Genomic DNA, 110,682 nt, shown 5'->3' with positions numbered 1-110,682 from the left:
GGCGGCGCAGGCGCATGAGGAACGCGTCGGCGTCTGCCGCGACTTTGCCCATCTGGCGATCACGCTCTGCCGCTGCATGAACATCCCGGCCCGCTACGTGAACGGCTATCTCGGCGATATCGGCGTGCCCGCCGATCCGGCGCCGATGGATTTCTCGGCGTGGGTGGAAGTGTTCCTCGACGGCAGGTGGTACACTTTCGATCCTCGCCACAATGTGCCGAGGATCGGCCGCGTCGTCATCGCCCGCGGCCGCGACGCCACCGACGTGCCGCTGCTGCACAGTTTTGGCCCGCATCGGCTCACCCTGTTCAAGGTCTGGACGCACGAGCAGGAAGGTAATCTGTTCAAGCCGCCTTATCGTGGCGTCGACAAGACGGTCAGCGCACGGATGCTGGCCTAGTCTTTCGGGACACATTCACAGTCCGCGTTTCCATTTCCCGCCACCGCGATCGTGCTGAACCGGTTCGATACATCTCGTCTGTACCGGATTGGGACGCAGTCCAGTCGTCCTGAATTGCGAGCCTGTTCGTGGTAAGCGCTTTGTCGACAAAGCCGTGCCGGCGCAGCTTTCGTTTACCCGCTGTTTACCCTGCCGCCGCTCGAAACCGTTTGGAAACAATGACCTGATCGCGGGCCGGTCGCTTTCCCGGGCCTTGCGGCGCGATCCGGCCGGATTCCTGCAATGCGCGTTCGGACAGCTGCAGGCTGTAGCGAATGGAGGCGGAAGGAATGCGGCGTTTCGGGGGTCTTGGTCAGACGATCGGCGGCTTTGCCGGGGATCGCAGCGGAAATTTCGCGGTCCTGTTTGGGATAATCGGCTCAGTGCTGGCACTGAGTGTCGGCTTTGCGGTCAACGTGTCCCAACTCTACAATGTAAAATCGAGCCTGCAAGGCGTGGTCGATGCAGCGGTCACCTCGACGGCCCGCGACCTGACGACCGGCGTCATCAGCGAGGCCGAAGCCAGCAAATCGGTGCAGGCCTTTCTCGATGCCAACAGCACGGCGGGTATCCTCCAGGACAATCAGATCGTTCTCGACAAACTGACCGTCGACCAGACCGCCAGGACCGTTCAGGCGGACGTCCATGTCAACGTCAACTACTATTTCCCGCTTTTCAGCACGGTTGGCATGCAACGCGTCCCCGCATCGACGATGGCGCTCTATTCGGACAAGCAGATCGAAGTCGCTATGATGCTGGACGTGACCGGTTCGATGGCCGGCCAGAAAATCATCGATCTACGGGCGGCCGCGGCGAATGCCGTCGACAGTTTCCTGGGCGGCCAGGTCCCTGCCAACCCGCGAGTGCGCGTCTCCATCGTGCCCTACGCGAATTCGGTGAATGCCGGCGCGCTTGCCGTCAGCAGCGTCTATGTGGAAACCACCGCCAGTCAACGCAAACAGGCGCCGGCCAATGACGCCGTGCAGTATGTCTCGGGCTTTATCCGTCCCGATAATTGCGCCACCGAGCGCAAGGGGATCTATCAATATTCGGACGCAGGCCCCGACGCCAGCATGGTCAACCGCGACTACCTGCTGTCGTCCTTCGCGTGGCAAACCGGCACCGCCGCCTGCCCGAGCGCCGCGCTGATGCCGCTGACAGCGGATGCGACGGCGCTCAAGACGGTCATCAAGAATTTCGTCGCCTCCGGCGGCACCGCTGGCCATATCGGCGTGCAGTGGACCTGGTACATGCTCTCGGAGAACTGGGGGGGCATCATGAGGACTTCGCAGCGGCCGGCCAAGATGGATCCAAAGAAGGTCGCCAAGATCGCGATCCTGATGACCGACGGCGAATTCAACCTGTCCTACTTCGATGCGAGCACGGTGAGCGACGTCTACAATGACGCCGGCAAGGAGCCGACCCGCACGGCCGCCAAGAAACTTTGCGCTGCCATGCGCGACAAGGGCATCGAGGTCTTCACCATTGGGTTTGACCTAAACGAAACGAATGCCAAGGCGACGCTCCAGGATTGCGCGAGCCCGGACACCGCCAAGATCAAGCACTTTTATCAGGCGGCCAATGGAACGGAACTCAACCAGGCTTTCCAGGATATAGCGCGCAACGTCGAGATGTTAACCGTAACCAAATAGGGGACAACAGCCCAAAAAAGAAAAGGCCGCCGTTTCTCGCGAAGCCGGCGGCCTTCCGTGTTTCCGTCCATGGCGCGGCTCCTGGCGGCGACCCTGGTCGCCAGCCGCGCATCTCGCGCCTTAGCGGGAAGACTGCTTCCCGAAAGTGCGATCCGCTGAGGCCACGTTCTGGAAAACGAAATCACTCGACATCGGATCACCTCCTTTCGATTTGTTGAACACTTCCTCATGATGGGGTGTCATCCGGCAAATGGCAAGGCGCGGCACTCGAAAATCCTGAACAAGCGTGCTTGTGCACTCGGGCGGCTTGCGGCCGGCCGATCGGGCAGGCAAGATCGAGCCGCGATTGTTCCGGGCCGTTATTTGCCGGGTAAGGGAGGACGGGGATGGAGGCAGCCGAGAGAGCGGCCCGGATTGTTCGGACGGTCATCGAGACGCTGAAGCCGGGTTTCGCGGTGAGGCTGTGGACAGGCGAGCGGATCGGCCCGGCTACCGGCCCGGTGCTCACTATCAACGACCAGGACATCGTCTGGCAGATCGTACGTCGGCCCTCTTTATCGACGCTGATCGAGATGTGGATTGCCAAGGCGGTCGACGTCGAAGACGGATCGCTGTTCGATTTCTACGCCTTGCCCACGCACGGCAAGCTCAGGACGAAGCTCAAGACATTGCCGAAGCTGGCGATCCTGCGCGACCTGCCGGCAGTGCTGTTTTCGCGAAAACAGATGACGACGCGAACCGATCTTTCCGGCCGCAATCCTTTCGTCAGCGGTTCGAGCAAGGAGGCGATCCAGCACCATTACGACATTTCCAACGCATTCTACCGGCTCTTCCTCGACGAGCGCATGGTCTATAGCTGCGGCTACTTCAAGGATTTCGCCAACGATATCGATCAGGCCCAGAGAGACAAGCTCGACCATATCTGCCGCAAGCTTCGCCTGAAGCCCGGCGACAGATTGCTCGACATCGGCTGCGGCTGGGGAGCGATGCTCATTCACGCGGTGAAGAATTATGGCGTCGTCGGCCACGGCGTTTCGCTATCGGAAGCACAGACCGAACTCGCCCGTGAACGCATCCGCGCCGCCGGGCTGGAGGACCGCATCACCATCGAGATCAAGTCCTATGCCGAGCTGTCCGGCTCCTTCGACAAGATCTCCTCGATCGGCATGTTCGAGCATCTGGGGCTTGCCAACCATGCGGCCTATTTCTCGAGGATCCATCGCCTGCTCAAGCCCGGCGGCATCTATCTGCACCACGCCATCACCCGGCGCGACAAGGGCAGCTTGAAGAAGACGCTGCGCAAGGGGCCGGAATTCAAGGCGCTGATCAAATACATTTTTCCGGGCGGCGAACTCGATACGATCGGCATGACGCTCGGCAATCTCGAGGCGCACGGCTTCCTCGTCTACGACGTCGAAAACTTGCGCGAGCACTATGCGCGCACCTGCAGGCTATGGGCAGAGCGTCTCCACGCACGCTTCGACGAAGCCATCGCCGAGGTCGGCGAAGCCAAGGCGCGGCTCTGGCTGCTTTATCTGACCGGTTGCTCGATCACCTTCGAACGCGCCTCGGCGCAGATCTTCCAGACCGTTGTCACTAGGCGCGCGCGCGGCCCGAGCGGCCTGCCGCCGACGCGGGCGGATTTGTATCGATAGCTACAGGAGGCGCATCGTGGCGCCGATCTCGACGCGGGCCGGTCGGTCGACGGTGCAGTAGACGCCGAGGTTATGGGCGTTGTGGCGGACCAGGCTGCGCAGGATTGCCGGGTCGTGGTCGAACCCGTTCTGGCCAATGATGGTGAAGCCGCAGCGGCGGCACGGCTCGGAGATGGTCAGGAGCAGGTCGCCGATTGCCAGCTTGCACCCGATCCATTCCGTCTCGGGAAACGACCCCTCGACCTCTGGCATATCGACGACGATGTTGGGGCGGAAGCGGCGCGCGTCGGCGGTGCCCTCTGGATGCAGCACTTTCAAACGCGCCAGTGAGGCGGTGGTCAGCAGATGAATAGGGGTTTTGACGTAGCGTTCCGTCAGCAGGGGGCCGAGGTAATCCGGCGCCGCATTTTCCCGGCGGAACGGCCGGATGGAAGCCGCAAAGCCGAGATACGCGGAAACCGCGCGATCACTTTGCGCGCCAGGTGCCGAAAGCCAGCGTCCGTCGGGGATGGCGACCTCCAGCCTGCCGGCCTGCGACAGCCAGGTGCGGATGCGGGGCACCTTGTGCCATTTCGCTTCGCGGTCGGGCCGCGCGATTTCATCGGTCGAGGTATCGACAAGACCAAACAGGCGGTCGCCTTCGACGGTATACCAGTCGACGGAGATCGCCTCCTGAAACTCGCCGGCGAGCGAGCTCGCGGGATAGCGCCAAAGCTCGGTGACGGCGCCCAATGCGGGTTGCATCAGCCCTTCTTGTTTTGCCGGTTGGCGATCAGGTCGTCGACGACTGCCGGGTCGGCGAGCGTCGAGGTGTCGCCGAGCGCGGCAAAATCATCCTCGGCGATCTTGCGCAGGATGCGCCGCATGATCTTGCCGGAACGGGTCTTCGGCAGGCCGGGCGCGAACTGGATCTTGTCGGGCGAAGCGATGGCGCCGATCTCCTTGCGGACATGGGCGACGAGCTCCTGGCGCAATTCCTCGCTTGGCGTCTCGCCGGCCATCAGCGTGACATAGCAGTAGATGCCCTGGCCCTTGATATCGTGCGGGTAGCCGACGACGGCGGCCTCCGAGACCTTCTCATGCGAAACCAGCGCCGATTCGACCTCGGCGGTGCCCATGCGGTGGCCGGAGACGTTGATGACGTCATCGACGCGGCCGGTGATCCAGTAGTAGCCGTCAGCATCGCGGCGGCAGCCGTCGCCGGTGAAGTACCTGCCCTTGTAGGTCGAGAAATAGGTCTGCACGAAGCGGTCGTGATCGCCATAGACGGTGCGCATCTGGCCCGGCCATGAGTCGGCAATGCAAAGGTTGCCGCTGGCTTCGCCTTCCAGTACCTTGCCGTCGGCGTCGACCAGCTGCGGCTTGACGCCAAAGAAGGGCCGCGTCGCCGAACCCGCCTTGAGGTGGGTGGCGCCCGGAACCGGCGTGATCATGATGCCGCCGGTCTCGGTCTGCCACCAGGTGTCGACGATCGGCACCTTGCCGTTGCCGACGACGTTGAAATACCACTCCCAGGCTTCCGGATTGATCGGCTCGCCGACGGTGCCGAGCACGCGCAGCGACTTGCGCGACGTTTTGGTGACATGGGCATCGCCGGCGCCCATCAGCGCGCGCAGCGCCGTCGGCGCCGTGTAGAAGATGTTGACCTTGTGCTTGTCGATCACGTCCCAGAAACGCGACTGCGACGGGTAGTTCGGCACGCCTTCAAACATCAGCGTGGTGGCGCCGTTGGCGAGCGGCCCGTAGACGATATAGCTGTGGCCGGTGACCCAGCCGACATCGGCGGTGCACCAGTAGATATCGCCGTCATGATAGTCGAAGACATATTGGTGGGTCATCGAGACATAGACGAGATAGCCGGCGGTGGTGTGCAGCACGCCCTTCGGCTTGCCGGTCGAGCCGGATGTGTAGAGGATGAACAGCGGGTCCTCGGCGTTCATCTTCTCGGGCTTGCATTCGGCCTTAACCGTGGCGACCTCGTCATGGTACCAGACGTCGCGCCCGGCGGCCCAGCCGGTCTTGCCGCCGGTGCGGCGCACGACCAAGACCTTTTCGACTTTCGTTCCGGCCTTGGCGGCGATCTCGATCGCCTTGTCGGTGTTCTCCTTCAGCGGGATAGTCTTGCCGCCGCGCAGGCCTTCGTCGGCGGTGATGACGAAGGTCGACTTGCAGTCGTCGATGCGTCCGGCCAGCGCATCCGGCGAAAAGCCGCCGAAGACAACCGAATGAATGGCGCCGATGCGCGTGCAGGCGAGCATCGCATAAGCGGCCTCCGGGATCATCGGCATGTAGATGGTGACGCGGTCGCCCTTCTTGACGCCGTGCTTCTTCATCACATTGGCGAGGCGGCAGACACGTGCGTGAAGTTCGTTATAGGTGATCTTCCTGTCGTCGTAGGGATTGTCGCCTTCCCAGATGATTGCGGTCTGTTCGCCGCGCTTCTTCAGATGCCGGTCGATGCAGTTCCACGAAACGTTTGTCTGGCCATCCTCGAACCATTTGATCGAAACCTTGCCGTCGAAGGACGTGTTCTTGACCTTGCTGTAGGGCTTGAACCAGTCGATGCGCTTGCCGTGCTTGCCCCAGAACTTGTCCGGGTTCTTGACGCTGTCGGCGTACCATTTCAGGTAGGTGTCATTGTCAATCAGCGCGTTCTTCTTCCACGCCGGCTGGACGCGATGGACATGAACATCGGACATTTCTTCGCCTTCCTCCCCAAAACCAAACCGCCGGCTTGACCGCCGGCAGGATCGCGGCGATGCGGCCGCGAATTCGCGCGCATTATTAACAGTTCGGCGGTGACGGCAACATTAGACGTTGGATTCGCGCGGCGGGATGCCGCAGGTGCCTTGCCGGGCGGTGTCAGCACTCTCGTGAGGCGGCTGCTAAGCGCATGTTTTTGCGGGAGGAATCTGGTTTGATCGCAGAAATATCAATAGACGAATAAGCAAATGGGGTGCACAATTTCAGGCTGGGAGGAAGGAGAATCAACCAGGGGACCGGCAATGCGCGACCATTCAGAAATGGACCTGATGCTCAAGGGCTATGGCTTGACCACGGCCAAGATTCTTTATCACTTCCCAGATCATCCGCATCTGCTGCAGAGCTTCATCTGGCAGGATTACGACATCGCCCCGAAATTTCCCGTGCTGATCCGCTTCATCGAGTTCTGGAAGGCCAAGCTCGAAGGCCCGCTGCATTCGGTCAGCTACACGCACCAGAAGCTGATCGCGCCGAACGAATGGCGCAAGGTCGACGGCGAGTTCGTTCTGCATTAGCCGGGCGGGCGGCAGTCTGGGAGCCGCCGCCCAGCTTTTGGAGCGTCAGACTGCGGGCGGGTTCAGCCGGGCAAAACCCTCCTGCCGGCGATAGGGAAAATACGGATAGGGTGCGGTGACCTCACTTGCCGTGTCGAGCTTCTTCATCTGCTCGGCTGTCAAGGACCAGCCGACGGCGCCGAGATTCTGGCGCAACTGCTCCTCGTTGCGCGCGCCAATGATGACGGAGGCGACGGTCGGCCGCTGCAGCAGCCAATTGATGGCGATCTGCGGTATGGTCTTGCCGGTTTCCTCGGCGACAACATCAAGCGCGTCGACGACCCGATAGAGATGCTCATCCTCGACGGGCGGTCCGAAGCTTGCCGTGTCGTGCAGCCGGCTTTTCTCAGGCAGCTTCTGGCCACGGCGGATCTTGCCGGTCAGGCGGCCCCAGCCGAGTGGGCTCCACACCAGCGCACCGACGCCCTGGTCGAGGCCGAGCGGCATCAACTCCCATTCATAATCGCGTCCGACCAGCGAGTAATAGACCTGATGGGCGACGTATCGGGGATAGCCATGTCTATCCGCCAGGCCGAGCGACTTCATCACTTGCCAGCCGGAAAAATTGGAGACGCCGACATAACGCAGCTTGCCGGCGCGCACGAGACTGTCCAGCGTCGACAGCACCTCCTCGATCGGTGTTGCGGCGTCGAAGGCGTGCAGTTGCAGCAGGTCGATGTAATCGGTGCCAAGACGCTTCAGCGCGTCTTCGACGGCCTTGATCAGGCGTGAACGTGACGAGCCGGCATCGTTGGGACCGTCGCCCATCGGCAGCGAGGTCTTGGTCGAGATCAGCACGGCGTCGCGGCGGCCCTTGATGGCAGCGCCGAGCACTTGTTCGGAAGCGCCATTCGAATAGACATCGGCGGTGTCGAACAGGTTGACGCCGGCCTCAAGGCAGATGTCGACCAGCCGCCGTGCTTCCGCCGCATCGCTGTTGCCCCAGGCACCGAACAGCGGGCCTGAACCGCCGAAGGTTCCAGCGCCGAACGAGAGCATTGGGACCTTCAGGCCTGATGCGCCAAGATTTCGATAATCCATGGGTTTGCTCCTTGTGGAAGGATGGCTGTTTCAAAGATTGGCTGAGGTTTGCGTTCTATGACCGCGCGATTTCCGGTGTAGCGAGGACAGGATCTCGGTCGAGACGCAGCGCAAACGCCGCTACGGCAAGCGCTGAAAGTGGCAACAGCGCCGCGACCCAGGTGACGGCACCGAGGCCGGGACCATGGGCGATGACCACGCCGCCGAGCCAGGCGCCGGCCGCATTGCCGAGGTTGAAGGCGGCGATGTTGAAGGATGAAGCTAGGCTCTGGCCGGCGCCTTGCGCCTTCTGCAACACCCATAACTGTAGCGGCGCGACGGTGGCGAAGGCGGCGGCGCCGAGCAGGCCGACATAGATAACGGCCATGACCTGGCTGTGCAGGGCGAAGGTCATGGTGCCGAGCACCAGCGCCAGCACGACGAGACTGCCGAGAACGGACGGTACCAGCCAGCGATCGGCGAACTTGCCGCCGGCGAGGTTGCCGGCGATGAGGCCGCCGCCGAAGACCAGCAGGATCGGCGACACCGCTGTCTCGTCAAAACCGGTGATCTCGGTCAGCAACGGGGCGATGTAGGTGAAGACGGCGAAGACGCCGGCATAGCCAAGCACGGTGGTGGCAAAGCCAAGCAGGACCGGCGCGCGGCCGAGCAAGGCGAGATCGGCGCGCAAATTGCTCTTCTCAGGCTCTGTTCGGCTGCGCGGCACCAGCAGCAGAATGATGGTAAAGGCGGCGATGCCGACCAGGGTCACCGCCCAGAAGGTCGCGCGCCAGCCGAAGGCTTGGCCGAGCCATGTGCCGAAGGGCACGCCGAGGATGTTGGCGATGGTCAGGCCGGTGAACATCAGGGCGATCGCCGAGGCTTTCTTGTTGGGCGCCACCAGTCCGGTCGCCACGACCGAGCCGACGCCGAAGAAGGTACCGTGGGCGAAGGCGGTCAGTACGCGCGCACCCATCAGCGTCCAGTAGTCTGGGGCAAGCGCACAAGCGAGGTTGCCCAGCGTGAAGATCGCCATCAGCGCCAGAAGCACGGTCTTGCGCGGCCAACGGCCGGTCGCGATCGTCAGCAGCGGCGCGCCGATGACGACGCCCAGCGCATAGCCAGAAATCAGCTGGCCGGAAGCTGAGATCGAGACGCCGAGATCGGTGCTGACGTCGAGCAGCAGGCCCATGATGACGAATTCGGTGACGCCGATGCCAAAGGCACCGGCGGCAAGAGCGTAAAGAGCAAGGGGCATGGCGGTTCCCACTTCGATGACGACCAGTTTTGACGACGGGCGCCGTGTCCTCCCACGCCCCGATCCGGAAGATCGTGCCGCGATGTGCTGTGAACCAGCCTTGCATCGGGCACATCGTCTGTGAAATAGATTCACCAATGGCCAGGCCCGACATCAATCGCTCCGGCGAGATCGAAGTGTTCGTCCGCGTCGTCGAGGCGGGCAGCTTTTCAGCCGCTGCCCGCGCGTTGCGGATGACGCCGTCGGCGGTGAGCAAGCTGATCGCGCGGCTGGAGGCGCGGCTTGGTGCGCGGCTGGTCAGCCGTTCGACGCGCAAGCTGCAACTGACGCCGGAGGGGGCGGCGTTCTTCGACAGCGGCGTGCGCGTCCTTGCCGACATGGCGGCGGCCGAGCGCGAGGCAGCGGCGGGTGCCGCGCCGCGTGGCCGGCTGCGGATCAACAGCTACGTGCCTTTCGGGCAGCATCGGCTGATCCCGCTTTTGCCGCGTTTCCTAGAGCGCTACCCCGAAATCTCGGTCGATCTGGTGTTGACCGACGATGTCATCGACCTGATGGAGGAGCGCGCTGACGTCGCCATCCGCGCCGGGCCGCTCGGCGAATCACGGCTGGTGGCGCGCAAGCTCGGGCAGAGCCGGGTGGTCGTCGTTGCGGCGCCATCGTATCTCGAAGCGCGTGGCACGCCCAAGACGCCCGCCGACCTCGATCGTCACAACCGGATGGGATTCCGTTTCGTTCGTCACCTCGAGGGCTGGCCTTTTATCGACGCGGCCGGCAAACCGATCACCCTGTCGATCATCGGAAATACGCTGGTCAGCGACGGCGAGGCGATGCGGCTGATGGCGCTCTCGGGGGCGGGCATCGCCCGGCTGGCACGCTGGCATGTGGAGGCCGACATTGCCGCCGGCCGGCTTCTGCCGCTGCTGGAAGATTTCAATCCCGGCGACGAGGAACTCACCCACGCCGTCTATGTCGGCCAAGGCAAGTATCTGCCGGCGCGGGTGCGGGCGTTTTTGGACTTTTTGGTCGAGACTGTTCGGCTGACTTGAGCCCAAAAAAAGATAGGGAGCCTGCCGGCTCCCGAAGCATCAAATCGAAGGTAAATTGAACTACTTTTTCGGCACAAAGGGCGCCGGCCGCCGGCCGGCCGCCTGACGCTCCAGCATCCAGCCCGGGTATTCGGCGGGCAGGGCACTGACTTCGTCGAGGCGAACAAGATCATCGGCATCGAGCTGCAACTCGGTGGCTGCAAGGTTCTGTTCCAGCTGCTCCATGCGGCTGGCGCCGATGATGACGCTCATCACGAATGGCTTGGCCAGGACATAGCCGAGCGCCACCGTGGCGACGCTGACGCCGTGCTTGACGGCGATCTCGCGCATGACAGCGACCGCTGCCCAGGCACGGTCCTCATTGACCGGCGGGAAATTGAAGCTGGCGCGACGGCCCTCGCCATTGCCGGGGGCGCCCGGTCCGTATTTGCCGGAGAGCAGGCCGCCAGCCATCGGCGACCAGACCATCAGCCCGAGTTTCTCCTCGTTGAGCAGCGGCACGATTTCGCGCTCGAGATCGCGGCCGGCGATCGAATAATACGACTGCACGGTCTCGAAGCGGGCAAAGCCTTTGCGCTCCGCAATACCCAGCGCCTTGGCGATGCGCCAGGCCTGCCAGTTCGAGACGCCGACATAGCGGACCTTGCCGGCGGCAACCAGGTCGTCGAGCGCCCGCAGCGTTTCGTCGATCGGCGTCACCGTGTCGGTGCCGTGCAGCTGGTAGAGATCGATGTGATCGAGCTGTAGCCGCTCGAGGCTGCTCTCGACCGAATCCATGATGTGGCCGCGCGAGGAACCGCGCTGGTTCGGGCCGCCGCCCATGGCGCCATGAACCTTGGTGGCGATGATCACGTCCTGACGGTTGACGCCAAGGTTCCTGAGCGACTGGCCGAGAAGCCGTTCCGAGGCGCCGAAGGAATAGACATCCGCCGTGTCGAAGAAATTGACGCCGGCGGCGAGGGAGCGGGCAACGATCTCGTCGACGCCCTTCTGGTCGAGGCTGGCGATCAGGCCCCATTGGGCATTCTCGCCGGCCGCGCCGAACGTCATCGTGCCGAGGCAAAGTTCGGAGACGAACATCCCCGTATTTCCAAGTTGATTGTAACGCATGGTGGCTCCAGACGGGTTGAGAATAACTCGACCCATATAGGAACGAAACGTTCCGTTTCTATACGCTGGCTTAGTCAATGTCAGCCTGTGGCCTAAGGTCGGCTGCGCCTCATCTGGCGCCGAAAATCGCCGATCCGACCCTGACACTGGTCGCGCCGAAGGCGATCGCGGTTTCGTAGTCGCCGGACATGCCCATGGAGAGCTTGTCGACGCAGGCCTCGAGCCCAAGCTTTTCCAGCAGCGCGAAATGCGGACCGGGGTTCTCGTCGGCCGGCGGAATGCACATCAGCCCTTCGATGGCGAGGGCGTGAACCGAGCGGCAGCGGGCGACGAAGGCGACAGCCTCGCGTGGCTCGATGCCGGCCTTTTGCGGCTCGGAGCCGGTGTTGACCTGGACATAGAGCCTTGGCGTCCTGCCCTGCCTGGCGATTTCCTTGGCCAGCTCTGCGGCGATCTTTTCACGGTCGATGGTTTCGATGACGTCGAACAATGCCACCGCTTCCTTGGCCTTGTTCGATTGCAGCGGACCGATCAGATGCAGCTCGACGTCGGGAAACGCCGTCCGCAGTGCCGGCCATTTGGCTTGTGCTTCCTGGACGCGGTTTTCGCCGAAGACGCGCTGGCCGGCCTCGATGACGGGGCGGATATCGGCGGCGTCGAAGGTTTTCGAGACCGCGACCAGCGTCACCGCTCCGGCCTCACGGCCTGCCTCGCGCTCGGCGGCAGCGATCCTTGCCTTGACCGTGAAAAGCTGTTCGGCGGCGCTCGCCATGCCTATATCCTGCCTGTGTTTGGCTTTTCGCCGGATCGCCGCAGTTGACGGGTCCGGCAATCCATGGTGAACACCGCGACGACATTTCCTGAGCCGCCCGGGCATTGTCCGGCGGCTCGCGCATGCTTTTAAGTGAAAAACACCCGATGGCAACCGAACGATACAATCCGCGCGCGTCAGAGCCCAAATGGCAGAAGGCCTGGGACGCCAAGAAGCTGTTCGAAGCCGACAATGACGACCCGCGCCCGAAATACTACGTGCTGGAGATGTTCCCCTATCCGTCGGGGCGCATCCATATCGGCCATACCCGCAACTATACGATGGGCGATGTGGTGGCGCGCTACAAGCGGGCCAAGGGTTTCAATGTGCTGCACCCGATGGGCTGGGACGCCTTTGGCATGCCAGCCGAAAACGCGGCGATGCAGAACAAGGTCCATCCCAAGGACTGGACCTATCAGAACATCGCCGCCATGCGCGAGCAGCTCAAGGTCATGGGCCTGTCGCTCGATTGGGCGCGCGAGTTCGCCACCTGCGATGTCGACTACTATCACCGCCAGCAGATGCTGTTCCTCGATTTCGTCGAGAAGGGGCTGGTGACGCGCAAATCCTCCAAGGTCAACTGGGATCCGGAGGACATGACGGTGCTTGCCAACGAGCAGGTCATCGACGGACGCGGCTGGCGCTCAGGCGCGCTGGTGGAACAGCGCGAGCTGACGCAGTGGTTCTTCAAGATCACCGATTATGCGCAGGATCTGCTGGATTCGCTCGATCAGCTCGACGACTGGCCGGAAAAAGTGAAGCTGATGCAGGCGAACTGGATCGGCCGTTCAGAAGGGCTGCTGATTCGCTGGCCGCTGGTCAAGCCAATCGCCGGCGAGCATGAGCTCGAAGTCTATACGACAAGGCCCGACACGATCTTCGGCGCGTCCTTCATGGCGATTGCGGCCGACCATCCGCTGGCCAAAAAGGCCGCCGAAGACAATCCGGCACTGGCAAAGTTCATCGACGAAGTCCGCCATATGGGCACTTCGGCGGCGGCCTTGGAGACGGCCGAGAAGAAGGGTTTCGATACCGGCACTCGCGTCGTCCATCCGTTCGACGAGAGGTGGACGCTACCCGTCTACGTCGCCAATTTCGTGCTGATGGACTATGGCACCGGCGCCATCTTCGGCTGCCCGGCACATGACCAGCGCGACCTCGACTTCGCCAACAGATACGGCCTTCCGGTCATTCCGGTGGTGATGCCGGAAGGCGAGAATCAAGGAAGCTTCCAGGTCATCGACGAGGCTTACGTCGATGATGGCGCGATGATCAATTCGCGCTTCCTCGACGGCATGAAGCCGGATCAGGCATTCGACGAGGTGGCGAAGCTGCTGGAACAAAGGACCATCGGCAACCGGCCGATGGCAGAGCGCAAGGTGAATTTCCGCCTGCGCGACTGGGGCATTTCGCGCCAGCGCTATTGGGGCTGCCCGATCCCGATGATCCATTGCGAGGATTGCGGCGTGGTGCCGGTGCCGAAAGCCGACCTGCCGGTCAAGCTGCCGGACGACATCGAGTTCGACCGGCCGGGCAATCCGCTCGATCGCCATCCGACATGGCGGCACGTCAAATGCCCGCGTTGCGGCAAGGATGCGCGGCGCGAAACCGACACGATGGACACATTTGTCGATTCTTCGTGGTATTTCGCTCGCTTCACCGCGCCGTGGGCAAACGATCCGACCGATCCCGAGGCCGCGACTGAATGGCTGCCGGTCGACCAGTATATTGGCGGTATTGAGCATGCGATCCTGCATTTGCTCTATTCGCGCTTTTTCACCCGCGCCATGCGCGAGACCGGCCATGTCGATCTCGCCGAGCCGTTCAGGGGCCTGTTCACGCAAGGCATGGTGGTGCACGAGACCTATCGGGTTGGCGGCGCCTCGAACGGCCGCTGGCTTGCGCCAAGCGAGGTCAGGCTGGAAGACGCCGACGGCAAGCGCCGCGCCTTCGAAATCGCCACCGGCGAAGAGGCGGTGATCGGTCCGCTCGAAAAGATGTCGAAGTCGAAGAAGAATACGGTGAGTCCGGAAGAGATCACCGACGGCTACGGCGCCGATACGGCGCGCTGGTTCATGCTGTCGGACTCGCCGCCCGAGCGCGATGTCGAATGGACCGACGAGGGTGCGGCCGGCGCGCATCGCTTCATCCAGCGCATCTGGCGCCTGGTGTCGACGGCTGCCGAATCGCTCGCCGGAGTCCGGCCAGAGGCGGCGAAGGACGGCGAGGCCGGGACAGTGTCCAAGGCCGCGCACAAGATCCTGAAGTTGGTCGGCGAGGATATCGAAAAGCTCGCCTTCAACCGCGCCATCGCCCGCATCTATGAGCTCGCCAATGCCTTGACCGTACCGCTCAACGAGGCGGCAGAGGGCAAGGCCGGTCCGGCCCTGCAAGCGGCCTGCCGTGAGGCCGTCGAGATCCTGGTGCACCTGATCGCGCCGGTCATGCCGCATCTGGCCGAGGAGTGCTGGCAGACGCTCGGCGGCACCGACCTTGTCGCCGAACGGCCCTGGCCGGACTACGATGCCTCGCTTGTCGTCGACGCCGAGATCGTGCTGCCGGTCCAGGTCAACGGCAAGAAGCGCGGTGATTTGACAATTGCCCGCGACGCGGACCAAGGTGCGGTCGAAAAAGCGGTTCTGGCTCTCGAGTTCGTGCAGAAAGCGCTCGAAGGTAAGGCGCCGCGCAAGGTGATCATCGTGCCGCAGAGGATCGTCAATGTCGTTGCCTGATCCGAAAAAAGCGGAGCTGACGCTGCGCCGTGTCGTGCTTTACGGGCTGCTCGCCTCGGTGGCGCTGGTTTCCGCCTGCACGGTGCGGCCGCTCTATTCGAGCGCGCCGCTGATCGCCGGCTCGCAGGTCGGCGCCGCTGCCGAGCTGGCATCGATCTCGGTCAAGCCGGTCAAGACCCGCTACGCCCAGCAGGTCCGCAACAATTTGATCTTCGCGCTCGGCCAGGGCGCCGGCGAGCCGGCTTCGCCGGTCTATTCGCTTGATCTCGGCGTCTCCGAACTCGTCGAATCGGCGGCAATCGAGCAGGTCACGACCGACGAGGACGAGCCGACCGCCGGCACTGTGACGCTGACCGCCAACTATGTGCTCAGCGATGCCAAGACGGGCACGGTCATAGCGAGGGGCAAGCGCTCGATTCCGTCGTCATACGACAGGCCGCGCCAGGAATTCGCGTCATACCGGGCCCAGATCGACGCCGAGAACCGTGCGGCGCGCGAGCTGGCAGATGTGCTGCGGCTGTCGATCGCTCAGGATCTGATCAAGCACGGCAAGCCGGCGGCAAGCTAGGTCTTTCCGGAGTGCGCAATCTGCAAAAAAAGGCCGATTGCTCGGCCTTTTTTTATTCGTAGGATAGTCGCTTCAGCCGATCTTCTGCCCGGTCTTTGCCCAGTCGGCGAGGAACAGTTCCAGGCCCTTGTCGGTCAGCGGGTGTTTGACCAGTGCCTTGAGCGTCGCCGGCGGCGCGGTGATGACATCGGCACCGATCAGCGCCGCCTGCTTGACATGGTTCACGGTGCGCACAGAAGCGGTCAGGATCTCGGTCTGGAAGTCATAATTGTCGTAGATGGTGCGGATATCGGCAATCAGCTCCATGCCGTCCCAGCCGCTGTCGTCGATGCGGCCGACGAAGGGCGAGATGAAGGAGGCGCCGGCCTTGGCGGCGAGCAGCGCCTGGGTGGCCGAGAAGCACAGCGTGACGTTGACCATGCGGCCGTCCGACCGGATGTCCTTGCAGGCTCTCAGGCCATCGAGCGTCAGCGGCACCTTGATGCAGACATTGTCGGCGATCCTGGCCAGGATCTTGGCCTCCGCCATCATGTCCTTGTATTCGGTGGCGACGACTTCGGCCGAGACTGGGCCCTTGACGATCTCGCAGATCTCTCTTGTGACGTCGGCGATCTTGCCGCCGGATTTCAGGATCAGCGACGGATTGGTGGTTACGCCGTCGAGCAGCCCCAAATCGTTCAGCTCGCGGATTTCCTTGACATCGGCGGTGTCGACAAAAAATTTCATGGCGGTCTCCTGAAGATTTTTCATGTGCACGTCATGCACATTCGGGGTCGGACTTTGATCTAGACCAAAGTCGGGGCAAGGTCACGCCTCATGATCGAAGATTCGCCCTTTGTCGCGGCCGCACCGGTGCTGGTGCCGATGCCCGCCGAGCGCCCCTACACCTATGCCGTGCCGGCTGGCATGCGCGTGGTGCCGGGCTCGATCGTGCGCGTTCCGCTTGGGCCCCGCCAGGTCGCCGGCATCGTCTGGGACGGCGCCGTCGAAAAGGTCGACGCGAAGAAATTGCGGCCGATCGAGCAGGTTTTCGACTGCCCGCCGATCGACCGCGCGATGCGGCGTTTTGTCGATTGGGTGGCGCAGTACACGCTGTCGCCGCCCGGCATGGTGGCGCGCATGCTGCTCAGGGCGCCGGAGGCGTTCGATCCGGAGCCGTGGATCGAAGGGCTGCAGCGCACCTTCGCCAAGCCCGACCGGATGACGGAGGCGAGGACGCGCGTGCTGGAGACGGCCGAAGGCGGACTTGCCTGGACGCGATCCGGCCTGGCGCATGCGGCAGGCGTGTCGTCGACGGTGGTGGACGGGCTGCGGGCGCAGGGCGTATTCCAGACGGTGATGATCCCGCCGCGGCCGGTGGTCGCAGCACCCGATCCCGGCTACGCCGTGCCTTCACTGATGCCCGACCAGAGCGATGCCGCCGAGACGCTGCGCGCCAATGTCGCGACCGGTACATTCGGGGTCACCCTGCTCGACGGTGTAACCGGATCCGGCAAGACGGAGGTCTATTTCGAGGCGGTCGCGGCCGCGCTCGATCGCGGCAAGCAGGTGCTGATCCTGCTGCCGGAAATTGCGCTGACCCATGCCTTCCTCGAACGCTTCCAGGAGCGGTTCGGCGCCAAGCCGGCGGAGTGGCACTCGGACCTGCCGCCAAGGATGCGCGAAAAGGTCTGGCGGCAGGTAGCGGAAGGCGGCGCGCGGGTCGTCGCCGGCGCGCGCTCGGCGCTGTTCCTGCCGTTCAGGGAGCTTGGACTGATCGTCGTCGACGAAGAGCACGATCCCGCCTACAAGCAGGAGGATCGCGTCTTTTACAACGCGCGCGACATGGCCGTGGTGCGCGGCCATATCGGCGGCTTTCCGGTCGTGCTCGCCTCGGCGACACCGTCGGTCGAAAGCCGGGTCAATGCCAGCCAGGGCCGCTACAGCAGGGCGGTGCTTTCGGCGCGCTTTGCCGAGGCGGCACTTCCCGATCTCAAGACGATCGACATGCGCCGCGCGCCGCCGGCACGCGGCGGCTTCCTGTCGCCGGTGCTGCTCGGCCATATGCGGCAGACGCTGGAAAGAAAGGAACAGTCGCTGCTGTTCCTCAACCGGCGCGGTTATGCGCCGCTGACGCTCTGCCGGGTCTGCGGCCACCGCTTCGGCTGTCCGGTCTGCTCGGCCTGGCTGGTCGAGCACCGCTTTCGCGGCCAGCTCGTCTGCCACCACTGCGGGCACAATGAACGCCGGCCCGAAGCCTGTCCGGAATGCGGCACGCTCGATCATCTGGTCGCCTGCGGGCCAGGCGTCGAGCGCATCGCCGAGGAGGTCGTCGCGCATTTCCCCGATGCCCGCACCATCGTCTTGTCGTCCGACCTGATGGGCGGCGTGCGGCGGCTGCGGCTCGAGCTTGAAGCCATCGCCAATGGCGAGGCCGACATCGTCATCGGCACGCAACTCGTCGCGAAGGGCCATAATTTCCCCAACATGACGCTGGTCGGTGTGGTCGATGCCGATCTCGGCCTTGCCAATGGCGACCCGCGCGCCGCCGAGCGCACCTTCCAACTGCTCAGCCAGGTGACCGGCCGCGCCGGTCGCACCGGCAAGAAAAGCCTCGGCCTGCTGCAGACCTTCCAACCCGACCACCCGGTGATGCGCGCGATCGTCTCAGGCGATGCCGAGGCCTTCTACGAGCGCGAGATCGCCGAGCGTGAGCGGGCGGGGCTGCCGCCCTTCGGCAGGCTCGCCGGCGTCATCGTCAGCGCGGCGACACGGGCCGAAGCCGAAGGGCACGCCCGTGGCCTGCGTCGCGCCGCGCCGCAAGCCACCGACCTGTTCGTGCTCGGCCCGGCCGAGGCGCCGCTGTCATTGATCGGCGGCCGCCATCGCTTTCGCCTGCTGATCCAGGGCGAGCGGCGCGCCGACATGCAAGGGTTCATTCGCACCATGCTGGCCGAGGGACCAAAGATAAGGGGCTCGGTGCGAGTCCAGGTCGACATCGACCCGCAGAGCTTTTTGTAAGCTGTCGAATTACCCTTTCGAGGCGCGTTCGGTGAATGGGTTCAGGTAAGGCACGTCGAGAATCGCAAAATGCCGGGTGTTGGCCGTCAAAACTGACAGGCCGTGCAAACGGGCAGTAGCTGCGATCAGAACGTCCGCCAGACCCGGATTGGCGCCTCTGGCGATAGTGGCGTCTTCCAGTTTTCCGGCTTCTCGCGCGATTGCTAAATCGATGGGAAGGATGCGCTGGTTGAACTCTAGAAGCAACCTTTCGAACCACTCATTGATGCGCTCTGCCTTCATATGCCCGCCCGCCCGCTTCAGTTTCGCGATTCCTCGTTCCACCTCCAAGATGACGATCGACGAGAGCTGCCAAGAGCCGCGTTCTCCTTGTTCGGCAACCCAGTTCTGCACGTGTGCCGGAAGCAGAGGCCGACCAGGTGCAAATGCCGAGAGAAAAGACGTATCAAGCAGATAGCCGGTCAAAACTCCACTTCCCGCGACGGCGATTCGTTTCGCTCAAGCTCGATGCCGCCTGGATACTGAAGCAGGAAATCCACGAAGTCTTTTTGGCTGTTCTGCGGATAAAGTTTCCGTCCCTCACCGATTGGCACCACCATGACTGCGGGCTTGCCGTGCTTGGTGATAACCGTGGGCTCACCGTTCTCAGCAGCCTCCACGAGCGCGGAAAGGCTGGCCTTTGCCTCTCGTAGTTGCATCGTCTTCATGCGCGGAACCTCTTGTGGTCTCATGTAGTCACAATATAGGAATTGTGCAGAAAAAAACAGCCCGTTGTGTAACGTCCTGTTAGCCCGGTCGATACAACGGCGCTCGCGTTGGGCTGACGCCCCGTAAATTGCGACGGCCCATCTGGCGCATGTCTCTTGCTTCGCTAGAATGCCCGAAAATTTTGAATATCCATTTACGAGGGGACAAGGATGGAATTTGCGTTTCCATGGCCGATGAGCCAGGGCGAGTGGCTGGCATGGTCAAGCGCCGTCGTGACCTTGCTTTTCGGGCTGCTGCTGTTCCTGGCGCCAGGGCTGGCCTTCCGGATTCTCAGGCTGCAGGTCAAGCCCGAGAAGGCGGCGGCGATCGCCGAAGGTCGCGGCAGGATGTCGGGCTTCTATCTTGGTGTCAGCCTGTGCTGCATCCTCTTGGCGCAGCCGCTGCTCTATATGGCGCTCGGCTTCTCCTGGCTGTTCACCGCCTTCGGCCGGCTGCTATCGATGATGTCGGACGGCGCCAACACGCCGTTCAACTGGGCTTCCATCGTCGTCGAGCTGGTGCTGGCGGCGCTGCCGCTTGCCTTCGCCTTCGGCTTTTTGCCCTGAATCAGGGATCAATCCGGGGTTGGTTGCTGAACTCGCCCGGCGGATGCGACAATAGTGCCTGAAAACCATGCCGGACGACGCATTGCGGTCTGAAAATGCCTGTGCTAGACGGCAATCGACTTTCGACCGGGGATAGCGGAAGCCGCGCCTCCGTGCTTGGAAAAATGCAGTAAGGTCAAAGATTTAGCCAGAGTTTTTGCTCGCGCCAACAATCTGCGGCCTGTCAGACAAGAGAAAAGACGGTCCGTGGCCCAATCGTCATCGCCAATCTCAGGTGTCGCAGAACGCTATGCGGGTTCGCTGTTCGAACTCGCGCTGCAGGCCAATTCGGTCGCCAGCGTCGAGGCCGACCTCAACAGGTTCGAAACGATGCTCGAAGGCAGCGCTGACCTTTCGCGGCTGATCAGGAGCCCTGTCTTCTCCAGCGAGGACCAGGCCAAGGCGATCGCCGCGATCGCCGACAGAGCAGGGATTACCGGCCTCACCGGCAATTTCCTGCGCGTCGTTGCCCAGAATCGCCGGCTGTTCGCCGTGCCCGGCATGATCAAGGCGTTCCGCCAGATCGCCGCCGAACACCGCGGCGAGACCGCTGCCGAGGTCACCTCGGCGCATGCGCTGACGCCTGCCCAGGAAACCGAGCTGAAAGCAGCGCTGAAAAGCGTCGCCGGCAAAGACGTGGCGATCACGGTCACCGTCGATCCGTCGGTGCTCGGCGGACTGGTGGTCAAGATCGGCTCGCGCCAGATCGATACGTCGCTCAAAACCAAACTCAATTCGCTCAAGCTTGCACTGAAAGAGGTCGGCTGATGGACATCCGCGCCGCGGAAATTTCCGCAATTCTGAAAGACCAGATCAAGAATTTCGGCAAGGAGGCCGAGGTCTCCGAAGTCGGCCAGGTGCTGTCCGTCGGTGACGGTATCGCCCGCGTCTACGGCCTCGACAATGTCCAGGCCGGCGAGATGGTCGAGTTCCCCGGCGGCATCCGCGGCATGGCGCTCAACCTCGAAGCCGACAATGTCGGCGTTGTCATCTTCGGCGCCGACCGCGACATCAAGGAAGGCGACACCGTCAAGCGCACCGGCGCCATCGTCGATGCACCCGTCGGCATGGGTCTGCTCGGCCGCGTCGTCGACGCGCTCGGCAACCCGATCGACGGCAAAGGCCCGATCCAGGCCACCGAACGCAAGCGCGTCGACGTCAAAGCGCCCGGCATCATCCCGCGCAAATCGGTGAACGAGCCAATGTCGACCGGCCTCAAGGCCATCGACGCGCTGATCCCGGTCGGCCGCGGCCAGCGCGAGCTGGTCATCGGCGACCGCCAGACCGGCAAGACCGCGATCATCCTCGACACCATGCTCAACCAGAAATCGGTGCACGACAACGGCCCTGAGAAGGAAAAGCTGTACTGCGTCTATGTCGCCGTCGGCCAGAAGCGCTCGACCGTGGCGCAGTTCGTCAAGGTCCTGGAAGAGCGCGGCGCGCTCGACTATTCGATCATCATCGCCGCGACCGCCTCCGATCCGGCGCCGATGCAGTTCCTGGCGCCGTTCACCGCCTGCACCATGGGCGAATATTTCCGCGACAACGGCATGCACGCGCTGATCAGCTACGACGATCTGTCGAAGCAGGCCGTCGCCTATCGCCAGATGTCGCTGCTGCTGCGCCGTCCTCCGGGCCGCGAGGCCTATCCCGGCGACGTCTTCTACCTGCACTCGCGCCTGCTCGAGCGCGCTGCCAAGCTCAACGACGAAAACGGCGGCGGGTCTCTGACGGCGCTGCCGATCATCGAAACGCAGGCCAACGACGTTTCGGCCTATATCCCGACCAACGTCATCTCGATCACCGACGGCCAGATCTTCCTGGAAACCAATCTGTTCTTCCAGGGCGTGCGCCCGGCGGTCAATGTCGGCCTGTCGGTGTCGCGCGTCGGCTCCTCGGCGCAGATCAAGGCGATGAAGCAGGTTGCCGGATCGATCAAGGGCGAGCTCGCGCAGTACCGCGAAATGGCTGCTTTCGCGCAGTTCGGCTCCGACCTCGATGCCGCCACGCAACGCCTGCTCAACCGCGGCTCGCGCCTGACCGAGCTGTTGAAGCAGCCGCAATTCTCGCCGCTCAAGGTCGAGGAGCAGGTCGCGGTGATCTTCGCCGGCGTCAACGGCTATCTCGACAAGCTGACGATCAACCAGGTCGGCAAGTTCGAGCATGGCCTGTTGTCGCATATGCGCTCGGCCGGCAAGGACGTGCTCGACGGCATCCGCAAGGAGAAGGCGCTGTCCGACGATCTGCGCGCCAGGCTGAAGGCAGAAATCGACGCCTTCGCCAAGACCTTTGCTTGAGCAGGACGGACGGGATCAGGTTTGAAGCATGCCTTCGTTAAAAGACCTTCGTAACCGTATCGCCTCGGTCAAGGCGACGCAGAAGATCACCAAGGCGATGCAGATGGTCGCCGCGGCGAAGCTGCGTCGCGCGCAGGAAGCGGCGGAAGCGGCGCGTCCCTATTCGGAGCGTATGGGCGCGGTGCTGGCCAATATCACCCAGGCGATCGGCGGCGGCGGCGATGCCCCGGCACTGATGACCGGCACCGGCAAGGACGACGTGCATCTGCTTGTCGTCTGCACGGCCGAACGCGGTCTGTGCGGCGGCTTCAATTCGCAGATCGCCCGCTTTGCCCGCGACCACATCCGTAAGCTTCTGGCAGACGGCAAGCAGGTCAAGATCATCTGCGTCGGCAAGAAGGGGTTCGACATATTGCGCCGCGACTACGGGGCGCTGATCATCGAGCGTGTCGACCTGCGCGAGGTCAAGACGCTGGGCTTCGTCAATGCCGATGCCATCGCCAAGAAGGTGATCCACCTGTTCAACGAAGGCGGCTTCGATATCTGCACGCTGTTCTATTCGCAGTTCAAGTCGGTGATCAGCCAGATCCCGACGGCGCAGCAAATTATCCCGGCGGGCGCGCCTGCGGCTGGCGCGGAAGTGAGGGATGGCGGCAGCGCCGTCTACGAATACGAGCCGGAGCCGGGCGAGATCCTCTCCGATCTCATCCCGCGCAACATTTCCGTGCAGGTTTTTCGCGCGCTGCTCGAGAATGCTGCCGGCGAGATGGGCGCCAAGATGAGCGCCATGGACAATGCGACGCGCAACGCCGGCGACATGATCAACAAATTGTCGATCACCTACAACCGCCAGCGGCAGGCGCAGATCACCAAGGAATTGATCGAAATCATTTCGGGCGCCGAGGCGCTCTAGGCACGCCCACAAGGAGGTCATCGACCTCAAGCGTGTAAGAAACAAAGAGACGAAAAGGGTAAGGACGATGGCGAAAGCAGCGACCCCGAAGACGGCAGCCCCGAAGGCCGCGGCACCAGCGAAGGCTCCGGCAGCAGCAAAGGCCGCTCCGGCCAAGAAGGCGGCAGCAACCAAGGCCGCCGCTGTGAATGCGCCGGCCGACACCATCAAGAAAACCGGCCTGGCAGGCAAGGTTCGCCAGGTCATCGGCGCCGTTGTCGACGTCCAGTTTGGCGAACATCTGCCGGCGATCCTGAACGCGCTTGAGACGATCAACGTCGGCAATCGCCTGGTGCTAGAGGTGGCCCAGCATCTCGGCGAAAACACCGTGCGCTGCATCGCCATGGACTCGACCGAAGGTCTGGTCCGCGGCCAGGACGTCTATGACACCGGTGCACCGATTACCGTGCCGGTCGGCCCGGGCATGCTCGGCCGCATCATCAACGTCATCGGCGAGCCGGTCGACGAGGCAGGCCCGGTCGACGGCATCGAGATGCGCTCGATCCACCAGCCGGCGCCGACCTATGTCGAGCAGTCGACGGAAGCGCAGATCCTGGTCACCGGCATCAAGGTGCTCGACCTGCTGGCCCCCTATGCCCGCGGCGGCAAGATCGGCCTGTTCGGCGGCGCCGGCGTCGGCAAGACGGTGCTGATCCAGGAACTGATCAACAACGTCGCCAAGGCGCATGGCGGCTTCTCGGTGTTCGCCGGCGTCGGCGAGCGCACCCGCGAAGGCAACGACCTCTATCACGAGTTCATCGAGTCCGGCGTCAACAAGAAGGGCGGCGGCGAAGGCTCCAAGGCGGCGCTCGTCTATGGCCAGATGAACGAGCCGCCGGGCGCCCGCGCCCGCGTCGGCCTGACCGGGCTGACGGTTGCCGAATATTTCCGCGACCAGGGCCAGGACGTGCTGTTCTTCGTGGACAACATCTTCCGCTTCACGCAGGCGGGCTCGGAAGTGTCGGCGCTGCTCGGCCGCATTCCTTCAGCCGTGGGCTACCAGCCGACGCTGGCCACCGACATGGGCGCGCTGCAGGAGCGTATCACCACGACGACCAAGGGCTCGATCACCTCGGTGCAGGCGATCTATGTGCCGGCCGACGACCTGACCGACCCGGCACCGGCCACCTCGTTCGCCCACCTCGACGCGACGACCGTGCTCAACCGCGCGATTTCGGAAAAGGGCATCTATCCGGCCGTCGATCCGCTCGATTCGACCTCGCGCATGCTCGACCCGATGGTTGTCGGCGAAGAGCATTACCAGGTCGCCCGCCAGGTGCAGTCGATCCTTCAGCGCTACAAGTCGCTGCAGGACATCATCGCCATCCTGGGCATGGACGAGCTGTCGGAAGAGGATAAGCAGACCGTGGCCCGCGCCCGCAAGATCGAGCGCTTCCTGTCGCAGCCCTTCTTCGTCGCCGAAGTGTTCACCGGCGCACCGGGCAAGCTGGTCGACCTCGCCGACACCATCAAGGGCTTCAAGGGCCTTTGCAACGGCGATTACGACCATCTGCCGGAGGCCGCCTTCTACATGGTCGGCGGCATCGAGGAAGCGGTCGAGAAGGCACAGCGCCTGGCCGCCGAAGCGGCCTGATGGTGAATGGTCAATAGTGAATTGTGAATGGGGAGTAGCGGACAGGAAATCGGGGCTGAGTGAAGGTCATTCTTTCTGACCGTTCACCATTCACCATTCACCAGTCGCTAAATTGATCATGCCTGAAGCTTTCAAATTCGAACTGGTCTCGCCGGAGCGCCTCTTGGTTTCCGAGCAGGTCGAATCCGTCGTCATTCCGGGCGCCGAAGGCGAGATGACTGTCATGGCGCATCACGCACCCGTCATGACCACGATCAAGCCGGGCGTCGTCACGCTAAAGACCGCGCAAGGCAAGGAAGAGCGCTATGTGGTGTTCGGCGGCTTTGCCGACATCGTTCCGGCCGGCTGCACGCTGCTCGCCGAATCGGCTGTGGCCGTGGGCGACATCGACCGCGCCGACCTTGCCCGCCGCATCCAGGAGGCCAGGGAAGACGCCGCCGACGCCAAGGACGACCAGACCCGCAGCAAGGCCGAGCAGTTCCTCAACCAGCTTACGACGCTTGAAGGTGCGCTGTTGCCGGCTTAACAGGCGCCCCTTGCCTTCTCCCCTTGTGGGAGAAGGTGGATCGGCGCGCAGCGCCGAGACGGTTGAGGGGTGTTGGAAGAACTGAGACGGCGGCGATCCCTGGAGCACCCCTCATCCGACCGAGCTCCGCTCGGCCCCCTTCTCCCACAAGGGGAGAAGGGGGGCTGGTCACACCGTCAGTGCCTCTACTGCGCGCATGACGCCGCGCAGTTCGGCGAGGCCCTTCAGGCGGCCGATGCAGGAATAGCCGGGGTTCACCTTCTTGCCGATGTCATCGACAATGGCATGGCCATGGTCCGGACGCATCGGGATCTGCCAGTCCGCCCTGCCTGCCGCCTTGCGCCGCCGCTCTTCGCCAATCAGCGCCGACACGACCGCCACCATGTCGGTGTCGCCGTCGAGGTGCTCGGCTTCGTGGAAGGAGCCGTCTGGCTCCTTGGTGACATTGCGCAGATGGGCGAAATGGATGTTTTCGGCGAAGGCCTCGGCCATCGTCGGCAGATCGTTCTGCGCGCCCGCGCCGTAGGAGCCGGTGCACAGGGTCAGCCCGTTAGCCGGCGAAGCGACCGCGTCGAGCAGCGCGCGGGCATCATTGGCGTTGGAAACGATGCGCGGCAGGCCGAACAGCGAAAAGGGCGGATCGTCGGGGTGGATCGCCATCCTGACTCCGGCCTCTTCGGCGATCGGCACGATCTCGCGCAGGAAGGCAAACAGGTTTTCGCGCAGGCCTTCGGTGGAGACGTCCTTGTAGAGGTCGAGGGCGCGGCGGAAGCTTGCCCGATCGAAGATGAATTCGCGCGCCGGGACCCAGCCGATCAGGTTGCGCTCCAGCCTTGCCTTGTCGCTGTCGCTCATCCCTTGCAGTCGCGCACGCGCGGCCTCGACGCGGGCCGGTGGGTGATCGGCCTCGGCCCCTTCTCGCTCGAGGATGAAGACGTCATAGGCGCAGAGCTCGACGACATCGAAGCGCAGCGCCGTGCCGCCATGCGGCATGGGATAATCGAGGTCTGTGCGCGTCCAGTCGGTGATCGCCATGAAATTATAGCAGACGGTATTGATCCCGGCGGCGGCGACGGAGCGGACCGACGCCTTGTAATTGTCGATCAGGGTGCGCCAGTTGCCGCTGCGGGTCTTGATGTCCTCGTGCACGACGATGCTCTCGACCACATCCCAGGTCAGGCCTGCTGCCTCGATGTCGGCCTTGCGCCTGGCGATCTCGTCCGCCGGCCAGGCGCGGCCGTCATTGAGGTGATGCAGCGCGCTGACGATGCCGACGGCGCCGGCTTGACGGACATGGGCAAGCGTCACCGGATCGTCCGGCCCGAACCAGCGCCAGGTCTGTCTCATGGCTTCTCACTGCCTATGCCAAGCGCCGCGAAGGCAGCGGCAGGTCCGCCCCGCCGCAGGCGCTCGAGATGGGCTGCCGTCAGATCGATCAGTGTCATGCGGTGGGCATGGTCCTTGGCGAAGCCGGCGAGATCGAATATCGCTGTCACCGTTTCACCAGCCGGTCGGCTGCCGAGCGCCGTAAGCCGAGTGTCGATCGGGTCGGTGAAATGGGCTTCCGGCAAGGTTTTGCCGCGCGCCTCGCAAGCGGCGATCCAGGCCGCCACCACCAGCATCAGATGCGCGGGCGGGTCACCGGCGCCCAGCCGATCGAGGGCCGAGGCGACTATGCGCTGCGGCAGCTTCTGGCTGCCGTCATTGGCGATCTGCGCCGTGCGATGGGCGAGCGCGGTGTTCGAATAGCGTTCGGCGAGCTGGGCCGTGTAGTCGGCCGTATCGAGCCCGGCGTCCTGCGGCAGCGTCGGGATGGCCTCGGCCCATAGTCCGTCGACGAATTGCCGGATCGCCGGATCGGCAAAGGCGCGGTCGACCGTGTCGTAGCCGCTGAGCAGGCCGAGATAGGCGATTGCCGAATGCGAACCGTTGAGCAGCCGCAGCTTCATGTCCTCGAAGGGCCCGACGTCGCCGACCATGGTGACGCCGAACTTTTCCCAGGCCGGCCTGCCTGCCGGGAAATCATCCTCGACCACCCATTGGCAGAACGGCTCGGTCATCACCGGCCAGGCATCCTCGACGCCGAGCTCGACGGCGATACGCGCCCGGTCGGCATCGGTGGTCGCCGGCACGATGCGGTCGACCATGCTCGACGGGAAGGCGACGCCGTCGGCGATGTGTGCGGCGAGCCTGGCATCGCCCGAAGTGGCGAGCCTGGCATCGCGCAGTGCGGCGAATTCGACCAGCAGGCGGTGCAGCGTGGCACCATTGGCCGGAAGGTTGTCGCAGCAGAGCACGGTGAAAGGCTGGATGCCGGCGGCACGGCGGCGCGACAGCGCCTCGGTCAGGAAACCATGCGCCGTCCGTGGCATTTGCGGGTTGGCCAGATCATGGACGATGTCGGGGTGGGTATTGTCGAGGCCGCCGCCGGCTGCCCTCAAATAGGCCTTTTCGGTGATCGTCAGCGTGACGATGCGGGTGCGCGGATCGGTCAGGGCGGCGAGCACCGCAGCCGGATCTTCCGGCGCCACCAGCAGCGACAGGATCGAACCGATGACGCGTAGCTCTTCGCCGATGCTGCTCCTGATCGCCAGCGTATAGAGGCCATCCTGCGGCGCCAGTGCGTCGCGCGTGTCAGGACTGCGCAAGGACACGCCGACAATGCCCCAGTCCGCCTCGCCCGCCGCCAGGCAGTCGTCGACATAGGCCGCCTGGTGGGCGCGATGGAAGGCACCGACGCCGAGATGGACGATGCCCGGTGCGACGCCGCCGCGGGCGTAGCGCGGGACCGCGACCGAAGCCGGCAGTGCCTTCAGCGTGCTGTTGGAAAGGCGTCTACTGATCATTGCGCCACGTGTCTGATCGAGATTGTTGGGTCACTGCTGGCAGGCGGCGTAACACCCGATGCCGTCACGCACAATGGGCAATGGCCGACGAAAAGTCATCATACAACAACCCAGTTTTTGTATGTTGACATTATTTCTTTGCGACCCTACCGATGTCCGGATTGGGAGGATTCACGTGGCCGCATTGACGGATCCGGACTTGCTGTTTGCCGCCGAGGCGCGCCCGCGTTCGCTGGCCCGCGATCTCTATGCCGCGGTCAAAGACCTGCCGATCGTCAGCCCGCACGGCCACACCGATCCGCGCTGGTATGCGCTCAACCAGGCGTTTCCCGATCCGGCGCAGTTGCTGATCGTGCCGGACCACTACATTTTCCGCATGCTGTTCAGCCAGGGCGTTCGGCTTGAGGAGCTTGGGGTGCCGACGCTTGACGGCTCGCCGGTAGAAACCGACGGCAGAACGATCTGGCGGCGCTTCGCCGAGCATTATTACCTGTTCCGGGGTACGCCGACCCGGCTGTGGTTCGACCATGTGCTTGCCCATCTGTTCGGCATCGACGAGCCGCTGACGGCCGCAACCGCCGACCGCCATTACGATATGATCTCGACCTTGCTGCAGTGGGAGAATTTTCGCCCGCGAGCGCTGTTCGAGCGCTTCAATATTGAAGTCATCGCAACGACCGAAGGCGCGCTCGACGATCTCAGATGGCACCAGATGATCCGCGACAGCGGCTGGGAGGGCCGCGTCGTCACCGCCTATCGGCCGGATGCGATCGTCGATCCCGACTTCGAAGGCTTCTCGGCCAATCTCGACCGGCTTGGCGAGATCACCGGCTGCGACACCGGCAATTGGGCCGGCTATCTCGATGCGCATCGCCAGCGGCGCGCCTTCTTCAAGAGCTTTGGCGCGACTTCCTCCGATCACGGCCATCCGACGGCCGAAACCGCCAATCTCTCAGATGCCGCCGCGCAGGAGCTGTTCAACCGCATCCGCCGGGGCTCGGACGACGAGCGCGAGCGAAAGCTGTTCCGCGCCCAGATGCTGACCGAGATGGCCAAGATGAGCCGCGACGACGGGCTGGTCCTGCAGATCCATCCCGGCTCCTGGCGCAATCATTCGCCTTCTATCTTTCACAAGTTCGGCAGGGACAAAGGCTTCGATATTCCGACCCGAACCGACTATGTGACGGCGCTGAAGCCGCTGCTCGACTGCGTCGGGCTGGAGCGCGACCTCACCATCATCCTCTTCACGCTCGACGAGACCAGCTATGCGCGCGAGCTGGCGCCGCTCGCCGGCGTCTACCCGGCATTGAAGCTCGGGCCGGCCTGGTGGTTCCACGACAGCCCCGAAGGCATGCGCCGGTTCCGTGAGATGACCACCGAAACCGCCGGTTTCTACAACACCGTCGGTTTCAACGACGACACCCGCGCCTTTCCATCCATACCGGCCCGCCATGATGTGGCGCGCCGGGTCGATTGCGCTTTTCTGGCGCGTCTCGTCGCCGAGCATCGGCTCGGCGAAGACGAGGCGCACGAGCTGGCGCAGGAACTTGCCTATACGCTCGCGAAAAAGGCGTACCGGCTCTAACGGCGCTTGCCGCCATCGTCCAAACGGGAGGAAACCAATGCTGCATTTTTCAAGACTGGCGGGAGCTACGCTACTTGCCGCCGCACTGCTGGCCGGATCGGCAAGCGCCCAGACGGTCCTGCGCTCGTCCGACACGCACCCGGATGGCTATCCGACGGTCGAGGCGGTCAAATATTTCGGCGAGCTGGTGAAGGAGCGCACGGCCGGCCGCTATGTGGTCGAGATCTATCCTTCCGCGCAACTTGGCGAGGAAAAGGACACGATCGAGCAGGTGCGCACCGGCGTGATCGATCTCAACCGCGTTTCGATGGCGCCGTTCAACGGGCTCATCCCCGAGACCACCGTGCCCTCGCTGCCCTACATCTTCCGTTCGGAAGAGCATATGCACAAGGTCATGGACGGGGCGATCGGCGACCAGATCGCGGCGGCGTTCGACAAGGTCGGGCTGGTGCTGCTCGCCTTTTACGACGGCGGGTCGCGCTCCTTCTACAATTCGAAGAAGCCGATCAACACCGTAGCCGACATGGCCGGGATGAAGTTCCGCGTCATCCAGTCCGACATCTTCGTCGACATGGTGGCGGCACTCGGCGCCAACGCGACGCCGATGCCGTATGGCGAAGTGTATTCGGCGATCGAGACCGGGGTGATCGACGGCGCGGAGAACAATTTTCCGAGCTACGACACCGCCAAGCACGCGGAAGTCGCCAAGTACTATTCGCTTGACGAGCACACGATGGTGCCGGAAGCCTTCGTCATGGCGAAGTCGAGCTGGGACAAGCTGACGCCGGAAGACCAGGCGATCTTCAAGGCGGCCGCCAAGGAGAGCGTCGCCAAGCAGCGCGAGCTGTGGACCGCCAAGGTCAAGGAATCGCGCGCCAAGGTCGAGGCGGCCGGTTCGCAGATCACGACGCCGGACAAGCAGCCCTTTATCGACGCGATGGGGCCGGTCTACGAGAAGCACGTCAAGGACGACAAGCTGAAGGCCATGGTCGAAGCCATCAAGGCCGTGCAGTGATCAAGCGGCGGCGCGGACATTCCGTGCCGCCATCCTCCTGGGGAGAAAACCGGTGACTTCCAGCCCAAGACCAACACCGCTTCTGTCCGGCGTCGCGCAAGTGATGTCGCGCGTCAGCACGGCGGCGCTGTCGATCGCCGGCATCGGGCTGGTGCTGATGACCGCCTTCGTCGCCTGGCAGGTATTCGGCCGTTATGTTCTGAACCGTTCGCCGAGCTGGACCGAGCCGGGCTCGGTGATGCTGATGAGCTGGTTCATTTTCCTCGGCGCTGCCGTCGGCGTGCGCGAGAACTATCACCTCGGCTTTGACGTCCTGCTCTACGTGCTGCCGAAAGGCGGCAAGCGCTGGCTGCGGATGATTTCGGACCTCGTCGCGCTCGCCTTCGGCATCGGCATGATCTGGTACGGCAGTCAGCTGGTCGCATTGACCTGGGGCTCTGTCTTGCCGTCGCTCGGCATATCGGGGGGCTGGGACTACGTCCCGCTTGTGGCGGGAGGCGCGCTCATCGTGCTCTTCACGCTGGAGCGCATTGTGCTTCGCCTCTCCGGCGCGCCGATCGACGATGCCCTCGATGAACTGCCGCCGGCCGAAGTCGCGGCCGAACTCGACACCGCCAACGTGAAGGTCTGACGCCATGGAACTCTGGATACTCTTCGGCGTCTTCACCGTTCTGATGCTTATCGGCACGCCGATCGCTTTCTGCCTCGGCGTCGCCAGCTTTGCCACCGTCCTCTACATGGGCCTGCCGCCGCTCATCGTGTTCCAGCGCCTGAATTCCGGCATGAGCGTCTTTTCGCTGCTGGCCATTCCGTTCTTCATCTACGCCGGCGACTTGATGGTGCGCGGCGGCATCGCCAGCAAGATCGTTGCCTTCGCCGGCTCGCTCGTCGGCCATTTGCGCGGCGGCCTCGGGCAGGTCAACATTGCGACCGCTACACTGTTCGGCGGTATTTCGGGCTCCGCGGTGGCCGAGGCAGCGGCGGTCGGCGGCTTGATGATCCCGCAGATGAAGGCGCGTGGATATGGAGCGGACTACGCCGTCAATGTCACGTCGATGGCGGCCCTGATCGCGCTGCTGCTGCCGCCGTCGCACAACATGATCATCTACTCGATCTCGGCAGGCGGAAAGATCTCGATCGCCGATCTGTTCACGGCCGGCATCATCCCGGGCCTGCTGCTGGCCCTGTCGCTGATGGTCACCGCCTATATCGTGGCGCGCTCCCGCGGCTATCCGACCGAGGCGTTTCCGGGCTTCACTGCGGTCGCGCATCTTTTCGCCGTCGCCGTGCCCGGCCTGCTGCTGATCGCGATCATCTTCGGCGGCGTGCGATCGGGCGTCTTCACCGCCACCGAGAGTTCCTGTATCGCCGTCATCTATGCGCTGCTCGTGACCGTCTTCGTTTACCGGCAGATGACCTGGGAAGGGTTCGTTCATGCCACCCATGGCGCCGTGCGCACCACGGCCATGGTGCTGCTCATCATCGGCATGGCGGCGGCGTTCTCGTGGCTGATGGCCTTCCTGAAAGTGCCGGCAGCGCTCATCGCCTCCATGAATGCGATCTCGGACGATCCGCTGGTCGTGCTTCTGCTGCTCAACCTCTTGATGCTGTTCCTCGGCACGTTCATGGACATGGGGCCGACGATCATCATTTGCACGCCGATCTTCCTGCCCGTGGCGCAGGCCTACGGTGTCGATCCGGTGCATTTCGGCGTCATCATGATCCTCAATTTCGGCATTGGGCTGAACACGCCGCCCGTGGGCGCAGTGCAGTTCGTGGCATGCGCAGTGGGCAAGATATCCGTGTGGGAATCGATGCGCTCGATCTGGCCGTTCTATGGCGCAGGCCTCGTGGTGCTGGCGCTCGTCACTTACATTCCGGCCATTTCGCTATGGCTGCCGAGCGTCTTCAAATAGGAGGTGCGACATGGCATCGGACACTGCCGTCGGGCTCCGCGTCGAACGAAGACCGAAGCTTTCGGAAACCGTCGTCGCGGCGATCCGCAAGCAGCTGCAGGCGGGCGAGATCCAGCCTGGGCAAAAGCTGCCGACCGAGGGCCAGCTGACGGAAACCTTCGGGGTCAGTCGCACCGTGATACGCGAGGCGCTGGCCAAGCTTGCCGCGGACGGCCTGGTCGAGCCGCGCCAAGGCGCCGGCGTTTTCGTCACCGAACATATCTCGACAGCGTTCGGTGCTCTGGCAGCGGAGATGGGCAGCAAGGATTCGATTGCCCTCAACGTGCTCGAAGTCAGGTTGGCGATCGAGATCGAATCCGCCGGGCTCGCCGCCATCCGCCGCAACGCCGCGCAGGAAGCCGCAATCCAGGAAGCCTTCTTCGAGTTCGAACGGCTGCTCCTCAACAGCGAGCCGACTGGACCGGCAGACCTTGCCTTCCACCGCGCAATCGCCAGCGCCACCAACAATCCGTTCTATGTCGAGATGCTCGACGTGCTCGGCCGGCGCGCTATTCCTTGCGATGTGACCTCGCCCTGGTCGACCGAGTTCGCACAGTCCGACGCCTACCAGCGCGGCCTGCAGCGCGAACACCTGATGATCCTCAACGCCATCTCGGCAAGCGATGCCGAAGCGGCGCGGGAGGCGATGCGCGCGCATCTCGGTGCCAGCCAGCAGCGCTATCGCGAGCGCCTGCACGCGCGCCAGATTTTTTATGCCGACTCGGTCAAGGCCGCGGCAACTGAATAAGCAATTGAGGCAGCCCCATGGGACAGCAATGAATCACACTGACAATCATACGGATTTCACCTCCCGCTTCGCCATCGATCCTGTTTCTGCCGCAGCCATGGGAACGGACGAGCTGCGACACAATTTCCTGATCGAGGACTTGTTCCAGCCCGGCCGCATCAGCCTGACCTACACCCATTACGACCGCATGATCGTCGGCGGCGCCATGCCCACCGGTACACCGCTGCCGCTGCAGGCGATCAAGCCGACCGGGACCAAGAATTTTCTCGACCGCCGTGAGATGATCATCGTCAACATCGCCGGTGCAGGCGTCGTGAAAGCCGGCGGCCAATCGTACGAGCTGCAGGCACGCGACATGCTCTATCTCGGCATGGGCACCGATGAGGTATCGTTTGCTGCGACCGATCCGGCAGCGCCGGCTAAATTCTACCTGCTCAGCGCGCCGGCGCATCAGGGCCATCCCAACCGGCTGATCCGCATCGGCGATGCCAAGCGGCTCGATCTCGGCAGCCAGGCAACCTCCAACGAGCGCTCGATCTTCCAGTTCATTCATGCCGGCGGCGTAAAGACCTGTCAGCTTGTCGTCGGCATGACCCAGCTTGCCCCCGGTTCGGTCTGGAACACCATGCCATGCCATGTGCATGACCGGCGCATGGAGGCCTATCTCTATTTCGACTTGCCGGTGACGGCGCGGGTGTTCCATTTCATGGGCGAGCCGGACGAAACGCGCCATCTCGTCATGCGCAACGAGGAGGCGGTGCTGTCGCCGGGATGGTCGATCCATTCGGGCGCCGGCACCTCGAACTACGCCTTCATCTGGGCGATGGCCGGCGACAATGTCGACTATACCGATGTCGACCTGGTGGCGATGGAGGAGCTCAAGTGAGCGATCTCTCTGCGTTCAGCCTTGCCGGCAAGCGCATCCTCGTCACCGGCGCCAATACCGGTATCGGCCAGGGCATCGCCGTGTCGACCGCGCGTGCCGGCGGCGCGGTGGTCGGCGTCGGCCGGTCGGCGATGGACGAGACGGCGGAGAAGATTGAAGCGGCCGGCGGACGCTTCGAGGCGGTCCGCTGCGACCTTGGCGACGATGCCGCCGCCCAGGCGATGCTTGACCGCGTCTGGGACGACACCGGGCCGCTCGACGGCCTGGTCAACAATGCGGGCATCATCCGGCGTGCCGATGCGGTCGACCTCACCGAAGCCGACTGGGATGACGTCATCGGCGTCAATCTGAAGACGGTGTTCTTCCTCAGCCAGCGCTTTGCCAGGCACGTGCTTGCCGAGCCTGGGCGGCGTGGCAAGATCGTCAACATCGCTTCGGTGCTGAGCTTTCAGGGCGGCATTCGCGTCGCCTCCTACACCGCCTCCAAACACGGCGTGCTCGGCATTACCCGGCTGCTGGCATGCGAATGGGCGGCAAAGGGCATCAACGTCAACGGCATTGCGCCTGGCTATATCGAGACCAACAACACCGAGGCGCTGCGGGCCGATCCCGACCGCAGCGCCTCGATCCTGGCGCGCATCCCGGCCGGGCGCTGGGGCGCGCCGGAAGACATCGGCGACGCAGCCGTCTTCCTGCTGGCGCCGGCGTCGAACTATATGCACGGCGCGGTGATGCCGGTGGACGGCGGCTGGCTGGCACGATGAACAACAAAAGGTGAGAGTTTGGCGATGACCGGAACCAAAATCTTCTCGCATGCCGGCGAGGCTGCATGGACGCCGACGCCGGATGGCAACCGCAGGCGCGTGCTCCTGCACACCGATGAACTGATGATGGTCGAGTTTGCCTTCGACAAGGGCGGCGTCGGCGCGCTGCACTCGCACCCGCACGTCCAGGCGAGCTATGTCGCCGAAGGCCGCTTCGAAGTCACCATCGACGGCAGGACCGAAATCCTAGAGACCGGAAGCAGCTTCATCGTCCCGTCCAACCTTGTCCATGGCGTCAAGGCGCTGGAGGCGGGACGACTAGTCGACAGCTTTACGCCGCACCGCGCCGATTTCCTAGGCAGTGAACCATAAAACACGAACGGCTGAGATGAGGTGGAAAGCGGCGTACTGGCGAACCCGCTTCTTGGCCGTTTCGAATCAAATCTAGGGGCTCTGAGCAGTGGTTTTAACAGGACTAGCCTAAAAACTCGGGATAGCTCAGCCAAAAACGAGGTGTGATTTGTGCAATTGGGCAGCCCGCGTTCTAGTAATATTGGCGGTTACAACAGGAGCAGTTGGGGCATCCGGCGAACCGAAAGATGGCCCGCCCGACACTTGGACGGTCAAGGGTGAGTGCAAGCATCTTATCGTCCGAAACGAAAAACTGACTTCCAACTGCACCGGTGAAGTCACGCGGACCAAGTTCTCAGATGGAACGATCACTTTCAGCTTTTCGGACGGAAGGAACTGGTTGATTTTCCGTACGAAAGAGGCATCAGCCCGGCTTCGGCAAAACTATCAGACTATCCTTGCTGTTGACGGTGTTGCTTTCGGTGCAATCGGAAGCGAACCCGGTTTTATCGCCAAAGTAGCTGGGGCATCGTGCAGCTATGGCGCACCATATCTCGGGCAGGCAGACGTGAATTGCACAGCGCTTGTCAACTTCCAGATGTGGGCCGTCACTATCGAAACGGACGGGCATCTTCCCGTGCCGGACAGCGAATACATTCCGCCGACGCTATCCGCACCATAATTGACAGCCCGCGCCGACAGTGACCGAGGACGTTGAGAGTTGAGAAAATGCTTAGTTGATGGACATCATTTGCGTTTCATTGAATTGACGGCAATGAGGTCGTCTGCCCGGACTGGCTGCTTTCACATCGCGCCGGACTCTGATTCAGGGCTCAGCATGAGCCGATATGACCTGACAGACTTTGAATGGCGGTGATCGAGCCGCTGCTACCCAACAAGCCAAGAGGTGTGCCGCGTGTTGATGATCGACGCGTGCTGAACGGCATCTTCTGGGTGCTGCGATCTGGTGCGCCATGGCGCGATCTGCCCGAGCGCTACGGGCCTCGCACCACTGGCTACAACCGCTTCGTTCGATGGCGGAAAGCAGGTGTCTGGGATCGGCTGATGGACGCCATTACCGAGGCCCATGACGGCACGGTGCAGATGATCGACACCTCTATTGTTCGCGTCCATCAGCAGGGTGCGACGGCAAAAAGGGGAATCGAGATCATTGTCTCGGTCGTTCCCGAGGCGGGCTGACGACCAAAATCCATGCTCTTGTCGACGCCGAAGGCAGGCCGATCAAGCTGACGGTCACGGCAGGTCAAATGAGTGACATCGCCTACGCAGCGGACTTGATCAAGGATTTGCCCGAGGGTGCCATGCTGCTCGCCGACAAGGGCTATGATGCCAACGCCTTGCGCAATGCCGTCAAAAGGCATGGGCCAACATCCCGCCCAAGGCCAACCGCAAGGACCCGATGTGCTTCAGCCCCTTCCTCTACAAGGCCCGCAACCTCGTCGAGCGCTTCTTCAACCAGGCCAAGCAGTTCCGACGGATCGCGACACGCTGCGACAAGCTGGCAGAAAACTACCTTGCCGCCGTTAAACTCGTCGCTATCCGCATCTGGCTGCGCAGTCTACGGCCTCGACTGAGCTGCGGGCCCGAAGATCAGGCAGCCGGTTCTCAGAACGAAAAAACCCGCGCCTCCGGAGAGACGCGGGCGTGTTGCCTGGGCGCTTGTGGCGCCGCGGTACTCAAAACATCACCGCAGAACCTGAACCTGCCGAATGATGGTGAAGATAGGATTAACCGCTCCGAGGCGGTGCGATATTCACAGCCAAGGCGAATAGGGGCTGGAACGACGGTCTGATATCGGCCAATGAGAGAGAAGTTCGCCTCAGGCGGTACCGCGGACAGGACCAGAGGGGTCGATAAATGTTCGAATCTGCTGTCCAGGCAATCACCTGGCGATTCGCCGGGGAATTTCGGCAGGTCGTATCCCCGAAAGTTCTGTAATGCAGGTAGCAGCGAGCATCCCGACAGAGGATTCCAAGCGGCGCGTCCTGAAGGATGTATTCGGCTTCGATGACTTTCGTCTCGGCCAGGCGGCCGTGATGGAGGCGCTGCTGGCCGGGCATCATGTGCTGGCTGTCATGCCGACCGGCGCCGGCAAATCGCTCTGCTTCCAGGTCCCGGCGCTGGTGCTGGGCGGGCTCACCATTGTCGTTTCGCCGCTGGTGGCCCTGATGCAGGATCAGGTCGCCGCATTGCGCCTTGCCGGCGTGGCGGCCGATACGATCAATTCCTCGCTCGACCGCGATGCCAATGTCGCTGCATGGCGCCGTGTCGCGGCAGGCCAGACGCGCCTGCTCTATCTTGCACCGGAGCGGCTAATGACGGTGCGAATGCTCGAGGCGTTGACCAAGCTCGATGTCCGGCTGATCGCCATCGACGAGGCACATTGCATCTCGCAATGGGGACCGGCGTTCCGGCGCGAATACGAAGAATTGTCGAGACTACGTGATATCTTCCCGAAAGTGCCGATCATTGCGTTGACGGCGACGGCGGACGAGACGACGCGCACCGACATTGCCGCGCAACTGTTCGACGGGCGCGTCGATACCGTGGTGCTCGGCTTCGACCGGCCGAACATCAAGCTAGGCATTGAGCCCAAGCAGGACAGCAAGCGCCAATTACTAAACTTCGTGCAGCGCCATGCGGGCCGCAGCGGGATCGTCTATTGCCTGTCACGCAAAAAGACCGAAGAGATGGCGGCGTTCCTCGAGCGGAACGGCGTACGCGCGCTCGCCTATCACGCCGGCATGAGCAAGGACGCGCGTGAAGCGAATCAAAACGCTTTCATGACCTTGTCCGGCGTGGTGATGGTGGCGACCATCGCCTTCGGCATGGGGATCGACAAGCCGGACGTCGCCTATGTCTTCCACACCGACCTGCCGGGCAGCTTGGAGGCCTATTATCAGGAAATCGGGCGCGCGGGCCGCGACGGGCGGGCGGCCGAGGCACATATGCTGTTCGGTCTCGGCGATATCCGCATGCGCCGGCTTTTCATCGAAGACGAGGATGCACCGGCTGAGCACAAAAGGCGCGCGCATGGCCGGCTCGAAACGCTGATCGGTTATTGCGAGACGACGCAGTGCCGCCGTCAGATCCTGCTTGGCTATTTCGGCGAAAGTGCTTCGCCTTGCGGCAATTGCGACAACTGCCTCGACCAGGCGCCGCATGCGGATGGTGAGGCGGAGGCACGGCTCATCCTGGCGGCGATCGCACAGACCGGCGAGCGCTTCGGCGTTGCCCATGTCGTCGATGTCCTGCTCGGCCATGAGACCGAGAAGGTCCTGGCCAGGAACCACCACAGGCTTGCCGGCTTCGGCACCGGTGTGGCGCATAAAAAAAGTTTCTTGCTGTCGCTGCTCCGCCAACTCGTCGCGGGAGGGTTCCTGACATTGGACTCAGCCGGCCATGGCGGCCTCGCCATTGCCGAGAAGGGCCGTGCGCTGGCCCGGGGCGAGGCCTTGTTCCGGTATCGCGTGGACGCGCGCCAGTCATCGCGAGGCAAGATACGTCCTGAGGATACCGCAGCAGGCACGGAAGGTCTGGATTCGGCGCTGCTGGCCGCGCTCAAGGCTGTGCGGCTGCGTCTTGCCCGGGAACGCCAGGTGCCGGCCTTCGTGATCTTTTCGGATCGTACGCTGATCGATATGGCCGAACGCTGCCCGCGTGATCTGGACGCCTTCGCCGCGGTCAACGGCGTCGGCGCCGCCAAGCTCAAGGATTTCGGCGAGATATTCCTCGGCGCGATCGCTGCGCATCAATCCGGGGTGGCGGGCTGAAGACCCACTTCAGTGACGCAATCAGCACCGGCTTCGTCTCGCCGCCGCAATCGCAGCCTCCTGCTGCCGCAAGCGCTCGATCTTCGCACTCTGGCGGGCAGCCACGGTCGAGGCGACACGCTGCCCTCCCAACAGCCAGCCCGGAATGTTGGTGTGGACGACTTTGCCACGAGCGATGGCTGTCGCCGACATTTCGTCGGCGACAGCGCCCATCGCCACGTTGAGCTCGACGCAACTCATCTTGTCGTATTTCGCAGCATCAAAGGATGCCGGCAAAGGCGATGCGCAACTTCCGACAAACATGAGGCTGCATATCAGAGGCGCGGCCGTGGAGATCGCCTTCATTCCCTTATCAAGCACATTGATGCCGGATGGGCGCATTTCCGGAGGTTCTCGATCTCAGGCCGTGAAGCGCTCCCGAGGTTCCGAGTAACTGAAGCATGTGACCTCTACAATACCCTGTGCTGACCGACCTGTTTGTCTTCAAAGAATTCCGAGAGAGCCGCTGCCGTCTTGTCGGGGTGCTCTTCCGGGAAAAAGTGCCCGCCTTGGACAGCGCGTCCTGCCACTTTGTCGGCCCATTTCCTCCAGATGGCCAGCGGCCCGCCTTCTTGCGCATACCAGTTCTCCAGGGCGCCTTCGCCACTCCATAGCGCCAGTAGCGGACAGTCGATGCGACGACCGTTTGCGCGGTCCAACGCGTCATGTTCACGATCGATCGTCGCAGCGGCGCGATACTCTTCGCAGATGGCATGAATATGCGCGGGATCGCGAAGCGCATCAACATAGGCGTCCCTGACCTCTTTGGAGACCATTTTCGCTGACGATCCCCACTGCGTTATTGCATCGTCGACGACAGCATCGGGAGCCGCGCCGATCAGACGCTCCGGCAGGGGCTCCGGCTGGGCAAGAAGGCTCCAGGGCCAGAAGCCAAGCGCCAGTCTGGCATCCGCCCGATCCCATGTTGCGGCGGTGGGGATGATGTCGAGGACGGCGATTTTGAGCACGTTGTCGGGATGGTCCAGCGCCAGGCGATAGGCAACCCGCCCGCCACGATCATGCCCGGCAACCATGAACCGCTCAAACCCCACTTGCTTCATGGCCTGAACCATGTCGCCGGCCATGGCGCGCTTGGCGTATGGGCTATGATCGGCCGAGGAAACCGGACATCCGCTTTGGCCATAGCCTCGAAGGTCGGCGGCGACGACCGTGAAGCGGGGCGCCAAGGCTGCGGCGATATCCCTCCACATCAGATGCGTTTCTGGAAAACCGTGAAGAAGCAGCAGCGGCGGACCGGTGCCTCCGACCCTTGCGAAAATCGTCGTATCGTCCAGTCGTAGGCTGGTGGCTCTGAAACCTGCAAACACCGTCAGCCTCCTCCGCGCTCTTAGGAAAGCTCCGTAAGGGCGCTAACGGCCGCCTGGGGCGAAAACCCCGGCCGCGATGGCCAGGGTTCAAGCCGGCCAGTTGCTAGAATCGAAACCAGACCCAGACGCGCCTGCGGAAGCACCGCCTGCGCCGATAGCCGTTTCGCCAGTAAACGCGACAGACCCTTCTCCAGGCGCGCCGGCGGCGCCGGCGCGGCATGTGCCACCGGCGATGATAGACTGGTTGCAACTCTGCTTGAGTTTCGTCGTCGTCGAAGGTCTCGACATCCGGCGCCTCGAGTTCATCGAGAATGCCCCTTCTGGCAGTTGGAACGCCGGCCACCGCATTGATTGGCCGAACCGTGCTTGCAAGGGCCGCGGCCCCGGCAATGCCAAACATTCCTGTCAAAAATAGTCGCCGATCCATGGAAACCTCCCAGTCTTCAACCAGCGATAGAACAAGCTAACGATGGGGAGATAGCGCAGTCGGTGCAGACGCCTAGTGCCGCACGGCTATTAGCGGTGGTCCGGTCGGCCGGAGGGTGTTGCCTCGTCCTCGAAGTGGGATGGCTACCTCGATCGACAAACACCCGGAGCTTTTTGAATTGATGGCGGGCCGAAAACAATGAAGATCGAATGAGGTCTACGCCATAGCCACGCAATTCACGCTACTCGCGGTGCAAGGAGGCTTGACTGCCATCCTACCAGAAGGTAGGTAAAAGCATGAGCAACTTGTCTACCACCTCTGACGACATCCTGGCTTGTGCACGTTCACTGATCGTGGCTGGCGGCTACAACGGTTTCAGTTATGCCGACATTGCTGAAGTGGTCGGGATCCGTAAGGCGAGCATTCATCACCATTTCCCAAGCAAGGTCGATCTGGTTCGGACGCTGGTTGCGCGGTATCGCGAAGAAACTGAAGCGGGGATGGCAAATGTCGAACTTCACGAATCCGATCCGCTCGAACAGTTGCGGATCTATGCCGGGTATTGGGAAGCCTGCATCGCGAACGCCAGCGCCCCGTTTTGTATCTGCGCGCTGTTGGCAAGCGAGCTCCCCGTGCTGCCCGAGGAAGTTGGCCTTGAGGTCCGGGCGCATTTCCGCTCGCTGTCGGCTTGGCTGACATCGGTGATGGAGCGCGGTGCGCGGCACGGCCAATTTCGACTGATGAGTACCCCTCGTGCCGAGGCTGAAGCGTTCATGGCGACCGTTCACGGCGCGATGCTTTCAGCCCGGGCCTATGGCGATCCGAAGATATTCGCCGTCGTGACTGGCCCGCTCCTGGAGCGGTTCCGCACTTCCCCCCGGATACGAGCCTAGATCTCAACTAACCATAATAGCAATCACTCCGCGACGTTCGTCGAGGGCCCCTACCTACTAGTCGAAAGGACAATCCAATGACGGTTCACAGTGGCGATCTCTCCCGCGCCAGCCAGGAACAATGGCTCAAGCTCTATTACTTCGCTCGGACGACGTTCTCGGCTGTCTGGGTGGCGGCTGCCTTTACGGTGGGACAGCATTCCGGGGTGGTCGCGGCGGTTTTGCTCGTGGCTTATCCTGCATGGGATGCCTGGCCAATTTTGTCGACGCATCGCGCAGCGGAGGATTGGGACAGAATCGCACCCAGGCCATTAACGTCGTGGTCAGTGTGGCGACAACGTTCGCGGTCGTTGTTGCGCAGAAGATGAGCATGAACTGGGTGCTGGGCGTGTTCGGCCTATGGGCGATCCTGTCCGGCCTGCTTCAACTCGGTACCGCTGTCCGCCGTTGGAAGAGCTCTGGTGCGCAGTGGGCGATGGTCCTGAGCGGAGGGCAGTCAGCACTGGCAGGCACGTTTTTCATCGCACAGGCGCGGATGCCGATGCCGCCATCGATCACCAACGTGGCCGGCTATGCCGCAGTAGGCGCCCTCTACTTCCTGGTTTCGGCGGTGTGGCTGAGCGTGAGCCAATTGCGGCGGAAAGCTGCATAGGCCCGCGATCTTAAGCCATTGCCGGCGCGATGAGAGATGCTGTTACCTATGGGTCCGGAATGGACACATTCCGAGTGGCGGAGAGGGAGGGATTCGAACCCCCGATGGGCTTGCACCCATGCCGCATTTCGAGTGCGGTGCATTCGACCACTCTGCCACCTCTCCGCGGTCATGGTCCGCCGTTGCCGGCGCGGCGCACTAGATAACGGCTGGACAGGCAGGTTACAAGGGCCAATCTGCCCCGGCGCCGCAGCTTCTGTCCGTGCTTCTTCGAGGCTCCGGTGGTCACTGCTCGATATTTGCAAGGTCCGGGCTCAACCCATTCGCAGCTTGCCCGCGGCGCTTGCCTTGACTCAAGCCGAACCTTCGGTTAGGGACAGCGCGCAATCGGCGTGGAGGGATCTTCCGCGCCGCTTGTTTTTTGAACCCGCAGACTGACAAAAAGACGGCCGAACCGCCTGTGGCGGTTCATCAAGGCCGACCGAACAGCGAAAGGCAAAAAATGTTCGCAGTCATCAAAACGGGCGGCAAGCAGTATCGCGTTGCCGCCAACGATCTCCTGAAGATCGAAAAACTCGAAGCCAATGTCGGCGACATCGTCGAGATCGGTAGTGTGCTCGCGCATGGCGAGGGCGAAAACGTCACGTTCGGTGCGCCGTTCGTGGATGGTGCGATGGTCACCGCCGAAGTCGTCGAGCAAGGCAAGAACCGCACCGTCATCGCCTTCAAGAAGCGCCGTCGGCAGAATTCGCGCCGCAAGATCGGCCATCGCCAGCTTTTGACCACCGTCAGGATCGCCGAAATCCTGCTGGGTGGCGCCAAGCCGGCGAAGAAGGCCGCCGCCAAGACCGAAGCCAAGGCCGAGGTCGCCGCCAAGACCGAGGCGAAGGCTGAAGCCGCGCCGAAGGCAGCAGCGAAGGCAGAGGCTGCGCCGAAGAAGGAAGCCAAAGCCGAGACGACCGAGGACAAGGCTGCCGAAGCCGCCGCGCCGTTGTTCAAGGCGCCGAAAGGCGAGCCGGACGACCTGACCGTGATCAAGGGCATCGGCCCGGTCGCCGCCGGCCAGCTCAACGAACAGGGCATCACCACCTTTGCCCAGATCGCCAAGCTGTCCGACAAGGACGTCGCCAAGATCGACGAGCACATGCCGTTCAGCGCCGACCAGATCAAGGACTGGCGTGAGCAGGCCAAGGAATTGGCGAAGAAGTAGAACGAACCGACGCAATCGTCGCCGGATCGGACTTGAAACGGAACGCGAACGCGTTCATAAGATCGTTTAGGCGCCTCGCGGCGCATCGGAGTAGTTAGATGGCACACAAGAAAGCTGGCGGATCGTCGCGCAATGGTCGCGACTCCCATTCCAAGCGGCTCGGCGTGAAGAAGTTCGGCGGCGAAGCCGTGATTCCGGGCAACATCATCATTCGTCAGCGTGGCACGACGTGGCATCCCGGCACCAATGTCGGCATTGGCACGGACCACACGCTGTTTGCGCTCGAAGCTGGCGCAGTCACCTTCAACAAAAAAGCCAATGGCCGAACCTACGTATCGGTGAACCCGATGACGAAGGCAGCGGAGTAGCCGGTTCCGCACGAGAACACCGGCACCCATCTCGGGACCGGTGTCTGGCCAAGCCAGGAAATGGATCAGGGGAGATGGGTTTCCATCTCCCCTTTTTCTTGTGCCTGGAGGACTTTGATATGGTTGCCGAAGCGGAAGCGACAGACGACGAAAGTTACACGATAGATTGCCCGGTGCTCGCGACCGAGCGGCTGGTCATGCGTGCCCCGCGTGAAAGCGACATCGAGCAATTGGTGGCGCTCGCCGACAACCGCCATGTCGCGGAAATGCTGGCTCGCATGCCGCATCCCTATGGCGAGGCGGAGGCACGCGCTTTCCTGGCCATGACGGCATCGCGCCGGGCCGGAATCGCCTATGCGTTGACGCTGGCCGGCACCGAGACCTTCGTCGGCTGTGCCGGGCTCAACACCACGGATCGCGGGCTGGAGCTTGGCTACTGGATCGGCGAGCCGTACTGGAAGCGCGGCTACGCGACGGAAGCAGCGCACGCACTGGTCGACCTTGCCTTCCAGAGAACCACGATCCAGGTGCTGCACGCCTCGACGCGGGTTATCAATCCGGCCTCGCGCCGGGTCATCCACAAATGCGGCTTCCAGTATGCCGGCCAGGGCATGCTGAATTCGATCGTTGCCGGTCAGGTGCCGGTCGAACGCTACCGCCTCGATCGCAAGACCTGGACCAGCCTGCGGAACTGGGTGCATTTTTGATGGATGCGGCTCACGTCATCTCGAGCCAGACCGGCAAGTGATCCGAACCGGCCGCTTGCCGGTCGACCCACAGGCGCCTCAGCGATTTGGCAAGCGAGGCGCTGGTGAAGATGTAGTCGATGCGCTTGTAGCGGCTGGTATCGCCCGGCTGCTTGGGGTCGACCCCGGTGACGAGATCGGCGCCGGCAGCGCCGAGGCGTGCGGCGGCATCGATGGCGAGGTCGGCGGTCACCGGCATGCCGAATTCGTGGTCAGGCTGGCCGGCGAGTTCGACATGTTCCGGCGATCCGGCCAGCATGTTGAAGTCGCCCATGACGACGAAGGCTTCGGGAGAAGGCAGCTCCGGCAAGCCGATCTCGGCGACGCCGGAGAGCCCGCCGCCCTCGAGCGGGTATTTCAACAGACGCTGGCGCAGAAAGCGGATCTGGCTCAGGCGTTCAACCGGGCTGCGATGGTCGAGATGGGTGGAATAGAAGCGGATCGGACCAAGCGGCGTTTCGACCAGCGCCTCCAGCGCGCCGCGCTGGAAGTTCATCGCCTCGACACTGCGGCTGCGCGGCAAAAGGAGATTGCGCGACAGATGGATCGGCGTCCTCGACAGCACCATGTTGCCGAGCTGGAAGGTGGTCGTGATGGCGCGGCCGTTCTCCAGGCGCGAGCCGGCGTCGGCTTCGAAATTGCTGCCGTAGACGGCAAAATAGTCGGGCAGCGCCTCGCCGAGCTCGGCCACCATGTCGCGGCCGCCATTCTTCGGGTTAGCGCGGGTGACCTCCTGCAGCGCGATCACGTCGGCGCCGCGCACGGCATCGGCGATACGGCCGACATCGTAGCGGGCGTCGAGACCGACGCCGTAGTGGATATTGTAAGTTACCAGCTTCATTCCGACATCTCGCGCTTGGAAAGCCGAAGATCGATTTTCGGCAAGGGTCAACCAAATGCTACGCGTCCAGAGATACGCGCGACGTTACAGTAGCAAAAACGGCCCTCGCCCTTCGACCCGCCTTGGTTTAGAGCAATCCCGCAAAGCCAATAACAGAAACCATACAATCCGATGAAATTTCTCGATCAAGCCAAGGTCTACATCCGCTCCGGCGACGGCGGCGCCGGTTCGGTGTCGTTCCGGCGCGAAAAGTTCATCGAGTTCGGCGGCCCGGACGGCGGCGACGGCGGTCGCGGCGGCGATGTCTGGGTCGAGGCGGTCGATGGGCTGAACACGCTGATCGACTATCGCTACCAGCAGCATTTCAAGGCCAAGACCGGGACGCACGGCATGGGCCGCAATATGACCGGCGCCAAGGGTGCCGACGTGACGCTGAAAGTGCCGGCCGGAACACAGGTCTTTGCCGAGGACAATGAGACGCTGATCTGCGATCTGACGGTCGTCGGCCAGCGCTTTCTGTTGGCCAAGGGCGGCAATGGCGGTTTCGGCAACCAGCATTTCAAGACCTCGACCAACCAGGCGCCGCGCCGCGCCAATCCCGGACTGCCGGGCGAAGAGCTCAACATCTGGCTCAGGCTGAAGCTGATCGCCGATGCCGGCCTGGTCGGGCTGCCCAACGCCGGCAAGTCGACCTTCTTGGCGGCGGTCACCGCGGCCAAGCCGAAGATCGCCGACTATCCCTTCACCACGCTGCATCCGGGCCTTGGCGTGGCACGCATCGACGGTCGCGAATTCGTCATTGCCGACATTCCGGGCCTGATCGAAGGCGCGCATGAAGGTGTCGGCATCGGCGACCGCTTCCTTGGCCATGTCGAGCGCACGCGTGTCCTTCTGCATCTTGTCTCGGCGCAGGAAGAAAATCCGGCCAATGCCTACAAAACCGTGCGTGCCGAGCTCGAAGCCTACGGCAATGGGCTGACCGACAAGGTCGAAATCATCGCGCTTTCCCAGGTCGACATACTCGATGCCGACGCGCGCAAGAAGAAGGCCGCCTCGCTGAAACGCGCGGCCGGCCGCGCGCCGATGCTGCTTTCGGCAGTCACCGGCGAAGGCGTCGAAGCGGTGTTGCGCGCGCTGATCGCTGTGGTGGCCGATGCACGCGAGGCGGTCGCTGCGCCGGTCGAGACGCGCTGGAACACATAGCCATGGCCGCGCAATCGCTGAAAAATTATCGGCGCATTGCCGTCAAGATCGGCTCGGCGCTGCTTGTCGACCGCACGACGGGCCTGAAGCGCGACTGGCTGGCCTCGCTTGCCGACGACATCGCCATGCTGGCCAGTGGCGGCGCCGAAATTCTCGTCGTGTCTTCCGGGGCGATTGCACTTGGCCGCACCATCCTCGGTCTCGGCAAGCGGGCGCTGAAGCTCGAGGAGAGCCAGGCGGCGGCCGCCGTCGGGCAGATCGCATTGGCCGGCGCCTGGTCGGATGCGCTCGGCAAGAATGGCTTGAAATCGGGCCAGATCCTGCTGACGCTCGGCGACACCGAAGAGCGTCGCCGCTATCTCAACGCACGGGCGACGATCTCGACACTGCTCAAAATGAAGGCGGTGCCGGTCATCAACGAGAACGATACGGTGGCCACCTCCGAAATCCGCTATGGCGACAACGACCGCCTGGCGGCGCGCGTCGCCACCATGATGGGCGCCGATCTTTTGGTGCTGCTTTCCGACATTGACGGGCTCTACACGGCGCCGCCGGCGCGCGACCCGCAAGCCCGGTTCATTCCGGTCGTCGACCGCATCACCCCTGACATCGAGGCGATGGCGGGTGCCGCTGCTTCGGAATTGTCGCGCGGCGGCATGCGCACCAAGCTCGACGCCGGCAAGATCGCGACCGCCGCCGGCACCGCCATGATCATCACATCAGGCACGCGGCTGTCGCCGTTGCTGGCAATCGAGCGCGGCGAGCGCGCCACCTTCTTCCGGCCGAGCGCCAATCCGGTCAAGGGCTACAAGACCTGGATCGCCGGGCAGCTCGAACCGGCCGGCCGGCTGACCGTCGATGCCGGCGCCATCGGCGCGCTGCTCTCGGGCAAGTCGCTGCTGCCGGCCGGCGTCAAACTGGTCAGCGGCAATTTTGCGCGTGGCGACACGGTGGCGATCCTGTCGCCCGAGGGCCGCGAGATCGCGCGCGGGCTGGTTGCCTATGATGCCGCCGATGCCGTAAGGATCGCTGGCCTGAAGACGACCGAGATCGAAACGGTGCTCGGCTACGAGGCGCGTTCGGCGATGATCCACCGCGACGACCTTGTGGTGAGCGGCGCGACCGACTGAGAAAGGGCTCCATGCACGCTACTTGTGGGGTTCAGGCGGCCATTTAGGCGGGTTGCGGTATCTTTCCTCAACGTCGCGTTTAGTTCTCAGCAACTCGCTGCAGCCTCCCAGCTCTGCTTCGATCCCAGCCTTGGCTCGTCGATCCACCTCGATTTGGGAAATGTCCTTGTCGTCCCCGGCGACGACATCGCGAATAAGCCCGTCGGTCGTTGTTATTTTCGCACTTGTATCCTCCTTCGTCCTTTTTTCTATTTCCGCTTCAAGCCGAGCCCGCGGCCCACATCCATGGAGCTCCTCGACAACGACGGCAATCCGAGAGGGCGGTGTCGCCGGTGCGCCGCAGTAGCGTTCAGCAAAAGCAAGTTGCACCATCAAGCTGTACACAATCAAAGCCATCCCGTCGGGGCTCTCGCCAGGCTCGAACTTGTCGTCGCAGTAGTCGGCGGCGTGAAGGCCTGTCGGCAGGAGCATCGCGCCGACAGCAACGAGAATTATGAAGCTCTTCATTCTACTCCCCCAGATTTGCGGCCATTGCCGCGAAGGCCGGCCGCGTGTAAATCCACCAAGCTTCACCGGAGCGGTCAGATGCTGAACAAACACAAAGGCGAAGATGTAGCCAGTTTGATGGCACGGACGGGCCGTAAGGCCCGCGCCGCCGCCCGACCGCTGGCCATCGCCACCACCGCCGCCAAGAATGCGGCGCTTCTCGCCATGGCCGACGCGGTCGTTTCCCGTGAGCAGGACATTCTTGACGCCAATGCCATCGATGTCTCGAATGGCCACGAGTCCGGGCTTTCCGGCTCGTCCATGGACCGGCTGAAGCTGGATCCGGCGCGCATCCGCGCAATGGCAGACGGTATTCGCGAAATCGCCGCACTCGGCGATCCGGTTGGGGATGTCATCGCGGCTTGGGACCGGCCGAACGGCCTGCATATCGAACGGGTGCGCACGCCGCTCGGCGTCGTCGGCGTCATTTACGAGAGCCGGCCGAACGTTACCGCGGATGCCGGCGCGCTGTGCCTCAAGGCGGGCAATCCAGTAATCCTTCGCGGCGGCTCGGATTCGCTCAACTCTTCCGCCGCTATCCATGCCTGCCTGGTCGAGGGGCTGAAGGCAGCCGGGCTGCCGGAGGATGCCATCCAGCTGGTGCCGACTACCGATCGCGCCGCCGTCGGCGAAATGCTGAAAGGGCTTTCAGGCAATCTCGAGGTCATCATTCCGCGCGGCGGCCGCAGCCTGGTCGAGCGTGTGCAGAGCGAGGCGCGGGTGCCGGTCTTCGCGCATCTCGAGGGCATCTGCCATCTCTATATCGACCGATCGGCCGATCTCGACATGGCGGTCAAGATCGCGGTCAATGCCAAGATGCGGCGCACCGGGGTGTGCGGTGCTGCCGAGACGCTGCTGGTCGACCGTGCCGCCGCCGGCACGCATCTGGTGCCGATCCTCGAGGCCTTGCGGGCGGCAGGCTGCGAGATCCATGCCGATGCCGAGGCGCTGAGGCTTTATGCCGATGCCCAGCCCGCGACCGATGCAGACTGGGTGACCGAGTATCTCGATGCCATCATTGCGGTGAAGCTGGTCGACGGCATTGGCGGCGCCATCGAGCATATCGAGACGTTTTCCTCGCATCACACCGAGGCGATCATCGCCGAGGACGCCACAGCGGTCGACCGGTTCTTCAACGAGGTCGATTCGGCGATCCTTCTGCACAACGCCTCGACCCAGTTTGCCGATGGCGGCGAGTTCGGCATGGGCGCCGAGATCGGCATCGCCACAGGCAAGATGCATGCACGCGGGCCGGTCGGCGTCGAGCAACTGACCTCGTTCAAATACCGCGTACGCGGGTCGGGACAGGTGAGGCCTTGAAGCTGTTCGCCGTTCGAGCCTGAAGCTTTGCGCCCAGCCACCCCCCTCTGTCCTGCCGGACATCTCCCCCTCAAGGGGGGAGATTGGCTGCCATTTCCGATTTCGCCAATCGCCGGCGTTGCAAGATTTGCGCCTGCGATGAAGCCGCCAATCTCCCCCCTTGAGGGGGAGATGTCCGGCAGGACAGAGGGGGGTGCCTGACGCATGCTTTCCTCGTCTGAGCATCCCGTATCCTCCCACTATCTGCACATGCCGCATGCCGGGAAAGGCGTGGCGGTCGGGCTGTTCGGCGGTTCATTCAACCCGCCGCATGCCGGCCATGCGCTGGTCGCCGAGATCGCGCTCAGACGGCTTGCGCTCGATCAGCTGTGGTGGATGGTGACGCCGGGCAACCCGCTCAAGAATGCCGGTGACCTGGCGCCGCTGGCCGAGCGGCTGCAGCTATCCGAAAAGATCGCGAAGAACCCGAAGATCAAGGTCACCGCCTTCGAGGCGGCCCACCGCGTCCGCTTCACCGCCGACACGCTGGCGCTGGTCAAGGCGCGGAACCCGGGCGTCGATTTTGTCTGGATCATGGGCGCCGACTCGCTTCGCGACTTCCACCGCTGGCAGCGCTGGCGCCGCATCGTGATGACGTTTCCGATCGCGGTGGTCGACCGGCCGGGTGCGACGCTGTCGTTCCTGTCGTCGGTGGTCGCCAAGACCTTCGACTATGCCCGCGTCGACGAAGGCGACGCACCGCGGCTCGCCCGCATGACGGCGCCGGCCTGGACCTTCATCCACGGCCCGCGTTCGTCGCTGTCGTCGAGCGCGATCCGCAAGGTGGCAAAGGGCTGAACCGGCGCGGAAGGCAAGTCCGGTGATGTCGCTTTTGCCGCTGCCTTGACCTGCTTGATGGGCGATCCTCGGTCATGACGATTCTCGCGCGCGACCAGGACAAGAACGGTCTAGGGCAGCCGGCGCCGTCGATCGCCATTGCCAGCATCCTCTTGTCGATGGCGCTGATCGCCGTCGGCAATGGGCTGATGTTCGCCTATATCCCAGTCCGGCTCGGCGCCGAGGGCTTCGATCCGACATGGGCGGGGCTGATCGTCACCGGCCTTTCGGCTGGCGGCCTTGCCGGCTGCATCCTGACCGGGCCGCTGGTGCGGCGTGTCGGCCATGCCCGCGTGTTCATGGTGCTGTCGGCACTGATCGTGCTGTCCAACGCCGCGGTCGGCGCCGGGCCGCACCCCTTGCCATGGATCGCTGCACGGGCACTCTACGGCTTTGCCATATGCGGCCTGTTCATCGTCGCGCAGAGCTGGCTGAACGATGTCGTCGCCAACGCCATCCGCGGCCGGGTCATGGCCATCTTCTACGTTGCCTATGTCGCCGGGCTCGGCGTCGGTTATTCGACGCTGGCGTTGATCGATATCCGCGCGGCCGATGCGCCGCTGATCGGCATTGCCTTTACCGCGCTGTCGATCCTTCCCGTCGGGCTGACGCGGCTCGCGCAGCCGCCGGCGCCGCAAGCGGCTTCCGTGGCGCTCGGTCGCGCCTGGCGGATCTCCCCGGTCGGCGTCGCCGGCATGCTTGCCGTCGGCGGCCTGTCGATGACGATCTCGGGTTTTGCGCCGATCCATGCCACGACCAAGGGCTACAGCCAGGCCGACGTCGCCTTGCTGCTTTCGGCAATGCCGGTCGGCACGCTGATCCTGCAGATTCCGCTCGGCTGGATTTCCGACCGCACCGACCGGCGCTTTGTGCTGATCGCGGCGTCGGCGCTTGCCGCCGCGGCGGGCCTGTTTGCCCTCGGTTTCGACGGCGGCGCGCTGGCGGCTCTGCTTGTCATCTATGTGGTCTGGGACGGCGCCTCGGAATCGATCTACTCGCTGGCCAGCGCCCATGCCGGTGACCGCGCCGGCAAGGACGACATGGTGGCGCTGTCGAGCTCGCTTTTGTTTGCCTGGTCGCTTTCCGGCTTCGTCGTACCCGGCATTGTGACCGGGCTTTCCGCCGCCTACGGCACGCAGGCCTTCATCTATGTGGCAATCGTCATTGCCGCCGCCTACTGCCTGTTCGTTCTCTGGCGCGTCGTCATGGTGCGGCCGGTGCCCGCCACCGAGACCGGCAGTTTCGCGCCAATGACGGCGCAGGCGCCGTTGCCTGTCGATCTCGCCTTCGCGCCTGAAGATCAGCGCGGGCGCGGAGAGCTTTGAGGGGCATCCTGCCAGCTGGCTGCAACGCTCTATTGCTGCGTGGCTGAGGCCTCCGGCTGCGGCGCTTGCGGCGCCGGCGCCGGAATTGAAAGACCTTCGGCATCGAACGCCTGCTTGACCCCTTTGGTGAGGTCGATCTGGGCGGCGAAGAAATCGGCAGCCGCCGTCCAGTAGCGCAAGCTGATGGCGACGGTGCTGTCGCCGACGGTCGCGACAAAGGCGATCGGCGCAGGCTGCCGCCTGACGCGCCGGTCGGCGGCGGCAACGCCAAGCATGGTCTTCTGCGCAAAATCGATGTCGTTCCAGGAGCCGATGCTGAGCGTGATGTCGCCGCGCCGCACACCGTTGCGGGTGAAGTTGCGGACCGGCTGGTTCCACAGGGTCGAGTTGGGTGCAAGCACGTAGACGCCTTCGACCGTCCTCAGCGTTGTGGCAAACAGCCCGATCTCCTCGACGGTGCCGGATATCGCGCCGACTTCGACATATTCGCCGATGCGGAACGGCCGCAGCGCCAGCAGCATGATGCCGGCGGCAATGTTCTGCAGCGTGCCTTGCAGCGCCAGGCCGATGGCCAGGCCGGCGGCACCGATAGCGGCAATGATCGAAGCCGTCTGCACGCCGAACTGGCCGAGAACCATGATCACGACCAGTCCCAGGATGGCGTAGCGGACGACCTGCGAGAAGAAATGGCGGAGCGTTTCGTCGAAGCCGCTGATATGGCCGAGGCCGGCATAGATCGAACGCTCGGCGAGGCCGGCGACGATGTAGCCGATGACCAGCAGGATGACGGCGCCGACCGCCGAAAGCGAGTAGGAGACGATCAGCGTGCTGAGTTGCGCAAGGCCGGATTGCACGGTGAGGAGGGCGTTCTGGGGATCGATCGGCATGTCGGGATTCCGGTTCGTGGATGAGCCGATAACCGCTGCGGGGCGAGGCGGTTCCGATTTTCTGGCCCGAAAAGCCGGATATTCGGCCGTTACCGGGCGTCTGCTTGTGAGCGGTGTCTTGAAACTGCAACCTAACTCTGCCTATCTAAGGAGTGTCACCTGATTTCAGAGGTGATTTGGTTGTTCTTGCTGCGAAAGGAAATACACTGAGAACAGCACTGCGGAAGAAGGCCGACATCGTGCCTTCGCCGGCCGGGATCAGCGTAAACGACGCCGTGTCCCGCGCCATCAAGACAGTCCTTGCCAGTCTGGAAGACTCCAAGGCCGAAAATATCGTCTCAATCGACATTCAGGGGAAATCGAGCCTCGGCGACTACATGGTCGTCGCATCGGGCCGATCGCACCGTCATGTCTCGGCTGTTGCCGATCATCTCCTCAAGGCGCTCAAGGATGCCGGGCTCGGCACGGCGCGCGTCGAGGGGCTGGCTGGCGCCGACTGGGTCCTGATCGATTCGGGCGACATCATCGTCCATGTCTTCCGTCCCGAGGTCCGCGACTTCTACAATCTCGAAAAGATGTGGCAGGCGCCCGATCTCGAGGAGGAGACCCTCCACTGAGCCGTATTCGTCTTGATGCATGTCGTTGTCCGACATGCATCAGCGGCTCTTCGAGGCAGGGATGAAGATTACGGTTCATGCCGTGGGCCGAATGAAAGCCGGCCCCGAGAAGCAGTTGGCCGACCGCTATTTCGAGCGTTTTGCCAGGAGCGGTCCTGCCGTAGGCCTCGAATTCGCCGGGATCGTCGAGATTGCCGAAGGTCGCGCGCAGACGGCCAATGAGCGCCGGCGCGAGGAAGGCCAGAAGCTGCAGACGCACTTGCAACCGGGCACGGCGCTGATGCTGCTGGATGAGCGCGGCAAGAACCTTTCCTCCGAGGATTTCGCCGGCCGCATAGGTTCGCTGCGCGATGGCGGGCGCAAGGCGCTGGTGATCGCCATTGGCGGCGCCGACGGCCATGACCAGTCACTGCGCGACCTGGCTGATCTGACGGTGTCGCTCGGCGCGCTGACCTGGCCGCATCAGCTGGTCCGCGTGATGCTGGGCGAGCAGCTTTACCGGGCGGCCACGATCCTTTCCGGTCACCCCTACCATCGTTCATGAAGTCGGCTCCGTCGGCGAATTGATGCCAGCCGCCCGGATTTTTGCCCCAATGCTCATCGACAGTTTGGCCTCACGGGGTTTGTCGATGACGGCCGGGGCTCGAACATGGTTGATGGTTCGTTAACGAAGCCGCGCATAGAGTTGGGCTTCAATGTCTGAAGACTGGAAATCACGAACGGGCTCCTGGCGCGTGCGCTACGGCATCGCCGTGGCGACGATCGCGCTTTCGCTCGGCGTCGCGCGGGCCGAGAACACGCTCGACCTGGCGCCCGACCCGGACCAGAGCCGCGCCGAATACGAAAAAGTATCGAAAGAGATCACGCTGTCGTCCGAGCGGCTGGCCAAGCTCGCCGCCGACATAGCGGCTGTCAAGAAGGACCACGCCTCGATCACCGCGGCGCTGATCCAGTCGGCGATGACCGAGCAGAAGCTCGGCCAGGACATCGAGGACATTGGCGGCAAGCTGGAAGGGCTGAAGGCGCAGGAGCAGAAGATCCGCGCCTCACTGGCCGCCAGACGCGACGTTCTGGCCGAAGTGCTCGGCGCGCTGCAGCGCATGGGGCTCAATCCGCCGCCGGCGATCCTGGTCAAGCCGGAGGACGCATTGTCGTCGGTGCGCAGCGCCATCCTGCTCGGTGCCGTGGTGCCGGAACTGCGCCAGCAGACCGACATGTTGCTGGCCGACCTCAAGGAGCAGTCGCGGGTGACGGCCTCGATCGAGGCCGAGCGGGCGCGGCTGACGGCAGCTGTCGGCGAGCAGGCGGCGGAAAAAAAGCGGCTCGGCATGCTGCTCGAAGCCAAGCAGAAGCTCGCCGCCGATACGCAAACCGCGCTGGCCGCCGAAAAGCAGCGGTCCGCGACGTTGGCGGCCAAGGCCGGCAGCCTGAAAGAACTGATCGCCTCGCTCGAGGCCGACAGAGCCCGCAAGGCGGCGGATGCGGCCAAGGCAGCCGAGCAAAAGACGGCCGACGCCGACAAGGGCCCGGCATCGGCTGCGGCGCCGACGGAATTGGCCTCGCTGCCGGTGCCGGAGAGCAACAGGCTCACCGCTGCCGCGCCGTTTTCCGCGCTTCAAGGGCAGATCGCGCTGCCGGTCACCGGCAGGATCAAGCGGCGCTTCGGGGCCAACGACGGTAACGGCGCGGTGATGCTCGGTGACATGGTTGCGACACAATCGGGAGCCATCGTCACAGCGCCGGCGGATGGAAATGTGCTTTATGCGGGGCCGTTCCGCTCTTACGGTCAACTCTTGATCCTGAATGCGGGTGACGGCTATCATGTCGTCCTGGCGGGGATGAGCAGAATCAGCGTCGCGTCTGGCCAGTCGGTGCTCGCAGGTGAGCCGGTCGGCGCGATGGGAGAGGCCCGGGTGGCGAGCACCTCGGCATCGAAGAATGGAAATGCCACGCCGGAGCTCTATGTCGAGTTCCGCAAGGATGGAAAACCCGTCGATCCGGCCCCATGGTGGGCGGACCGTTTTTCTGGAAGGACGTGAATGATGCGGAAACTGTCGCTTCTGTTTGCCGGTGCGCTGATGGGTGCATCGGCGATGAGCCTGGTCTATGGCGCGCCCGGCTCGACAGCGAAAGCTGCGGGCTCCGAGACCTATAAGCAACTGGCGATCTTCGGCGATATCTTCGAACGGGTACGGGCGAATTATGTGACGCCGCCCGACGACAAGTCGCTGGTTGAAAATGCTATCAACGGCATGCTGTCGTCGCTCGACCCGCACTCCTCCTACATGAATGCCGAAGAAGCGCAGGACATGCGCGTGCAGACCAAGGGCGAATTCGGCGGCCTCGGCATCGAGGTCACCATGGAGAACGACCTGGTCAAGGTGATCACGCCGATCGACGATACGCCGGCCGCCAAGGCAGGCGTGCTTGCCGGCGACTATATCGCCAAGATCGACGGCGAGGAGGTTCGCGGCCTGACGCTCAACGACGCCGTCGAGAAGATGCGCGGGCTGGTCAATACGCCGATCAAGCTCACCATCCTGCGCCAGGGCGCCGACAAGCCGATCGAACTGACGGTCGTGCGCGACATCATCAAGGTCAAGGCGGTCAAGTTCCGGGTCGAAAACGACATCGGCTACATGAAGATCACCTCCTTTACCGAAAAAACCTATGACGACCTCGAGAATGCCATCGAAACCATCAAGAAGCAGGTGCCGAACGACAAGCTCAAGGGCTACGTGCTCGACCTGCGCCTCAATCCGGGCGGTTTGCTCGACCAGGCGGTGAGCGTGTCGGATGCCTTCCTCGACCGTGGCGAGATCGTCTCGACGCGCGGCCGCGATCCGAAGGACGTCACCCGCTTCGACGCGCGGGCCGGCGACGACATCGGCGGCAAGCCGCTGATCGTGCTCGTCAATGGCGGCTCGGCCAGTGCCTCGGAAATCGTCGCCGGCGCGCTGCAGGATCTGCGCCGCGCCACGGTGGTCGGCACGCAGTCCTTCGGCAAGGGTTCGGTGCAGACCATCATTCCGCTTGGCGAGAACGGGGCGCTGCGGCTGACGACGGCGCTCTATTACACGCCGTCCGGCAAGTCGATCCAGGGCAAGGGCATCACGCCCGACATCAAGGTCGACCAGCCGCTGCCGGCGGAACTGCAGGGCAGGGACCTGACGCGCGGCGAATCGGACCTCAAGGGCCATATCAAGGGCGCCGACGAAAGCACGACCGGTTCGGGTTCGGCAGCCTATGTGCCGCCGGAACCGAAGGACGATTTGCAGCTCATCTATGCCGAGCAGCTGCTGCGCGGCCAGAAGACCGATCCGGCGTTCCCGCCGAATCCGCAAAAGGCCGTGTTGAACCAGTAAGGGCGGGCAAGCCGGGCCAAACAGGTCTGGCTGCCTGAGCGAAGCGATGCGATGCTGCCGGGGCCGCGAGGCTCCGGCAGTTTGATTCGGGGGCCGCGGCCGGCATGCTGCGCGTCCAGTGAAGCAAGGGGACGCGCCGACATTTTGGATTTTGTGCCTCCGGAGAAGGTTTACTTCGGGGATGCACGCCGGGGGGTGCGGGCTTGGCTGATATCGGCAAGGACATAGAACGACCTCTCGGACAGGCGATCCGGCTGCCGCACTCAGGCAGCGGGATCAGCGCCGGTACGGTCGCGGCCGCGCTTGTCGTGCTGTCCGTGGTCGGCGTCTCCAGCGCGATCGCCTTGCGAGACAAGCCGTTCCGGAAGCTGCAAGAAGTAGCCGTTTCGACGCCGACGACGCCGGCGGCGGATACCGCCGCCGCGCCCGCCAAGGCGACGCCCGAAACGGCAGCGCCAGGCAACGCAAGCGGGTCCAACATAAGCGGGCCGCAGACGGGCGGTCCGCAGATCATCCATGTCCAGACCGAGGGGGGCGACGCTCCACCCGAGGCGGCCATAGTCATTCGCGACCCTTCGACGATCGGCCAGAACCTCAGGATCGCGCATATTCCCGACAAGGCGCTGGTCGAGGCCAGCGAAACCGGTCCGTTGCCGATCCGCGCCGCCGACGGCAGGCGCCCGTTCGATGTCTATGCGCGGCCGTGGTCCGGGGCTCGCGGTGCACGCGTGGCGCTCGTCATCGGCGGGCTTGCCGTGTCGCAGACCGGCACGCAGGCAGCCATCGCCAAGCTGCCGGCGGAAGTGACGCTGGCCTTCGCGCCGCAAGGCAACAGCATCGGCCGCTGGATGCAGGTGGCGCGGCAGAGCGGCCATGAGGTCATCATGCAGGTACCGCTTGAGCCGTTCGACTATCCGAACGTCAATCCCGGCCGTAACACGCTGACCGTGGCTGCAACGCCGGACGAGAATTTGAAGAATTTACGCTGGGCGCTGTCGCGAACGACCAACTACACCGGCGTCATGAACTATATGGGCGCCCGCTTTTCGGCCGACGCGACGGCGATGGGGCCGTTGATGGCCGAGCTTGGCAAGCGTGGTCTGGCCTATGTCGACGACGGTTCGTCGGCGCGCAGCCTGGCACCCGAACTGGCGCTGAAGGACGGCGTGCCGTTCGTCGGCGGCGATACGGCGATCGATGCGGTGCAGGACCGCGGCGCCATATTGAAGAAACTGGATGGGCTGGAAGCGACGGCACGGGCGAAAGGGTTTGCCGTCGGCATCGGCTCGGCTTTCGACCTGACGGTGGATACCGTGTCTTCCTGGGTGACCGAGGCCAAGAAGCGTGGCATCGAGATCGTGCCGGTTTCGGCGGTGGCCATAGATCCGGAAAAAGGCTGAGATGGCAAAGAACAAGCTCGTTGAGCCCGAGACGCTGCCCTACCGGCCCTGCGTAGGGGTGATGGTCCTCAATGAGGCCGGCCTGGTCTGGGTCGGCCGTCGCATTGCCGAGCCGGACAGCGAATTCGCTGGAACGACGCAGCTCTGGCAGATGCCGCAGGGCGGCATCGATGATGGCGAGGAGCCGCTGCCCGCGGCGGCGCGTGAACTTTACGAAGAGACCGGCATGCGCTCGGTGTCGCTGCTGGCCGAGGCGCCGCACTGGATCAAATACGACCTGCCGGCGCATCTGGTCGGCGTCGCCTTCAAGGGACGATATCGCGGCCAGACGCAGAAATGGTTTGCCTTCCGTTTCCATGGCGACGAAAGCGAGATCGCGATCAATCCGCCGCCGGGTGGCCACAAGGCCGAGTTCGACCGGTGGGCGTGGCGGCCGATGCTGGAATTGCCGGGCCTGATCGTGCCGTTCAAGCGCAAGGTCTACGAAGACGTGGTGGCGGCGTTCCGGCACCTGGTGGCGTAGCCGCCGGCCTTCCGTTAAAACAGGTCGGCATGAACAACATCTCCAGCAAATCTCTTCCGCCGACCGTCACCCTGAGCGAACCGATCAGCGAAGCCGCGGCAGGGGCGATCCTGACCATCGATCTCGGCGCCGTCCGTGAGAACTACCGGCGGCTGAAGGCGCGGCTGGGCGGCGTCGGCTGTGCTGGAGTGGTCAAGGCCGACGGCTATGGGATTGGCGCGGCGCCGGTGGCGGCGGCGCTGATGGGTGAGGGCTGTAATACTTTCTTTGTTGCGCATTTGGCCGGCGGCATCTTGCTGCGCAAGGCGCTCGGCTCAGATCCGGCCATTTATGTGCTGAACGGCATTCCGCCGGGTGCGGAAACGGAAGCGGTTGTGGCAGGGCTTTGCACCGTACTCAACAGCGCCAGCCAACTCGCGGCATGGCGCGAGATGGCCGGGCGGGTGGGCCGTAAGTTGCCGGCCGCCCTCCAGGTCGACAGCGGCATGTCGCGGCTCGGCATGACGCCATCCGAGGTGAAGGCAGTCGCGCAGGATCCGCAGGCTTTCGACGGTGTCGAACTGACGTTCGTGATGAGCCATCTCGCCTGCGCCGACGAACCCGAGCAGCCGGCCAACGAGCGGCAGCGGCTGGAATTCGAACGGCTGCGCCGGATGCTGCCGGAAGCGCCGGCTTCCCTTGCCAATTCATCAGGCATTTTTCTCGGGCAGCGCTATCACTACGACCTCGTTCGTCCGGGTGCCGCTCTCTATGGTGTCAATCCGACGCCGGCGAAGGACAATCCGATGCTGCCGGTGGTGCGATTGCAAGCCAAGGTCATCCAGACGCGGATGCTGGAGGCCGGCACCGGTGTCGGCTACGGCCACACTTTCCACACCAAGGCTCCGCTTGCCGCGGCGACGATTTCGCTCGGCTATGGCGATGGCTGGCATCGACGCGCCGCTTCCTCCGCCTGGCTCGAAAATGTGCGGCTGCCCTTCGTCGGCCGGGTTTCGATGGATTCGATCATCCTCGACATTTCCGCATTGCCGCCCGGCAAGCTGAAGGCCGGCGACCTCGTCGAACTGATCGGACCGTCGTCGCAGACGGTGGACCAGGTAGCCGGCCAGGCCGGCACCATCGGCTATGAGGTCTTGACCAGCCTCGGCCACCGTTTCCACCGGCGCTATGTGAATGGCTAGGACGCAAGGTTGTTGTCCTCACGCATGTCTTTTCCCTAAGCATCGGCACTTGGCTGGCGCCACAGAATCCGGCAGACATGAGGCGGCGATGATCCCGGTCTCGAATCCCGACGAGATGCCGCCGCGGAGAACCAAACGATGAAGATCTTCGTGCTGGGCGGCGGCGTGATCGGGGTCACCACCGCCTATTTTCTTGCCGAGGCCGGTCATCAGGTGACGGTGATCGATCGCCAGAAAGGCCCGGCGCTGGAAACCAGCTTTGCCAATGCCGGCGAGATCTCACCCGGCTATGCCTCGCCCTGGGCCGGGCCCGGCGTTCCGCTGAAGGCCATCAAATGGCTTTTGATGAAGCACGGTCCACTGGTGGTGCGACCGGCCCTCGATCCGCATATGTGGATATGGCTGGTCAAGATGCTGCGCAATTGCACGGCTGAACGCTACGCGCTGAACAAGGCGCGCATGGTGCCACTGGCCGAATACAGCCGCGACACGCTGAAGGCGCTGCGCGAGGCGACCGGCATCGCCTATGACGAGCGCGCCAAGGGCACGCTGCAGCTCTTCCGAACGCAAAAGCAGCTCGACGGCTTCGGCGGCGATGTCGAGGTGCTGAAGGCCTATGGCGTCCCCTACGAGGTCCTCGACCCCGACGGCTGCATTGCGGCCGAGCCTGGGCTGGCCGGCGTGCGCGAGAAATTCGTCGGTGGCCTGCGGTTGCCCGGCGACGAAACCGGCGACTGCAAGATGTTCACCGACAGGCTTGCCGAGCTTTGCGCGGCACGCGGCGTCACCTTCGAATACGACACGGAGATACGGCGCGTCGTCAAGAAGCGCGATCGCATCACCAACATCAGCACCAGCAAGGGCTGGATGGTCGCCGATGCCTATGTGATGGCGATGGGCAGCTATTCGGCACGGTTCATGCGCATGCTGAAGCGGCCCATCCCGGTCTACCCGGTCAAGGGCTATTCGATCACCCTGCCGATCAAGGACGCCGCCGCCGCGCCGGTCTCGACCGTGATGGACGAGAGCTACAAAGTAGCGATCACCCGGCTCGGCGACCGTATCCGGGTCGGCGGCACGGCGGAGATTTCCGGCTTCGACCTGCGGCTGCACGAATCGCGGCGGCGCACGCTCGAACATTCGGTCGGCGACCTGTTTCCGGGCAGCGGCGACATGCGATCGGCGACCTTCTGGTGCGGGCTGCGGCCGATGACACCGGACGGGCCGCCGCTGATCGGCCGCACCGATTTCTCCAATCTCTATCTCAACACCGGCCATGGCACACTCGGCTGGACCATGGCCTGCGGCTCGGCCAAAGTTCTGGCCGACATCATCTCCAGCCGGGTGCCCGACATCGACGTCGGCGATCTCGGGCCCGGACGATACGCCAAGTAAGACGCCCACCAGCTAAGACAGCCAGCGGCCGGCAGGGTCACGCGAACAAACCCCTGTCCCGTTCGACGGCCTTGGTAATGAAGCTCGCGACGACCTGGACGCGGCGCAGCGGCCTGACCGATTCATGATAGACCAGCCAGTAGGCGCGGCGGATGGGTGCGACGATATCGAGAGGCACCAGCTCCGGCATCAAGCGGGCAACGAAGGTGTGCAGGATGCCGATGCCGGCGCCGGAACGCACTGCTTCGGCCTGGCCGAGCGCCGAGGAAATGGCGAAGCTGGTCCGCCAGTCGGGGCTGAATTCGGCCGCGTAGTCGAGTGAGGGACTGACGATCAGGTCCGGCACGTAGCCGATCAGCGTATGCTGGCCTAGCTCGGCGGCGGTTCCGGGCAGGCCTTGGGTGTCGGCGTAGGCACGCGACGCGAACAGGCCGAGCGTGTAGTCGACCAGCTTTCCCGCCACCAGGCGGCCTTCCGTCGGCCGTTCGACGGTGATGGCAATGTCGGCCTCGCGCCGGGACAAAGAGAAGGAGCGTGGCACCGGCACCAGCTGGATGGTGAGCTCACGGTGCAGAGCGGTCAGCGCGCCGAGGTGCCTGGCCAGGAAGGCGACGCCAAAGCCGTCCGGCGCGCCGATGCGCACGGTGCCCGAGATGTCGTCGCCTTCGGCTGAAACGGTCGAGCGCGCGGCGATCATGTCGCCCTCCATGCGTTCGGCAATCTCGAGGAAACGCTCGCCCGCCGGCGTCAGCTCACTGCCGGTGGTAAGCCGGCGAAACAGTTTTGTCCTGAGCGCTGCCTCGAGGGCGGCAATGCGGCGCGAGACGGTCGCGTGATTAAGCTCCAGCCGCCTGGCGGCGCCGAGGATCTGGCCGGCCCGCGCTACGGCAAGGAAGATACGGGCATCATCCCAGTTCATGAGGGTCCTGGCGATAACGATCAAAACCGCGTTCCTTCGCGCCCCCCTCTGTCCTGCCGGACATCTCCCCCTCAAGGGGGGAGATTGGCAGTTTCGCCGCAGGCGTCTTTCTTGGGAGATGTCCGGCAGGACAGAGGGGGGCGGTGAAGGAACTCAATCTCAATCCTTGCTGCTGGGGACCTGCATTCTTCCTATTTGCGAGAATTGATGCTCTGCGGTCAAACGCTATCTATTTTCTGCACAACGGTTGCGTTTTCGCTCGCGTTGCCATCGCTCCCGCAAAGGCGGACAATGCCTCATCACGAACCAGGGAGAGAGACCATGATCGAATACGGTCATTTCATCGGCGGCAAGCGCGTCGCCGGAACCAGCGGCCGCAAGCAGGACGTCATGCAGCCGATGGACGGCACGGTGCGCGGCACGGTGGCGCTGGCTTCGCAGGCGGAATTGCGTGCGGCGGTCGAAAACGCCAAGGCCGCACAGCCCGGCTGGGCGGCGACCAATCCGCAGCGGCGCGTACGCGTCCTGATGCGGTTCCTCGAGTTGGTCGCCAAAGAGTATGATGCGCTGGCCGAGATATTGGCGCGCGAACACGGCAAGACCATCGCCGACGCCAAGGGTGACATCCAGCGCGGCCTCGAAGTGGTCGAGGTCTGTATCGGTGCGCCGCATATGATGAAGGGCGAGTTCACCGATGGCGCCGGCCCCGGCATAGACGTCTATTCGATGCGCCAGCCGCTCGGCGTCGTCGCCGGCATCACGCCGTTCAATTTTCCGGCGATGATCCCGCTGTGGAAGATCGCGCCGGCCATCGCCTGCGGCAATGCCTTCATTCTCAAGCCGTCCGAACGCGACCCGGGCGTGCCGATGCGCATTGCCGAACTGTTTATCGAGGCCGGTCTGCCGGCGGGCATCCTTAATGTCGTCAACGGCGACAAGGAAGTGGTCGACGCCATCCTCGACGATCCCGACATCAAGGCCATCGGTTTCGTCGGCTCGACACCGATCGCCCAGTACATCTATTCGCGCGGCTGCGCGGCCGGCAAGCGCGTGCAGTGCTTCGGCGGCGCCAAGAACCACATGATCATCATGCCGGATGCCGACATGGACCAGACCGTCGACGCGCTGATCGGCGCCGGCTACGGCTCGGCCGGCGAGCGCTGCATGGCAATCTCGGTGGCCGTCCCGGTCGGCAACGACACCGCCAACCGGCTGATGGAAAGACTGGTACCGCGCGTCGAGAGCCTGAAGGTCGGTCCGTCGACGGATTCTTCCGCCGATTTTGGCCCGCTGGTCACGGCGCAGGCGCTGGAGCGAGTCAAGTCCTATGTCGACACCGGTGTCAAGGAAGGCGCCAAGCTGGTCGTCGACGGCCGCGGCTTCTCCATGCAGGGCTATGAGAACGGCTACTATATGGGCGGCTGCCTGTTCGACAATGTGACCGCCGACATGCGCATCTACAAGGAAGAGATCTTCGGGCCGGTGCTCTCGGTCGTTCGCGCACCGACCTACGAGAACGCCATCAAGCTCGCCAACGAGCACGAGATGGGCAATGGCGTCGCCATCTTCACCCGCGACGGCGACGCGGCCCGCGACTTCGCCTCGCGGGTTCAGGTCGGCATGGTCGGGATCAACGTGCCGATCCCGGTGCCGATCGCCTACTACACCTTTGGCGGCTGGAAGGCGTCCTCCTTCGGCGACCTCAACCAGCACGGGCCGGACGCGTTCCGCTTCTACACCAAGACCAAGACGGTAACGTCGCGCTGGCCGTCCGGCGTGAAGGACGGTGCCGAGTTCGTCATCCCGACGATGAACTGACCGAACGGTTTCCTGTCAGCGCGTCCTCGCCTTCGGCTTGGGGCGCGCGGGCCGGCGTGAAGGATGGCGCCGAATTCGTCACCCCGACGATGAACTGATCCAAATCGCAGAAAGCAAGAAAAGGCCCGGGCACCAAGCTCGGGCCTTTTTGTCGCGGTCTTCATCGGCATGAACACTAATGTGATGGAACCAAGAAGGCAGCAATCTTCTTAGGTTGCAGTCCTGCCGCGAAGGAGATGCTGGCAGATCAACCAACGGCGCTGGTGACGGCTCCGGGGGATATCGTCCGGCGCAAAGGAGGTGTCAGATGGCACGTCTCATGGCGACTATAGCTTGCGCTGCGATGGCCCTTTCCGCCGTCCCGGCAATGGCTGCCGAGCAATGTGCGGCACGCGCCGATATGGTCAAGGCGCTCGGCGAGAAGTTTCATGAAAACCCGAGCGCGGTCGGCGTCGTCAATCCGAATGTGGTGCTTGAAGTCTTCGTTTCCGACAAGGGCACATGGACCATCCTCGCCAGCGACACAAAAGGTCAAAGCTGCGTGATTTCAGTCGGCGAAGGCTGGGAGAGCGCGATGACGAAAGCGGCGCTGCCAGGCACCTGAACGATTTATCACGGGTCTGCGCGCCTCGGCATGGCCGCGCGGCCTGTGGCTCATTCTTTCGGCGACAGCCGTAAAACGGATCTGCAGGCGCCCGCTTGGGCGCCTGCTTGCGCTTTTCCATTATCGATACCATATATCGAGAACATAATGGGAACATCTTAAATCGTTCCCACCAATGGCAGACCGGAACACAGAAAGGAACGACGCGATGATGATGACGTCGGAACCGGCCTGGATCGCTCCGGCAAAATGAGGCCGTCAAACCCCTCCTTTGCCGGAACGTGATGGCAAAGGAGGTGCCCTATGGCACGCAAATCGCTGTTGAGATGGGTGAAAACCCTGGTTCTTGCTGGCGCATTGGCGGTGGGTACGAACACCGCAGGCGCGCAATATCAACACTGCGTTGAACATGGCGAGCTCGTCGCCCATTTGAGCGAGAAGTTCCAGGAAAGGCAGTTTGCTTTGGGGCTGATCGGTCATGAGGCGGTCATGGAAGTCTTTGTCGCCGAGACCGGAACCTGGACCATCGTCGTCACCGATATCGCCGGCAGAAGCTGCATCGTCGCGGCCGGCGACAATTGGGAAAACGTGATGGCCCTGCCCGGCCAGGGCGCATGACGAAATGGCAGGCTCAGCGTGTGGCAGCTGCCTCGGCATGGCCGCGCAAAAGCGCCATCAGGCGCTTGGCGTCCTTGGCCGCGGCATCTTCGTCGCCGGCGAGGATCGAACGGATCAGTGCGACATGATGCTCGGCGGATTCGGCCAAGCCGGTATCGGCCTTGTAGCGGAACCAGAAGCGACGGCTATGGGTTTGCAAGGGTGCCGCCAGGCGCGCGGCGAACGGGTTGTCGGCAGCCAGGGCCAGCGCCTCGTCGAGCGCCTTGTCGGCCTGGATAAAGTAGAACACATTTTCCGAAATCACCGCCTTTTGCATGGCAAGGGCAGCGTCATGGAACAAGTCGGCGGCCTCGCGGGTGACGAAGCGGGCGGCCGAGCGGGCAAGCACCACCTCGACGCCACGGCGGGCGTCGAGGACACGCAGCCAGTCGCCGGGGTGAAGCGGCGCGATGGCGATGCCGGCGCGCGGCCGGACCTCGAGCAGGCCCTCCCAGGCCAGCCGCTGGATTGCTTCGCGAACCGGGGTGCGGCCGAGGCCGAGCCTGTCAATCAGCGCCCCCTCGGTGATGAAGCTCGCCGGCGCCAGTTCGAGAGTTACGATCATGTGCTCGAGCCTGCGGTAGGCCTTCGCAGTTGCCGGCTCGGAGCCCGGGCTGTCATATACCAATGCGGCATCTCCTGATATATTGTTGATATATCATATCAGATTCAACGTTGACAGCCGGCTTCTTAAGAAATATACGACTGATATATCAGATGGAGCGATCGACATGTGGGCCGGAGTCTTCCCCGCCGTTACGACCAAATTCACCGAGGACGACGGCCTCGACCATGCCGAGATGGAGCGCTGCTTTGCGCTGCAGATGGAGGCCGGCTGTGACGGCATCATCGTCTGCGGGTCGCTCGGCGAAGGCCCGATGCTGTCGCACGACGAGAAGATCGCGGTGCTGAAGACCGCGCAGAAGATCGCCGGCAAGAAACCGGTGCTGTTGACGGTCAACGAGGCCGGTACACGCGAGGCGGCGGCGATCGCGCGCCGCGCCGCCAAGGAAGGCGCCAACGGTTTGATGGTGGTGCCGAGCCCGATCTACCATACCAATGCCGAGGAGACGGTCGCGGCACTCAGCGCCGTCGCCGCGGCCGGCGACCTGCCGGTGATGATCTACTCCAACCGGCTTGCCTACCGCGTCGACGTTACCGTCGACCAGATGGAGGAGTTGGCGAAGGACCAACGCTTCGTCGCCATAAAAGAGTCCTCCGACGACATCCGCCGCTCGACCGAGATCATCAACCGCCTCGGCGACCGCTACGACCTGTTCACCGGCGTAGACAATCTCGCCTTCGAGGCGCTGTCGGTCGGCGCCATCGGCTGGGTGGCGGGCCTGGTCACCGCGTTCCCGCGCGAGACCGTCGCCATCTACCAGCTGATGCGACAGGGCCGCCGCGAGGAGGCGTTGAAGATCTACCGCTGGTTCCGGCCGCTGCTCGACCTCGACGTTTCGACCTATCTGGTGCAGAACATCAAGCTTGCCGAAGTGCTGGCGATCAACACCAACGACCGCGTGCGCATGCCGCGCCAGCCATTGTCGGGCGAGCGGCGCAAGGCAGTCGAAAAGATCGTCAGGGATGCGCTGGCGGTGCGGCCAGAGCTGCCGACATTCTGATCCAGTCGCTTTGAAGGCATTTGCAGATGTGCAGCGCGGCGCACGGCAATGAATGATAATGCTACGCTCGATGTCGCCATCATTGGTGGCGGCATCATCGGCATCTGCGCCGCCGCCCTTCTGGCAGAGGCGGGGCGAAACGTGACGATCTTCGATCGGACGGGGATCTGTGAGGAAACCAGTTCCGGCAATGCCGCTGCCTTTGCCTTCTCCGATGTGCTGCCGCTCGCCCACAAGGGCATGATCAAGCAGTTGCCGAAATGGCTCGCCGACCCGCTCGGCCCGCTCAGCATCCCACCCGCGTATCTGCCGAAGCTGCTGCCCTGGCTGGTCCGCTTCTGGCGCGCCGGCCGAAGCGACCGCTATGAAGCCGGCCTTGCCGCGCAGGCCGGGATGATGAAGCTCGCCGAGGCGGAATGGATGGGCTTGCTCGACCGTTCCGGCACACGGCCGATGCTGCATGAGGACGGCTCGCTCGAACTCTACGACAGCGAGGCCGAGTTCAAGGCTTCACTGCCCGGCTGGGCGGCAAGGCAGCGCTTCGGCATCGGCTTCAGCCATGTCGAGGGGAGCGCTCTCACAGCCCTGCAGCCCGGTCTGTCGCCGCGCTTCGTCAAGGGAACGTTCGTGCCGGGGTGGAAAACCGTTGCCGATCCCAAGCTGCTTGGAAAGGCCTTGTGGGCCTATGCCGAGAGGTTGGGCGCCGTGTTCGAAAGGGCCCGGATCGAGCGTGTCGAGGCGGGACAGGACGGCGCGATCCTGACCACGGCCGACGGCACGCGGCGACGGGCGAAGCACGTCGTCATCGCTGCCGGGGCCTGGTCGCATCTGCTGGCGAGACATCTCGGCGACGGAATCCCGCTGGAGACCGAGCGTGGCTACAACACGACGTTGCCGAAGACTGCCTTCGACGTAAAGCGGCAATTGATCTTCTCCGGGCATGGCTTCGTCATCACGCCGCTCGAGACGGGCCTGCGCGTCGGCGGCGCGGTCGAACTCGGCGGCCTTGAGAGGCCGCCCAATTATGCGCGCTCGAAAGCGCTGCTCGAAAAGGCGCAGAAATTCCTGCCGGGACTGGATCCGGCCAATGGACGCGAATGGATGGGGTTCCGGCCGTCGCTGCCGGATTCGCTGCCGGTGATCGGGCGGTCGCAACAAACGCCGTCGGTGGTGTATGGTTTCGGCCACGGTCACCTCGGCCTGACCCAGGCCGCGGTGACCGGGCGCTTGATCCGCGAGCTCGTTCTCGGGCAGAATCCATCGCTCGATCTCGGCCCGTTCAGCCCGCAACGGTTTTGAGTTCGAAGACAGTCAGTTGGGAGCCGGCATGGCCAAGAATTCCTTCTTCTGCATAGACGGTCACACCTGCGGCAATCCGGTGCGGCTGGTCGCCGGCGGCGGGCCTTTGCTCAAGGGCTCGACGATGATGGAGCGGCGAGCGCATTTCCTGGCCGAATATGACTGGATCCGCACCGGGCTGATGTTCGAGCCGCGCGGCCATGACGTGATGTCCGGCTCGATCCTCTATCCGCCGACGCGTGAAGATTGCGACATCGCCATCCTGTTCATCGAAACCTCGGGCTGCTTGCCGATGTGCGGCCACGGCACCATCGGGACGGTAACTTTTGCCGTCGAGCATGGGCTGATCAAGCCGAAGACACCGGGCGTGCTCAGGCTGGATACGCCGGCGGGCGTGGTCGTAGCCGAGTACAGCCAAGTCGGCGACTATGTCGAGGAGGTGCGCATCACCAATGTGCCTTCCTTCCTCTATGCCGAGGCTCTGACGGTCGAATGCCCCGGGCTCGGCGAGATCAGCGTCGATGTCGCCTATGGCGGCAATTTCTACGCCATCGTCGAACCGCAAAAGACCTATCGCGACATGGCCGACCATTCGGCCGGCGAACTGATCGCCTGGAGCCCGGTGATGCGGCAGCGGCTCAACGAGAAATATTCCTTCGTCCACCCGGAGAATCCCGGCATCAATACGCTGTCGCACATATTGTGGACCGGGGCGCCGACCAACCCGCAAGCCGATGCCCGCAACGCCGTCTTCTACGGCGACAAGGCAATCGACCGTTCGCCCTGCGGCACCGGCACCTCGGCGCGCATGGCGCAGCTTCACGCCAAGGGCAAGCTTGGGGTCGGCGACGACTTCGTCCACGAATCGATCATCGGGTCGCTGTTCAAGGGCAGGGTCGAGAAAGAGGTCACCGTCGCCGGCAAGCCGGCAATCATTCCGTCGATCGGCGGGTGGGCGCGGATGACCGGATTGAACACGATCTTCATCGACGACCGCGACCCGTTCGCGCACGGCTTCGTCGTCAAATAGAGAAAACGCTGACGCAAGCGAAAGAAAGAGAGCGCAAACGGATTGCCTTCGACGGCGCAACGATCCCGCTCATCAACTTATTTTGACGGCGATTTCTTCGAAATGGGTCGCATGCTGCGATTGAATCGTCAAAGACATTGCGTTAGGCCAATGGTAGGGTCCGCGATGGTCCAGGGGGCGGACGGGAACCAAACGGGCAATCGGACGACGTGCGGCGAAAACACGCGTAATGATCGAAAAATCACGTTGCAATCCGGGCTCGAAACTTTACGACTAGGGAAAATACGAAAAGGAATGCGTCTGCATGGGCGACATTCCAGGGGAGCCACGACAGCATGCAGTATTTTGTCCAGCAGCTTATCAACGGGCTGACGCTGGGATCGATCTATGGGCTGATAGCGATCGGCTATACGATGGTCTACGGCATCATCGGCATGATAAATTTCGCCCATGGCGACATTTTCATGATCGGCGCTTTCACCGCGCTCATCGTTTTCCTTATCCTCGGTGCATTGTTCTATTCGCTGCCGATCGTCGTTGCGCTGCTGATCATGATGATCGTCGCGATGCTGCTGACCAGCCTGTATAACTGGACGATCGAGAAGGTGGCCTACCGGCCTTTGCGCGGTTCATTCCGGCTGGCGCCGCTGATCACCGCGATTGGCATGTCGATTGCGCTGTCCAATTTCGTCCAGGTGACGCAAGGGCCGCGCAACAAGCCGGTCCCGCCAATGGTGTCCAAGGTCTACAACATCGAAGGCATCAGCGTCTCGCTGAAGCAGATCATCATCGTCCTGGTCACCATAGTCCTGCTGGCGCTGTTCTGGTACCTGGTCAACAAGACCTCGCTCGGCCGGGCGCAGCGCGCCTGCGAGCAGGATCGCAAGATGGCCGCACTGCTCGGCGTCGACGTCGATCGCACCATCTCGATCACCTTCATCATGGGCGCCGCCCTTGCCGCCGTCGCCGGCACGTTGTTCCTGATGTATTACGGCGTGGTGGTGTTTTCCGACGGCTTTACGCCCGGTGTGAAGGCGTTTACTGCCGCGGTGCTCGGCGGCATCGGCTCACTGCCCGGCGCCGTGCTCGGCGGGCTGATGATTGGCTTCATCGAAAGCATGTGGTCGGCTTATTTCTCGATCGACTACAAGGACGTCGCCGCCTTCTCCATCCTGGCGATCGTGCTGATCTTCCTGCCTTCCGGCATTCTCGGCCGGCCAGAAGTCGAAAAGGTCTGAGATCATGGCGGTTACCGTGTCTCCGGAAAGCACCGTCGTCGCCACCCCGGTCCAGCGCGCTTTTCGCGAAGCGCTCTATGCCGGCGCCATCTCGCTTGGCCTGTTCGTGCTGTTCATCGGCCTGAAGACCGACCAGAACATCTCCAACGAACTGATCCTGGTGCAACGCTGGGGCTTGCTCGCCGGCGTCGTGATCGCCACCATGGCAGGACGCTTCCTTTATGTCGCCTATGGCCAACCCTTCCTGGCGAACCAGAAGATCGTCGACGTCGCCACCGGCCTGCTGCCGGTCAGCCTGGCTTCGCGATTCTTCCGCCTTCCCGCGTTCATCGTGGCGCTCGCCGTCGCCGTTATTCTGCTCGCGCTCAGCAGCTTTCTGACCGAGGCCTTAGGGCCGGAACTTTCCGATTTTGTGCGGTTCCTGCGGGCGCTCGCAATCATCTATGCGCTGGCTTGGCTGATATATCGGTTCCGGGCCTTCATTCACGCTCATTTCTCGGCATTGGGCATAACCGCACTGGCGCTCTACCCGATTATCGTGGTGTTGGTGCTGGCTCTATATGCCGGGTCGATGGCCGCCGGTTTCCAGGGCTCGCTGAAATATGTCGACAATTACGGCATCCAGATCCTGATCTACGTGATGCTGGCTTGGGGGCTGAATATCGTTATCGGCTTGGCCGGCTTGCTCGATCTCGGCTATGTCGCCTTCTACGCCGTCGGTGCCTACGCCTATGCGCTGCTCGGCACGCATTTCGGCCTCTCCTTCTGGATCCTGCTGCCCGCCGCCGGCCTGATGGCTGCGTTCTGGGGCGTGATGCTCGGCTTCCCGGTGCTGCGCCTGCGCGGTGACTATCTGGCGATCGTGACGCTCGCCTTCGGCGAAATCATAAGGCTGGTGATCATCAACTGGCGCGAGGTGACCAACGGCTCGGCCGGCATTTCCGGCATCCCGAAGGTGTCTTTCTTCGGCCTGATGTCGTTCAACGTTTCCGATCCGAACTACATCTCGAAGGTGCTCGGCATCGCCCAATCGGGTGCCTACTACAAGATATTCCTCTACTATTTGATCCTTGGGCTCTGCCTGCTGACGGCCTTCGTCACCGTGAGGCTCAGGCGCCTGCCGGTCGGCCGCGCCTGGGAAGCGCTGCGCGAGGACGAGATCGCCTGCCGCTCGCTCGGTATCAACACCACCACCACCAAGCTCACGGCCTTTGCCACGGGCGCGATGTTTGGCGGCTTCGCCGGCTCGTTCTTTGCCGCGCGGCAAGGCTTCGTCAGCCCGGAATCCTTCGTCTTCCTGGAATCCGCGATCATCCTTGCCATCGTCGTGCTTGGCGGCATGGGCTCGCTGGTCGGCATTGCCGTCGCCGCCATGGTGATGATCGGCGGCACCGAAATCCTGCGCGAACTGGATTTCCTCAAGACCGGCCTGAGTTGGGGCAACATCAAGGTTATACCCGGGTTCGGCCCCGACTTCACGCCGGAGCTTTATCGCATGCTGTTGTTCGGCATGGCCATGGTCATCGTCATGCTGTGGAAGCCGCGCGGCTTCGTCGGCAGCCGCGAGCCGACAGCCTTCCTCAAGGTGCGCAGGGCGGTGTCGGGGTCCTTCACCAAGGAGGGACACGGCTGATGAACGCGAGCCCCTCCGTGAACGATGCCATCCTGCAGGTCGATCATTTGTCGATGAAGTTCGGCGGTCTCGTCGCCATCGGCGACCTGTCGTTCCAGGCCAAACGCGGCGAGATCACCGCGCTGATCGGTCCCAACGGCGCCGGCAAGACCACCGTGTTCAATTGCATCACCGGTTTCTACAAACCGTCGGAAGGCATGATCACGCTCAATCGGCGCGACGGCTCGACCTTCCTGCTCGAACGTTTGCCGAACCATGAAATCCCGGCGCGGGCCAAGGTGGCGCGCACCTTCCAGAACATCCGCCTGTTCTCGGGCATGACGCTGCTGGAGAACCTGCTGGTCGCCCAGCACAACAAGCTGATGAAGGCGTCCGGCTATACCATTCTCGGCCTGTTCGGTTATAGCGGATACAGACAGGCTTCGGCGGAATCGGTTGAACTGGCCGAGCACTGGCTGGAGAAGGCCGATCTCGTCGACCGCGCCGACGATCCTGCCGGCGATCTGCCCTATGGCGCGCAGCGACGACTCGAAATTGCTCGCGCCATGTGCACCGGCCCTGAGCTTCTGTGCCTCGACGAGCCGGCCGCCGGCCTTAATCCGAAGGAATCGGCGGCGCTCAATGCACTGCTGATGGACATCAAGGACAACACCGGCACGTCGATCCTTTTGATCGAACACGATATGGCGGTGGTTATGCAGATTTCAGACCATGTCGTCGTGCTCGAATACGGGCGCAAGATCTCCGACGGCAACCCGCAATCGGTGCGGACCGACCCGCGCGTCATCGCTGCCTACCTCGGCGTCGAAGACGAGGACGTCGAGACGGTGCTGACCGAAGTCGGCGACGAGGACGTCATCGAGCAACTGGATACGGGTCCGGATGCGGCGCATGGACCGGGCACATCGTCTTCGTATCTCGCCGGACCGGTGGCCGATACGGTCGGCCATAGCGAGGGCGAACGCGTCACCGTGTCAAAGGGCGCTTCGAAAGCCGGGCAGATCGATGCAAGGTCGAGTGCCGCGGCAAAGTCCGGATCGCCGGCCAAAGCCAAATCGGCCGCGAAATCTTCTGCCGCAAAATCTTCCACTGCAAAGCCGGCCTCCAAGGCTCCGGTGAAGTCAAAAACTCCCGGCACCTCTAATCGGCGTGGAGGGCGGAAATAATGGCCGGCACAACGCTGCTCGATATCAAGGGCGTCCAGACCTACTACGGCAACATCAGGGCGCTGAACGGCGTCGATGTCACGGTCAAGCAAGGTGAGATCGTAGCGCTGATCGGTGCCAACGGCGCCGGCAAGTCGACGCTGATGATGACCATCTTCGGTGCTCCCCGCGCCCGCGCGGGTACCATCACATTCGCCGGTACCGACATCACCCAGATGCCGACCCACGAGATCGCGCGCATGCGCATCGCCCAGTCGCCGGAAGGGCGCCGCATTTTCCCGCGCATGACGGTGATGGAAAACCTGCAAATGGGCGCCAGCCTCGACAACCTCGAGCATTATGACGAGGACGTCGAGAAGGTGTTCACGCTGTTTCCACGCCTGAAGGAACGCATTGCCCAGCGTGGTGGCACGCTGTCCGGCGGCGAGCAGCAGATGCTGTCGATCGGGCGCGCGCTGATGGCGCGGCCGAAGCTGCTTTTGCTCGACGAGCCGTCGCTTGGCCTGGCGCCGCTGATCGTCAAGCAGATATTCGACGCTATCCGGGAGCTGAACCGCACGCAGGGACTGACGGTGTTCCTGGTCGAGCAAAACGCCTTCGGCGCTCTGAAGCTCGCCACGCGCGGCTATGTCATGGTCAACGGCAACGTGACGATGAGCGGCACCGGCAAGGAGTTGCTCGCCAATCCGGAGGTGCGCGCCGCCTATCTCGAAGGCGGCCATCACTGAGTTTCAGGAGACATCAATCATGCAGGGCATTGTCTATGAGGAACCTTCGATCTGGCAGTTCTTCTTCGTCACCTGCCTGCTCGGCGGCTGGGCGGCGTGGATGACGGGCAAGGCATGTGCGCAGACGTGGCGCAGCTTCGCCCAGTTGTTCGCCTACATGCTGGGGCTCGGCATCGGCGTAAGATTCATCCATCATGCGCTGTTCGGCGGAACGATGTTTTCGCTGCATTACTACGTGGTCGACACCATCGTGCTGATGATATTGGGCTTCATTGGCTACCAATACACGCGCACCAACCAGATGGTAACGCAGTATAATTGGCTTTACGAAAGAGCCTCTCTTTTGAGCTGGAAACCAAAAGGTTGACATTTATCATTAACGGCGCTTCAGGGATGAATCGGCGTGACAAGTGCCTGAAAATCGGCAAAGTACTCTTTCTGCGAGCAAGAGTGGGCATCGCATGAAAGCAACATCCACGCCCACTCGGTAAATGGGAGCGTTTCAATGAAAAAGTCACTTTTGTCCGCCGTCGCCCTGACCGCGCTTGTCGCGTTCAGCGGCAGCGCGTGGGCTGACATCCTGATCGGCGTTGCCGGTCCGATCACTGGCCCGAACGCAGCATTCGGCGCGCAGTTGCAGAAGGGCGCCGAACAGGCTGCCGCCGATATCAACGCGGCTGGCGGCATTAACGGCGAGCAGATCAAGATCGAGGTCGGCGACGACGTGTCGGATCCGAAGCAGGGCATCTCGGTCGCCAACAAGTTTGTCGCCGATGGCGTCAAATATGTCGTCGGCCACTTCAATTCGGGCGTCACCATTCCGGCGTCAGAGGTCTATGCCGAGAACGGCATTCTCGTCATCACGCCTTCCGCGACCAACCCGAAGCTGACCGAGCGGGGCCTGTGGAACACGTTCCGTACCTGCGGACGCGACGATCAGCAGGGCAAGGTTGCCGGCGACTACCTCGCCGCGCACTTTAAGGACGGCAAGATCGCCGTCGTCCACGACAAGACGCCTTACGGCCAGGGTCTCGCCGACGAAACCAAGAAGGCACTCAATGCTGATGGCGTGACCGAAGCCATGTATGAGGGCATCAATGTCGGCGACAAGGACTTCTCGGCGTTGATCGCCAAGATGAAGGATGCCGGCGTCAACGTCGTCTACTATGGCGGCCTGCACACCGAGGCCGGCCTGATTATGCGCCAGCTCGCCGATCAGGGTCTCAAGGCCCAGTTCATGTCCGGCGACGGCATCGTGTCGAACGAATTGGCCTCCATCGCTGGCGATGCCGTCGACGGCACGCTGATGACGTTCGCTCCCGATCCGCGCAAGAACCCGAACGCCAAGGAACTCGTGGAGAAGTTCCGCGCCGCCGGTTTCGAGCCTGAAGCCTATACGCTCTACTCCTACGCCGCGCTGCAGATCGTCGCCGCCGCCGCCAACAAGGTCGGCTCTTCCGACGACGCGCAGAAGGTTGCGGAAGAGATCAAGAAGAGTGGCCCGTGGAAGACCGCCATCGGCGACATCGGCTATGACGCAAAGGGCGACATCACCCGTCCCGACTACGTCATCTACACTTGGAAGAAGGGTGACGACGGCAAGTACACCTACTTCGAACAATAAGCCGGCAAACGCCTGCAGCCCAAAAAATGCCCGGCGCCTCGCGCCGGGCATTTTTCATTTGTCTTTTGCTTCATCGCATGGGCGCAAGGATTTAAATCGGTTTAGCCGACGTCTCCATTTTTGTTTGCACTGCAGCATTTTCGCGCTAATCATGTCCGACAGTTCCCTTTCCCGCGTCCGGAGCCCTGTCCTTGGCAATCTCGAAGATCCTTGTCGCCAACCGCTCCGAAATAGCCATCCGCGTCTTCCGCGCGGCCAATGAGCTCGGCCTCAAAACCGTGGCGATCTGGGCAGAGGAGGACAAATACTCCCTGCATCGCTTCAAGGCCGACGAAAGCTACCAGGTCGGGCGCGGGCCGCATTTGGCCAGGGACATGGGGCCGATAGAAAGCTATCTGTCGATCGAGGAGGTTATCCGCGTCGCCAGGCTATCGGGCGCCGATGCCATCCATCCAGGCTACGGCCTGCTGTCGGAAAGCCCGGAATTCGCCGAGGCCTGCGCCACGGCCGGCATCATCTTCATCGGGCCAAAGCCGGATACGATGCGCAGGCTAGGCAACAAGGTCGCCGCTCGCAACCTCGCGATCGAAGTCGGCGTGCCGGTAATTCCCGCCACCGATCCCTTGCCGGACGACATGGCGGCGGTAAGGGAACTCGCCAAGACGATCGGCTACCCGGTGATGCTCAAGGCATCCTGGGGCGGCGGCGGCCGCGGCATGCGCGCCATCCGCTCCGAGGCCGATCTCGCGCGCGAGGTCATGGAAGGCAAGCGTGAGGCGAAGGCGGCTTTCGGCAAGGACGAGGTCTATCTCGAAAAGCTGATCGAGCGCGCACGCCATGTCGAGGTGCAGGTGCTGGGCGACACTCATGGCAACGCCGTGCACCTGTTCGAGCGCGATTGTTCGATCCAGCGCCGCAACCAGAAAGTGGTCGAGCGGGCGCCGGCGCCCTACCTCGAAATGTCACAGCGCGAGGAGCTTTGCGGCTACGCGCTGAGGATCGCGCGCGAAACCAGCTATATCGGCGCCGGCACGGTCGAGTTCCTGCAGGATGCCGATACCGGAAAATTCTACTTCATCGAGGTCAATCCGCGTATCCAGGTCGAGCACACGGTCACCGAACAGGTGACCGGCATCGACATCGTCAAGGCGCAGATCCATATCCTCGACGGCTTTGCCATCGGCACGGCGGAATCGGGCGTTCCGGCGCAGAAGGACATCAGGCTCAACGGCCACGCGCTGCAGTGCCGCATCACCACGGAAGATCCCGAGCATAATTTCATCCCCGACTATGGCCGCATCACCGCCTATCGCGGTGCCACCGGCTTCGGTATCCGCCTTGATGGCGGCACCGCCTATTCGGGCGCGGTCATCACCCGCTTCTACGATCCGCTGCTGGAAAAGGTAACGGCGTGGGCGCCGACGCCGGCCGAGACCATCGCCCGCATGAACCGGGCGCTGCGCGAATTCCGCATCCGCGGCGTGGCGACCAACCTCACGTTCCTCGAGGCGATCATCAATCACCCGAGCTTCGCCGACAATTCCTACACCACCAAGTTCATCGACACGACGCCGGAACTGTTCGCCAGTGTGAAGCGGCAGGACCGCGCGACCAAGCTGCTCAACTACCTTGCCGACGTTTCGGTCAATGGTCATCCCGAGACGCGCGGCCGGCCGCAGCCAAAGGCCGATGCGGCGCCACCGGTAGTGCCATATCTCAACGGCAATGTGCCTCAAGGCAGCAAGCAGAAGCTCGACGTGCTCGGGCCGGAGAACTTCGCCGCGTGGATGCGCGAGCAAAAAGAGGTGCTGGTCACCGACACGACAATGCGCGACGGGCATCAATCCTTGCTCGCGACGCGTGTGCGCACCTATGACATTGCCGGAATTGCCGGCACCTATGCGCGTGCTCTGCCGCAGCTTTTGTCGCTCGAATGCTGGGGCGGCGCCACATTCGACGTCGCCATGCGCTTTCTCACCGAAGACCCATGGGAGCGGCTGTCGCTGGTGCGCGAGGCAGCACCCAACCTTCTGCTGCAGATGCTCCTGCGCGGTGCCAACGGCGTCGGCTATACCAACTATCCCGACAATGTCGTCCAGCATTTCGTCCGCCAGGCCGCTGCCGGCGGCATCGACCTGTTCCGGGTCTTCGACTGCCTGAACTGGGTCGAGAACATGCGCGTGGCCATGGATGCGGTCGGCGCCGAGGGCAGACTGATCGAAGCGGCGATCTGTTATACCGGCGACATACTCGATCCGGCGCGGGCGAAATACGATCTGAAATACTATGTCGGCTTGGCCAGGGAATTGCAGGCGGCAGGCGCCCACATCATCGCCGTCAAGGACATGGCTGGGCTTCTAAAGCCGAGCGCTGCCCGCGCGCTGTTCAAGGCACTGCGCGAGGCGACGGACCTGCCGATCCACTTCCACACCCACGACACATCCGGCCTGTCGGCGGCAACGGTGCTGGCGGCGGTGGAGAGCGGCGTCGACGCCATCGACGCGGCGATGGATTCGCTATCGGGCAACACCTCGCAGCCTTGCCTGGGTTCGATCGTGGAGGCGCTGAAGGGCACCGAGCGCGATCCGGGCCTCGACCCGCAGTGGATCAGGAACATCTCGTTCTACTGGGAGGCGGTGCGCAACCAGTATTCAGCCTTCGAAAGCGACCTGAAGGGGCCGGCATCGGAGGTCTATCTGCACGAAATGCCGGGCGGTCAGTTCACCAACCTCAAGGAACAGGCGCGCTCGCTCGGGCTGGAGACACGCTGGCACGAGGTGGCGCAGACCTATCACGACGTCAATCTGATGTTCGGCGACATCGTCAAGGTGACGCCGTCGTCCAAGGTCGTCGGCGACATGGCGCTGATGATGGTGAGCCAGGACCTGACGGTCGCCGACGTCGAGAATCCGGCGAGGGACATCGCCTTCCCGGATTCGGTGGTGTCGATGTTGCGCGGCGATCTCGGCCAGTCGCCGGGCGGCTGGCCAAAGCCATTGCAGAAGAAGGTGCTGAAGGGCGAAAAGCCGATCACGGTGCGGCCGGGTTCGCTGCTCAAACCGGCGGACCTCAAGGCCAGTCGCGCGGAGGTCGAGGAAAAGCTCGAGCGCAAGCTCAGCGAGTTCGAGTTCGCGTCGTGGCTGATGTATCCGAAGGTGTTTTCCGATTTTGCCGCCGCGCAGGAGACCTACGGGCCGGTCAGCGTTCTGCCGACGCCGACCTATTTCTACGGCATGAAGCCGGAAGACGAGATTTTCGTCGACATCGAAAAAGGCAAGACGCTGGTGGTGCGCTGCCTTGCCATCGGCGATGTCGACGAAAAGGGCATGGTCACCGTGTTCTTCGAGCTCAACGGGCAGCCGCGCCGGGTGAAGGTGCCGGACCGGGCGCATGGCGCGTCCGCTGCCAAGGCACGGCGCAAGGCGGAGCCGGGCAATGAGGCGCATGTCGGCGCGCCGATGCCTGGCGTCGTCTCGGCGCTTGCGGTCGCTGCCGGCCAGGCGGTGAAGGCCGGCGACGTGCTGCTGTCGATCGAAGCGATGAAGATGGAAACGGCGTTGCATGCCGAACGCGACGGCACCATAGCCGAGGTGCTGGTCAAGGCCGGCGACCAGATCGATGCCAAGGATCTGCTGATCGCGTTCGGGTGAAACAGGCCGGCATCAGAGAGACTTGTCGGCGCCTGGCAGCAGCCCTTCATGCCGCATCGATAGTACCTTGACCCGCCGCGCCCGGTCGGGCATCGAACCGCTGCAATTCGCCGCTCGGGTCACCCCGAGTCGCGGCGAGAAACGACGCGGAGAGAAGAATATGGCCGATGACATCACCGAGACCAGCCAGACTGTTGCCGCCGGCCAGCTGCGCGCCTTCATCGAACGAATCGAGCGGCTCGAGGAAGAGAAGAAGACGATTGCCGACGACATCAAGGAAGTGTTCGCCGAGGCCAAGGGCACTGGCTTCGACACCAAGGCGATGCGGTCGATCATCCGGCTGCGCAAGAAGGACCAGGCCGAGCGGCAGGAAGAGGAATCCATCCTCGATCTGTACAAGGCTGCGCTCGGCATGGTGTAAAGGCCGGCCTCGGCGCCGGAGACGATCGCGGGAGAAGCGGTTCTGACCATGGATTCCAGCCATGAGCGAATTCGATTTTGGCGCCCGCCGCGCCTCTGAATTCCGCCAACGCAGCTTCTGGACGCTGTTCGCGGAACGGCATCCGGATGAAAGGGCTCTGTTGGCGAGGCGCGGACCGTGGTTCTGGCAGCGTGGGCTGCCCGATTTCGCATTGGTCCTTTCCATGTATGTCGCGCCTGCGCACAATCATGTCGGCGTCTTCTTCGGCCGCAACGAGAAGTTCGGTGCCACGCAAGCCTGGTCGCGGTTGAAGCCGTTCCAGCCGGCCATCGAAGACAGGCTGAAGCTCAGGCCAGAACAAAGTTGCGACGGCCTCGGCATCAATTCGATGTGGCGGGTGAATTGTTTTGCCGAGGACAATTGGCCGGCGATGACCGACTGGCTGGTGACGGAAGCCTCACGTTTCGAGCGCGCGATTGCCGACGTTCTGGGTCAGGAATAAAGCAGGGTTTCCAGACGCAATCCTTGTGGAAGGGTTGCTCTGGTGAGCAGCCAGGGAGCCGATCGATCGATGACGATCATGTCGCGCGTTGCCGCCTTCTTCCGCTCACGCTGGTTCGGCGGCGTGCCGCTCGATCGGCTGTTCTGGCGCGACCTGGTCGTTGTCGGCACAGCGATCAACGTCGCGTCGTCGGTGGGGGCGCTCATTCTGCTAGGATTGAAGCTGCCGCTTGCGCTCGTCCTGGCGGTGCATTTCGCGCCGGTGCCCTACAATATCTTCCTGACCTTTGCCGTTTGGCGAACTGCCGGAAAATCGAGTGGCGTCATGGCCTCGCTGATGACTCTCGGCGCCACGTTGTGGCTGATCCTGGTGGTTGTGGCCTGACGATCAGGCGGCCGGCTCGAATTTGAGCGCCACGCCGTTGATGCAATAGCGCAGACCGGTCGGTGGCGGGCCGTCCTCGAAGACATGGCCGAGATGGCTGCCGCAGCGGGCGCAATGGCATTCGGTGCGGACCATGCCGTAGCTGCGGTCGACGGTGGTCTCGACCGAACCCGGCACTGGGTCGTTGAAGCTCGGCCAGCCGGTGCCGCTCTCGAATTTCAGCTTGGATTCAAACAAGGGCTGGTCGCAGCCGACGCAGGAGAAGGTGCCGGCGCGCTTCTCGTGCAGCAGGGCGCAGCTTCCCGGCCGCTCGGTGCCGTGGTTGCGCATCACCGCATATTGCTCGGGCGTCAGCCGGGCGCGCCATTCGGCATCGGTGCGGGTAACGGGGTAGGTGTGGCTGTCCATTTTTTCCTCTTAGCTTATGTCGCTATTTGGGTTGCCTTCGCAACTTCGCCTGAAATAGGCATTTGTTACGGCGTTTGCTCGTATTTCCTATCCTGCTGCGAAGAATCCCTCAGGCGATGGCCGCGAGATAGCGCGCAACCGATGCTGAAAATGCCGCCTTTGCATCTCCGATGACGTTCTGGTTCCACCATGCGCCGTAGATATGGTCGAACGTGAAAGGCTCCAGCGCGGCCTTGATGCCGCGCACTTTCGTCGCGTTGAGCGGGATATAGTTCGGATAGCTGTACATAAAGCTGACACGACGGCGGGTCGGCGTCACCTGCAGGATGTCGCCGGCCAGGATGGCATTGCCGCGGTCGCGCTTCCAGTGCAGTACCTGGCCACCGGCAAAGTGGCCGCCGCAGCGGATGAGCGTCAGCGACGGGTTTATGGCGTGCATCTCGCCTTCCCAGCTGATGATTGCCGGATGCGGCCGCATGATCCACTGACGATCATCGGCGTGCAGATAAATCGGCACGCCGCCAAACGCCGCGCTCCACTCGACCATCACCGAATAGTAATGGCAGTGCGAAATGGCGATGGCGGCCAGGCCGCCCCGGCGGTGGATCTCGGCCACCGCCTCGTCGCTGACCATCGAGATGCAGTCCCACAGCACATTGCCGTGGGGCGTTTGCGCCAGCAATGCGCGCTGGCCGATAGCGAAGCGTGGCTCGATGCCGAAGGCGAGCACGCCGGCATCATCCTTGATCACGACCCGATGGCCGGCGGCGAGCTCTTCCGGCGTGGTCCAGGCCTGACCTTCCCAGCGCACATATTGCCGCTCGTCCTCGCAGATCGGGCAATGTCGCGGCGGCGTCGCTGTCGCCGCGAACTGGACACCGCATTGCAGGCAAAGGAAACAGGTCGACCGTCCTGTTTTGCGTGGATCCATTCAGTGCTTCCTTGAAAGTTGCTTCGTCGCGGCTTCGAGGCCGGCGAGCGTCAGCGGAAACATGCGGCCGCCAAAAATATCGCGGATCATGGCAATCGAATGGGTAAAACCCCAGTTCTTCGCGTCTTCCGGATTGAGCCAAATGGCGTTCGGCCATTGCTGCAGCAGCCTGCCGAGCCAGACGGCGCCGGCCTCCTTGTTCCAATGCTCGACCGAGCCGCCGGGTTGAGCGATCTCATAGGGGCTCATCGAGGCGTCGCCGACGACGATCACCTTGTAGTCGGGGCCATATTTATGGAGGAGATCGAAGGTCGGAATCACCTCGGCATGGCGGCGGCGATTGTCCTTCCACACGCCCTCGTAGAGGCAGTTGTGGAAATAGAAATATTCGAGCTGGCGGAACTCGGCGCGGGCGGCCGAAAACAGCTCCTCGACACTCCTGACATGGTCGTCCATCGAGCCGCCGACATCGAAGAACATCAGCAGCTTCACGGCATTGCGACGTTCGGGTTGTGTCTTAACGTCAAGATAACCGTGCTCGGCGGTGGCGTGGATGGTGCCGGGCAGGTCGAATTCCTGTTCGGCGCCTTCGCGCACCCAGCGGCGCAAGCGCTTCAGCGCGACCTTGATGTTGCGGGTGCCGAGTTCGACGGCGTCATCGAAATTCCTGAACTCGCGTTTGTCCCAGACTTTTACCGCGCGGCGGTTGCGGCTTTCGTGCTGGCCGATGCGCACGCCTTCGGGATTGTAGCCATAGGCGCCGAAGGGCGAGGTGCCGCCGGTGCCGATCCATTTCGAACCGCCCTGATGCCGGCCGTTTTGCTCCTCCAACCGCTTCTTCAGCGTCTCCATCAGCTTTCCGAAGCCGCCCAGCGCCTCGATCAGCTTCTTCTCCTCGTCGGTCAGGTGCTTTTCGGCGAGCCTCCGCAGCCATTCCTCCGGGATGTTTGCGACATCGACCGCGTTTTCGCCAGCTTGCGCCTCGACACCTTTGAAGATGTGCGAAAAGACCTGGTCGAAGCGGTCGATGTGGCGCTCGTCCTTCACCAGAGCGGCGCGGGCGAGATAGTAAAAGCCCTCGACATCATAGTCGACCAGCCCGGCCTCCAGCCCCTCCAGCAGCGACAGATATTCGCGGAGCGAGACCGGAACCCGCGCTGCCTTCAGTTCGAGGAAGAAGGGGATGAACATGGTCCGACTTTATCTGTGTCCCTCGATCTTCTCCCGTGCGGCGCTGGCGATAAAGGCGGAACGCGTCAGACCACGCCGACCCGCTTCTTCGTCGATTGCCGCCAAAAGACCTGCGTCAAGCGACAGATTGGCCCGGACAGGCCGTCCGGAATCGATCAGCACAGGGATCATCACGGCGGATTCACCGGCAGCGCTATCGACTTCGCCCAGTCGGAGCAGATCTGCCACAGTGCGCGCCGCGGGCAAGGGCAAGTTCTTCGCCATTCGTGTCTCTGCCCATTCGCGAACGGCAGAAGTCGCATCGGCTATCGCCTCTTCGGGACTTGCGCCACCGCCGTGACATCCGGGAAGATCAGGCACCCGCACTCCCCAGACTTCATCTGCGCCGTCAAGAATTCCGACATAGTGCGTCATGATTCGTCCTTAAATCCATCCAGCAAGCCGGGCGATCGACCGCGCAACACCCAGAGATTGTTCGCGATGCCGCGGCACGATAATCATGATCTCCGGCCTTTCCGGATGCTCGTACTTCTCGTGTTTGCCGCCGCCTACGTTCACCCAGCCGTCACGTAAAAGCCTCGTGACAATCTTGCGCGTGTTGGTCTCGATCAGCGGCACTGTCGCCCCTGATCATGCGCAATATATTGCGCACAGGTGATTATTTCAATCGTTGGCCTCATCATAGCAGATCGTATTCGATGAAGCCGGTCCTGCGCGCCACGTGGTCGTAGAGCTTGCGTGCCGTGGTGTTGGTTTCGTGGGTCATCCAGTAGACGTTCTTGACGCCGATCTTGCCGGCTTCCTGCTTGACCGCTTCGATCAGGGCGGCGCCGACACCCTTGCCGCGTACATCGGGGTCGGCGAACAGGTCCTGCAGATAGCAGTTGTTTATCTGCGACCAGCAGGAGCGATGGTAGAGATAGTGCGTCAGGCCGACGGCCTTGCCGTCGAGGGTGGCGATGAAGCCTTTCGGCTCGAACTCGCCCGCCGTGAACAGCCGCTTCCAGGTGACGGCGTAAACCTCTTCCGGCAGCTTGGTTTCGTAGAAGGTGAGATAGGCGGTCCAAAGACGCCGCCAATCGGCGTGGTCAGATTGCGCCAATGGGCGGATGGTGATCTCGGTCATTTCGTTTCCCTCTGAAGTCGGCAACCTGAAGCTGCCTCCGTGCCCGGCTAGAGGCAACGGTCCAGCACCGGGAAAGCGCTGTCCGGTGACTTCGTGGGCTTCCGGCCGACCGGCCCCTCATCCCTGCCGTCTCGCCATGAAGGCCAGGCGCTCGAACAGATGCACGTCCTGTTCGTTCTTCAGCAAGGCGCCGTGCAGCTTGGGCAGCACGTTCTTCGGGTCGGCGCGCAGGTCCTCGGGCGCGATCTCGTCGGCGACCAGCAGGCGGATCCAGTCGAGTGCCTCGGAGGTCGACGGCTTCTTCTTGAGGCCCGGCACGTCACGGATTTCATAGAATTGCGTGAGTGCGGCGCGCACCAGGTTCTGCTTGATGCCGGGATAGTGCACGTCGACGATTTTGTGCAGCGTCTCGACGTCGGGAAAGCGGATGTAGTGGAAGAAGCAGCGGCGCAGGAAGGCGTCCGGCAGCTCTTTTTCGTTGTTGGAGGTGATGATGACGATCGGCCGGACTGTGGCACGGATGGTCTCGCCGGTCTCGTAGACGAAGAACTCCATCCGATCCAGTTCCTGCAACAGATCGTTGGGGAACTCGATATCGGCCTTGTCGATCTCGTCGATCAGAAGCACGACTTTCTTGCCGGCAGCAAAGGCGTCCCACAGCTTGCCGCGCTTGATGTAATTGCGGATGTCGTTGAAGCGCTCGTCGCCGAGCTGGCTGTCGCGCAGCCGCGAGACGGCATCATATTCATAGAGGCCCTGCTGCGCCCGCGTGGTCGATTTGACATGCCATTCGATCAGATCGATGCCGAGCGCCGCCGCCACCTGGCGGGCAAGTTCGGTCTTGCCGGTACCGGGCTCGCCCTTGACCAGCAACGGCCGCTCGAGCGCGATCGCCGCGTTGACCGCCACCATCAGATCCTTGTCGGCGACATAGGCTGCCGTGCCTTCAAAACGCATTTTTGCTCCCGGGTTCATCGCGCGACCCTAAGGAGGCGGCCTTCGCTGTGCAAGGCGCTGCTGGCAAAGCGGGGATCTTGCCGGCGCGACCCTCGTCGAGCGGTTCTGCGTCGATTTAAGACTCGAAACATGTCGTCTCTCTGGCGCTTGGTCTGCCGTCTGCCTATATTGGCGGAGACGGTCTGCGCTTCCCGGCAGGAGAACATTTTCCCCGGGGCCTTAATGATCCCTAGGGAGCTGTCCCTGGGAAGACCCGTGGGTTTTCTCATACGGCGCCCACCTACTTTGTAGGTTCCCGGGATCGCTCTCTCCACCGGTTGTGTGGATCGTCACCTGTCGAAAAGGCAATGTCTGGCGGATCTTGTCGTCGCGCCGCTTTGTGCGGTGCTCTCACGAACGAAAGCTCGCCCCGCTCCTCCAAAACGTCGCTCGTAAAACTCCATCCAAATCTGACCTTTTCTAACGTCGGCGCATGACATCCCCAAAAGACCTGAAAAAAACTCTCCGCAACCAAGCCCTCGGGCGCCGCGACGCGCTCGATCCTTTCTGGCGGGTGGAGGCAGCACTCGAAATGGCCGAGACGGCGCGCGACCGGATCACGGTCGAGCCGGCCCAGATCGTCTCAGGCTTCTGGCCGATGCGCTCGGAAGTCGACGTCCGGCCGCTGATGTTTGCCTTGCGCGAAAAGGGGGCAAGGCTCTGCCTGCCGGCCATCCTCAACAAGACCACCATCGTTTTTCGCGAACTGGTGCGCGGCGCGCCGATGATCGACATGGGCTTCGGCACCGTCGGGCCGCATGAGGAAGCCGAGGTGCTCGATCCCCAAATGATGCTGGTGCCGCTTGCCGCCTTCGATGCGCGCGGCCACCGCATCGGTTACGGCGCCGGCTATTATGACCGGGCGATCGCGCGGCTGGCCGACAAGGGGCAGCAGCCGCGGCTGATCGGCATTGCCTTCGACTGCCAGGAGGTGGCCCTGGTGCCGGACGAGCCGCATGACGTGATCATTCCGGAAATACTCACCGAGAGCGGGTTGCGCCGGTTCGCGCCGAAATTGTAGATAAGTTCCTGGACGCATGGTCTTTTCCGAAAGTCATGCAGCTTTTTGCTTCGCTGACCTTCGGTTCGGGATCACGCTTATATGAGACTTCTCTTCCTCGGCGACATGGTCGGCAAGACAGGACGTACGGCGGTGTGGGAACAACTGCCCGGCCTGATCTCGGATTTCAAACTCGACTTCGTCATCGTCAATGGCGAGAACGCCGCCGGCGGCTTCGGCATCACCGAGGAAATTTTTCGCGAGACGATCTCGGCCGGCGCCGATGTCGTCACCACCGGCAACCATGTCTGGGACCAGCGCGATGCGCTGATTTTCGCGCCGCGCGAAGAGCGCTTCCTGCGTCCGTCCAATTTCCCCAAGGGTACGCCGGGGCGCGGCTCAGGCGTCTACATCGCCAGGAACGGCGCGCGCGTGCTGGTCGCCAACATCATGGGCCGGGTGTTCATGCATCCCGAGCTCGACGATCCGTTCCAGGCCGGCGAGCGCGAACTTGCCGCTTGTCCGCTTGGCGAGCAGGCCGATGCGATCGTCATCGATTTCCATGCCGAGGCGACCTCGGAAAAAATGTGCTTCGCTCATTTCGTCGACGGCCGTGCCAGCCTTGTTGTCGGCACCCATACGCATCAGCCGACCGGCGATCACCAGATCCTCAATGGCGGCACCGGTTATATTTCCGATGCCGGCATGTGCGGCGATTACGATTCCTCGCTCGGCATGGACAAGGAGGAGCCGCTCAACCGGTTCTTGTCCAAGGTGCCGAAAGGCCGCTTCGAGGCGTCGACCGGACCGGCGACATTGTGCGGCGTCGGCGTCGACATTTCCGACCGTAGCGGCCTGACCGAACGGATCGCGCCGTTTCGCCGCGGCCCGCGGCTGGAGGAAACGGCGCCATCCTTCTGGTCGTGACATTGATATGGACGCTTGCAATACCCAATTGCCGGCGAAACTGCTCTAGATCGTAGAGGGGACGACCTCCATGCAGCTAGTCGAATTCCTGGCGCCGCATTTCGCCTTTGTCTCCGACCCGACGGCATGGGTCGCGCTGCTGACTCTGGTCGTGCTGGAGGTCGTGCTCGGCATCGACAATCTGATCTTCATCTCGATTTTGACCAACAAATTGCCGGTAGCGCAGCGGGCCCGCGCCCGGCGGCTCGGCATATCCGCCGCGCTGGTGATGCGGCTGATCCTGCTGGCCACCATCTCGATCATCGTCCAACTGACGACGCCGATATTCACCGCCTTCGGCCACGGGTTTTCATGGCGCGACCTGATCCTGATCGCAGGCGGCCTGTTTCTTGTCTGGAAGGCGACCAAGGAGATCCACCACACGGTTGATCTCGATGATCACCAGGACACCATGATGGGCGAGACGCTGCAGCTTTCGCTGGCCGGCGCGATTTTCCAGATATTGCTGCTCGACCTCGTCTTCTCGATCGACTCGATCATCACCGCCGTCGGCATGACCGACGAAATCGCGATCATGTACATCGCGGTGATCGTGGCGGTGAGCGTGATGATGCTGGCGGCCGGGCCGCTGGCCGACTTTATCGCCAGGAACCCCAGCATCGTCATGCTGGCCCTCGGCTTCCTGCTGATGATCGGCACGACGCTGATCGCCGACGGCATGGGTTACCACGTGCCGAAAGGCTACATCTACGCCGCCATGGGTTTTTCGGCACTGGTCGAAGGGCTCAACATGCTGGCGCGGCGGCGGAAGAAGGCAAAAGGCGGCGGGCACTGAGGATGGCCCACCGCGGCTGACCTAATTCCCCGGCACACCCTTCGGATGGCGGTCGCCGATCAGGCCAAGCGTCAGGCCTTGCTCCAGCCACGCCTTGGCGCCGGCGAGCACCAGCGCAAAGCCATCGGTCGAGCCGATCGCCTGCTTGACCTGCTCGTCAGGGCTGCCGGCAAAGCCGAAATTGCGGACCTCGACAAAGGTCGTGTTGCCCGGCATCTCCTCGAAAGTCCAGACCACCGTAGTCGGCGGATCGCTCCATTGCATGACGATCTTCTTGTTATCGACGATCTCACTGACATTGACCGTCGTCGAGACGCCATACATGCGCCATTCCCAGCGAACTTTGTTGCCGCTGTCCAGCCTGTTGCTGCCATGGGTGAACCAGAACTTCGTCGTGATCGCCGGATCGACGAAGGCTTCGAATACGTCGGCGACCGGCCGCCTTATCAGCATGCCGGCTTCGGCGGTCGGTGTTTCGCGGATTTCCATTTCATCCTCCTTTCCACGGCGCCGCCCTGTTCACCAGGCATCGGGTTCGCGCACCAGGTGAATGATGTTGGTCGGGTTGGTGATCCAGCCGCCGCGAAAGCCTTCACCCAGTGCCTCGATGGCATCGCAGCGCACGACACCGGCCTCGGCGAGATGCTCCGCAGCGGCCGGAAAGTCATCGGTGAACAGTTCCAGCCAGATCTCGGCCTGGCTCATCATCGGCGCCTCGTCGATCCACAGCCGATTGGGACCGAGTTCGAAGCCGACGGCCGGCGGCTTGGCGGTGAATGGCTTCAGGCCGATGACGTCGCGATAGAAGGCGACCGTTGCCTGGTATTGATGCGGCGGGACCTTCATCGCGATGTTGATGCCGCCGGTGATCTTCGCGGACATTCTTACTCCATTTGCTCTCAGATGTTGTTCTGGTTGGCCGGCTCGCCCTTCATCTCGCTGCGGTAATAGCCGTCGCGCAGATTGATGCCGTATTCGACATAGGCCTTCATGCAGGCCAGCATCTGCGACCAGCCCTCGCAATTGAGGTAGGATTTCTTCAGGCCGACCGCGTCCTCGTGCCAGCCGGTTTCGGCGATGGTGACGAAGGTGCCGCCATCGTCGAGCGGCTCGAAATTCATCTCGATGCGAGTCTTGTAGGCTGGCTTGCCGTCGGCGTCGGTGGCATCCCAGCGCAGCACGATGCGGCTGTCTTTCTTCACCTCGTCGACCTCGACGGGAACCTTGCCCCACCAGATGACGGTGGCGCCCGCCACCAGCAGTGCGCTGGCGCCGCCGATCGTGGTGAAGTAGCCGCTAAGTTTCTTCGGATTGACGACCGCATCGAAGACTTCGGCGACGGGTTTGCCGATGCGGCCAGAAACCCTGAATCCAAGAGACATATCCACAGCTCCTTCCTTGAATGGCTCAATGATATGTTATAGAAATATAACATGTCAAGCCAATCGCGGGACGACAATGTTTTCAAGGCGCTGGCGCATCCGCGCCGGCGTGCGTTGCTCGACCGGCTGAAGGATGCGCCGCAGACCACCGGCATGTTGTGCGATGCCTTCCCCGACATGGACCGCTGCACGGTCATGCTGCACCTGAAGGTGCTGGAGGAGGCCGACCTGGTCGTGGCGCGGCGCGAGGGGCGCGAACGCTGGAACCATCTCAACGCGCTGCCGATCAAGCACATCCACGACCGCTGGATCAGTCAATATGCCACGCACGCGATCAGCATCCTCGACCGGCTGAAATCCGATCTTGAGGGATGAAAGGTTTGCCGAAGCCTGCCGATTTTCGGATCTTGAAACCCTTGCGTGCCGGCAGCAATGGCGCGGCTGGACGAATTGAGCCGATTTATCTATAAGCCGGCCATTCCGACAGCGAGCGCCGTCCGTCCGTCAGGGACGCAGCAGGACGTTCTGAAATTTTGAATTCGAGCATTTTGCAAGATGCCGGGTGGTTCACCAGGCGGCAGATGCTCTAGCCGAGAAGATGACAGGGGTGCCATGGCTGGCCATTCACAGTTCAAGAACATCATGCACCGCAAGGGCCGCCAGGATGCGGTGCGGTCGAAAATGTTTTCCAAGCTGGCGCGCGAAATCACCGTCGCCGCCAAGAGCGGCACGCCCGATCCATCGATGAACCCGCGCCTGCGCCTTGCGGTGCAGAACGCTAAGGCGGTGTCGATGCCGAAGGACAATATCCAGCGCGCCATCAACAAGGCGTCGATGGGCGATGCCGAGACCTACGAAGCCGTGCGCTACGAGGGTTACGGGCCAGGCGGCGTCGCGCTGATCGTCGAGGCGCTGACCGACAACCGCAACCGCTCGGCGTCGAATGTGCGCGCTGCCTTCACCAAGGCGGGCGGGGCGATGGGCGAGACCGGCTCGGTATCGTTCATGTGGGACCGCGTCGGCGAGATCTACTATCCGGCATCGGCCGGCAGCGCCGAGAAGGTGATGGACGCGGCGATCGAGGCCGGCGCCGACGACGTCCAGTCGGACGAGGACGGCCACACGATCTACTGCGCTTTCGAGAATCTCGGCGAAGTGTCGAAGGCGCTGGAGGGCGCGCTCGGAGAGGCTGAATCGGTGAAGCCGATCTGGAAGCCGCAGACCAATATCGCGGTCGACGAGGAGCGGGCACAATCGCTGATGAAGCTGGTTGCGACGCTCGAGGACGACGACGACGTGCAGAGCGTCTACGCCAATTTCGAGGTCGACGAGGAGACCTTGGCAAAGCTCAGCGCGGCATGATCCAACACGCGCTGCCCACAGTCCGCATCACCTATTGCACGCAGTGCCTGTGGCTGCTCAGGGCCGGCTGGATGGCGCAGGAGCTGCTGTCGACCTTCGGCACCGATCTGGGCGAAGTGACGCTGGTGCCCGGCACCGGCGGCATCTTCACCATTTCCTGCAATGATACGCTGGTCTGGGACCGCAAGCGTGACGGCGGTTTTCCCGACGCCGCAAAGCTCAAGCAACTGGTTCGCGACGTCATCGATCCGGATCGCGATCTGGGCCATGCCGACCGCAAGGGCCATAAGTCAAAAGACCCTGCCTGACGGCCTTTTAGGACTTCCGTCCTGCATTCACCGCCATGCGAAGATGAAGCAGCCCAGCGCCACGATGGCGGTGATGGTGCGGACATGGTTCCACATCACCCAGTCCCTGAGATAGGCGGCCCATACCGCGGCGCCGTTGGCGCTTGCCGGATCGACCGCGGCCAGGGCGTTGTTAAGCGGCACGTTGAACATCATCGTCACGATTGGGTTGCCGACGAGGTAGATCAGGGCGCCGGCGAGGAGCCAGAACGAACCCGGTTGGCTCCAGCCGATAAGAGCGCCGGCGGCAAGGACAAGACAGACCAGCCCGGTGCCGAAAAGCGCGGTCATGAATGCCGGCGTAATCACGGTGATGTTGATCGAATTCATGGCGGCGATGCCGCCTCCGGCAGGCAAGCGGGCGAGCGCCGGCATGATAAAGTTGGAGAAGGCGAAGAAAACGCCGCCGACAACGCCTGAGCCAATGGCAGCGACGAAGGTGAGGGTGGGAAGCAGTTTCATGATCATGTCAGTTCCTCCGGCTTCAGATTCGAGCAGTTCGATTGGTGTGTCGTCTAAAAATATGAATGATCCTCACATTTGCAAAACGTGATAAACCCTCGTATTTTCTCAGTCAAGCCATTTTTCTGGAGACAGTCATGGAAGGCACCGCTGCACCGGGTTCCCGCAACGAGCAGATCGCATCGCCGCGCCGGGCGCCGAGCCAGCAGCGCAGCCGCGAGCGGGTCGAGCGCATGCTGGCCGCCGCCTCGGCGTTGATCGCCGAGCAAGGCAGCGACGCCATGCGCATGGGCGAGGTGGCCGAGAGGGCCGGCGTGTCGATTGGCTCGCTCTACCAGTTCTTCCCCGACAAGAGGGCGATCATCTGGGCGCTGGCCGAACGCTACACCGCCGAAAGCCAGGCCTGCATTGCGGCAGCGCTAGCCGAGGTCAATGACGCCGAAGGCCTGCGCCGGGCATTTTCGGAACTGGTGGATATCTACTACGGAATGTTCCTGGCGGAGCCGGTGATGCGCGACATCTGGTCGGGCACGCAGGCCGACAAGGCGCTGCGCGAACTCGAGCTTGCCGACAGCCGGGCCAACGCCGAATTCCTTACAGCCGTGCTGAAACGGCTGCGGCCATCCGCCGATCCGGAAGCGCTCGAAACGACGGCGTTTCTCATCTGGCAGATGGGCGAGGCCGCAATGCGGCTGGCGATCTCGGTCGGGCGGCAAGAAGGCGACAGGCTGGTCGCGGCCTACAAGCGGATGGCCCTGCGCGAGTTGCTCGGCGAGTAGGGCCGTATTTTCCCAACAAAAAACCCGCCACGAAGGCGGGTTTCTCGATCTGCGAAATGCCAATGCGGCTTAGAGGCCGAAGCCTTCGAAACGCTTCTTGAACTTCGACAGGCGGCCACCGCGGTCGAGCAGGGTCTGCTGGCCGCCGGTCCAGGCCGGATGGGTGGTGGGGTCGATATCGAGGTTCATCGTATCGCCTTCCTTGCCCCAGGTCGAACGGGTCATGTATTCGGTGCCGTCGGTCATGACGACCTTGATGGTGTGGTAGTCGGGATGGATATCGGTCTTCATGGGTCTGTTCCTGGCTTGCCGGGTGCTGCCGACGGGCTGAAGCCTGCGTCGATGCGCCCCTTTTTAAAACTCGAAGCCGCAGCTATTGAGGAGCCACGGCTTCTAAAACGGTCGGCGAGCCTATACATCAGCCGGAATTGAATCACAAGGCCGCGGCAAGCGCATATTGATGGCGCAAGCCTCAAAGGGCCAAAGGAAACGGTCATGGCGAACATCAGCGGCGATGCAGACGAGCGCAGGCGCTCGCTGAGGCCGCTGCAGCGCCTGTTTCCCTACATTACGCATTACCGCAAAATGGTCATCGGCGCGATCGTCTCGCTGGCCGTCGCTGCGGCGACGACGCTGGCGCTGCCGCTGGCCGTGCGGCGGATGATCGACCACGGTTTTTCCGCTTCCGATTCCAGCTTCATTGCCGAATATTTCGCCATGCTGGTGGTGATGGCCGCCGTTCTGGCGGCGGCGTCGGCCAGCCGCTACTATTTCGTCATCACGCTCGGCGAGCGCGTCGTTGCCGATATCCGCCGCGATGTCTTTGCCCACGTCACAACACTGTCGCCATCCTTTTTCGACACGGCCCAGTCGGGCGAGATCGTCTCGCGGCTCGCCGCCGACACGACACAGGTCAAATCGGCCGTCGGTGCTACCGCCTCGGTGGCTTTGCGCAACGTCATCCTCGGCCTTGGCGCCGTGGCGATGATGGTCTTCACCAGCCCAAAACTGTCCGGCCTGGTCATCGCGGCCATTCCGCTGATCGTGCTGCCGCTGGTCGCCTTCGGCCGCTCGGTGCGGCGCAAGTCACGGCTGGCGCAGGATACGCTTGCCAATGCCACCGCCTATGCCAGCGAGCAGATCGGCGCGGTGCGCACCCTGCAGGCCTTCACCAACGAGAAGCTTGTAACCAGATATTTTTCGTCCGCCGTGGAAGCAGCGTTCGAAGCGGCGCGGGCCTCGATCTTTGCCCGCTCCTTTCTCACCTTCTTCGCCATCTTCATGATCTTTTCGTCAGTCGTGGCGGTGCTGTGGTTCGGTTCGCGCGACGTGCTCGACGGCACGCTGTCGCCGGGCACGCTCGGTCAATTCCTGCTCTATTCGGTGTTCGCCGCCGGCGCGCTCGGCGCCCTGTCGGAGGTCTGGGGCGAACTTTCCCAGGCAGCGGGCGCTGCCGAACGGCTGACCGAGATCCTGGCCGAGAAACCCGCGATCCAGGCGCCCGCCGATCCGAAGCCGCTGCCGGCAAAGGCGAGAGGTGCCATCAGCTTCGACGATGTCTCCTTCTCCTATCCGGCCCGGCCCGACCGCGCCGCCGTCCATGGCCTGAGCTTTCAGGTCAAACCCGGCGAGACGGTCGCGATCGTCGGACCCTCGGGCGCCGGCAAGAGCACCGTGTTTTCGCTGCTTCTGCGCTTCTACGATCCGGAGTCCGGCGGGATCATCATCGACGGGGTCGATCTGCGCGAGGCCGATCCGGCGGCGATCCGCGCGCGCATCGCCATCGTGCCGCAGGACGTCACCATCTTTGCCGCAAGCGCGCGCGACAATATCGGCTTTGGCCGGCCTGGCGCCAGCCAGGCCGAGATCGAGGCGGCGGCGAAGGACGCGCTTGCCGACGAGTTCATCCTGAAACTCGAAAAGGGCTATGACAGCCAGGTCGGCGAGCGCGGCGTGACGCTGTCGGGCGGCCAGCGCCAGCGCGTGGCGATCGCCCGCGCCATTTTGCGCGATGCGCCCATCCTGCTGCTCGATGAGGCGACCTCGGCGCTAGATGCCGAAAGCGAGACGCTGGTGCAGACGGCGCTGGACCGGCTGATGAAGGGCCGCACCACGATCGTCATCGCCCATCGGCTGGCCACCGTGCTGAAGGCCGATCGCATCCTGGTCATGGATGGCGGCCGCATCGTCGAGGAAGGCACGCATCAGAGCCTGGTCGCCAAGGGCGGCATCTATGCGCGGCTGGCCAAGCTGCAGTTCGACACCGGGGCGAGTGCTTTCAGGGGCGCGGCCGAGTAGCATCGCTCCATCCCGATGAAATCGAGATGAGGCTCCATCTTCTTGTTTGACCATGATCTCTTCCGAAAACCGGCAGCCACTTTTCGGGGTCATGGTGCCCAGCGGCCGCCGAGATTCTTCAGCTACCGAAAGCTCGGCGTTTGCCACGTCGATAGGCGATGAACAGGGGAACGCCGACAAGCAACGACAGCAAAAGCATGCTGGCGACGGTCTGTCGCTGCTCCTTTGCCGGATCGCTGAGCTGCACATCGGCAGGCGGCTCTTCATAGGTAAAATCGTACTGCCAGCGAACCTGGTCTGCGAGGTCATCGACGGTTTTCAGATAATCGGCAATCGCCTTGGCCGGTACTTCAGTCGCCAGCGTCTGAAAATTCCATTCAACTTGAAATTCGGTGGGCGTGTTGGACCAGGATGCCTTGAGAGACAGATAGGGCGTCACGACGTTTTTCATCGACTCGCCGGAAAACCTCGCCTTGAGGTTGCGCACGGTCACCTTGTGGCGGCGGTAGAACTGGGGGCCGAGGGAGACGGGCCCGGTTCGGTCGACGATTGTCGGGGTTGGAAGAGAGTTGTTGCCGAGATCGGCCGCGCGGATCGGGAAATTCTTTGCCAGATCGTTGGCCGTCAGCGCTTCCGCCGGCAAGCGATAACTTTCCTTCACGCTCACTATGTTGCCGTCGCGGCGATCCACGATTTCCGGCTTGGCGATGGTTTGGATGCCCGGATATTGCTTGTTGTAGTATTTCAGGTAGGCGTCCGACACCTCGCTCAGCGACCGGCTGGCGAAATTGCCGCGCATCCAATCGGCATCGGCGTCCTCATATGTCGAGAAGACCGTCAGCACGAGGGGATCGCCCGGTTTCCGCGGAAAGTCGAATTCCTCGGCGATCTGGATCGATGGGCTGGTAAGCACAGGGCTCGGCATCTTCTCCAACCCGCCGGTGCTGGAAAGCGGCAGCGCGAAGCCGTAGTCGGGCTGTGCGAGATTGTGCGCCCCGCCGCCCTGAAGATAGTTCGTGGCGTCCAGCCAATATGTCTTTGCTCCGATCCTTGCCTTGACGATGGCATGGTCGAAATCGCGGAGCGCCGGCAGATGCTGGTCCAGGGCCCGTCCCTCGTCGAGATCGGCCAAGGCGACCTCGGCAGCAATGCCAAGCCGCACAAGCGACGAAACCAGCAGCAGGGCCTTGTCCTTGCAGTCACCGAACCCGCTCAGGATGACCGTCGCGGGATCACGCGGAACGTAGGAACCGGCACCCATCGACAGGCTTACATAGCGGATCTGGTCCTGCACCAGCCGCATTGCCTCGACCATGCGGTCTTCGGGCACCGGATGCCGCAGAGCGATGTCGTCGAGCTTTGCGGCAAAAGCCGGGGGAAAAACGGTCGCTGGCTTGTAATAGGGCGCAACGGCATCGACCACACTTTGCCAATTCGCGGTAGACGCGACATCGATGGAGCCCCAGCCTGGATAGGTCACGGGCAGGTTGTCCTCGACATTGACCGGTTTCGGGTTTGGAATCTCCCACAGATAGGTGGTGTCCGGTCCAGTCGGGGAGATTGAGGGCTTAAGTCGGGTTCCCCGTGTCTTGATCTGGAGCGGCTGGTCCGAAGGCCAAATGATGCTTGTGCGGATAAGCGCTACCGGCTCTTCCCATTCGGTGGAGAAATTCTTGAAGAAAAGGTCCTTGCCGACCAGCGGCGTTATCTCATAGGTCGACCCGTAGTCGACGATGTCGCCGGTGCGCACATCATCGATGTTGACATGTGCTGTCAGCCAGCCGTCGAAGACACCCTTCTCGGCGTCTCTTTCCCTGCGGAAGATGTCGAATTCGACACCTTCCAGCCGGTCCAGAACGGCGCCATCGCGGATGATGTGAAGATGGTTGAGCGTGACCTTGTGCCGGGACGGATCGAACTGCAGATCGATACTCGCGCCACGATCCAGGCCGGGACGGTCGACGATTTTATAGACGGTGCGCGAGTACTCGACATAGCCGCCGGCGCGATGCGTGATCTGGTCGTCCGAGAGCAGCCATGAAACGCCATTCTTGATTTGATCCGATCGGGTGGGATCGGCAGCCGGAATATCAAGCTGCTTTACCCAGCTTTCTGCCGGCCCCTTGAGAACCATGTCGTCGGCCATGGCCGGAGAACTCAGGCCGATCAATAAGATGAAAAATACCAAGCGGGGCCAGAAAGACTTCATCCTATGAAAACTGTAACAGACAGACATCTACGCTCGCCCAACTTGGAAGAACTCCTTTTTCAGAGGCTTTCCCACCAAAGTAAAGGCCAGTTTCGCGGATTTCTGCAGTCACCGCGGCAAGAACCTGGAATAGACGAAGCGGCTCAGTTCCCGTAACGCTTCTTCAGGTGATCGGTGAAATGCACGGCATTGAGCTTTTCGCCGGTGGCGCGTTCGAGCAGTTCCGGCGTCGACCAGCGCGAGCCTTGCGACCAGATCCTTTTGCGGCGCCAGTCGTTGATCGCGGCGAAATCTCCCTTGGCGAGGTCTTCGTCGGCTGAAGGATGATCCCTGGTCAACGCCGCCCATTGCTGCGCCGCCATCATGGCGCCCAGCGTGTAGGAGGGGAAATAGCCGAAGGCGGCACCCGGCCAGTGGACGTCCTGCATCGGACCGTCAGCCGGATTGTCTGATGTCGACAGGCCGAGATAATCGCGCATCTTGGCATCCCAGGCTTCGGGCAGGTCGGCTGCTTCCAGCCGTCCCGAGACAAGCTCCTGCTCCAGCTCGTAGCGCAGGATGACGTGCAGCGGATAGGTGACCTCGTCGGCATCGACGCGGATCAGGCCGCGCTCGACCCGGTGCACATGCGGCAGGATGTCGTCGATCCTCCAGCGCTCGCCGAGGTGTCTTTCGACCACCGGCAGCGCCCAGCGCCAGAATTCTGGATTGCGGCCGATCTGCTTTTCGACGAACAGGCTCTGGCTTTCATGCACCGCCATGCCGCGCGCTCTGCCGAGCGGCCAGTGCGCCCACGCCTTCGGCAGGTTCTGCTCGTACAGCGCATGGCCGGTCTCGTGCAGCACGCCCATCAGCGCTGACAGGAAATCCGAGGTCTTGTAGCGGGTGGTGATGCGCACGTCGCTCGGCACGCCGCCGCAGAACGGATGGTGCGAAACCGACAGCGAGCCGTGGGTGAGGTCGAAGCCGACTGCCGCCATCATGGCGAGGCCGAGCTCGCGCTGCTTGTCCAAGGGGTAGCTGCCGGAAAGCGGCTTCAGCGGATGTTTCGCCAGCCGCTCTTCCTGCACGGCCAGTGCCTCCGGCACGAAGCCTTTCAGGAAGGTCTTCAACTCGACAAACACAGGCGTGATGTCGGCGGCGCGATTGCCCGGATCATATTGCTCCATCAGCGCGTCGTAAGGCTCGAGCCCGAGCACCTCGGCGCGAAGGGCCGCCTCCTCGCGGACCAGCGCCACGACGCCTTCCAGCGCCGGCAGGAAGCCGGCCCAGTCGTTCTTGGCGCGCAGGTCGCGCCAGAGCTGCTCGGAGCGCATGCGCGCGGTCGTCTGGCGCTCGACGAACTCGACCGGCAGGCAGGTCAGGTTGGTGTATTGCCGGCGGAATTCCCTGACCGCGGCCTGCTGCTCTTCGTTCAGCGCCTCCTGCTCGGCCGCCGCGATCCAGTCGGCAATCTCCGGCGCAGTCGCCCGGGCATGGTGCATGCCGGCAAGCGCCGACATTGCCTCTGCGCGCTTCTCGCCGCCGCCGACCGCCATATGGGTCGCCTCGTCGGCGCCGAGGATGGCGAGGGCGTGTTCCAGCGCTTCGAGCTTGTGGCCGAGGTCGTCGAGTTTTTGAAAGGACATTGTGGGTTCCGCTGATTTGACGGCGGGAAAAGATACCAATGCAAAACTGTTGGCAACCCCGAAAGCCGCCCGCGACCGACGCATTGACTGCCGGCCGCAACGGTCGAAAGGCATCTCGCGGAAGCGGTGGCGTGCGTGATCAATGTCGTCCGGCGGCGGCAGACCGCGATGGGGAGACGAAACATGATCGCCAATGTGCTGGTCGGGCTGGTGGCCGTGATCCACCTCTGCATCGTCTATCTGGAGATGGTGCTGTGGGACACGCCGCGCGGCCATATGGTATTCAGGCTGACGCCGGAATTCGCCAGTGCCTCGAAAGTCCTCGCGGCCAATCAGGGCTTTACGACGGCTTTCTCGCAGCCGGCCTGACCTGGGGCTTTACCTCGGCGAAGCCGGTTTTCAGTAGTCTTCTTCTTGCTCTGCGTCGCCGTCGCCGGCCTTTACGGCGGCAACGGCGGGCGCAAAATCCCTGTTCATCGAGACAGTGCCGGCAGTACTGGCGCTGATTTGCGCTGGCGTTGGACTAGCGCATGATCCCTGAACCGAAAGCTGGAAAAGGATCATGGGCAAAATCAATTGCCACAGCGCCGGGCATTGCGGCCGATTTCAGCCGCCTGGATAAGTTGGGCCATAGCCGTTGGGATAGTATCCGCCATCGGCGCCGTTGCCGATGAGGAAGGCACTGCCGGTATCAGCGCGCAGCTTTTGGCTGACATCGTCGAGCTGCGCCATCAACTGCTGATATTGCGTGCTCGGCATCGTTCCACGGCGAGCGGCCCTCTGGGCGGCCCGATCGAGCTGAGCGACCTGCGTGCGCAAGTCACGTGCCTCGCCCGGCTCGAGCTTGTTCGCCCGGATGGCGCCCTGGATACCGGTCTCCACACTCTGGATCTGATTGATCAAGGCCGTCTCACGCGGGCCGGCGTAAGCGCCAGCAAACGGAACGGCGAGGAGAAGTGTGGCGAGCGTAGCAGTCCTGAGATTCCTGGGAGCGAAGAAGCGCATGGTTGCGTCTCCTTTACTGGGGAAGGCGGTGGTTGGGAGGGTTCTGCCTTCCGGCCTCGGGCCGTCAGGTTCCGTCGCGTCGCGATGAGCGGTTCCACCGCCGGCGGTTCTCGGCCCATGACCAAGGCTAAAAGGCCACGGCGGCAAAGTGTAATTAAAAAATGGTAATTTTTTCAGCTCTTGCCGCTGCCGCACCAGTGCCCTAAATGCCGCCGACTTGAGCCGGCTCGAGCCGGCCCGACCTGGCGCATGATACAAGCCAAAGGCTTGCAGATCACCGCTCGGTCAGCTTCAACTCGATGCGGCGGTTCTTGTTGCGCGCCTCTTCGGTATCGGCGGGGTCGAGCGGCTGGAATTCGCCGAAGCCGGCCGCGACCAGCCGGTTGGCCGGCACGCCGTTCTCGATCAGGAACTTGACCACCGATGTCGAGCGCGCCGTCGACAATTCCCAATTGTCGCGGTAGCGGCCGGTGCCGGAGAGCGGCTTGTTGTCGGTGTGGCCGTCGACGCGCAGCACCCAGTTGATCTCCGGCGGGATTTCCTTTTGCAATTCGATGATGGCATCGGCAAGCTTCTTCATCTCGAGCTTGCCGGCATCGTTGATCACCTCGGAGCCGGTCGGGAAAAGCACTTCCGACTGGAAGACGAAGCGGTCGCCGACGATGCGGATGTTCTCGCGGTCGGCAAGAATTTCACGCAAGCGGCCGAAGAAATCGGAGCGGTAGCGGTTTAGCTCCTGCACGCGTTGCGCCAGTGCGACATTGAGGCGGCGGCCGAGATCGGCGATCTTGGTGTTGGATTCGCGGTCGCGCGTTTCGGACACGTCGAGCGCTTGTTCGAGCGCTGCGATCTGCCTGCGCAGCGCCGAAATCTGCTGGTTGAGGATCTCGACCTGGCTCAGCGCCTGCTGGCTGATCTGGCGCTGGCTGTCGAGTTCGCCGGAAAGTGCCGTCGCGCGCTGGTTGGCGGCATCGCCGGCACCCGCGCCTTGCGCCAGCAATTGCTCGAGCCGGCTCTTTTCCGCCTCCGATGCAGACAGCGATGCCTGCAAATTGGCAAGGGTGTCCTCCTTGTCCTGCGTCGTCGAGCGCTCCAGCGCCAGAAGCTGGGTCAACTCGTTGATCTGCGAATTGAGGCGGTTGAGCACCGTGTCCTTGCCGGAGATCTCGCGGCCGAGCAGGAACTGCGCCAGCACGAAAACAGTCAGCAGGAACATGATCGCCAACAGCAGCGTCGACAGCGCATCGACGAAGCCCGGCCAGTAATCGATGCGGCGGTCGGAGCGCCGGCCTCGTGCCAACGCCACGTCAATGCACTCCAGGCTTCTTCAAGGCGTCGGCGATCTTCTCCAGGGTGTTGCGCATCGCCTTCTGCTCGTCCGACTGGGCCTCGACCCAGTCGCGCATGATCTGCTGTTCCGAGCGCATGTTCTTGACCAGGCCGGAAATGCCGTCGGCGAGATTGGCCATGGCGGTGGCGACGCGCGGATTGGAGCCGCCGCCATTCTCCTGCAGAGTGCGCAGCTTTTCCGACAACAGCCGGATTTCCTCGGAGGGTTCGGTCTTGGCCGTGTCGGCAACGACGATGTCGGAGGACAGGTCGGTGACCGAGGACAGCCAGTTTTCGAGTTCGGTATAGAAGCGCGTCTGGGCGCGGCCGGCCTGCAGGTCGAGGAAGCCGAGCACCAGCGAGCCGGAGAGGCCGAACAGCGAGGACGAGAAGGCGGTGCCCATGCCGGCCAACGGAGCGGAAAGCCCCTGCTTCAGGGATTCGAGCACGGCCGCGGCATCGCCGGTGCCGGGGTCGAGCGACTCGATGGTTTCGCGAATCGAGCCGATCGTGTTGAGCAGGCCCCAGAAAGTGCCGAGCAGGCCGAGGAACACCAGCAGTCCGACAAGATAGCGCGACGTGTCGCGGCTTTCGTCGAGCCGGGTGGCGATCGAATCCAGCATGGTGCGCATCGAACTGGTCGAGAAGGCAATCGTCGAGGAGCGGCCGATCATCGCCTTCATCGGCGCCAGCAGCACCGGTTCGGTGGTTTCGGAGCCGGCGCGGAACGAGTTGACCCAGCGCACCTCGCGGAACAGCCGGCCGACCTGGACGAAGGCCAGCAGGATGCCGACCGCCAGCACGCCGATGATCAGCCCGTTGAGGCCGGGATTGGTGACGAAGGCGGTCGAGATCTGGCGCGTCAGGATGGCGGCGATAAAGGCCACGATGAACAGAAAGATCACCATGGTCAGCAGAAACACCTGCGGGCTCGACAATTTGTGCGGATCGTAGATCAGAACGTCGGAGCGCCTGCCCATGCCGAAGGATCTGAGAAGAGTCATCCGTGCCCCGTTTCCGATGCCGTCGCCGCCGATCAATTTGTGTTTGCGACTCTAAACGGAATTGTGACGAAATTGAATGGCGCTTGGCAATATTGCCACTGTCCGCGACCGGAGGTCAAAGCCGGTTGATGACCAGGCAGTCGACCATGGCGGCCAGATGCAGGCCGGCGCCGATGACGACAAAGCCATGCCACAGCGCATTGTGGAAGCGCAGGCCCTTCCAGGCGAAGAAGATCACGCCACAGGAGTAGACGATGCCGCCGGCAACGATGAGCGCGATCGAAGTCGCCGGTAGCGTCCGCACGAGCGGCTCCACCAGAACGATACCGCTCCAGCCGATGGCTAGGTAGAAGACGATCGCCAGCCGGTCGAAACGGCCGGGAAGAAAGACCTTGATGGCGATGCCGACCGCCGCGGCGGTCCAGACCAGCACGATCATGGAAACGGCCAGCGGCGAGCCGCCGAGCTGGGCCAGGAAAGGCGTGTAGGTGGCAGCGATCAGCAGATAGATCGCGGCATGGTCGAAGCGCCGCAATATCCATTTTGCCGGCGACGACACCGGCCAGACATTGTAGGCCAGCGAAACCGACAGCACGGTGAGCAGCGAGACTACATAGAAGGCGGCGGCGACGTATTCGCCGGGGCCGGTTCGATAGGCGGCCAGTGCCAGCAGTGTCGAGCCGGCAGCGATCGCCAGCACGATGCCCACGGCGTGGACAATGCCGTCGGCGATGATCTCGGCGCGCGAGTAATGCCAGCGCCCCATAAAGGGAATGTCGAGCTGGGAGAGTTCGCTCTGGGGTTGGGGCCGGCTGTTCGTCATCGATGATCCTGCGCCACCTTATCTGGGCGGCCGCGGGACAGTATTTCAAGCTTTGGTTGCGGTTTTGCGACTGCGGCGGTTCAGCGCGGCGTGCCTCTATCAGCCGGCTGAGAGTGGCCTTTTGATAGTCTTCAACAGCGCGCGCTGGATGAGTTCGTTGCCGGCGACGAGTGAACCGGCGTTCAGCACATCCTGTCCCCCGGCGAAATCGGAGACGAAACCGCCCGCCTCGCGGATCAGCAAAATGCCGGCGGCGACATCCCAGGCCGACAGGCCGGTTTCCCAGAACCCGTCCATGCGGCCGGCGGCGACGTAGGCGAGATCGAGCGAGGCGGAGCCGAGACGGCGGACGCCAGAGACCTCGGCCATGACATTGCGCAACTCGATGAGGAAATTGCCGTGCTGGCCACGCCCGAGATGCGGCATGCCGCAGCCGATCACCGCATCGACCAGCTTGGTGCGGCCGGCGACGCGCAGCCGGCGGTCGTTCATGAAAGCGCCGCCGCCGCGCTCGGCGGTATAGAGCTCATCCATCGCCGGATTGTAGACGACGCCGGCGACGATCTGGCCCTGGCGCTCCAGCGCGATCGAAACGGCAAAGAGCGGAATGCCGTGCAGGAAATTGGTGGTGCCGTCGAGCGGGTCGACGATCCAGCGGTGCTGGCCGTCGTCGCCCTCGATCACGCCGCGTTCCTCCATCAGGAAGGCGTAGCCGGGCCGCGCCTTGGAGAGTTCGGCAAAGACGATGTCTTCGGCCTTGCGGTCGGCCTGGCTGACATAGTCGCCCGGCCCCTTCATCGAGACCTGCAGGTTCTGCACTTCGCCGAAGTCACGCGACAGCGAGCGGCCGGCCTTCATTGCGGCCTGGACCATGACATTGAGGATCGCGGAACGCGCCATTGCTGTTCTTCCTGTCGCTGCGCCTATTTGCCTTGACGCATGATCTTATCCAAAAAGTCTGCAACTCTTTGGGATCACGCCTTAGTCGGCGCGGCGCACGTAAGTGATTTCGTTGGTATCGACGATGATGCGCTCGCCCGAGCCGATGAACGGCGGCACCAGCACGCGGATGCCGTTTTCGAGTATCGCCGGCTTGTAGGACGAGGCTGCCGTCTGGCCCCTCACCACCGGGTCGGCCTCGGTGATGGTCAGCGTCACCTGGTCGGGCAGCGAAATGCCGATCGGCCTTTCGTCATAGAGCTGGACCGTCACCATCATGCCGTCCTGCAGGAAGGCGGCGCGATCGCCGACGAACTCCTTTTGCAATTCGAGCTGCTCGTAGCTTTCGGTGTCCATGAACACCAGCGCGTCGCCCTGCTCGTAGAGGAAGGAAAAATCCTTCAGATCGAGCCGGATCTGCTCGACCGTCTCGGCCGAACGGAAGCGCTCGTTGAGCTTGGTGCCGTTGATCAGGTTCTTGAGTTCGACCTGGTTGTAGGCGCCGCCCTTGCCGGGCTTGACGGTGTTGGTCCTGACCGCCACCCAAAGGCCGCCATCATGCTCGATGACGTTGCCGGGACGGATTTCGTTGCCATTGATCTTGGCCATGGTGAGGTGATCCGGAAATGAGATGATCGCCGCAAAGGGCAATTTGGCGCCTCCAAGACCACAAATCGCCAGCAGAGGCAAGGAGCGCCTTCCGATGAAGCGGGAACGAAGCTGGCCCGGCAGCGCGGCGTGGTGGCCTCAGTCCGCCCTGACAGTCGCGGTGACGGCCTCGGTCACCGCGTCGGCGACCTCTCTCAAAAGATGCAGGTGCGGCGAACGCAGCACGACAATTCGCAGCGACAGCTCGAGGCCGGGAGCGTCGACCAGGGCAATGCCCTCAGGCAGCTTTTCCCGCAGCAGCCGCCTGGGCAGCAGGCCAAGGCCTTGGCCTCGACGAACCCAGTCGATCTGCAGCGCGCCGTCCTGAATCTCGGCGCCGACCATCAACCTGTGGCCGCCCTCGGCCAGGGCAGCCGCCAGCCGCCGGCGCGCGTCGCAGGGTTCAGGGCTGAGGACCCAGGGCATGGTCTTGACGTCGGCTTGCCGACTGGTGTTTTCGGCAGCGATGATGCCGAGGGGCTCGGTTCCGACAACGCCGTCTCCAGTTTTGGAATTGCTGCCGTCCAGGATGACGGCGAGGTCGAGCTGTCCGCGCTTGTGCTGGTCGGCCAGCTCAAGACTCCAGCCGCTCTTCAGACGCAGCGAAACCTTCGGAAACCGCGCCACGGCATCAGCAATGGCGGCGGCCACGGCTTTGTCGCAAAGTCCATGCGCGAGGCCGAGCCGCAGCAGGCCCTCCGGCTCGTTGCCCTTGGCGAATGATCTCAGCGCGTCGACGGCGGCGAGAATTTCCTTGCCGCGTGCCAGCACCTCTACGCCGGCCGGGGTCAGTCGCGACGGCTTTAGCCGGCGGTCGAGCAATTCCGTGCCGAGCACCTCCTCCAGCCGCTGGATCTGGCGGGTGACGGCCGGCTGCGTCAACGGCAGGCGTCGAGCCACCTTCTGAATCGAACCCTCCTCGGCAAAGAGGGCCAGTGTTTTCAGTTCTTCAAGCACGACACACCCGAACATGTCACAGAAGCATAATTATGCTGAACATTATGAATTTGAAATCCGGTGGATGGCAAGCGATTTTCCTCTGGCAGGACCCAGCCGGAAAGGAACGACGATGAAGGCGATCGAATTGCAGAGCCCGGGCGGCCTCGAGAACCTCAGAATGATCGAGCGGCCGATGCCTGAGCCAGGGCGCCAGGAGATGATTGTGAAGGTCAAGGCGACGGCGCTGAACTACCGCGATGCCGAGATCGTCCGCGGCAGCTATCACACGAAGTTTGCCTTGCCGCTGGTGCCGCTGTCGGACGGCGTCGGCGAAGTCGTTGCCATCGGCGCCGAGGTCAGCCGGTTCAAGATCGGCGACCGGGTCTGCGCCACGTTCTGGCAGCGCTGGGTCGGCGGCAGTTTCGCCATGGCCGAGCCCTCCTATCAACGCGGCGGCCCGATCGACGGGCTGCTCAGCGAATTTGCCCGGCTCGACGAACAGGCGGCGGTGCTGGCGCCGGCCAATCTGAGCGACCTCGAAGCAGCGACGCTGCCATGCGCCGGCGTGACGGCATGGCACGCGCTGTTTACGGAGGGCAGCGTCAAACCCGGCAACACCGTGCTTTGCCTCGGCACCGGCGGCGTTTCGCTGTTTGCGGTGCAGTTCGCCGCCGCTGCCGGGGCGCGCGTCATCGTGACGTCGAGCAGCGACGAGAAGCTTGCGCGGGCGAGGCAACTTGGCGCGCAGGACGGCGTGAACTATCGCAGCGTCCCCGACTGGGCATCGGCCGTGCTGGGATTGACGGATGGCCGCGGCGCCGACCATATCATCGAGGTTGGCGGACCGCAGAGTTTTGCACAATCGCTGAGGGCAGCGGCGCGCGGCGCCCAGATCAACGTCATAGGCTATCTCGGCGGCAGTGACGGCGCCATCAACCCGCTCGACATCTTCCGCCGGCAGGTCCGGGCGCGAGGCATACCGGTGGGCTCACGCGAATCCTTCGAGGCGATGAACCGAGCCATTGTCGTCAACCGGTTGAGACCGGTGATCGACCGGGTCGTGCCATGGAGCCGGGCCGCCGAAGCCTTTCGGTACCTTGAACACGGCTCGCCCTTCGGCAAGGTCGTGCTCGATCATACCCAATGAGCCCGCCTGACGAGCCCGGTGCGATGAGTCTCGAGACCGCGGTCAGGGCAGGCGGTTGGCCCGTTGCAGCGCCTGCTGCGTCTGCTCGTCGGTCAGGCCCTGCAGGAAATCGTCCATCTCTTGGTCGATGAGCCCGGCGCGGCGGGCGACAACATACCAGGCGCCGGCGAGGATCAGATCCGGGTCGGTGCCGATGCCGTTCATGTAGAGCTTGGCGAGACGGTTCTGGGCGGCGACATTGCCGCCCTCGGCGGCCTGCTTCATCCAGTTGAAGCCGGATTTCAGGTCGCGGGCGCCGCCGCGCCCCTCGATCATCCAGGTTGCGAGATCGATCTGTGCCGTGTCGTAGTTCTGCCGCGCGGCCTGTGCCAGCAGGCTGCGGGCGCGGACATCGTCGCGCGGCTTGCCGCCGGCGCCATTGGCGTAGACCTGTGCCATCGCATATTGTGCGTCGGCAAGCCCGGTCGCGGCAGCGCGCTCGTAATAGGATACGGCTTTGGCAATACCGGCATCGCCGGGCTCCTGTTCGACCATCAGCTGCGCAAAATTGAACTGCGCCAGGCGGTTGCCGGCCTCGGCGGCGGCCTGCATCAGCGCATAGGCCTCCTTCTCGTCCTTTTTGACGTAGCGGCCGTCGAGCAGCATCAGCGCATACTGGAATTGCGATTCCGGGACGCCCTGCTCGGCGGCAAGCGCATACCACTTCGCCGCCCCTGCCGCGTCGACCGGCACGCCGAGGCCGCGCGACAATATCTCGGCCACCAGCGTCTGTGCCGCCGGATCGCCGTTTTGAGCGCGCGAAAGCGCAAGGTTGTAGGCCGTCTTGTAGAGTCCGCGCTGAAAGGCGCCATAGGCAGCGTCGGACGGCTTTGCGCCGAAGCGGTCGGGGTTGATGGTATCGGCCGACGGCAACGGGGCGGTGGTGGCGGGCTGCGGCAATTGTGCGGCGATCGGCTTGTCGGCAGGTTCGCTGGAATCCGGCCTGGGCTGCGGCAGAGGAACGGGTTCCGCCGCTATCGCCTGCGTCACGGCCGTTGCGAGAAAGGCGCTGAAAAGGATTCTCCGCGAGAGCACGTCAGTCCTCGAAACGCGGCGCGGTTTCGTCGAGCAGCGCGTTGGCGGCGGCAACCGCCATCTTCGGATCGACGTCGTCGGCGAAAACGGCGCTGGACAGTGCCACGAATTCAGCGCCGGTGGCGGCGACCGCTTCCACCGAGGCAAGATCCGATCCGGCCATGACGATGCAGGGGATCTGGATGACGTCCGCCCACCATTGCCCGAGCGACAGGTTGCGGGGGTGCGGCTCAGGCTTGTTGTCGTAACCGAAACGGCCGAAGAAAATGTAATCAGGCCTGACCTCGCCGAGTTCCAGCGCATCGTCGCGGGTCTTGGCGCCGCCGGTGCCGACCATCATCCTGGCCTGGAAGTGTTCGATCGTTTCGGCGAGCTCGTCCTTGCCGACCTCGACATGAATGCCGTCGGCCTGGACGCGGCCGGCGATGCGGGTGTCGCCGGCAATAATGACCGCAATGCCGGCCGCTTGCGCCACCGGCACGATCTGTTCGGCAAAGGCTTGGAAAGAGGCCTCGTCCATACCGTTTTCCGGCAGGATAAGCGAGGCGACGTCACCGCCGTCGAAGGCCGCGGCGATGCGCTCGGCCGGCACGTTCGGCGGCGCGATCAGCACGATGCGGCAGCGGTTGGGCGGCGTTGCGTCATTCATTGGTGTTCGGTCCCGGTTATCGCCTATGCCGGGCGAAGATGGTTGCATTGCGGCATAGAGCAAAGTGCGGGAGTTGAACAGGCGGCAGGGGGATCACGTTTGCCGTCAACGATTTTATGGGGCTCGGCGCATGGCTGCCGTTGGCCGAAATTCTCCCCGCCGGTCGCTTGCGGCCCCTACGCAGGCACCTTCGATTTCCACAGCGACCAGCCGAGATTCATGCCGGCGGCGGCGACCAGGATGGCGGCGGCGCCGACGATCTGCGCCGGCTGCAGCCGATGGCCGAAGGCGACGACATCGACGAGGATGGCGACGACTGGATAGATGAAGGACAGCGATCCCTGCAGATGCGTCGGCAGCTTCTGGATGGCACCGTACATGAGGATGTACATCAGGCCGGTATGGACGATGCCGAGTGTCGCCAGCATGACCCAGCTCCGCGCATCGGCGGGAAGGTGGGTGAGATTGGCGAAGGGTGCCAGCATGAGAACGCCGACGCAGACCTGGATCAGGGCGATCAGGTGCGGCGGCGTGCCTTTGAGCTTCTTGGTGACGATAGCCGCAACGGCCCAGAAGAAAGCCGCGGCCAGCGCCATCGCAATGCCGGTAAAGTAATCCGTACCATGATCGCCTGCATCGGGCGCGGCCTGCACGATCAGCAGCATGCCGGCGAAGGCGATGCCGAGCCAGGTCAGCTTGGTCACCGTCAGCCGTTCGGAGAAGAAGAGCGCGCCAAAACCCACCAGCATGAAGGGCTGCGTGTTGTAAACGGCCGTGGCGATCGAGATCGACGCGCGGGAAAACGCGCTGAACAGCAACAGCCAGTTGATAACGATGGCAGCACCGCCAAGAGCCGCGATCGCGACGATGCGAAGCGACAGCCTGCCACGCAGCAGTCCCAGCGCCGCGCAGATGATCAGCAGCGTTACCGCCCCGAAAGCACAGCGCCAGAACACTACGTCCATGATGGGCTGGCCGGAAAGGACGACGAACCAGCCGATCGTGCCGAGGATCGCCATCGCCGCCGTCATTTCGATCGTGCCGCGTACCGTGTTGTCCATGGATGCTCCTGAAACCCGTTGAGATTTTATAATCCCACAGCGGATCGGGTCTTTCCATGGCTTCTAGCTGGTGATATGCAGGACGAACCTCATTAAATTAGGTAAACATCGGCTTTTTCTTGGAATTGTAAAATGCTGGACGAGCTCGACAGAAAGCTCCTCGATATCCTGGTCAAGGATTCACGGACCTCGCTGAAGGAACTGGCGCTGCAGGTCGGGTTGTCGTCGCCAAGCGTTTCGGAGCGGCTTCGGCGGCTTGAGGATCGCGGCGTCATCCGCGCGTTCACCATTGACATCGATCCGCAGGCGCTCGGCTACGCCTTGCAGGCGATCGTTCGCATCCGGCCATTGCCGGGCAAGCTGCACATCATCCAGAAGCTGATCGAGGAAATCCCGGAATTCGGCGAATGCGACAAGGTGACGGGCGATGACTGCTTCGTTGCCCGGCTGTTCGTCCGCTCGATCGGCGAGCTCGACGGGATTCTCGACCGCATCGCCGACAAGGCCGAAACCAGCACCGCCATCATCAAGGCGCAGCCGATCCGGAGACGCCCACCGCCGCTCGACATGCCAAACATGTGACGGGTTTCGGTGGCGTGGCCCACATATTTGCGGTCGCGGTCTGGCCATTTCTGGTCTATTCCAGAGTTCAACTTTCCCTCCAGCGTCCCTTCCCCATGTCAGGCCTGCTCGTCGATCCCTGGTTCTATGCCGCGGCTATTCCGGCCGTCATCCTCGTCGGCCTGTCGAAAGGCGGCTTCGGCGGCGCCGTCGGCTTTGTCGGCGTGCCGTTGATGGCGCTGACCATGCCGCCGGTTCAGGCTGCCGCAATTCTTCTACCAATTCTGTGCCTGATGGACATTGTCTCGGTATGGACGTGGTGGGGCATCTTCGACCGCAAGATGCTGGCCGACATGATGCCGGGCGCCGTGATCGGCATCGCCCTTGGCTGGCTGACGGCGGCACTTGTAACCGAAGAGATGGTGCGGCTGATCGTCGGCGCGGTTGCCCTGATCTTCGTGCTGCGCTGGCTCTATTTGCAACTCCGCCACGGTGCCGGCCACGCGGCGGAGCCCAACCGCGTCGCCGCCGGCTTCTGGGGTACTGTTGCCGGGTTCACCAGCTTCGTCGCCCATGTCGGCGGCCCGCCTTTTCAGGTCTATGCGCTGCCCATCAGGCTCGATCCAAAGGTGCTGTCGGGCACCGCGGCGATCTTCTTCGCCGTCACCAACGCGCTGAAGCTCATCCCTTATTTCGCGCTCGGCCAGTTCGATACCACCAATTTGACGGCGTCGGCGGTGCTGATGCCACTGGCGCCGCTGTCGACAATCGCCGGTGCC

At 63.1% G+C, this 110,682-nt stretch carries 109 protein-coding genes, 1 tRNA gene, 1 other RNA gene and 4 pseudogenes (2 of these 115 running past the window's edge); 72 read left to right on the top strand and 43 right to left on the bottom strand.

Annotation, left to right across the window (positions count from 1 at the left end; all coding sequences use genetic code 11):
* The 3 genes from NKH67_RS02315 to NKH67_RS02305 all read left to right on the top strand — a co-directional run.
* Positions 1-400: the final stretch of a transglutaminase-like domain-containing protein gene (locus tag NKH67_RS02315; protein WP_352471297.1), read on the top strand. It extends 470 nt beyond the left edge of the window; 400 of the gene's 870 nt are visible here — the last part of the coding sequence; its start codon lies off the left edge, out of view; it ends in the stop codon at positions 398-400.
* A 329-nt stretch (positions 401-729) separates the two neighbouring features.
* Positions 730-2,091, top strand: a complete 1,362-nt coding sequence (locus NKH67_RS02310; protein WP_352471296.1) for a pilus assembly protein TadG-related protein — start codon at positions 730-732, stop codon at positions 2,089-2,091.
* 386 nt (positions 2,092-2,477) lie between these two features.
* The gene (locus tag NKH67_RS02305) at positions 2,478-3,746 is read left to right on the top strand and encodes a class I SAM-dependent methyltransferase (RefSeq protein ID WP_352471295.1); all 1,269 of its coding nucleotides are present in this window, start codon (positions 2,478-2,480) and stop codon (positions 3,744-3,746) included.
* On the opposite strand, the gene NKH67_RS02300 is transcribed toward NKH67_RS02305, so the two are convergent.
* On the bottom strand, positions 3,747-4,490 hold the full coding sequence (locus NKH67_RS02300) for an MOSC domain-containing protein (protein ID WP_352471294.1): 744 nt from the start codon (positions 4,488-4,490) through the stop codon (positions 3,747-3,749).
* On the bottom strand, positions 4,490-6,445 hold the full coding sequence (acs, locus tag NKH67_RS02295) for an acetate--CoA ligase (RefSeq protein WP_352471293.1): 1,956 nt from the start codon (positions 6,443-6,445) through the stop codon (positions 4,490-4,492). Before acs ends, NKH67_RS02300 begins: the two co-directional genes overlap by 1 nt.
* 306 nt (positions 6,446-6,751) lie before the next feature.
* On the opposite strand from acs, the gene NKH67_RS02290 reads away from it, so the two are divergent.
* Positions 6,752-7,024, top strand: coding sequence for an usg protein (locus NKH67_RS02290; RefSeq protein ID WP_023678111.1), 273 nt, complete (start codon positions 6,752-6,754; stop codon positions 7,022-7,024).
* 45 nt (positions 7,025-7,069) lie between these two features.
* Here NKH67_RS02290 and NKH67_RS02285 read toward each other — a convergent pair whose 3' ends face one another.
* Together NKH67_RS02285 and NKH67_RS02280 are read right to left on the bottom strand one after the other, a co-directional pair.
* A complete protein-coding gene (locus tag NKH67_RS02285) occupies positions 7,070-8,104 on the bottom strand; it encodes an aldo/keto reductase (RefSeq protein WP_352471292.1) in 1,035 nt (344 codons plus the stop codon).
* 55 nt (positions 8,105-8,159) lie between these two features.
* On the bottom strand, positions 8,160-9,341 hold the full coding sequence (locus tag NKH67_RS02280; protein ID WP_352471291.1) for an MFS transporter: 1,182 nt from the start codon (positions 9,339-9,341) through the stop codon (positions 8,160-8,162).
* A 137-nt stretch (positions 9,342-9,478) separates the two neighbouring features.
* Here NKH67_RS02280 and NKH67_RS02275 point away from each other — a divergent pair, with 137 nt between their 5' ends.
* Positions 9,479-10,387, top strand: coding sequence for a LysR family transcriptional regulator (locus tag NKH67_RS02275; RefSeq protein WP_352500794.1), 909 nt, complete (start codon positions 9,479-9,481; stop codon positions 10,385-10,387).
* Positions 10,388-10,447: 60 nt separating this feature from the next.
* Here NKH67_RS02275 and NKH67_RS02270 read toward each other — a convergent pair whose 3' ends face one another.
* A complete protein-coding gene (locus NKH67_RS02270) occupies positions 10,448-11,497 on the bottom strand; it encodes an aldo/keto reductase (protein ID WP_352471289.1) in 1,050 nt (349 codons plus the stop codon).
* Between the two features lie 109 nt (positions 11,498-11,606).
* Positions 11,607-12,269 carry a YggS family pyridoxal phosphate-dependent enzyme gene (locus NKH67_RS02265; RefSeq protein ID WP_352471288.1) on the bottom strand — a complete coding sequence of 221 codons (663 nt, stop codon included), beginning with the start codon at positions 12,267-12,269 and terminating at the stop codon, positions 11,607-11,609.
* Between the two features lie 146 nt (positions 12,270-12,415).
* Here NKH67_RS02265 and leuS point away from each other — a divergent pair, with 146 nt between their 5' ends.
* Complete coding sequence (leuS, locus tag NKH67_RS02260) at positions 12,416-15,040, top strand: leucine--tRNA ligase (protein WP_352471287.1); 2,625 nt, start codon at positions 12,416-12,418, stop codon at positions 15,038-15,040.
* The gene (locus tag NKH67_RS02255; protein WP_352471286.1) at positions 15,027-15,608 is read left to right on the top strand and encodes an LPS assembly lipoprotein LptE; all 582 of its coding nucleotides are present in this window, start codon (positions 15,027-15,029) and stop codon (positions 15,606-15,608) included. Before leuS ends, NKH67_RS02255 begins: the two co-directional genes overlap by 14 nt.
* 72 nt (positions 15,609-15,680) lie before the next feature.
* Here the strand turns inward: NKH67_RS02255 and fsa are convergent, their stop codons facing one another.
* Positions 15,681-16,334 carry a fructose-6-phosphate aldolase gene (gene fsa, locus NKH67_RS02250; RefSeq protein ID WP_023678103.1) on the bottom strand — a complete coding sequence of 218 codons (654 nt, stop codon included), beginning with the start codon at positions 16,332-16,334 and terminating at the stop codon, positions 15,681-15,683.
* Between the two features lie 90 nt (positions 16,335-16,424).
* Between fsa and NKH67_RS02245 the strand changes: the two genes are divergently transcribed.
* Positions 16,425-18,608: a primosomal protein N' gene (locus NKH67_RS02245; RefSeq protein ID WP_352471285.1), complete on the top strand. Its 2,184-nt coding sequence runs from the start codon at positions 16,425-16,427 to the stop codon at positions 18,606-18,608.
* A 9-nt stretch (positions 18,609-18,617) separates the two neighbouring features.
* Here NKH67_RS02245 and NKH67_RS02240 read toward each other — a convergent pair whose 3' ends face one another.
* Both NKH67_RS02240 and NKH67_RS02235 read right to left on the bottom strand, forming a co-directional pair.
* A complete protein-coding gene (locus tag NKH67_RS02240; RefSeq protein WP_352471284.1) occupies positions 18,618-19,073 on the bottom strand; it encodes a type II toxin-antitoxin system VapC family toxin in 456 nt (151 codons plus the stop codon).
* Positions 19,070-19,315 (bottom strand): type II toxin-antitoxin system Phd/YefM family antitoxin, encoded by a 246-nt coding sequence (locus tag NKH67_RS02235; RefSeq protein WP_254018681.1) that lies wholly within the window; start codon positions 19,313-19,315, stop codon positions 19,070-19,072. The genes NKH67_RS02240 and NKH67_RS02235 overlap by 4 nt, the downstream gene beginning before the upstream one ends.
* A gap of 210 nt (positions 19,316-19,525) precedes the next feature.
* On the opposite strand from NKH67_RS02235, the gene NKH67_RS02230 reads away from it, so the two are divergent.
* The 6 genes from NKH67_RS02230 to NKH67_RS02205 all read left to right on the top strand — a co-directional run bounded on the left by NKH67_RS02230 (position 19,526) and on the right by NKH67_RS02205 (position 25,329).
* The gene (locus NKH67_RS02230; RefSeq protein ID WP_352500793.1) at positions 19,526-19,921 is read left to right on the top strand and encodes an AGROH133_08824 family phage infection protein; all 396 of its coding nucleotides are present in this window, start codon (positions 19,526-19,528) and stop codon (positions 19,919-19,921) included.
* A gap of 246 nt (positions 19,922-20,167) precedes the next feature.
* Positions 20,168-20,728, top strand: a complete 561-nt coding sequence (locus NKH67_RS02225; protein WP_352471282.1) for a F0F1 ATP synthase subunit delta — start codon at positions 20,168-20,170, stop codon at positions 20,726-20,728.
* Entirely contained in the window at positions 20,728-22,257 is a 1,530-nt protein-coding gene (atpA, locus tag NKH67_RS02220) for a F0F1 ATP synthase subunit alpha (protein ID WP_352471281.1), read from the top strand. The genes NKH67_RS02225 and atpA overlap by 1 nt, the downstream gene beginning before the upstream one ends.
* A gap of 28 nt (positions 22,258-22,285) precedes the next feature.
* Positions 22,286-23,170 carry a F0F1 ATP synthase subunit gamma gene (locus tag NKH67_RS02215; RefSeq protein ID WP_352471280.1) on the top strand — a complete coding sequence of 295 codons (885 nt, stop codon included), beginning with the start codon at positions 22,286-22,288 and terminating at the stop codon, positions 23,168-23,170.
* Between the two features lie 67 nt (positions 23,171-23,237).
* Positions 23,238-24,803, top strand: a complete 1,566-nt coding sequence (gene atpD / locus NKH67_RS02210) for a F0F1 ATP synthase subunit beta (protein ID WP_352471279.1) — start codon at positions 23,238-23,240, stop codon at positions 24,801-24,803.
* A gap of 118 nt (positions 24,804-24,921) precedes the next feature.
* Positions 24,922-25,329 carry a F0F1 ATP synthase subunit epsilon gene (locus NKH67_RS02205; RefSeq protein ID WP_023678096.1) on the top strand — a complete coding sequence of 136 codons (408 nt, stop codon included), beginning with the start codon at positions 24,922-24,924 and terminating at the stop codon, positions 25,327-25,329.
* 168 nt (positions 25,330-25,497) lie between these two features.
* Here NKH67_RS02205 and uxuA read toward each other — a convergent pair whose 3' ends face one another.
* Entirely contained in the window at positions 25,498-26,676 is a 1,179-nt protein-coding gene (gene uxuA / locus NKH67_RS02200; RefSeq protein ID WP_352471277.1) for a mannonate dehydratase, read from the bottom strand.
* Positions 26,673-28,175 carry a mannitol dehydrogenase family protein gene (locus NKH67_RS02195; RefSeq protein WP_352471276.1) on the bottom strand — a complete coding sequence of 501 codons (1,503 nt, stop codon included), beginning with the start codon at positions 28,173-28,175 and terminating at the stop codon, positions 26,673-26,675. Before NKH67_RS02195 ends, uxuA begins: the two co-directional genes overlap by 4 nt.
* 175 nt (positions 28,176-28,350) lie before the next feature.
* Here NKH67_RS02195 and uxaC point away from each other — a divergent pair, with 175 nt between their 5' ends.
* The 11 genes and pseudogenes from uxaC to recQ all read left to right on the top strand — a co-directional run bounded on the left by uxaC (position 28,351) and on the right by recQ (position 39,273).
* Complete coding sequence (gene uxaC / locus NKH67_RS02190; RefSeq protein WP_352500792.1) at positions 28,351-29,760, top strand: glucuronate isomerase; 1,410 nt, start codon at positions 28,351-28,353, stop codon at positions 29,758-29,760.
* Between the two features lie 37 nt (positions 29,761-29,797).
* Complete coding sequence (locus NKH67_RS02185) at positions 29,798-30,775, top strand: TRAP transporter substrate-binding protein (RefSeq protein ID WP_352471273.1); 978 nt, start codon at positions 29,798-29,800, stop codon at positions 30,773-30,775.
* 103 nt (positions 30,776-30,878) lie between these two features.
* Positions 30,879-31,406 (top strand): TRAP transporter small permease, encoded by a 528-nt coding sequence (locus NKH67_RS02180; RefSeq protein ID WP_023719697.1) that lies wholly within the window; start codon positions 30,879-30,881, stop codon positions 31,404-31,406.
* A gap of 4 nt (positions 31,407-31,410) precedes the next feature.
* Positions 31,411-32,691: a TRAP transporter large permease gene (locus NKH67_RS02175; RefSeq protein WP_352471272.1), complete on the top strand. Its 1,281-nt coding sequence runs from the start codon at positions 31,411-31,413 to the stop codon at positions 32,689-32,691.
* A 10-nt stretch (positions 32,692-32,701) separates the two neighbouring features.
* Positions 32,702-33,478 (top strand): FadR/GntR family transcriptional regulator, encoded by a 777-nt coding sequence (locus NKH67_RS02170; protein WP_352471271.1) that lies wholly within the window; start codon positions 32,702-32,704, stop codon positions 33,476-33,478.
* A 28-nt stretch (positions 33,479-33,506) separates the two neighbouring features.
* Positions 33,507-34,364, top strand: coding sequence for a 5-dehydro-4-deoxy-D-glucuronate isomerase (gene kduI / locus NKH67_RS02165; protein ID WP_352471270.1), 858 nt, complete (start codon positions 33,507-33,509; stop codon positions 34,362-34,364).
* On the top strand, positions 34,361-35,128 hold the full coding sequence (gene kduD, locus NKH67_RS02160) for a 2-dehydro-3-deoxy-D-gluconate 5-dehydrogenase KduD (protein WP_352471269.1): 768 nt from the start codon (positions 34,361-34,363) through the stop codon (positions 35,126-35,128). The genes kduI and kduD overlap by 4 nt, the downstream gene beginning before the upstream one ends.
* A gap of 24 nt (positions 35,129-35,152) precedes the next feature.
* Positions 35,153-35,500, top strand: a complete 348-nt coding sequence (locus NKH67_RS02155; RefSeq protein ID WP_352471268.1) for a cupin domain-containing protein — start codon at positions 35,153-35,155, stop codon at positions 35,498-35,500.
* 181 nt (positions 35,501-35,681) lie between these two features.
* Positions 35,682-36,161 carry a hypothetical protein gene (locus tag NKH67_RS02150; RefSeq protein WP_352471267.1) on the top strand — a complete coding sequence of 160 codons (480 nt, stop codon included), beginning with the start codon at positions 35,682-35,684 and terminating at the stop codon, positions 36,159-36,161.
* A gap of 156 nt (positions 36,162-36,317) precedes the next feature.
* A pseudogene (locus NKH67_RS02145) lies at positions 36,318-37,052 on the top strand (IS5 family transposase); the annotation flags it as partial.
* Positions 37,053-37,437: 385 nt separating this feature from the next.
* On the top strand, positions 37,438-39,273 hold the full coding sequence (gene recQ, locus NKH67_RS02140; RefSeq protein WP_352471265.1) for a DNA helicase RecQ: 1,836 nt from the start codon (positions 37,438-37,440) through the stop codon (positions 39,271-39,273).
* A gap of 21 nt (positions 39,274-39,294) precedes the next feature.
* Here recQ and NKH67_RS02135 read toward each other — a convergent pair whose 3' ends face one another.
* Both NKH67_RS02135 and NKH67_RS02130 read right to left on the bottom strand, forming a co-directional pair.
* A complete protein-coding gene (locus NKH67_RS02135) occupies positions 39,295-39,549 on the bottom strand; it encodes a hypothetical protein (RefSeq protein ID WP_352500791.1) in 255 nt (84 codons plus the stop codon).
* Between the two features lie 173 nt (positions 39,550-39,722).
* Positions 39,723-40,640 (bottom strand): alpha/beta fold hydrolase, encoded by a 918-nt coding sequence (locus tag NKH67_RS02130; protein WP_352471264.1) that lies wholly within the window; start codon positions 40,638-40,640, stop codon positions 39,723-39,725.
* Between the two features lie 723 nt (positions 40,641-41,363).
* Between NKH67_RS02130 and NKH67_RS02125 the strand changes: the two genes are divergently transcribed.
* Together NKH67_RS02125 and NKH67_RS02120 are read left to right on the top strand one after the other, a co-directional pair.
* Positions 41,364-41,960, top strand: a complete 597-nt coding sequence (locus tag NKH67_RS02125; protein WP_352471263.1) for a TetR/AcrR family transcriptional regulator — start codon at positions 41,364-41,366, stop codon at positions 41,958-41,960.
* Positions 41,961-42,037: 77 nt separating this feature from the next.
* Positions 42,038-42,612, top strand: a pseudogene (locus tag NKH67_RS02120) (DUF308 domain-containing protein).
* Between the two features lie 75 nt (positions 42,613-42,687).
* Here the strand turns inward: NKH67_RS02120 and NKH67_RS02115 are convergent.
* Positions 42,688-42,777, bottom strand: a tRNA-Ser gene (locus NKH67_RS02115).
* A 337-nt stretch (positions 42,778-43,114) separates the two neighbouring features.
* On the opposite strand from NKH67_RS02115, the gene NKH67_RS02110 reads away from it, so the two are divergent.
* From NKH67_RS02110 to NKH67_RS02100, 3 genes are all read left to right on the top strand, one after another.
* On the top strand, positions 43,115-43,822 hold the full coding sequence (locus tag NKH67_RS02110; RefSeq protein ID WP_352471261.1) for a 50S ribosomal protein L21: 708 nt from the start codon (positions 43,115-43,117) through the stop codon (positions 43,820-43,822).
* 98 nt (positions 43,823-43,920) lie between these two features.
* Positions 43,921-44,190 carry a 50S ribosomal protein L27 gene (gene rpmA / locus NKH67_RS02105; RefSeq protein WP_023678077.1) on the top strand — a complete coding sequence of 90 codons (270 nt, stop codon included), beginning with the start codon at positions 43,921-43,923 and terminating at the stop codon, positions 44,188-44,190.
* A 119-nt stretch (positions 44,191-44,309) separates the two neighbouring features.
* A complete protein-coding gene (locus NKH67_RS02100; RefSeq protein ID WP_352471260.1) occupies positions 44,310-44,897 on the top strand; it encodes a GNAT family N-acetyltransferase in 588 nt (195 codons plus the stop codon).
* Between the two features lie 10 nt (positions 44,898-44,907).
* Here the strand turns inward: NKH67_RS02100 and NKH67_RS02095 are convergent, their stop codons facing one another.
* Positions 44,908-45,777, bottom strand: a complete 870-nt coding sequence (locus NKH67_RS02095) for an endonuclease/exonuclease/phosphatase family protein (RefSeq protein WP_352500790.1) — start codon at positions 45,775-45,777, stop codon at positions 44,908-44,910.
* Positions 45,778-45,948: 171 nt separating this feature from the next.
* Here NKH67_RS02095 and obgE point away from each other — a divergent pair, with 171 nt between their 5' ends.
* Together obgE and proB are read left to right on the top strand one after the other, a co-directional pair.
* Positions 45,949-46,980, top strand: a complete 1,032-nt coding sequence (obgE, locus tag NKH67_RS02090) for a GTPase ObgE (RefSeq protein WP_352471258.1) — start codon at positions 45,949-45,951, stop codon at positions 46,978-46,980.
* Between the two features lie 2 nt (positions 46,981-46,982).
* Positions 46,983-48,110, top strand: a complete 1,128-nt coding sequence (proB, locus tag NKH67_RS02085) for a glutamate 5-kinase (RefSeq protein WP_352500789.1) — start codon at positions 46,983-46,985, stop codon at positions 48,108-48,110.
* Between the two features lie 18 nt (positions 48,111-48,128).
* Here proB and NKH67_RS02080 read toward each other — a convergent pair whose 3' ends face one another.
* Positions 48,129-48,617, bottom strand: a complete 489-nt coding sequence (locus NKH67_RS02080) for a hypothetical protein (protein WP_352471256.1) — start codon at positions 48,615-48,617, stop codon at positions 48,129-48,131.
* A 78-nt stretch (positions 48,618-48,695) separates the two neighbouring features.
* Between NKH67_RS02080 and NKH67_RS02075 the strand changes: the two genes are divergently transcribed.
* The 3 genes from NKH67_RS02075 to NKH67_RS02065 all read left to right on the top strand — a co-directional run bounded on the left by NKH67_RS02075 (position 48,696) and on the right by NKH67_RS02065 (position 52,177).
* The gene (locus NKH67_RS02075) at positions 48,696-49,976 is read left to right on the top strand and encodes a glutamate-5-semialdehyde dehydrogenase (RefSeq protein ID WP_352471255.1); all 1,281 of its coding nucleotides are present in this window, start codon (positions 48,696-48,698) and stop codon (positions 49,974-49,976) included.
* 249 nt (positions 49,977-50,225) lie between these two features.
* The gene (locus NKH67_RS02070; protein WP_031212055.1) at positions 50,226-50,813 is read left to right on the top strand and encodes a nicotinate-nucleotide adenylyltransferase; all 588 of its coding nucleotides are present in this window, start codon (positions 50,226-50,228) and stop codon (positions 50,811-50,813) included.
* A 74-nt stretch (positions 50,814-50,887) separates the two neighbouring features.
* The gene (locus NKH67_RS02065) at positions 50,888-52,177 is read left to right on the top strand and encodes an MFS transporter (protein WP_352471254.1); all 1,290 of its coding nucleotides are present in this window, start codon (positions 50,888-50,890) and stop codon (positions 52,175-52,177) included.
* Between the two features lie 29 nt (positions 52,178-52,206).
* On the opposite strand, the gene NKH67_RS02060 is transcribed toward NKH67_RS02065, so the two are convergent.
* Positions 52,207-53,064, bottom strand: coding sequence for a mechanosensitive ion channel family protein (locus NKH67_RS02060; RefSeq protein ID WP_352471253.1), 858 nt, complete (start codon positions 53,062-53,064; stop codon positions 52,207-52,209).
* A 239-nt stretch (positions 53,065-53,303) separates the two neighbouring features.
* Between NKH67_RS02060 and rsfS the strand changes: the two genes are divergently transcribed.
* The 8 genes and pseudogenes from rsfS to NKH67_RS02020 all read left to right on the top strand — a co-directional run.
* A complete protein-coding gene (gene rsfS, locus NKH67_RS02055) occupies positions 53,304-53,681 on the top strand; it encodes a ribosome silencing factor (RefSeq protein ID WP_023678068.1) in 378 nt (125 codons plus the stop codon).
* Positions 53,682-53,742: 61 nt separating this feature from the next.
* Positions 53,743-54,225 (top strand): 23S rRNA (pseudouridine(1915)-N(3))-methyltransferase RlmH, encoded by a 483-nt coding sequence (gene rlmH, locus NKH67_RS02050; protein WP_023678067.1) that lies wholly within the window; start codon positions 53,743-53,745, stop codon positions 54,223-54,225.
* 151 nt (positions 54,226-54,376) lie between these two features.
* Positions 54,377-55,720 (top strand): murein hydrolase activator EnvC family protein, encoded by a 1,344-nt coding sequence (locus NKH67_RS02045; protein WP_352450875.1) that lies wholly within the window; start codon positions 54,377-54,379, stop codon positions 55,718-55,720.
* Positions 55,721-57,046 carry a S41 family peptidase gene (locus NKH67_RS02040; RefSeq protein ID WP_352471252.1) on the top strand — a complete coding sequence of 442 codons (1,326 nt, stop codon included), beginning with the start codon at positions 55,721-55,723 and terminating at the stop codon, positions 57,044-57,046.
* Positions 57,047-57,249: 203 nt separating this feature from the next.
* Positions 57,250-58,446, top strand: coding sequence for a divergent polysaccharide deacetylase family protein (locus tag NKH67_RS02035; RefSeq protein WP_352471251.1), 1,197 nt, complete (start codon positions 57,250-57,252; stop codon positions 58,444-58,446).
* Between the two features lies 1 nt (position 58,447).
* Positions 58,448-58,969: an RNA pyrophosphohydrolase gene (locus NKH67_RS02030; protein WP_352471250.1), complete on the top strand. Its 522-nt coding sequence runs from the start codon at positions 58,448-58,450 to the stop codon at positions 58,967-58,969.
* A gap of 29 nt (positions 58,970-58,998) precedes the next feature.
* A complete protein-coding gene (gene alr / locus NKH67_RS02025; protein WP_352471249.1) occupies positions 58,999-60,150 on the top strand; it encodes an alanine racemase in 1,152 nt (383 codons plus the stop codon).
* A gap of 117 nt (positions 60,151-60,267) precedes the next feature.
* Positions 60,268-61,545: pseudogene (locus NKH67_RS02020) on the top strand (D-amino acid dehydrogenase); the annotation flags it as partial.
* 37 nt (positions 61,546-61,582) lie between these two features.
* Here NKH67_RS02020 and NKH67_RS02015 read toward each other — a convergent pair.
* Positions 61,583-62,464 (bottom strand): LysR family transcriptional regulator, encoded by an 882-nt coding sequence (locus tag NKH67_RS02015; protein WP_352471306.1) that lies wholly within the window; start codon positions 62,462-62,464, stop codon positions 61,583-61,585.
* 321 nt (positions 62,465-62,785) lie between these two features.
* Between NKH67_RS02015 and NKH67_RS02010 the strand changes: the two genes are divergently transcribed.
* The 3 genes from NKH67_RS02010 (at position 62,786) to NKH67_RS02000 (ending at position 65,504) form a co-directional block, all read left to right on the top strand.
* Positions 62,786-64,282 (top strand): CoA-acylating methylmalonate-semialdehyde dehydrogenase, encoded by a 1,497-nt coding sequence (locus tag NKH67_RS02010; protein WP_352471248.1) that lies wholly within the window; start codon positions 62,786-62,788, stop codon positions 64,280-64,282.
* Positions 64,283-64,589: 307 nt separating this feature from the next.
* Positions 64,590-64,886: a hypothetical protein gene (locus NKH67_RS02005; protein WP_352471247.1), complete on the top strand. Its 297-nt coding sequence runs from the start codon at positions 64,590-64,592 to the stop codon at positions 64,884-64,886.
* A gap of 303 nt (positions 64,887-65,189) precedes the next feature.
* Positions 65,190-65,504 (top strand): hypothetical protein, encoded by a 315-nt coding sequence (locus tag NKH67_RS02000; RefSeq protein WP_352471246.1) that lies wholly within the window; start codon positions 65,190-65,192, stop codon positions 65,502-65,504.
* 13 nt (positions 65,505-65,517) lie between these two features.
* On the opposite strand, the gene NKH67_RS01995 is transcribed toward NKH67_RS02000, so the two are convergent.
* Positions 65,518-66,108 (bottom strand): GntR family transcriptional regulator, encoded by a 591-nt coding sequence (locus NKH67_RS01995; protein WP_502893709.1) that lies wholly within the window; start codon positions 66,106-66,108, stop codon positions 65,518-65,520.
* A 166-nt stretch (positions 66,109-66,274) separates the two neighbouring features.
* Between NKH67_RS01995 and NKH67_RS01990 the strand changes: the two genes are divergently transcribed.
* The 13 genes from NKH67_RS01990 to NKH67_RS01930 all read left to right on the top strand — a co-directional run bounded on the left by NKH67_RS01990 (position 66,275) and on the right by NKH67_RS01930 (position 80,843).
* Complete coding sequence (locus tag NKH67_RS01990) at positions 66,275-67,168, top strand: dihydrodipicolinate synthase family protein (RefSeq protein ID WP_352471244.1); 894 nt, start codon at positions 66,275-66,277, stop codon at positions 67,166-67,168.
* Between the two features lie 48 nt (positions 67,169-67,216).
* A complete protein-coding gene (locus tag NKH67_RS01985) occupies positions 67,217-68,467 on the top strand; it encodes an NAD(P)/FAD-dependent oxidoreductase (protein WP_353030218.1) in 1,251 nt (416 codons plus the stop codon).
* Positions 68,468-68,495: 28 nt separating this feature from the next.
* On the top strand, positions 68,496-69,497 hold the full coding sequence (locus tag NKH67_RS01980; protein WP_353030216.1) for a 4-hydroxyproline epimerase: 1,002 nt from the start codon (positions 68,496-68,498) through the stop codon (positions 69,495-69,497).
* Between the two features lie 335 nt (positions 69,498-69,832).
* Positions 69,833-70,735 (top strand): branched-chain amino acid ABC transporter permease, encoded by a 903-nt coding sequence (locus NKH67_RS01975; RefSeq protein ID WP_352454929.1) that lies wholly within the window; start codon positions 69,833-69,835, stop codon positions 70,733-70,735.
* A 4-nt stretch (positions 70,736-70,739) separates the two neighbouring features.
* Positions 70,740-72,368: a high-affinity branched-chain amino acid ABC transporter permease LivM gene (gene livM, locus NKH67_RS01970; RefSeq protein ID WP_352767577.1), complete on the top strand. Its 1,629-nt coding sequence runs from the start codon at positions 70,740-70,742 to the stop codon at positions 72,366-72,368.
* On the top strand, positions 72,368-73,534 hold the full coding sequence (locus tag NKH67_RS01965; RefSeq protein WP_352540330.1) for an ABC transporter ATP-binding protein: 1,167 nt from the start codon (positions 72,368-72,370) through the stop codon (positions 73,532-73,534). The genes livM and NKH67_RS01965 overlap by 1 nt, the downstream gene beginning before the upstream one ends.
* Positions 73,534-74,262 (top strand): ABC transporter ATP-binding protein, encoded by a 729-nt coding sequence (locus NKH67_RS01960; protein ID WP_352471239.1) that lies wholly within the window; start codon positions 73,534-73,536, stop codon positions 74,260-74,262. The genes NKH67_RS01965 and NKH67_RS01960 overlap by 1 nt, the downstream gene beginning before the upstream one ends.
* A gap of 19 nt (positions 74,263-74,281) precedes the next feature.
* The gene (locus tag NKH67_RS01955) at positions 74,282-74,629 is read left to right on the top strand and encodes a DUF6867 family protein (protein ID WP_352471238.1); all 348 of its coding nucleotides are present in this window, start codon (positions 74,282-74,284) and stop codon (positions 74,627-74,629) included.
* A gap of 138 nt (positions 74,630-74,767) precedes the next feature.
* Positions 74,768-75,886, top strand: coding sequence for a branched-chain amino acid ABC transporter substrate-binding protein (locus NKH67_RS01950; protein WP_352471237.1), 1,119 nt, complete (start codon positions 74,768-74,770; stop codon positions 75,884-75,886).
* A 191-nt stretch (positions 75,887-76,077) separates the two neighbouring features.
* Entirely contained in the window at positions 76,078-79,536 is a 3,459-nt protein-coding gene (gene pyc, locus NKH67_RS01945) for a pyruvate carboxylase (RefSeq protein ID WP_353030214.1), read from the top strand.
* Between the two features lie 160 nt (positions 79,537-79,696).
* Positions 79,697-79,957 carry a DUF2312 domain-containing protein gene (locus tag NKH67_RS01940; RefSeq protein WP_023719653.1) on the top strand — a complete coding sequence of 87 codons (261 nt, stop codon included), beginning with the start codon at positions 79,697-79,699 and terminating at the stop codon, positions 79,955-79,957.
* A 61-nt stretch (positions 79,958-80,018) separates the two neighbouring features.
* Positions 80,019-80,459: a hypothetical protein gene (locus tag NKH67_RS01935; RefSeq protein WP_352683328.1), complete on the top strand. Its 441-nt coding sequence runs from the start codon at positions 80,019-80,021 to the stop codon at positions 80,457-80,459.
* 78 nt (positions 80,460-80,537) lie between these two features.
* Complete coding sequence (locus tag NKH67_RS01930; protein WP_352613554.1) at positions 80,538-80,843, top strand: hypothetical protein; 306 nt, start codon at positions 80,538-80,540, stop codon at positions 80,841-80,843.
* Positions 80,844-80,846: 3 nt separating this feature from the next.
* Here NKH67_RS01930 and msrB read toward each other — a convergent pair whose 3' ends face one another.
* From msrB to NKH67_RS01895, 7 genes are all read right to left on the bottom strand, one after another.
* Positions 80,847-81,251: a peptide-methionine (R)-S-oxide reductase MsrB gene (msrB, locus tag NKH67_RS01925; RefSeq protein ID WP_027152870.1), complete on the bottom strand. Its 405-nt coding sequence runs from the start codon at positions 81,249-81,251 to the stop codon at positions 80,847-80,849.
* Positions 81,252-81,360: 109 nt separating this feature from the next.
* Positions 81,361-82,182: an MBL fold metallo-hydrolase gene (locus tag NKH67_RS01920; protein WP_352683330.1), complete on the bottom strand. Its 822-nt coding sequence runs from the start codon at positions 82,180-82,182 to the stop codon at positions 81,361-81,363.
* Positions 82,183-83,373, bottom strand: a complete 1,191-nt coding sequence (locus NKH67_RS01915) for a vWA domain-containing protein (RefSeq protein WP_352471231.1) — start codon at positions 83,371-83,373, stop codon at positions 82,183-82,185.
* Positions 83,374-83,382: 9 nt separating this feature from the next.
* Positions 83,383-83,787 (bottom strand): type II toxin-antitoxin system HicB family antitoxin, encoded by a 405-nt coding sequence (locus NKH67_RS01910; RefSeq protein WP_254816428.1) that lies wholly within the window; start codon positions 83,785-83,787, stop codon positions 83,383-83,385.
* 9 nt (positions 83,788-83,796) lie between these two features.
* Entirely contained in the window at positions 83,797-83,991 is a 195-nt protein-coding gene (locus NKH67_RS01905; RefSeq protein WP_126104508.1) for a type II toxin-antitoxin system HicA family toxin, read from the bottom strand.
* Between the two features lie 61 nt (positions 83,992-84,052).
* A complete protein-coding gene (locus tag NKH67_RS01900) occupies positions 84,053-84,499 on the bottom strand; it encodes a GNAT family N-acetyltransferase (RefSeq protein ID WP_352450857.1) in 447 nt (148 codons plus the stop codon).
* Positions 84,500-84,616: 117 nt separating this feature from the next.
* A complete protein-coding gene (locus NKH67_RS01895; protein ID WP_352540325.1) occupies positions 84,617-85,456 on the bottom strand; it encodes an AAA family ATPase in 840 nt (279 codons plus the stop codon).
* Positions 85,457-85,632: 176 nt separating this feature from the next.
* Here NKH67_RS01895 and ssrS point away from each other — a divergent pair.
* The 4 genes from ssrS (at position 85,633) to NKH67_RS01875 (ending at position 88,257) form a co-directional block, all read left to right on the top strand.
* Positions 85,633-85,788, top strand: a non-coding RNA gene (gene ssrS / locus NKH67_RS01890) — 6S RNA.
* Positions 85,789-85,928: 140 nt separating this feature from the next.
* The gene (locus NKH67_RS01885; protein WP_352450855.1) at positions 85,929-86,516 is read left to right on the top strand and encodes a 5-formyltetrahydrofolate cyclo-ligase; all 588 of its coding nucleotides are present in this window, start codon (positions 85,929-85,931) and stop codon (positions 86,514-86,516) included.
* A gap of 81 nt (positions 86,517-86,597) precedes the next feature.
* Positions 86,598-87,422 carry a TIGR00282 family metallophosphoesterase gene (locus tag NKH67_RS01880; protein WP_023678036.1) on the top strand — a complete coding sequence of 275 codons (825 nt, stop codon included), beginning with the start codon at positions 86,598-86,600 and terminating at the stop codon, positions 87,420-87,422.
* A 70-nt stretch (positions 87,423-87,492) separates the two neighbouring features.
* A complete protein-coding gene (locus tag NKH67_RS01875) occupies positions 87,493-88,257 on the top strand; it encodes a TerC family protein (RefSeq protein WP_352471227.1) in 765 nt (254 codons plus the stop codon).
* A gap of 21 nt (positions 88,258-88,278) precedes the next feature.
* Here the strand turns inward: NKH67_RS01875 and NKH67_RS01870 are convergent, their stop codons facing one another.
* From NKH67_RS01870 to NKH67_RS01860, 3 genes are read right to left on the bottom strand one after another with little or no spacing between them, the layout of a single operon-like run.
* Complete coding sequence (locus tag NKH67_RS01870; protein ID WP_352683333.1) at positions 88,279-88,746, bottom strand: SRPBCC family protein; 468 nt, start codon at positions 88,744-88,746, stop codon at positions 88,279-88,281.
* Positions 88,747-88,776: 30 nt separating this feature from the next.
* The gene (locus NKH67_RS01865) at positions 88,777-89,139 is read right to left on the bottom strand and encodes a VOC family protein (protein WP_352683335.1); all 363 of its coding nucleotides are present in this window, start codon (positions 89,137-89,139) and stop codon (positions 88,777-88,779) included.
* Positions 89,140-89,156: 17 nt separating this feature from the next.
* Positions 89,157-89,639, bottom strand: coding sequence for an SRPBCC domain-containing protein (locus NKH67_RS01860; protein ID WP_352613345.1), 483 nt, complete (start codon positions 89,637-89,639; stop codon positions 89,157-89,159).
* A gap of 51 nt (positions 89,640-89,690) precedes the next feature.
* Here NKH67_RS01860 and NKH67_RS01855 point away from each other — a divergent pair, with 51 nt between their 5' ends.
* From NKH67_RS01855 to NKH67_RS01845, 3 genes are all read left to right on the top strand, one after another.
* Positions 89,691-90,014: an ArsR/SmtB family transcription factor gene (locus NKH67_RS01855; RefSeq protein ID WP_023678030.1), complete on the top strand. Its 324-nt coding sequence runs from the start codon at positions 89,691-89,693 to the stop codon at positions 90,012-90,014.
* Between the two features lie 237 nt (positions 90,015-90,251).
* On the top strand, positions 90,252-91,001 hold the full coding sequence (locus NKH67_RS01850) for a YebC/PmpR family DNA-binding transcriptional regulator (RefSeq protein WP_352540320.1): 750 nt from the start codon (positions 90,252-90,254) through the stop codon (positions 90,999-91,001).
* Positions 90,998-91,309, top strand: a complete 312-nt coding sequence (locus tag NKH67_RS01845; protein ID WP_352683337.1) for an Rdx family protein — start codon at positions 90,998-91,000, stop codon at positions 91,307-91,309. The genes NKH67_RS01850 and NKH67_RS01845 overlap by 4 nt, the downstream gene beginning before the upstream one ends.
* A gap of 27 nt (positions 91,310-91,336) precedes the next feature.
* Here NKH67_RS01845 and NKH67_RS01840 read toward each other — a convergent pair whose 3' ends face one another.
* A complete protein-coding gene (locus tag NKH67_RS01840) occupies positions 91,337-91,816 on the bottom strand; it encodes an anthrone oxygenase family protein (RefSeq protein WP_352683339.1) in 480 nt (159 codons plus the stop codon).
* Between the two features lie 131 nt (positions 91,817-91,947).
* On the opposite strand from NKH67_RS01840, the gene NKH67_RS01835 reads away from it, so the two are divergent.
* Positions 91,948-92,589 (top strand): TetR family transcriptional regulator, encoded by a 642-nt coding sequence (locus NKH67_RS01835; RefSeq protein ID WP_352768383.1) that lies wholly within the window; start codon positions 91,948-91,950, stop codon positions 92,587-92,589.
* Positions 92,590-92,658: 69 nt separating this feature from the next.
* On the opposite strand, the gene rpmE is transcribed toward NKH67_RS01835, so the two are convergent.
* A complete protein-coding gene (gene rpmE / locus NKH67_RS01830) occupies positions 92,659-92,880 on the bottom strand; it encodes a 50S ribosomal protein L31 (protein ID WP_006327661.1) in 222 nt (73 codons plus the stop codon).
* 204 nt (positions 92,881-93,084) lie between these two features.
* On the opposite strand from rpmE, the gene NKH67_RS01825 reads away from it, so the two are divergent.
* Positions 93,085-94,887 carry an ABC transporter transmembrane domain-containing protein gene (locus NKH67_RS01825; RefSeq protein ID WP_352471217.1) on the top strand — a complete coding sequence of 601 codons (1,803 nt, stop codon included), beginning with the start codon at positions 93,085-93,087 and terminating at the stop codon, positions 94,885-94,887.
* 118 nt (positions 94,888-95,005) lie between these two features.
* On the opposite strand, the gene NKH67_RS01820 is transcribed toward NKH67_RS01825, so the two are convergent.
* Entirely contained in the window at positions 95,006-97,033 is a 2,028-nt protein-coding gene (locus tag NKH67_RS01820) for a DUF3857 domain-containing protein (RefSeq protein ID WP_352817616.1), read from the bottom strand.
* A 206-nt stretch (positions 97,034-97,239) separates the two neighbouring features.
* Positions 97,240-98,724 (bottom strand): carboxypeptidase M32, encoded by a 1,485-nt coding sequence (locus NKH67_RS01815; RefSeq protein WP_352814887.1) that lies wholly within the window; start codon positions 98,722-98,724, stop codon positions 97,240-97,242.
* A gap of 183 nt (positions 98,725-98,907) precedes the next feature.
* Here NKH67_RS01815 and NKH67_RS01810 point away from each other — a divergent pair.
* Positions 98,908-99,265 (top strand): annotated as a pseudogene (locus NKH67_RS01810) (DUF1304 domain-containing protein).
* A 65-nt stretch (positions 99,266-99,330) separates the two neighbouring features.
* Here NKH67_RS01810 and NKH67_RS01805 read toward each other — a convergent pair.
* The 7 genes from NKH67_RS01805 to NKH67_RS01775 form a co-directional block, all read right to left on the bottom strand.
* Positions 99,331-99,729: a hypothetical protein gene (locus NKH67_RS01805; protein ID WP_352613362.1), complete on the bottom strand. Its 399-nt coding sequence runs from the start codon at positions 99,727-99,729 to the stop codon at positions 99,331-99,333.
* Positions 99,730-100,003: 274 nt separating this feature from the next.
* On the bottom strand, positions 100,004-101,035 hold the full coding sequence (locus NKH67_RS01800; protein ID WP_352683348.1) for a peptidoglycan -binding protein: 1,032 nt from the start codon (positions 101,033-101,035) through the stop codon (positions 100,004-100,006).
* Between the two features lies 1 nt (position 101,036).
* A complete protein-coding gene (locus tag NKH67_RS01795; RefSeq protein WP_352471212.1) occupies positions 101,037-102,062 on the bottom strand; it encodes a MotA/TolQ/ExbB proton channel family protein in 1,026 nt (341 codons plus the stop codon).
* A 115-nt stretch (positions 102,063-102,177) separates the two neighbouring features.
* A complete protein-coding gene (trhA, locus tag NKH67_RS01790) occupies positions 102,178-102,885 on the bottom strand; it encodes a PAQR family membrane homeostasis protein TrhA (RefSeq protein ID WP_352471211.1) in 708 nt (235 codons plus the stop codon).
* Between the two features lie 99 nt (positions 102,886-102,984).
* Positions 102,985-103,785, bottom strand: coding sequence for an inositol monophosphatase family protein (locus NKH67_RS01785; protein WP_023678017.1), 801 nt, complete (start codon positions 103,783-103,785; stop codon positions 102,985-102,987).
* Between the two features lie 81 nt (positions 103,786-103,866).
* The gene (gene efp / locus NKH67_RS01780; protein ID WP_023678016.1) at positions 103,867-104,433 is read right to left on the bottom strand and encodes an elongation factor P; all 567 of its coding nucleotides are present in this window, start codon (positions 104,431-104,433) and stop codon (positions 103,867-103,869) included.
* A 138-nt stretch (positions 104,434-104,571) separates the two neighbouring features.
* Positions 104,572-105,429, bottom strand: a complete 858-nt coding sequence (locus NKH67_RS01775; protein WP_353030210.1) for a LysR family transcriptional regulator — start codon at positions 105,427-105,429, stop codon at positions 104,572-104,574.
* Between the two features lie 112 nt (positions 105,430-105,541).
* Here NKH67_RS01775 and NKH67_RS01770 point away from each other — a divergent pair, with 112 nt between their 5' ends.
* A complete protein-coding gene (locus tag NKH67_RS01770) occupies positions 105,542-106,558 on the top strand; it encodes a zinc-dependent alcohol dehydrogenase family protein (RefSeq protein ID WP_353030208.1) in 1,017 nt (338 codons plus the stop codon).
* 42 nt (positions 106,559-106,600) lie between these two features.
* On the opposite strand, the gene NKH67_RS01765 is transcribed toward NKH67_RS01770, so the two are convergent.
* From NKH67_RS01765 to NKH67_RS01755, 3 genes are all read right to left on the bottom strand, one after another.
* Positions 106,601-107,632, bottom strand: coding sequence for a tetratricopeptide repeat protein (locus NKH67_RS01765; protein WP_353030206.1), 1,032 nt, complete (start codon positions 107,630-107,632; stop codon positions 106,601-106,603).
* A 1-nt stretch (position 107,633) separates the two neighbouring features.
* Positions 107,634-108,281 (bottom strand): thiamine phosphate synthase, encoded by a 648-nt coding sequence (locus tag NKH67_RS01760; RefSeq protein ID WP_352918506.1) that lies wholly within the window; start codon positions 108,279-108,281, stop codon positions 107,634-107,636.
* 176 nt (positions 108,282-108,457) lie between these two features.
* Positions 108,458-109,342 (bottom strand): DMT family transporter, encoded by an 885-nt coding sequence (locus tag NKH67_RS01755; protein ID WP_352742977.1) that lies wholly within the window; start codon positions 109,340-109,342, stop codon positions 108,458-108,460.
* Between the two features lie 132 nt (positions 109,343-109,474).
* Here NKH67_RS01755 and NKH67_RS01750 point away from each other — a divergent pair, with 132 nt between their 5' ends.
* Positions 109,475-109,924 (top strand): Lrp/AsnC family transcriptional regulator, encoded by a 450-nt coding sequence (locus NKH67_RS01750; protein ID WP_353030204.1) that lies wholly within the window; start codon positions 109,475-109,477, stop codon positions 109,922-109,924.
* Between the two features lie 95 nt (positions 109,925-110,019).
* A protein-coding gene (locus NKH67_RS01745) for a sulfite exporter TauE/SafE family protein (protein WP_352450835.1) crosses the window boundary here: on the top strand, positions 110,020-110,682 show its 5' portion. It continues 108 nt past the right edge of the window; the window shows 663 of its 771 coding nt (coding positions 1-663); its start codon is at positions 110,020-110,022; its stop codon lies off the right edge, out of view.

It is taken from the genome of Mesorhizobium sp. M0968, assembly GCF_040319065.1.
Taxonomy (GTDB): domain Bacteria; phylum Pseudomonadota; class Alphaproteobacteria; order Rhizobiales; family Rhizobiaceae; genus Mesorhizobium.
The sequence above is the reverse complement of the archived record's forward strand: the minus strand, read 5'-3'. Positions and strand labels throughout refer to the sequence as shown.

What these genes read in the sequence shown, in the direction of transcription:
- NKH67_RS02310 (WP_352471296.1), top strand. Translation starts at nt 730, where the DNA reads ATGCGGCGTTTCGGGGGTCTTGGTCAGACGATCGGCGGCTTTGCCGGG.
- NKH67_RS02305 (WP_352471295.1), top strand. Translation starts at nt 2,478, where the DNA reads ATGGAGGCAGCCGAGAGAGCGGCCCGGATTGTTCGGACGGTCATCGAG.
- NKH67_RS02300 (WP_352471294.1), bottom strand. Translation starts at nt 4,490, where the DNA reads ATGCAACCCGCATTGGGCGCCGTCACCGAGCTTTGGCGCTATCCCGCG.
- acs (WP_352471293.1), bottom strand. Translation starts at nt 6,445, where the DNA reads ATGTCCGATGTTCATGTCCATCGCGTCCAGCCGGCGTGGAAGAAGAAC.
- NKH67_RS02290 (WP_023678111.1), top strand. Translation starts at nt 6,752, where the DNA reads ATGCGCGACCATTCAGAAATGGACCTGATGCTCAAGGGCTATGGCTTG.
- NKH67_RS02285 (WP_352471292.1), bottom strand. Translation starts at nt 8,104, where the DNA reads ATGGATTATCGAAATCTTGGCGCATCAGGCCTGAAGGTCCCAATGCTC.
- NKH67_RS02280 (WP_352471291.1), bottom strand. Translation starts at nt 9,341, where the DNA reads ATGCCCCTTGCTCTTTACGCTCTTGCCGCCGGTGCCTTTGGCATCGGC.
- NKH67_RS02275 (WP_352500794.1), top strand. Translation starts at nt 9,479, where the DNA reads ATGGCCAGGCCCGACATCAATCGCTCCGGCGAGATCGAAGTGTTCGTC.
- NKH67_RS02270 (WP_352471289.1), bottom strand. Translation starts at nt 11,497, where the DNA reads ATGCGTTACAATCAACTTGGAAATACGGGGATGTTCGTCTCCGAACTT.
- NKH67_RS02265 (WP_352471288.1), bottom strand. Translation starts at nt 12,269, where the DNA reads ATGGCGAGCGCCGCCGAACAGCTTTTCACGGTCAAGGCAAGGATCGCT.
- leuS (WP_352471287.1), top strand. Translation starts at nt 12,416, where the DNA reads ATGGCAACCGAACGATACAATCCGCGCGCGTCAGAGCCCAAATGGCAG.
- NKH67_RS02255 (WP_352471286.1), top strand. Translation starts at nt 15,027, where the DNA reads ATGTCGTTGCCTGATCCGAAAAAAGCGGAGCTGACGCTGCGCCGTGTC.
- fsa (WP_023678103.1), bottom strand. Translation starts at nt 16,334, where the DNA reads ATGAAATTTTTTGTCGACACCGCCGATGTCAAGGAAATCCGCGAGCTG.
- NKH67_RS02245 (WP_352471285.1), top strand. Translation starts at nt 16,425, where the DNA reads ATGATCGAAGATTCGCCCTTTGTCGCGGCCGCACCGGTGCTGGTGCCG.
- NKH67_RS02235 (WP_254018681.1), bottom strand. Translation starts at nt 19,315, where the DNA reads ATGAAGACGATGCAACTACGAGAGGCAAAGGCCAGCCTTTCCGCGCTC.
- NKH67_RS02230 (WP_352500793.1), top strand. Translation starts at nt 19,526, where the DNA reads ATGGAATTTGCGTTTCCATGGCCGATGAGCCAGGGCGAGTGGCTGGCA.
- atpA (WP_352471281.1), top strand. Translation starts at nt 20,728, where the DNA reads ATGGACATCCGCGCCGCGGAAATTTCCGCAATTCTGAAAGACCAGATC.
- NKH67_RS02215 (WP_352471280.1), top strand. Translation starts at nt 22,286, where the DNA reads ATGCCTTCGTTAAAAGACCTTCGTAACCGTATCGCCTCGGTCAAGGCG.
- atpD (WP_352471279.1), top strand. Translation starts at nt 23,238, where the DNA reads ATGGCGAAAGCAGCGACCCCGAAGACGGCAGCCCCGAAGGCCGCGGCA.
- NKH67_RS02205 (WP_023678096.1), top strand. Translation starts at nt 24,922, where the DNA reads ATGCCTGAAGCTTTCAAATTCGAACTGGTCTCGCCGGAGCGCCTCTTG.
- uxuA (WP_352471277.1), bottom strand. Translation starts at nt 26,676, where the DNA reads ATGAGACAGACCTGGCGCTGGTTCGGGCCGGACGATCCGGTGACGCTT.
- NKH67_RS02195 (WP_352471276.1), bottom strand. Translation starts at nt 28,175, where the DNA reads ATGATCAGTAGACGCCTTTCCAACAGCACGCTGAAGGCACTGCCGGCT.
- NKH67_RS02185 (WP_352471273.1), top strand. Translation starts at nt 29,798, where the DNA reads ATGCTGCATTTTTCAAGACTGGCGGGAGCTACGCTACTTGCCGCCGCA.
- NKH67_RS02180 (WP_023719697.1), top strand. Translation starts at nt 30,879, where the DNA reads ATGTCGCGCGTCAGCACGGCGGCGCTGTCGATCGCCGGCATCGGGCTG.
- NKH67_RS02175 (WP_352471272.1), top strand. Translation starts at nt 31,411, where the DNA reads ATGGAACTCTGGATACTCTTCGGCGTCTTCACCGTTCTGATGCTTATC.
- NKH67_RS02170 (WP_352471271.1), top strand. Translation starts at nt 32,702, where the DNA reads ATGGCATCGGACACTGCCGTCGGGCTCCGCGTCGAACGAAGACCGAAG.
- kduI (WP_352471270.1), top strand. Translation starts at nt 33,507, where the DNA reads ATGAATCACACTGACAATCATACGGATTTCACCTCCCGCTTCGCCATC.
- NKH67_RS02155 (WP_352471268.1), top strand. Translation starts at nt 35,153, where the DNA reads ATGACCGGAACCAAAATCTTCTCGCATGCCGGCGAGGCTGCATGGACG.
- recQ (WP_352471265.1), top strand. Translation starts at nt 37,438, where the DNA reads ATGCAGGTAGCAGCGAGCATCCCGACAGAGGATTCCAAGCGGCGCGTC.
- NKH67_RS02125 (WP_352471263.1), top strand. Translation starts at nt 41,364, where the DNA reads ATGAGCAACTTGTCTACCACCTCTGACGACATCCTGGCTTGTGCACGT.
- NKH67_RS02110 (WP_352471261.1), top strand. Translation starts at nt 43,115, where the DNA reads ATGTTCGCAGTCATCAAAACGGGCGGCAAGCAGTATCGCGTTGCCGCC.
- rpmA (WP_023678077.1), top strand. Translation starts at nt 43,921, where the DNA reads ATGGCACACAAGAAAGCTGGCGGATCGTCGCGCAATGGTCGCGACTCC.
- NKH67_RS02100 (WP_352471260.1), top strand. Translation starts at nt 44,310, where the DNA reads ATGGTTGCCGAAGCGGAAGCGACAGACGACGAAAGTTACACGATAGAT.
- NKH67_RS02095 (WP_352500790.1), bottom strand. Translation starts at nt 45,777, where the DNA reads ATGAAGCTGGTAACTTACAATATCCACTACGGCGTCGGTCTCGACGCC.
- obgE (WP_352471258.1), top strand. Translation starts at nt 45,949, where the DNA reads ATGAAATTTCTCGATCAAGCCAAGGTCTACATCCGCTCCGGCGACGGC.
- proB (WP_352500789.1), top strand. Translation starts at nt 46,983, where the DNA reads ATGGCCGCGCAATCGCTGAAAAATTATCGGCGCATTGCCGTCAAGATC.
- NKH67_RS02080 (WP_352471256.1), bottom strand. Translation starts at nt 48,617, where the DNA reads ATGAAGAGCTTCATAATTCTCGTTGCTGTCGGCGCGATGCTCCTGCCG.
- NKH67_RS02075 (WP_352471255.1), top strand. Translation starts at nt 48,696, where the DNA reads ATGCTGAACAAACACAAAGGCGAAGATGTAGCCAGTTTGATGGCACGG.
- NKH67_RS02070 (WP_031212055.1), top strand. Translation starts at nt 50,226, where the DNA reads ATGCCGCATGCCGGGAAAGGCGTGGCGGTCGGGCTGTTCGGCGGTTCA.
- NKH67_RS02065 (WP_352471254.1), top strand. Translation starts at nt 50,888, where the DNA reads ATGACGATTCTCGCGCGCGACCAGGACAAGAACGGTCTAGGGCAGCCG.
- NKH67_RS02060 (WP_352471253.1), bottom strand. Translation starts at nt 53,064, where the DNA reads ATGCCGATCGATCCCCAGAACGCCCTCCTCACCGTGCAATCCGGCCTT.
- rlmH (WP_023678067.1), top strand. Translation starts at nt 53,743, where the DNA reads ATGAAGATTACGGTTCATGCCGTGGGCCGAATGAAAGCCGGCCCCGAG.
- NKH67_RS02045 (WP_352450875.1), top strand. Translation starts at nt 54,377, where the DNA reads ATGTCTGAAGACTGGAAATCACGAACGGGCTCCTGGCGCGTGCGCTAC.
- NKH67_RS02040 (WP_352471252.1), top strand. Translation starts at nt 55,721, where the DNA reads ATGATGCGGAAACTGTCGCTTCTGTTTGCCGGTGCGCTGATGGGTGCA.
- NKH67_RS02030 (WP_352471250.1), top strand. Translation starts at nt 58,448, where the DNA reads ATGGCAAAGAACAAGCTCGTTGAGCCCGAGACGCTGCCCTACCGGCCC.
- alr (WP_352471249.1), top strand. Translation starts at nt 58,999, where the DNA reads ATGAACAACATCTCCAGCAAATCTCTTCCGCCGACCGTCACCCTGAGC.
- NKH67_RS02015 (WP_352471306.1), bottom strand. Translation starts at nt 62,464, where the DNA reads ATGAACTGGGATGATGCCCGTATCTTCCTTGCCGTAGCGCGGGCCGGC.
- NKH67_RS02010 (WP_352471248.1), top strand. Translation starts at nt 62,786, where the DNA reads ATGATCGAATACGGTCATTTCATCGGCGGCAAGCGCGTCGCCGGAACC.
- NKH67_RS02005 (WP_352471247.1), top strand. Translation starts at nt 64,590, where the DNA reads ATGGCACGTCTCATGGCGACTATAGCTTGCGCTGCGATGGCCCTTTCC.
- NKH67_RS02000 (WP_352471246.1), top strand. Translation starts at nt 65,190, where the DNA reads ATGGCACGCAAATCGCTGTTGAGATGGGTGAAAACCCTGGTTCTTGCT.
- NKH67_RS01995 (WP_502893709.1), bottom strand. Translation starts at nt 66,108, where the DNA reads ATGATCGTAACTCTCGAACTGGCGCCGGCGAGCTTCATCACCGAGGGG.
- NKH67_RS01990 (WP_352471244.1), top strand. Translation starts at nt 66,275, where the DNA reads ATGTGGGCCGGAGTCTTCCCCGCCGTTACGACCAAATTCACCGAGGAC.
- NKH67_RS01985 (WP_353030218.1), top strand. Translation starts at nt 67,217, where the DNA reads ATGAATGATAATGCTACGCTCGATGTCGCCATCATTGGTGGCGGCATC.
- NKH67_RS01980 (WP_353030216.1), top strand. Translation starts at nt 68,496, where the DNA reads ATGGCCAAGAATTCCTTCTTCTGCATAGACGGTCACACCTGCGGCAAT.
- NKH67_RS01975 (WP_352454929.1), top strand. Translation starts at nt 69,833, where the DNA reads ATGCAGTATTTTGTCCAGCAGCTTATCAACGGGCTGACGCTGGGATCG.
- livM (WP_352767577.1), top strand. Translation starts at nt 70,740, where the DNA reads ATGGCGGTTACCGTGTCTCCGGAAAGCACCGTCGTCGCCACCCCGGTC.
- NKH67_RS01965 (WP_352540330.1), top strand. Translation starts at nt 72,368, where the DNA reads ATGAACGCGAGCCCCTCCGTGAACGATGCCATCCTGCAGGTCGATCAT.
- NKH67_RS01960 (WP_352471239.1), top strand. Translation starts at nt 73,534, where the DNA reads ATGGCCGGCACAACGCTGCTCGATATCAAGGGCGTCCAGACCTACTAC.
- NKH67_RS01955 (WP_352471238.1), top strand. Translation starts at nt 74,282, where the DNA reads ATGCAGGGCATTGTCTATGAGGAACCTTCGATCTGGCAGTTCTTCTTC.
- NKH67_RS01950 (WP_352471237.1), top strand. Translation starts at nt 74,768, where the DNA reads ATGAAAAAGTCACTTTTGTCCGCCGTCGCCCTGACCGCGCTTGTCGCG.
- NKH67_RS01940 (WP_023719653.1), top strand. Translation starts at nt 79,697, where the DNA reads ATGGCCGATGACATCACCGAGACCAGCCAGACTGTTGCCGCCGGCCAG.
- NKH67_RS01935 (WP_352683328.1), top strand. Translation starts at nt 80,019, where the DNA reads ATGAGCGAATTCGATTTTGGCGCCCGCCGCGCCTCTGAATTCCGCCAA.
- NKH67_RS01930 (WP_352613554.1), top strand. Translation starts at nt 80,538, where the DNA reads ATGTCGCGCGTTGCCGCCTTCTTCCGCTCACGCTGGTTCGGCGGCGTG.
- msrB (WP_027152870.1), bottom strand. Translation starts at nt 81,251, where the DNA reads ATGGACAGCCACACCTACCCCGTTACCCGCACCGATGCCGAATGGCGC.
- NKH67_RS01920 (WP_352683330.1), bottom strand. Translation starts at nt 82,182, where the DNA reads ATGGATCCACGCAAAACAGGACGGTCGACCTGTTTCCTTTGCCTGCAA.
- NKH67_RS01915 (WP_352471231.1), bottom strand. Translation starts at nt 83,373, where the DNA reads ATGTTCATCCCCTTCTTCCTCGAACTGAAGGCAGCGCGGGTTCCGGTC.
- NKH67_RS01910 (WP_254816428.1), bottom strand. Translation starts at nt 83,787, where the DNA reads ATGACGCACTATGTCGGAATTCTTGACGGCGCAGATGAAGTCTGGGGA.
- NKH67_RS01900 (WP_352450857.1), bottom strand. Translation starts at nt 84,499, where the DNA reads ATGACCGAGATCACCATCCGCCCATTGGCGCAATCTGACCACGCCGAT.
- NKH67_RS01895 (WP_352540325.1), bottom strand. Translation starts at nt 85,456, where the DNA reads ATGCGTTTTGAAGGCACGGCAGCCTATGTCGCCGACAAGGATCTGATG.
- NKH67_RS01885 (WP_352450855.1), top strand. Translation starts at nt 85,929, where the DNA reads ATGACATCCCCAAAAGACCTGAAAAAAACTCTCCGCAACCAAGCCCTC.
- NKH67_RS01880 (WP_023678036.1), top strand. Translation starts at nt 86,598, where the DNA reads ATGAGACTTCTCTTCCTCGGCGACATGGTCGGCAAGACAGGACGTACG.
- NKH67_RS01875 (WP_352471227.1), top strand. Translation starts at nt 87,493, where the DNA reads ATGCAGCTAGTCGAATTCCTGGCGCCGCATTTCGCCTTTGTCTCCGAC.
- NKH67_RS01870 (WP_352683333.1), bottom strand. Translation starts at nt 88,746, where the DNA reads ATGGAAATCCGCGAAACACCGACCGCCGAAGCCGGCATGCTGATAAGG.
- NKH67_RS01865 (WP_352683335.1), bottom strand. Translation starts at nt 89,139, where the DNA reads ATGTCCGCGAAGATCACCGGCGGCATCAACATCGCGATGAAGGTCCCG.
- NKH67_RS01860 (WP_352613345.1), bottom strand. Translation starts at nt 89,639, where the DNA reads ATGTCTCTTGGATTCAGGGTTTCTGGCCGCATCGGCAAACCCGTCGCC.
- NKH67_RS01855 (WP_023678030.1), top strand. Translation starts at nt 89,691, where the DNA reads ATGTCAAGCCAATCGCGGGACGACAATGTTTTCAAGGCGCTGGCGCAT.
- NKH67_RS01850 (WP_352540320.1), top strand. Translation starts at nt 90,252, where the DNA reads ATGGCTGGCCATTCACAGTTCAAGAACATCATGCACCGCAAGGGCCGC.
- NKH67_RS01845 (WP_352683337.1), top strand. Translation starts at nt 90,998, where the DNA reads ATGATCCAACACGCGCTGCCCACAGTCCGCATCACCTATTGCACGCAG.
- NKH67_RS01840 (WP_352683339.1), bottom strand. Translation starts at nt 91,816, where the DNA reads ATGATCATGAAACTGCTTCCCACCCTCACCTTCGTCGCTGCCATTGGC.
- NKH67_RS01835 (WP_352768383.1), top strand. Translation starts at nt 91,948, where the DNA reads ATGGAAGGCACCGCTGCACCGGGTTCCCGCAACGAGCAGATCGCATCG.
- rpmE (WP_006327661.1), bottom strand. Translation starts at nt 92,880, where the DNA reads ATGAAGACCGATATCCATCCCGACTACCACACCATCAAGGTCGTCATG.
- NKH67_RS01825 (WP_352471217.1), top strand. Translation starts at nt 93,085, where the DNA reads ATGGCGAACATCAGCGGCGATGCAGACGAGCGCAGGCGCTCGCTGAGG.
- NKH67_RS01820 (WP_352817616.1), bottom strand. Translation starts at nt 97,033, where the DNA reads ATGGCCGACGACATGGTTCTCAAGGGGCCGGCAGAAAGCTGGGTAAAG.
- NKH67_RS01815 (WP_352814887.1), bottom strand. Translation starts at nt 98,724, where the DNA reads ATGTCCTTTCAAAAACTCGACGACCTCGGCCACAAGCTCGAAGCGCTG.
- NKH67_RS01805 (WP_352613362.1), bottom strand. Translation starts at nt 99,729, where the DNA reads ATGCGCTTCTTCGCTCCCAGGAATCTCAGGACTGCTACGCTCGCCACA.
- NKH67_RS01795 (WP_352471212.1), bottom strand. Translation starts at nt 102,062, where the DNA reads ATGACTCTTCTCAGATCCTTCGGCATGGGCAGGCGCTCCGACGTTCTG.
- trhA (WP_352471211.1), bottom strand. Translation starts at nt 102,885, where the DNA reads ATGACGAACAGCCGGCCCCAACCCCAGAGCGAACTCTCCCAGCTCGAC.
- NKH67_RS01785 (WP_023678017.1), bottom strand. Translation starts at nt 103,785, where the DNA reads ATGGCGCGTTCCGCGATCCTCAATGTCATGGTCCAGGCCGCAATGAAG.
- efp (WP_023678016.1), bottom strand. Translation starts at nt 104,433, where the DNA reads ATGGCCAAGATCAATGGCAACGAAATCCGTCCCGGCAACGTCATCGAG.
- NKH67_RS01770 (WP_353030208.1), top strand. Translation starts at nt 105,542, where the DNA reads ATGAAGGCGATCGAATTGCAGAGCCCGGGCGGCCTCGAGAACCTCAGA.
- NKH67_RS01760 (WP_352918506.1), bottom strand. Translation starts at nt 108,281, where the DNA reads ATGAATGACGCAACGCCGCCCAACCGCTGCCGCATCGTGCTGATCGCG.
- NKH67_RS01755 (WP_352742977.1), bottom strand. Translation starts at nt 109,342, where the DNA reads ATGGACAACACGGTACGCGGCACGATCGAAATGACGGCGGCGATGGCG.
- NKH67_RS01750 (WP_353030204.1), top strand. Translation starts at nt 109,475, where the DNA reads ATGCTGGACGAGCTCGACAGAAAGCTCCTCGATATCCTGGTCAAGGAT.